The following is an 88,803-nucleotide window of genomic DNA, read 5'->3' as shown; positions in this document are numbered from 1 at the left end:
CGCTGAAAACGACACTGGGTTCCCGCTAAAAGCATGCGGGAATGACGAGGCTGCGGCATGCGGGAATGACGAGGTATGCGGTGTTTCAGGTTTAAAAAACGTCCATCAGGCTTTTGCGACAGCCTCTTCAGGGCGGGGAGGATGTCAAATTCGTAGCGAGCATTTTTTCGACGAAAAAAAACGCCATGCTGTGTGAGGCAGCATGGCGTGATCTCAGCACAGCGCGTTTCAGGCCGCTGCCGATGAGGCTTTCATACAGTGTGGGCAGGATTTGCCGGCGATATACCAAGGCGACAATTGTTCGCGTGGAGTGACCACGGCACGACAGGCGTAACATTGCTTGGTATCGGTCGCTTCAAGTTGCGGATTGAGGGCAGTGCGGTAATCGAACACGAAACAGTCGCCATGATAATGGGCCCCGCCGACTTCTTCAAAATACTTGAGAATCCCACCTTCGAGCTGATACACGCTGTCGTAACCGATGTTTTGCATGTGAATGGCGGCCTTTTCGCAACGTATGCCACCGGTGCAGAAAGTGACCACGGTTTTATCGTTGAGCGCTTCACGGTTAGCCTCGATCACGGCGGGGAATTCAGTGAATTTGCTGATGCGGTAATCGATGGTATTGTCGAAACTGCCGACATCGACTTCGAAATCATTGCGCGTATCGACCATCACCACGGCACGACCCTGATCATCATGACCTTGATCAAGCCAGCGTTTGAGGGTAGGCGCAGTAACAAATGGCGCGCGTCCTTCTTCCGGCTTAATCAGCGGCATGCGCATGGTGATGATTTCGGCCTTGATTTTTACCAGCAACTTGGTAAACGGCTGGCGCTCGGAAAAACTTTCCTTGGCCACGATATCGGCGAAACGCACATCGCTGCGCAACCAATCCATGTAGGCATCGATTTCATGGCGCAAACCGGCCAAGAACATATTGATGCCTTCGGGCGTGAGCAAGATCGTACCCTTGAGATTGAGCTCGCTGCACTTAGCCAGAAAGGCTGGGCGTCGCTCGGCCGTATCGTCGAAGCTGATGAATTTGTAAGCAGAAATATTAACGTAAGGAGTAGCGCGAGAGAGAGTTGCTGCCGGCATAATAAAGAATTCAGTAAGTCATTGATTTACCTGCATTATAGTAGAAAATCGGCTGATAATGCCGGGTTTCTGCTCAGGCAGCGCCGTCGCGTGCGGCTGGCAGCAGCATGTCAATATGGGCGATGTCATCTTCCAGATACGTGGCCGAGACGGTTTCAAAGCCGAAGCTGGCGTAAAATTTTTCCAAATAGGCTTGCGCACCGATGCGTATCGCCGTGCCCGGATGCGCTGCATGGAGCGCGGCGATACCGCGGCCGAGCAAGTCCTTACCGATTCCGCTGCCGCGCCATGCCGCGCTGCTCAGCACCCGACCCAGCGAGACTTCGGCAAAACTGCGCCCGGCCGGCACCAGACGCAGATAGGCCGCGACCTGCTCGCCATCCCAGGCAATCAGATGGCGGCAATGCGGATCTTTACCGTCGATATCTTGATAAGGACAATTCTGTTCGAGGATGAACACGGCGCAGCGCGCCGCATAAATGTGATGCCACTGCAAGGCGGTGAGGGCATCGAAGTCGGCCAATTGCCAGCGTAATTGTGTGAGATCAGACATAGCAGGTTTACATTTGTTTAAAGAGGTGGGCGTAGATCCGGCTGACCGGCAGTTTTTCTGTACTTTCACGCAGCAGCAGGGTGATTTTTCCCGCTTCATCTTTGTGCGCACTGTGGATGTGCAAGCTGTTGACCACGGTGCTGCGATGGATTTGCCAAAAAATCCCGCCATCCAATTGTGGCAGTAATTCGCGCAGACTGCTGCGTATCAAGGACGAGTGTTCACGCGTGACGACATTGATATATTTATCGGTGGCTTCGAAATACAGCACATCGGCCACCCGTATCATGCGTATCGTGTTACCGACGGCGGCACGAATTACTTGCAGTCGTTCTGGCGCCGGCATGCTGGGCGCAGCGGGCACCAGATCGCGCAATTGCGCTAGCACGCGCGCGAGTTCGCCGTCGTGTTGTGGCTGCACTGCTGCGCGCGCTTGCAAACGCAGCTTGAGACGTTCGACCGTTTGCTGCAGTCGTGTCGCATTGACCGGTTTGAGTACATAGTCGACTGCTGCCTGGTCAAAGGCTGGCACGGCAAATTCATCATAGGCCGTGACAAATACCAGCAGCGGAAAAGCGCTGTCCAGAGGCCATTCTTCGAGCAAGTCGCGCACCACCTCGAGGCCACTGCGGCCCGGCATTTTGATATCGAGGAATAGCATATCCGGGCGCAGTAACAAGGCTTGTTCTACCGCGGCGTTACCATTATCGACGATGCTGCACAACTGACATTGTGGCCATAATTGCGCTAACAAGAGTTGCAGCATTTGTGACAGGATAGGCTCATCTTCAGCCAGCAGGGCGCGTGGTGGATTCATGGGGCGGTCAGGGCAAAAGGAAGACGCAGTTCGGCGCAGACGCCGGTCGGCAGCGCGGGCGTGAGCGTGAGGGTGGCAGCCGCGCCGTACAAGACCTGCAGCCGTCGGCGGATATTGTCATTGCCGACGTGCTGCCGCGACTCATCGACGACGGCGCTCAAACCCAGTCCGCCATCTTGCACGCGCAAACACAAACACGCGTCGTCGCTGCTGGCGCTGACATGCACATGGCCGCCGCTGATGCTCGGTTCGAGGCCATGTTTGATCGCATTTTCCACCAGTGGTTGCAGCAACATCGGTGCAATGCGATGCCCGCGCAGTGCCGCTGGCAAATCGAGCGTGAAACTGAGGCGCTGACCCATGCGGATAGCCAGCAGCTCAAGGTAGGCGGTGATGAGGCCAAATTCCTGTTCCAAGCTGCTCTGCTCGGCGCGCGAAGCAGACAGAGTCATGCGCAGGTAAATGATCAGTTGTTCCAGCATATGCTGGGCGCGCGCCGGATCGAGCATGATCAAGCCCTGCAGATTGGCCAAGGTATTGAACAGCATATGCGGCTCTATCTGCGCCTGTAGCATTTGCAATTGCGCTTGGATCGCTTGCTTTTCGATCGCCGCTGCATGTGCCGCCAGCTCCGCCATTTTGCTCTTGTTCCAAAACGACCACGAGGCCAGCAGGCTGGCCAGTGAAGTCACGGCGATGAAACTGCTGGCCACATTCCATTGTAAGGCCAAGACATGCGGCAGCGGGTACGAGAACAGCGTAGCCGCTATCAGTGTGCCGAGCACGAACGAGACCGGCGCGATCAAACAGCAGAGCGCATAGAAAGTCAGGCTATTCGGCGTGCGGCCGCGCCAAATCAGCTTTTTCAAACCGGTGATGAGGGTATAAGCGCACAAGCCTATGCAATTCGAAAATATCCAATTTTCGAAAAAACTGCCACCGGCATGCATGACATACGTGACCAGCACGCCACAGATTAAATTGATCAGCAACAGGCGTGGCAGATCGCTGATCACATACTGCAGCGTCGGGCTGAAGCTTTGTCGATAAGTCGCGACCAAGGAGGCCAACAGTGAGGGCTGCACGGGGGGAGGTGATGTCATTTGAGCTGACCGCTAAGGGCCGAGGATAAACAGATGGCGTCCATCCTGCCACACTGCGCTGCACTTGTCCGCAGCGCTGCGACGAAAGCAGGTGTCGATGGTGCCGAAGCAGAAATTCTTGGCGTGAGTAACATTCAGATAATCTGCCGATCGCGCAGCGCCTGCAACTGCGCAGCATCATAACCGAGCAGCTTGGCCAGCACCGCGTCGGTATCTTGGCCGAGCAGCGGCGGCGCAGCCTTGTACTGCACCGGTGTGCGCGAGAGTTTCATCGGACTGGCAAGCAGCGGCACCGTGCCGGCACTGGCATGCGGCAGGCTCAGTTGCATTTCTCTGGCTTGCACTTGCGGATCGGCGAACACTTCATCGAGCCGGTTGATCGGGCCGCACGGTACTCCGGCCGCTTCCAATAAGCTCAGCCATTCCTGTTTGCTTTTTTGTTTCATCATAGCCGCCAGCAGCGGCACCAAGACCTCGCGTTGGCGCACCCGCTCCGGGTTGCTGAGAAAGCGCGCATCCTCGGCCAACTCCGGGCAGCCACCGGCACGCACGAACTGCCGAAATTGGCCGTCATTACCGGCGGCAACGATGATGTGACTATCGGAACTGGCGAAGCTTTGATACGGCACGATATTCGGATGGGCATTCCCCCAACGGACTGGCGCGGTGTCGCTGCACAGATAATTGCTACCCATATTAGCCAACATCGCCACTTGCACATCGAGCAGCGCCATATCGATGTATTGACCTTCGCCGCTGCGGTCGCGATGGCTGAGCGCGGCCAGCACGGCGATGGTGGCGTACATGCCGGTCATCAGATCGGTGATGGCGATGCCGGCTTTCTGCGGGCCGCCGCCGGGCAGGGCATCGCGTTCGCCGGTCAGCGACATGAAGCCGCCCATGCCTTGCACGATAAAATCATATCCGGCGCGATGGGCATACGGACCGGTTTGGCCGAAGCCTGTGATCGAACAATAAATCAGATCCGGCTTGATCAGTTTGAGTGCAGCATAATCGAGGCCATATTTGGCGAGCTGACCGACCTTATAATTTTCCAGCACGACGTCGCACTGCGCGACCAAGTCGCGGATGATTTGCTGTCCCTCGGGTGTGGCCAGATCGACCGTGATCGCTTGCTTGCCGCGATTGGCCGCCAGATAATACGCCGCTTCGCTGCTGTCCTGGCCGTTTGCATCTTGCAGATACGGCGGGCCCCAACTGCGGGTATCGTCGCCGACACCGGGGCGTTCTACCTTGATCACCTCGGCCCCGAGATCAGCCAAATTCTGGCTGCACCAAGGCCCCGCCAGCACGCGCGTGAGGTCGAGCACGCGTAAATGTCCGAGCGCGCTGGCCATTGCGGCCGGTGCTGACGCGTTTTCTTGCGGGTCTGTGGCCATCTTGGATTATCCTATCGGTTCTATGTTTATTTATCAGGACGGCAATATGTGGCCCTATCCCAAAGTTCTTGCCCATCGCGGCGGCGGCCGACTGGCACCGGAAAACACCATCGCGGCCTTGGCCTGCGGTTTGTCGCATGGTTTTGCTGCAGTCGAATTTGATGTCATGTTATCAAAGGACAGCGTACCTGTGCTCATGCATGACCCGGATTTCGGCAGAACTATCGCCGGAATAGGTAATGTTGCAACAACCGCAGTAGCTGATTTACAGGAAATGGATGCCGGTGCCTGGTTTTCCGCCGAATTCGCCGGTGAGCGCGTGCCGACCTATGCCGAGGCCATGGCATATTGCCGTCGCCACGGTATTTGGATGAATGTCGAAATCAAACCGGTGCCGGGCTACGAAACGCTTACCGGCGGCATCGTCGCCGCCATGAGCGCGGCCTGTTTTGCCGATGTCGCCAGCGAACGGGTAGAGCAATTGCCCTTATTATCCTCGTTTTCCATCGCTGCCTTACACGCGGCTCGGCTGGCCGCACCGGCGCTGCCGCGCGCCTGGTTATGCGACCGTATCGAAGCGGACTGGCAACGCCAGTTGGCCGAGCTCGGTGCTGTTGCACTGCATACCAACGAAGCCTTTCTGACGCCGGAACTGGCGCGCGCGGTCAAACACAGCGGTGCTGCTTTATTTTGTTACACCGTCAACAGCCCGACGCGCGCACGCGAACTGCTGAGCTGGGGCGTCGATGGATTTTGTACCGACCGCATCGACCTCATTGCGGCCGATTTTAAGTAAGGGCGCGTGATAGTCGGCGTTTTTTTGCAAAATATCGTCGATGTTGTAAAAAAGATTAAATTTACTTCCACCGTTTGCAGCACTGCGCTTTGCGTCTGGCCGGAAGAATTTATACCGTATAATCGAAATTCAACCTATTTCAGCTCCAACTTATTACCCTATGAACTCGTCCGAAATCCGCGATAAATTCCTCAGTTTTTTTGAATCCAAGGGCCATACGCGCGTGCGTTCGTCCAGCCTGATACCGGGCAATGACCCGACCCTGTTGTTTACCAATTCGGGCATGGTGCAATTCAAAGATGTCTTCCTCGGTCAAGATCAGCGCGCCTATAACCGCGCTACCACGGCACAGCGCTGCGTGCGCGCCGGCGGTAAGCATAATGATTTGGAAAACGTCGGTTATACGGCACGTCATCATACTTTCTTTGAAATGCTCGGCAATTTCTCGTTTGGTGCTTACTTCAAAACCGAGGCCATCCACTCGGCCTGGGAATTGCTGACCACCGTCTATGGTTTGCCAAAAGATAAATTAACCGTTACCGTGTATCAAGAAGATGACGAAGCCTATGCCATTTGGAAAGATGAAATCGGCGTACCGGCCGAGCGCATCATCCGCATCGGTGACAATAAGGGCGCGCGCTACGCGTCTGATAATTTCTGGCAAATGGCGGAAACCGGCCCCTGTGGTCCGTGTACCGAAATTTTCTATGATCATGGCGCCGATATTTGGGGCGGCCCACCGGGCTCGGCCGAAGAAGATGGCGACCGCTTCATCGAAATTTGGAATTTGGTGTTCATGCAGTTTAATAAAGATGAGCACGGCGTGCTGCATCCTTTACCGAAACCCTGCGTCGATACCGGCATGGGTCTGGAACGTTTGTCGGCAGTACTGCAGCATGTACACTCGAATTATGAAATCGACACCTTCCAAAATCTGATCAAGGCAGCCGCGCGCGAAACCGGCTGTACCGATTTGGAAAACAATTCCCTGCGCGTGATCGCCGATCATATTCGCTGCGCCAGCTTCCTGATTGTCGATGGCATTATTCCCGGCAACGAAGGGCGCGGCTATGTTTTGCGTCGGATTACCCGCCGCGCGCTGCGCCATGGTCACAAACTCGGCCAGAGCCAGCCATTCTTTTACAAACTCGTGGCCGATCTGGTCAAGGAAATGGGTGGCGCTTATCCGGAACTGGCCGCGGCCGGCGAACGCGTCGCGCAAGTGCTCAAGCAAGAAGAAGAACGTTTCGGTGAAACCCTCGAACACGGCATGAAAATCCTCGAAGCGGCGCTGGCCAAAGACAGTAGCCACCTCGATGGCGATACCGCCTTCACGCTCTACGACACCTATGGTTTTCCGCTCGATCTGACCGCCGATATCTGTCGCGAACGCCATGTTACCCTCGATGAAGCCGGCTTCACCGCGGCCATGGACCGACAAAAACAAACCGCGCGCGCCGCCGGTAAATTTAAAATGGCAGCAGCGATTGACTACAGCGGTGAAAAAACCCGCTTCGTCGGTTACGAACACTTGCAACAAGAAGCCAAAGTCGTCGCCCTCTACGTCGATGGCAGCGCCGTTCAAGCGATCACGGTCGGTCAATTGGCCATTGTGGTACTCGATACCACACCGTTTTACGCCGAATCGGGCGGGCAGTGCGGCGATTGCGGCACGCTGGTGGTGGCCGACGGCAGTCTGTTTGCCGTCAGTGATACGCTCAAAGTACAGGCCGATGTGTTCGGCCATCACGGTGTGCTGCAAAACGGCAGCCTGCAACTGGGGCAAAGCATCAACGCCAGCGTTGCCTTGGATGTGCGCGCTCAGATCATGCGCAATCACTCCGCCACCCACTTGATGCACAAAGCCTTGCGCGAAGTCTTGGGCAGCCATGTCGCACAAAAAGGTTCCTTGGTCGACGTCGAAAAAACTCGTTTCGATTTCAGCCACAATGCGCCGCTCTCGAGCGAAGAAATTCGCAGCGTCGAAACCCTGGTCAATCGCGAAATTCTCGCCAACAGCGCCACCCGTGCACAATCGATGGCCTATGATGACGCCGTCAAACACGGTGCCATGGCTTTGTTCGGTGAAAAATATGGCGATGAAGTGCGGGTGCTCGACATCGGCAGTTCGCGCGAATTGTGCGGCGGTACCCACGTCGTTCGTACTGGTGATATCGGCCTGTTCAAAATTGTCGCCGAAGGCGGTGTCGCAGCCGGTATCCGTCGGGTCGAAGCCGTTACCGGTGAAGTCGCCCTCACGCTGGTACAAAACCTCAGTACGCGCCTCAACCAAGCCGCCGCCGCCTTGAAAGCGCCGGCCGAAGAATTAATCCCGCGTATCACCCAGGTACAAGACCACGTCAAAGCCTTGGAAAAAGAATTGGCTGGTTTGAAGTCGAAACTGGCCAGTAATCAAGGTGACGAATTGCTCTCCCAAGCCCTAGATATTCAGGGCATACAGGTGTTGGCCGTCACGCTTGAGGGTGCCGACCTGACAGCGCTGCGTGAAACCATGGATAAGCTCAAAGACAAGCTGAAAACCGCAGCCATTGTGTTAGCGGCTGTCAATGAAGGAAAAGTGACTTTGATCGCCGGCGTCACGGCCGACAGTACCGCCAGAATCAAGGCGGGCGATCTGGTGAACTTCGTTGCGCAACAAGTAGGCGGCAAAGGCGGTGGCCGTCCTGATATGGCGCAGGCCGGCGGTACCGATGCGAGCGGCTTGGCCAAAGCGCTGGCAGCTGTGCCTGAGTGGATCAACGCGCGCTTATGATACATATCCGTCGTGCGGAACTCTCTGATGCGGCCCAGATTCAACGGGTCTATGCCAGCAGCGGTACCTATGCCGCTACCTTGCAATTGCCGCATCCTTCTGTCGATCTATGGCAGGAGCGTTTGCGCCAAGTCAGCCGTGATGACACCTTACTCGTCGCTATTTACGACGGCGTGATTGTCGCCACGGCCGGCCTGCACATCGAGACGACGCCACGACGTTCGCATGTCGCCACCCTGAGCCTGGGCGTGGCTGATTCGTTTACTGGACGCGGCGTCGGCACCGCTTTGCTGACCGAGTTACTGAGCCTGTCTGATAACTGGCTCAATTTGTTGCGCATAGAATTGATGGTCTTTTGTGATAGTGCGGCGGCCGTACATCTGTACAAGAAATTCGGTTTCGATATCGAAGGCACGCATCGTGGTGCCAGCTTACGCAATGGCTTGTTTGCCGATAGTTATTCGATGGCGCGACTGCACCCGCATCAACCAACGATGCCGGTGCGTCAATCATGACGGCCTTGCGCTATTGCCCAGTTTGTGCCGTCGCACTGGTGCCGCGTGGCGATGCGCATGACCCCAGCTTGACGCGACTGACATGTCCAGAGGCCCACTGGACTCATTGGGATAATCCTGTGCCCGTCGTGGCAGCGGTGCTGGAAGTGGCTGGTCACATTCTGTTGGCGCGCAATGCGGCTTGGACGGAAAATAAATTCGCCCTCATTGCCGGGTTCATGGAACGCGGTGAAACACCAGAGCAAGCGGTAATGCGCGAAGTGAAAGAGGAAACCAATCTCGATGCGCAAGCCGTCAAGCTGATCGGCGTGTATGAATTTGCTCAAAAGAATGAAGTCATTTTGGCCTATCATGTGGTGGCAAGCGGTGAAATCAGTTTGTCCGAGGAATTGCTTGAATACCGGCTGATTGCACCGGCTAAATTACGCCCTTGGAACACCGGCACCGGTTATGCGCTGGCTGACTGGATGCGCGGACAGGGCTTGGTGCCAAATTTTATTGATTGGCAGCAAAACATTTTGCCTTGATAGCAGCGATTTGCCACATTTTAGTGCGCTTTAATTGTGCAAAGAATAAGCTAATGTTGTAAGTGTGTTGCATTGCACCATGCGAATGAAAATTCCGGTAGAATTAGTGCATAGAGTAAACTTGGTCTGGCCTGATCGTATCGGGCGATTTATTTATCGTGCACTGTGCCCAGATGCACAAGGAAAGATAATGCAATTCAATAAAGAACTGGACGCGCGCGGACTCAACTGCCCACTGCCGATCTTGAAAACAAAAAAAGCCTTAGCTGATATGATTACCGGCGAAGTGCTGCATGTATTGGCAACCGACCCCGGTTCAGTGCGTGACTTCAAAGCGTTTTCCAAACAAACCGGCAACGAATTGTTGTCGCATCAGGAAAGCAGCAATGAATTCGAATACTATATCAAACGCAAGTGACGAGCTTGTGACACATCAAGCTCTGAGCGACCGGCCTTAGCCTTCGCTCGCTGGTGGCAATCCCAAGAGGCTCGATACCGTGTGTATCGGGCTTTTTTATTACAAAGAAAATGCAACTCCAGCTTTGCAATGAGGCGCAGCAGGGCCTAAGAGCCCTATTGTAAGCTTCGTTTATGACCGCTGTATAACGTCCCTAGCTTTGCTGTAAAAACACGACAGACACACAGTATTTTTCACCGTCAGACCTTAAATATTTCTCTCATTCAAGCCTTTTGCTTGATAATCCCCCTCTCATTTTCGTCAATAAAATCAAATTGACTGGCAGTAGCTCGGCAAAGACAAGCCGGGCAAGGTGATTTCAAATTCGGAGAAATACATGAAATGTAAACGCAAACAAGCAATTGCTTTGGTCATCAGCGCCACGCTGTGTATGGCCGCTTACGCCGCGGACAAGCCGCATAATGTCATCTTATTCGTGCCCGATGGCTTGCGCGCCCAAATGGTCAGCGCCGCAACAGCACCGAACATGGCGGCCTTGCGCGATGCCGGCGTCACTTTCAATAACAGCCATTCCTTATTTCCGACCTTTACCACCGCCAATGCCTCCGCCATGGCGACCGGCCATCATCTGGGTGACACCGGTGATTTCAGTAATACTATTTACACCGGCTACCCGGTTCCGGGGGCAGGCTTTTCCGTGACCCCATTCTTGGAAAGTGATCCGGTACTCGGTGATGTCGACGAACATTTTGCCGGCGACTACCTCAATGCCGACACACTGTTGAAAGCGGCCCGTAAGGCTGGCTTCAACACGGCAAGCGTTGGCAAATTAGGACCGGTGCTGATTTTTGATCACACCGAACGAACCGGGCAACAAAGTGTCATCGTCGACGACTCCACCGGCACGCCGAATGGCATTCCCTTGGCCCCTTGGATGCTTGAAGCGCTGCGCACTTCAGGCATCGCCAGCGTGGCACCGACGCGCGGCGAAAACGGTAAATCTGGCAATGCCACGACCGCCGGTACCTTGGCTGCCAATGTCACGCAACAACAGTGGTTTGCCGATTTATTCAATAAAGTAGTTTTGAGCAAATTCAAGCAAGACGATAAGCCATTCATTGCTGTATTTTGGTCCCGCGATCCCGATGGCAGTCAGCATAATCAAGGCGACAGTTTGAATCAATTGGTGCCGGGAATTAATGGTCCGACCTCGCTGGCCGCGATCAAAAATGCCGATGATAATTTACGCCAAATCCGTGAAACCTTGGTCGCCTTAGGGCTCGATCAAACTACTGATATTGTGGTGTCGGCCGATCACGGATTTTCTACCATTTCCAAGCAAAGCGCGACCAGTCCATCAGCCAAGCTGCACTACGCTGACGTGCCAGTCGGATTTATCCCACCAGGATTTTTAGCCAAAGACTTGGCGCATTTACTCGACCTGCCTTTGGCCGATCCCGATCAAAAAAATGCGCCGATTCTGCCAGATGCCCATCCTAAGTTTGCCAACGGCGTATTAGGTAAAGATCCTGCTAACCCGCTCGTCGTCGTGGCCGGCAATGGCGGCTCTGACCTGATTTATTTACCAGCGAAAGCGAGCAAAGCAGAGGCCCATGCCCTGGCTGGTAAAGTCATCGCTGCCTTGCTGACGCAAGATTATGTCAGTGGCTTATTTGTCGATAGCCGTTTGGGGAAATTTCCCGGCACCCTGACTCTGAGCGATATTAACTTGCAAGGGACTGCGGTCACACCGATGCCGGCCATCGTCGTCAACTTCAAATCTTTCTCCACCGGTTGCGCCCAGCCTTACACCTGTGCAGTTGAAATTTCCGATACCGGTTTGCAGCAAGGGCAGGGCATGCATGGCAGTTTCAGTCGTGCCGATACCTTTAATTTTACTGCCGCTTATGGCCCTGATTTCAAACAAAAATTTCTTGATACCGCACCAGTGAGTAATGCCGATATCGGTAAGACCATTGCGGCTATTTTGAAACTCAGCATACCTGATCAAGGTAAGTTGCTTGGTCGCGTGATGAGCGAAGCAATGACCGATGGCAAGATGCCGAAAGTAATCAAAGCATCGATTAAATCTGCCCCGACAAAAACCGGCTTGCGCACTATTCTTAACTATCAACAAGTCGGCACCACAAGGTATTTCGATGCTGCCGGTTTTCCTGGTCGTACTGTCGGTCTCGATGCTGATCCAGCGGTGCAATAAGCAAGGAAATTGCTCTGCGTTTCGGCAGGGAAAACCAGTCTCACCTTCGATTGCTTGATCACGGATGCGCTGAAAACGTCATTTTCCATACATTGGAAATGGCGTTTTTTTTATGCCTCAATTCGGCAAAAATTCCCGCATTTTTTTTAACTAAGCTTGTGAATTTTTTTTTGAAAAAGCACTTTGTAATGACATAAGCCAGTCATATTGCGCAGTTATCTTAGCGCCTCAGGGTAAATATTTTATTTAAAAAAAATCAGGAATAAAAATGCGTCGTTCCATTCGTTCGTTTCAGCTTACACCGTCCCATATTACTGTAGCTGTTGCTACCTTGTGTGCAGCACTATCCGCACCTGCAATCGGACAAAATCTCACCGTAGCAGCAGCACCAACTGCTGCTGCTGCATCCGATGCCAGTGTCAGCACGGTAGAAATTTCATCGGAAAAAACTCGTTCCAGTGTCACCATGAGCGGCAAAGAAATTCAGAAAGTGATACCCGGTGTAAATCCTTTGAAAGCCTTGGAAACCCTGCCTGGCGTGAGCTTCCAAACGGCCGACCCATGGGGAAATAATGAGCAAAATATTTCGCTGGTGGTACATGGCTTTAATGGTCAACAATTAGGTTACACCATGGATGGTGTGCCACTCGGTGATCAACAATACGGTAACTACAACGGCTTATCGCCACAGCGCGCCGTCACCAGCGAAAACGTACGCCGCGTAGTACTGTCAACCGGTGCGGCCGATCTCGGCACGGCCTCGACCAGTAACTTAGGCGGTGCGATAGAAACCTATTCCAGCGATCCGCAAAAGGAACGCAATATCAATGTCCAACAAACTGTCGGCAGTCACAATGCTTCACGCAGTTTCGTGCGTGTCGATACCGGTGAATTCGGCGAGGGTAACAGTGCCTATGTGTCAGTGCTGCATCACGAAGCCAAAGCCTGGGATTTCGATGGTCGCCAGAGCGATGATCAAGTCAATGCGAAGTTCATTCATCAAGGAAAATCCGGCAAGCTGACGGTGTATGCCGATTGGTCAGATAAGACTGAACCGAACGAAGACAGTATCCTGCATTCGCCGACCATCAGTTCGCCTTACACCCGACCGTTTCTGTACCCTGATTTTAATGCAGCCTTAAATTATCTGAGTACCGCCGGCGCGCCACCGGCTGCTGCCGGTTCCAATTTTCAGAATTACTACAGCGATGCGCAGCGTACTGATAAGCTCGCTTACCTCAAGTACGATGCCTATCTGAACGATAACATCACTTGGTCGAATCAATTCTATTACCACCATGATGATGGCGTCGGTGTGGTAGCTGGGCCGATCAATCAGGCTGGATTGCCGGCACTGTTCAGTGTCTATTTTCCGAATCAAAATCTGAAACAAGTGTTCGGTAATTCCGGTTATGCCACCCGCACCACGGAATACAATATCAACCGGAAAGGTCTCATTTCTACCCTGCACATCGACCTTGATGCGCACAGCATTGAAACCGGTATTTGGGCCGAACACAACCAATCCACCGCGTATCGTCGCTGGTATGCGCTCAATCTGGCTAATCCTTCCTCACCGTACACGCGCCCTGGTAATTTAGCCAGCCCGCTCATTACCCAATACGGCAGCAGTATCGATAATCAAGTACTACAATTTTATCTGCAAGATGAATGGAAAGTGCGTCCTGATTTAGCCCTGCAAGCCGGCTTCAAATCGAGTTTGCAATTTGCGAACGGGACTTTCCCGGTGCAAGAATTACCGGCTGCCATCGGCAGTGGTTCCACTGGCTTACCAGAGGGGCAGATCGACACCAAAAAATGGTTCCTGCCGCAAGTGGGTATGCGTTGGGATATCGATGCGCACGACCAGTTGTTTGCCAGCATTCAGCAAAATATGCGTCAGTTTGTTACCTATGGCGGCGGCGGTGCTTCGCCGTGGAGCTTAGCAACACAAGCGGCCTTCAACTTGTTCGCTGCCACGGCCAAACCGGAAACCTCGCTCACCTTCGAGTTGGGCTTACGTGACAAACGCCAGCTCAACTTAGGCCCGATCACGGCCTTTGAGGGGCAGATCGATCTGTATCATGTGGATTTCAGTAATCGTCTGTTGGCGGTTAGCTCCAACCCTATCATCACCTCTTTCGTCGGCGGCACCACCTTGTTGGCGAACGTTGGCACGGTCAAAACCAATGGCGTTGATCTGGCCGGCACCTTGCATTTTGGTCAGAATTTTTCCCTGTACGACGCCGTCTCTTATAATGATTCTAAGTACCAAGACAATTACACTTCCGGTTCCAGTCTGATTCTGACCGCTGACAAGAGCGTGCCAGGGGCACCGAAGTGGATGAATAAATTCGTCGCCTCGGCCAATATTGCTAACGTCGATGTCCAACTGACCGGCGATTTTGTCGGTCGTCGCTATGCCACGTACACCAACGATTTGTCGATCTCGAGTTATTTCTTGATGGGTTTGAACATTGCTGGCAAATTGCCATTGCCAAGCACTTTGATTAAAAATCCACGCTGGAATATCGCCGTGACGAATCTGGCAAACCGCCAAGGTAGCTTGGAACTGAACGGCAGCTACGCCGTCAGCGGCAGTTATGCCGTTTATCCGATTCCTCCACGTCAAGCTTTCTTGACCGTCAAGGCAGACTTCTGATGCGTATAGAATTGATCACGCAAGCAGGTTTTGCCCGCCGCACTCTGCTCAAAACGGCGGCGGCCGGCATGGTCTTGGGTAGCTTGCCGCGTTTCGCCATGGCGCAAGCCACGGTGCAACGCTTATCGCCACAAACCAAGCCCTTGCTGTTCGCTCACCGTGGTGCCAGTGCTTTGCGCCCTGAGCATACCTTGGCGTCTTACGCCAAAGCGATTGCCGATGGGGCCGACTATGTCGAACCGGATTTGGTGATGACAAAAGATGGCGTGCTCGTCGCGCGCCATGAAAACCATTTGTCGGATACCACGGATGTCAGTACTCGGCCGGAGTTTGCCAATCGCCGCCGCAAAAAAACCATAGACCGGGTTGAACATGATGGTTGGTTTGTCGACGACTTTACCTTGAGCGAATTGAAGACCTTGCGCGCCGTGGAACGCTTGTCGACGATACGTTTGGGTAACGTCGCTTACAACGGGCAATTTCAAATCCCCTCGTTTGAGGAAATCATCGACTTCGTTGCCGCAGAATCGGCCACGCGTGGGCGTGTCATCGGTATTGTGCCTGAATTGAAAAGCTCGACCTACTTTGCCAGCGTCGGCTTGCCGATGGAAGATACTTTCGTTGCCACCTTGATGGCGCACGAATATAGTCGGCGTGCACCGATCGAAATTCAATCGTTCGAAGTCGCCAACCTGAAATATCTGCGCAAGCAGCTCGGGCGGCCGGCTAACATACGATTGATGCAATTGGTAGTCAGCGAGGCTGTGCTGCCGAGTGATGTGGCTGCCGCCGGTGGTCACACCAGCTTCGCAGAAATGATCACGCCGGCCGGTATGCGTGAGGTGGCCAAGTATGCCGATGTTATCGCCCCGCCGACGCGTGCCATTATCCCGCTGGGCAAAGATGCACGTTTGTTGGCGCCGACCTCATTCGTCAGCGATGCGCATCAAGCCGGCTTGCTCGTACATATCTGGACTTTCCGTCCGGAAAATGTCTTTCTGGCAGCTGATTTCCGCCAGGGCAGTGACCTCAATGCCCGCAATGAGGCCGGCTCCATCGCCGAAATGAAGCGCTATATCGAAACCGGTATCGATGGTTTCTTCAGTGATGATTCGGCACTCGGACGGGCAGCCATCGACGCCTGAATGAGTTGAATTAAAAAATACTCCGCGATCTTACTGGTTGCGGAGTATTTTTTTGCGGCGAGCGGATATGTCGCGGTCTATCTTTTCAGGATCAGGCCGTAGATCAGCCTGATTAGGTGCTTTGCTCTAGCAGAATGCATTCCGGAAAAGGAACGATCGTGCTAAATTATGCCAAGTATTAAGGATTTCGATTTATAATCGGAAAGATTTACGTATACGTCAATTTGTCGCCACAGATCGCTCAAAAGAATTAAACTCGCTTTTCTGGCGTGTGGTCATTTTGCCGCTGCAAACCCTATTCGCATCATCTTTGTATTTCCTATCAGCTCATAAAGGAAGAAAATGAAAGTCCTGGTACCAGTCAAACGCGTCGTCGATTACAACGTGAAAGTCCGTGTGAAATCTGATGGCTCAGGCGTCGATATCGCCAATGTCAAAATGTCCATGAATCCTTTCGATGAAATCGCGGTTGAAGAAGCCACCCGACTCAGAGAATCGGGTGCCGTGACCGAAGTGATCGCGGTATCTTGCGGTGTTACGCAATGCCAGGAAACTTTGCGTACCGCTATGGCGATTGGTGCCGATCGTGCCATCTTGGTTGAGAGTGATGCTGAACTGCAACCATTGGCTGTGGCAAAATTGCTCAAGGCCTTGGCCGACAAAGAACAACCGCAATTGATTATCCTCGGTAAGCAAGCGATTGATGATGATTGCAACCAAACCGGCCAAATGTTGGCTGCTTTGCTGGGCTGGCCACAAGCGACTTTTGCCTCCAAAGTCGCGATCGTCGACGGCAAAGCCGTGGTGACGCGTGAAGTTGATGGTGGCTTGGAAACTTTGTCGTTGACTTTACCTGCCATCATCACCACGGATTTGCGCCTCAATGAGCCGCGCTATGTGACGCTGCCTAACATCATGAAAGCCAAGAAAAAAACGCTCGACAATGTCAAGCCGGCCGATCTGGGTGTCGATGTCAGCTCACGCGTGAAAACACTGAAAGTGACTGAACCGGCAAAACGCAGCGCCGGCATCATCGTGCCTGATGTCGCTAGCTTGGTTGCCAAATTGCGCAATGAAGCCAAGGTCATCGCCTGATATCGGTCCTTGCAGACCATTACTCTCAAGTTTTAAGGTGTACCCCGGTCGGGGCACAAGGAAAATATTATGACTACACTCGTCATCGCTGAACACGATAATGTCAGCCTCAAAGGCAGCACGCTCAACACCATTACTGCCGCTACCCAATGCGGCGGCGACGTCCATGTACTGGTAGCCGGTTTTCAAGCTGGCGGCGTGGCCACTGCTGTTGCCGGTATTGCCGGTGTGACTAAGGTGCTGCACGCCGATGCCGCCCATTTTGCCGATGGCTTGGCGGAAAACATCGCGGCCCAAGTTTTAGCCATTGCCGCTGCCTACAGCCATATTCTGGCACCGGCCACGGCCTACGGTAAAAATATTTTGCCGCGCGTGGCTGCCAAGCTCGATGTCTCGCAAATTTCTGAAATCACTAAAATCGATGCGCCCGATACCTTCGAGCGTCCTATTTATGCTGGTAATGCCATTGCCACCGTGCAATCGGCCGATGCCGTTAAGGTCATTACCGTGCGTACCACCGGTTTCGATGCCGCAGCAAGCGGTGGCAGCGCCGCAGTGGAAGTGCTTGGCGCCGTTGCCGATGCCGGCATCTCGGCCTTTATTTCGCGCGAAGTTGCTAAATCTGATCGTCCTGAGTTGACTGCAGCCAAAGTCATCGTTTCTGGTGGGCGTGGTATGGGTTCAGGTGATAACTTCAAACTGCTCGAACCGCTGGCCGATCGACTCGGTGCCGCCATGGGTGCCTCGCGCGCTGCCGTCGATGCCGGCTTTGTACCGAATGACTGGCAGGTTGGTCAAACCGGCAAGATTGTTGCTCCGCAACTTTACATCGCCGTCGGTATTTCCGGTGCAATCCAGCATTTGGCCGGTATGAAAGATTCGAAAACTATCGTGGCCATCAATAAAGATCCGGAAGCGCCGATTTTTGCCGTGGCCGATTACGGCATCGTCGGCGATTTGTTTGAGATCGTGCCAGCATTGATCGCTGAACTCGGCTGATCCTTGGTGCCGCTGCGGCGGCATCAACAGGGCAGACAGGTGCTTTGTCGCGTAACTGACAGTAAAATTTTTATTGTTATGACATATTGCCTGCCTGCCCTTTTTTTCATTTTTACGCCTATTTTATTCAGGAATATTCCATGACTTATCTTGCCCCTGTTAAAGACATGCTGTTTGTGATCAACGAGCTCGCTGATCTGGCTGTCGTCAATGCTTTGCCTGGTTGCGAAGATGCGACGGCAGAAACGGTACAAGCTGTGCTGCAAGAAAATGCCAAATTCGCCGCTGAAGTCGTGGCACCGCTCAATTGGACTGGCGATCAAGCGCCTAGTTATTGGCAGGATGGGAAGGTAGTCACCAGTAAGGGCTTCAAAGAGGCCTTCCAGCTGTTCGGTCAAGCCGGCTGGCAGGGTGTTCAGCATCCACAGGAATTCGGCGGTCAAGGCTTGCCTAAGCTGTTGGCTACACCATGCATAGAAATGCTCAATGCCGCCAGTATCTCGTTCGCCTTGTGTCCCTTGTTGACCGATGGCGCGATCGAAGCCTTGTTGACGGCTGGCAGTGATGAGCAGAAAGCCCTGTACTTGGAAAATCTGATTTCCGGCAAATGGACCGGCACCATGAACTTGACCGAGCCGCAAGCCGGTTCGGATCTGGCGATGGTGCGTTCGCGCGCCGTGCCGCAGGATGACGGCACTTTTAAAGTCTTTGGTACCAAAATTTACATCACCTACGGTGAGCACGATATGGCCGAAAATATCGTTCATCTGGTGCTGGCACGCACACCTGACGCACCGGAAGGAGTGAAAGGGATCTCGCTGTTCTTGGTGCCTAAGTTCCTCGTCAATGCCGATGGCAGCCTGGGTGCGCGCAACGATGCCCATTGCGTGTCGATCGAGCATAAGCTCGGCATCAAGGCCAGCCCGACTGCCGTGTTGCAATTCGGCGACCATGGTGGTGCCATCGGCAGCTTGATCGGCCAAGAAAATCGGGGCCTCGAATACATGTTCATCATGATGAATGCGGCCCGTTTTGGCGTCGGCATGCAGGGTATCGGGATTGCTGAGCGCGCGTATCAGAAAGCGGTTGGCTACGCCCGTGATCGCGTGCAATCGCGCGATCTGGCCGGTTCGGCTGCACCGGTGGCAATTATTCGTCACCCCGATGTGCGCCGCATGCTCATGAGTATGCGTGCCCAGACCGAAGGCGCGCGCGCACTGGCTTATGTGGCCGCGGCCACCAGCGATCTGGCGCATCACCATCCGGATGCGGCTGTACGTGCCAGCAATCAGGCTGTCTATGAATTCCTGGTGCCGGTAGTCAAGGGTTGGGCGACTGAAATGTCGCTCGATGTCACCTCGACTGGCGTGCAAGTGCATGGCGGCATGGGCTTCATCGAAGAAACTGGCGCGGCCCAGCATTATCGTGACGCCCGCATCCTGACGATTTACGAAGGGACGACGGCGATTCAAGCCAATGATTTGATCGGCCGTAAAACCGCGCGCGACGGCGGTGCCACGGCTAAAGCCCTGATTGCGCAGATCCGTGCCACCGCAGCACAGCTCACAGCCAGCGGCACGCCGGCGCTGGTGGCGATTGCTGTGCGCTTGGCGGCCGGTGCGACGGCGCTTGAGGCGGTGGTTGAATATGTGCTCGCCAATGTCAAGACCGATGTCAAAGGCGTGTTTGCCGGCAGTGTGGTGTATCTGAAGCTGGCTGGTATCGTGCTTGGCGGCTGGCAAATGGCGCGCGCCGCGCTGATCGCGCAGCAGAAATTGCAGGCAGGGGCGGGCGACGCGGCTTTCTATGAAGCGAAAATTGTTACGGCGCGTTTCTTTGCCGATCACATTTTATCGGCAGCGCCGGGTATGCAAAGCGCCATCGTCGATGGCAGCAGCGGTGTGCTGGGTCTCGCCGACGAGCAATTTTAAGTTGCGGCGGCGGTGCGCGCGCCGCCGTGTTTCAGCCGTAGGCGCCACCGGTATAGAGTAAGTCAAAGGCGCGGGCAATGGTGGCAATCAAGGCGGTGGCGCCGCAGGCCATGGCCAGCACCAGGATCAAGGCCAGTGGCCAAGATGAGTCGCTTTGCTGACCGGAGTCGCGGTTGTAGGTGTGATCCCATTTTTCATCCGGTATCAAGCCGAGTACCAGCGTCTCCAGCAGGGCAATGAGCAGCGATAAAATCAGTGGACTCCAGCTCAATAAGCCCGGTACGCCGAAGTAAAATGATGATAACAGTATCGACAAGGGCAGGCTGAGCAAATGCAGCCAGGCCCATTTGTCGGTTTTGCCATGTAAGTAAAAGCGATGCGCGCCGACACTGCCAGCCACGGCGGCCAAGAGGGTGGTGAGGGTTTTGTTTTTGTGTCGGACTGTCATTTTGCGTGGTATCCAAGTTGCGGTGCAGGCGCTGATTGTAGACCAAGTCGCAGAAGGGTGTAGAATGCACCACGGTAGCTTGCACATATCACCGATAGTCCTTGCTTGTTTTTGTTCAAGCGGGCTATAATCTACAGCTTTTTCCGCGTTTAGAACATTTTTTGGAAATATTATGGTCGTTATTCGTTTAGCTCGTGGTGGCGCAAAAAAGCGTCCTTTTTATAACATCGTTGCAACTGATTCCCGTAATCGTCGCGATGGTCGCTTTATCGAGCGTATCGGTTTTTACAATCCGGTTGCTACCGGCGGTGCAGAATCCGTACGTGTCGCAGCTGACCGTTTGGCTTACTGGCAAGGCGTAGGCGCACAATTGTCACCGGCAGTTGCTCGTCTGGTTGCTTTGTCGAGCAAAGCAGCAGCGTAATAGTTTGCTCGCGATGTCAGTTGGAACCCCTGTTCCTGATGATTTAGTTCTGGTTGGCTATATCTCGGGGGCATTTGGTATTCATGGGTGGGTAAAGATTCATCCTTACTCGCCGGATGCTGATGCCATGTTGTCCTCCAAAACTTGGTGGATAGATAAGCCGGACTGGCGCGACATCGATCGTATGGAAGCAAAACTCCATGGCGACGATGTGGTGGCCAGGCTGGTCGGTGTGGCAGACAGAAATGCAGCTGAAGCGCTCAAGGGCGCGGCAGTAAAAATTTCACGCAAACTTTTCCCAGCTTTATCCAAAGGTGAATTCTACTGGATGGATCTGGTCGGCTTGCAGGTAGTTAACCTGGAAGGCGAAAGCTTGGGTGTGGTCAGAGATTTGATGGATAACGGTGCGCATCCGATTTTACGGGTGGCGGCGGCCGAGATTGCTGATGCTGACTTACCTAAATATGAAAAATTGATACCCTTTGTCGATCATTTCGTCAAAGAAGTCGATCAAGTTGCAAAGAAAATACAGGTTGATTGGGGTGTTGATTATTAAAATAGCAAAATACTATGCCGTCGGAGTGCAGTTTCATGCAATTTGATGTCATTACGCTATTCCCCGAAATGTTCGCGGCGCTTACCCAATCTGGGGTGACGCGGCGCGCATTTGAGCAAGAAAAATGTCAGCTCAAGCTCTGGAACCCGCGCGATTTCACCACTGACCGTCATCGCACCGTCGATGACAGGCCGTATGGTGGCGGACCAGGAATGGTCATGATGGCCAAGCCTTTACAGGCAGCGATAGTGGCCGCGAAAGCGCGCCAAGCCGCTGTCGGCAAAGCGGTGCCGAAAGTGATTTATTTGTCGCCTCAGGGGCGACGCTTGAGTCATGGACACGTGATGGAGCTGGCCGATTTGTCTGGCATGGTCTTGTTATGTGGGCGCTATGAAGCTGTTGATCAGCGTTTGCTCGATTCCTGTGTCGATGAAGAAATCAGTCTTGGCGATTTTGTCTTGTCTGGTGGCGAATTACCGGCAATGGCCTTGATGGATGCGGTGATACGGCAGATTCCGGGCGTCTTGCACGACGATTTGTCGGCCGTGCAAGACAGTTTCGTGGATGTTTTGCTTGATTGTCCGCATTACACCAGACCGGAAGTCTTGGATGGGGTCGCGGTTCCTGCTGTGTTATTAGGCGGGAATCATGCTGAAATCGAAAAATGGCGGCGTCAGCGCGCACTCCTTGCGAGTGTGAACAAACGCCCGGATTTGATCGAGCTCGCCCGTGCAGCCGGTTTGCTCACCCGTGCAGATGAAAAATTTTTAAGCAGCTTATAAGCGGTGTTGAGACTGTTGATAAGTTTTGGTAATGTTTACATTTTCTTGCGGCCGTATCAGTCAAGAATGTAAGGCGCGTACCGCTTCGGTGCGCATGTTTAATCCCATCCTCTACCGGGCACAGTCAGACTTGTTCTGCAGCGTCGGCAAGATGGTTATCGGAGTGTCAAAATGGATCTGATCCAAAAATTAGAGCAAGAAGAAATTGCTCGCCTGGGTAAAAATATCCCAGTTTTCGCCCCTGGCGATACAGTCATAGTCAGCGTCAACGTTGTCGAAGGTACGCGCAAGCGCGCCCAGGCTTACGAAGGTGTTGTGATTTCCCGTCGTAACCGTGGTCTCAATTCGAACTTCATCGTTCGTAAGATTTCCTCAGGCGAAGGCGTAGAGCGTACATTCCAATTGTATTCTCCACTGATCGCTGGTATCGAAGTGAAACGTCGTGGTGACGTTCGTCGCGCCAAGTTGTACTACTTGCGTGAACGTTCGGGCAAATCTGCGCGTATCAAAGAAAAATTGCCAGCACGTAAAGTTGTGGCAGCAAAAGCAGTGTAATATCTGCTGGCGCGATATGAAAAAGGGATGCTTCGGCGTCCCTTTTTTTCATTTTGATCGAATTTTTTATCGGTGTCTCGTGAGTATATTGACTTTTAACCCAGAAATGCTGGCTATTGCATCGGTTGCCGGTGAAGCTGCGCTTGCGCCGCAGCGTTTGGCACCAGAGTGGCTGCAGCAGCGCTTCGCAGCGCCACCACTGTGGCTGCCTGAAGCAGTGGTCGAAGAGCGTGCGGCCGAGCGCGGCTTGCATCCGGCTTCGGTTCTGATTCCCTTGGTGTTGCGCACTGCGGGTCTGTCGGTTTTGCTCACTCAGCGTTCGGCCCATTTGAACCACCATGCCGGCCAAATCAGCTTTCCTGGTGGCCGTTTTGAAGAGCGTGACATCGATCCGGTTGAAACCGCGCTGCGCGAAACGGAAGAAGAAATCGGCTTGCATCGCCGTCATATCGAAGTCCTCGGTGCCTTGCCTTTACATCGCACCGGTACCGGCTATCAGGTCACCCCGGTGGTATCTTTGGTGCATCCGCCTTTCGATTTACAATCCGATCCGGCGGAGGTGGCGGCGGTATTTGAAGTGCCGCTGGCGTATTTGATGGATGGTCGCCACCATCAACGTCGCTTGTTTCACTTGCCCGATGGCGGTGGCGAGCGCTTGTTTTATGCCATGCCGTATCAGCAGCATTTTATTTGGGGTGCGACCGCCGCCATGTTGCGCAATTTGTTTCATTTTCTGCGCGCGTAAAACTGCATGCGCACAAAACCTGTGGCGCTGCACGGCTTAATCGGTGTTTCATTGATGCCAGTGAGGAACAAAGCTTCATAATCTGGGCAAATCGGTTTACACTTGCCGCATTAGCAAACTCTTAGACAACCGTCGTTTGCCGCGACTCCAGCCCAGCCATCATGACATTTATCTCCATCCTGTTTGCCCTCCTCATTGAGCAGCTCAAGCCTTTGCGCGCGGATAATCCGATTTACATGCAGATTCAAAATCTGGCCATGCGCATAGAAGGCTCGTTCAATGCCGGTAAGATTAAGCATGGACGTCTCGGTTGGTGGATCATGGTGGCCTTGCTGATGGTACCGACGGCATTGATACACTGGCTGTGCCTGCGTCTGAGCCCGTTTGCCGCCTTTGCCTGGAATGTCATCATCGTGTATTTGACGCTGGGCTTTCGCCGTTACAGCCATTATTTCACTTCGATACAACTGGCCCTTAGTTCCGGCGATGAAGACGCCGCGCGCCGTTACCTGGCCGAGTGGACCCACAGCGACACGAGCGAGCTCAGCGTGACAGAAATTTCGCGTCTGGCCATTGAGCGCGCACTCATCGCCACGCACCGTAATGTGTTCGGTGTGTTTTTTTGGTTTCTCATGCCGGTTGGTCCGGCCTGCGCGGTCATGTACCGTATCGCCGAATACCTGGCGCGTGCTTGGACGGAACCCGAGCACATGAAAAATGAAGAATTTGGCATATATGCAACAAAAGTATTTTATTGGATAGACTGGGTGCCAGCACGCTTGACGGCCGCCGCCTTTGCCGTGGTCGGCAATTTTGAAGATGCCGTGTACTCTTGGCGCAATTATGCCGAGCGCTGGCACGATGAGCTTGTCGGTATCATCTTATCTGCCGGTGGCGGTGCGCTGGGCGTGCGCCTTGGCGAGCCGGAAGAAAAAGCCTTGTTACTGCAAGCCGATGCCAGTGCTGTCGACATGGATAGCCTGGAACTGGAAAGCCAACCCGGTGCCGAAGCCTCACCACGCGCCCTGCAAAGCGCGGTTGGGCTGGTTTGGCGGGCCTTGTTGTTGTGGATGCTGTTGCTGCTGTTATTGTCGTTTGCGGTCTGGATCTGAGCGTTCGTGGCCTGAGGAAGCGCGGATTAAATCCGGGCTTCTTTAATGCGCCAGCTTGAGCATGAGGCCGGTAATCAGTGCGCTCTGGACTATACCTGCCGAAACGATCCAGCGAATATTGTCGGATTGAGTTTTAGCTATTTTTCTCAGTAGTACGTGCTCAAGTCTGGCAATGTCAGACTTCGTCTCTTGCCGAAATGCAGCGAACTCGGCTTGCATCTCTTGGCGAAATGCATCCATATCGGACCGCATTTTTTGCTGAAATGCAGCCATTTCAGCTTGAATCTCCCGGCGGAATACTTCCATTTCGGAATGTATTTTTTGCTGAAACGCAGCCATTTCGGCCCGCATTTCTTGACGAAACGCATCCATGTCAGCCCGCATTTCTTGACGAAACGCATCCATGTCAGCCCGTATCTGGTGACGAAAGATTGTCATATCTGATTTCATTTCTTGCTGGGAAGCTTCCATGTTGATGCCAATTTCGGTGCGCAGCGCAGTAATGCTGCAATCCATTTTGACCAGCTTTTCATTGATATCTTGTTTATCGGAAATATGTTCGCGTAGACCAGCTTGCTCAGCTTGCATGATTTCTGCCAACAGACTACTCTGTGCTTTTGCTTGCTGTGGAGGCACGCCGGCGGCTTCGAGTTGTTCAGTCATGCGCAGGGTATTGAAGGGGATGGCATTCATTATTGGACTCCTCATGCACGTTCATATCTTTTAATTATCCACTTGTCTGCTTTATGAGCAAGCGGCTTTTTCGCAATAACGTGCTGCCATCAGCGCCTGAGGCCGCGACATTGAGGGCTTTACTCACAGCGAAAATCCTCTATATTAGCTGGACTATGTGGATATATCTGATACGAAGATTTCGAACTCAGTCTTCTATAAGATATAATACCCATGTATTCTGAAATGACGTGTCACATGATGATATGGCGTTCTTTCCAATGTAGCATCACTACTAGCCGAGCACATGGCCGATTCCCAAAAAACGCACTTGCCACCAGTCCGTGAGTTTTTCATCCAAGGTATCACCAGCGATGGAAAGCCATTTCGCCCCAGCGATTGGGCGGAGCGTCTGTGCGGCGCCATGTCCTGTTTCAGTCCTGATGGCGGGCGTCACTCACACCTGCAATATTCCCCGTATGTGCGACCGATACTGTTGAATGGCATACGTTCGGTGGTAGTTAACGAGGCGATACGTGAAATTGAGCCATTGGCTTATCATTTTGTCCTCAGTTTTGCCAAAGATAATGATTTGCAAATCATCGATGCCTGTCTGCTGCCCGAGCCGCCGCCGGCCAAAGCATAGCAACACTCTGCCGGTATCAGGCAAATGCTTGCATGATCTGCTCCCTGAGCCAGAGATTGGCTGGGTCGAGCGTCACATTTTGGTGCCAGTACAAATACACATCCCAAGAGGGCATGCTCAACGGCAGCGGTAAAATCTGATTGCCGAATTGTTCATTCGCTATTCTGGCATAGGCTTCAGGCATCGTCAGCAGCAATTCAGTCTGGCTGACCACGCGACAAGCGGCAAAATAGTGTTGGCAGCGCAAGCGTATACGCCTTTGCAAGCCTAGCCGGCTCAATTCAAAATCTTCCAAGCCCATCCCTTTCCGGCGCGAACTGGCGAGAATGTGCTCGGCGTCCAAATATTGTTCGAGGCTGAGTGTGCCGCTGATCAGCGGATGGCCGGCGCGCGCCAAAACCACGGTCGTGTCACGTGAGATTTGCTGGCGTCGTATTTGATTTGGCAAGGGCAGCAGCATGTCGATGGCGACATCGAGCGTGCCGGCCGCCAATTCATTGACAAGTTCGCGCCGTTCCACCTGAATCGCTGCCAGATTGATACCGGGGGCGGTACGCGTGACTTGCGCCAACAATGGCGGCAGCACTGTTGCTTCCAGTACATCGCGCAATGCCAAATGAAATTGCTTGTTTTCCAATGCGGGGTTGAATTTTCCGCTATCGGTCAGGGTCATCTCCAAGCCGCGCAGCGCTTGCCGCACCGGTTCGATGATGCTGCGCGCCAGTGGCGTTGAGACCATGATTTGTCCTTGGCGCACAAACAAGGGGTCGTCGAACAGTGTGCGTAAGCGTTTGAGAGCGTGACTGATGGCCGGTTGCGTCAAATTCAATTGTATGCTCGCACGCGTGACCGTACCTTCGTTGTAAATCGCCTCAAAGACGATGAATAAATTCAAATCGACGCGTGATATATGCATGAGATTAATAATGTTTGATAATAACTATTCATTTGATCAATTATAGACGCGGCCGTAGACTGAGGACTCAGTAATTTCATTTGAGTGGAGCGGGAATGGCACAGATTTACCTCGTGCGTCATGGACAGGCTTCCTTTGGCAGCCAAAATTACGATCAATTGTCACCATTAGGCTTACAACAAGCGCAGCACCTCGGACGCTGGTGGGCTGCTCGGGCACTGGTGCCGGATCGCGTGATCTGCGGTGCCATGATGCGGCACCAACAAACTGCCGCGGCTTGCATGGCAGAACTTGGTGCTGGCGATCAAGGTCGCTGGCAAGCTGCCGATGCCGGTTTTAACGAATACAATCACCACGAGGTGCTGGCGCGACATATGCCAGCCTTCGACGATCCGGCTGCAGTCAAGCATTTTCTGCTCAATACCGTCAATGGCAAGCAGGAATTTCAAGCGATCTTTGCTGCCGCGATCACGCGTTGGATGTCCGGTTTGCATGCCGCCGACTACAGTGAAACGTGGCCAGCGTTCAGCCAGCGCTGTATCGCTGCCTTAACGCGTCAGTTGGCGCTTGCTGACGATGCCAAACATATCGCTATCTTTACTTCCGGCGGCACGATCTCTGCCTTGTGCCAGCATGTATTGGGTTTTCCCGACGCTAAATTTTCCGAACTCAACTGGTCGCTGGTCAATAGTGGCGTGACGCGTTTGCATGTACAACCGGGACGACTGGGTTTGGCCGGCTTGAATAATTTTTCTCATCTTGAAGTCTTGAATGATTCACGCAACATTACTTATGTATAGGACAGCATGATGAACGACAGTTTTGATTTGACTGGAAAAATCGCCCTCGTGACCGGTGCCAGTCGCGGTATCGGTGCGGCGGCGGCGCGTACTTTGGCCGCGCAGGGCGCCTATGTGATCGTCTCCAGCCGCAAGCAGGAAGCGTGTGCGGCGGTGGTGGCTGAAATCGTCGCCGCCGGCGGCCGCGCCGAGGCACGCGCTTGTCATATCGGCGAGTTGGCACAGATCGACGCCTTGTTTGCCGGCATCACGGCCACGCATGGTCGGCTCGATATCTTGGTCAATAATGCCGCGACCAATCCGCATTTCGGTCATATCACCGATACCGATGTCGGTGCGTTTCAAAAGACGGTCGACGTCAACATCCGCGGTTATTTTTTCATGTCCACGGCCGGCGTCAAGTTGATGGCCCTGCATGGTGGTGGCAGCATCATCAATGTCGCCTCAGTCAATGGCGTCGTGCCCGGCGCGATGCAAGGGATTTATTCAATTACCAAAGCGGCCGTGATTGCCATGACCAAATCGTTCGCGCTCGAATGCGCGGCGCTTGGCGTGCGCGTCAATGCGCTGTTGCCGGGTGCGACTGATACCAAGTTTGCTTCGGCTTTGTTTCATAATCCGGAGATTTTGGAGCGGGCCTTGCGGCGCATTCCTTTGCAGCGTATCGCCGAGCCGGAAGAAATGGCTGGCACCATTTTGTATCTGGCCTCGCCAGCCTCAAGTTATACCACCGGCGCTTGCATCAATGTCGACGGCGGCTATCTCGTCAGCTAAGTTTCACCATTCAAGGAGCATTTCATGGACTTTCAATACAGCGATAAAGTGCAGCAATTGCAACACAGTTTGAGCGCTTTCATGGCCGAACATATTTATCCTAACGAAGCCGTTTTCTATGCAGAAATCGCGGCCAATCGCCAAGCCGGTAACCCGTGGATACCGACCCGTATCGTCGAACAACTGAAGCGCCGCGCACGTGACGCCGGCTTGTGGAACTTGTTCTTGCCGCAATCCGATCATGGTGCCGGTTTGACGAATCTGGAATACGCGCCGCTGTGCGAAATCATGGGGCGCTCCTTGTGGTCGGCCGAAGTGTTCAATTGTTCGGCGCCGGATACCGGCAATATGGAAGTATTGGCTCGTTACGGCAGCGCGGCCCAGCAGCAGCAATGGTTGGCCCCCTTGTTGCGTGGCGAAATACGCTCGTGTTTTGCGATGACCGAACCGGCCGTTGCGTCTTCCGATGCCACCAACATCGAAGCCTCAATACGTCGCGATGGCGATGAGTATGTGGTCAACGGTCGCAAGTGGTGGTCGTCCGGTGCCAATGACCCGCGCTGCCAATTGTTTATTTTCATGGGTAAGAGCGATCCTGATAATGTCAATCGCCATGCTCAGCAATCGATGATTATCGTGCCGCGCGATACGCCTGGCGTGACGATACTGCGGGCCTTGCCGGTGTTCGGCTACGACGATGCGCCGCATGGTCATGGTGAAGTCTTGTTCGATAACGTAAGAGTACCGCTGAGTAATATATTGCTGGGGGAAGGGCGCGGCTTTGAAATTGCCCAAGGTCGTCTCGGTCCGGGCCGGATTCACCATTGCATGCGCTTGATCGGTTTGGCTGAACGCGCGCTCGAAGACATGTGCAAGCGCTCGCTGACCCGGGTCGCCTTCGGTAAGCGCGTGGCCGAACAAGGGGTAACGCTGGAGCGCATTGCCAATGCCCGCATTTTGATCGATCAGGCGCGCTTCCTGGTATTGAATGCGGCGCAAATGATGGATACGGTCGGCAACAAGGCGGCGGCCAAGGAGATCGCTATGATCAAAGTGGCAGCACCGAATATGGCTTGCCAAGTGATCGACTGGGCCATTCAGGTGCATGGTGGTGGCGGTGTGTCGGATGATTTCGGTCTCGCCTATGCCTACGCCCAAGCCCGTACCCTGCGTCTGGCCGATGGTCCTGATGAAGTGCATCGCAATCAGATCGGTAAGATGGAGTTAAAAAAATACGCGACGGCGAAGTAAACGGCGTCGATGTTCAGAACCGTCAGGACAGTAAGGACAGCGCCGGCACACAACAGGGGGACCTGCTTGTGTGTCGGCTTTTGTCGCATGTGATAGTCATTTGAAACAACGATCGATTGAGGAGACTGAAAATGAGCACTGCACCATGGACCACCTCTTACCCCGCCGGCGTACGCTGGGATGCCGACTTGCCAACTTCGAGCGTGCCGCAATTGCTGCACGATGCGGTGGCCAAATGGCCGCTGCAACCGGCCTTGGAATTCATGGGACAGCGACTCAGCTATCGCCAATTGCAGGATATGGTCGATCGCGCGACTTGCGGTCTGCAGCGACTCGGGCTTAAGCCGGGCATGCATGTCGGCTTATTTCTTCCGAATACACCACACTATGTGATTTGTTTTTTCGCTATCCTGCAAGCCGGCGCCATTGTCGTCAATTACTCGCCGCTCGATGCAGCACAAGTGCTCAAGCATAAAATCGAAGACAGTCATACCGATTTTCTGGTGACGCTCGATATGAGCATGCTCTATCCGCAGATGGCGCAGATGCTCGGCACCACGCGCTTGCAAAAGCTGATCGTCGGAAATCTGGCCGAAATGTCGCCGCAACCGGCGGCGCTGCATGCACACCTTAGCCAGGCCGGTCAGCTGTGCAGCATACCGAGCGATGCACAACATGTCTTGTTTGCTGACTTGATCGATAACGACGGTGCTTACCAAATGCTGGCCAGCGCGCAAACGGTCGAGCAAATCGCGGTATTGCAGTACACCGGCGGCACCACCGGTTTGCCGAAAGGGGCCATGCTGACGCATGCGAACTTAACCACGGCATGCAGCCAAATCATGGAAACCACCAATGTCACACCGCGTGTGCTGATGGAAGGGCGCGAACGCTTGCTGGCAGTGCTGCCCTTGTTCCATATTTATGCGCTGACTGTCGACATGTTGTTCGGCATACGCTTGGGTGCGGAAATTATTTTGCACAGCCGTTTCGATGTTGATGCCGTGGTCAAGGATTTGACCAACAAAAAAATTACTATCTTCCCCGGTGTACCGACCATGTATACGGCCATCATTCATTACCCTGATATCGGTCATTACGATTTGAGTGCGCTGAAATTTTGTAATTCCGGCGGCGCACCCTTGCCGGGCGAAGTATTGCAGCAATTTCAAATACTGACCGGTTGTCATTTATTGGAAGGCTGGGGCATGACTGAAACCTCACCCACCGGTACCTTCACCCCGCTCGGAGGCGTGCGCAAACCTGGTTCATGCGGCTTGCCGACACCGGGCATCGATTTCAAATTCGAGAGTTTGGACGCCCCGGGTCAGTATGTCGCCGCCGGCGAGCGCGGCGAAATTTGTGTGGCCGGGGCCAATGTCATGCGCGGATACTGGAACAAACCCGAAGCCAATCAAAGTGCCTTCACGGCCGATGGCTATTTCCGCACCGGCGACGTTGGCTACATGGATAGCGACGGCTATGTCTACATCGTCGATCGTACCAAGGACATGATTTTATCGGGTGGTTACAACGTTTATCCGCGCAATATCGAAGAAGCGATTTACCAGCATCCGGCGGTGGCGGAAGTCAGCGTCATCGGTATTCCCGACGCTTATCGCGGCCAAGCGGCGAAGGCTTTCATTAAACTCAAGACCGGTCAGAGTGACTTGAGTTTCGAGCAATTGAAAGCATTTTTGCAGGATAAACTGGGCAAGCATGAAATGCCACAGGCGATAGAAATTCGCGCCGAATTGCCGAAGACACCGGTTGGCAAATTGTCGAAGAAAGAGTTGTACGACGAAGAGGCGAAAAAGCGCAGCGCCGCCTGAAGTCGTTCCCGTATGGCTTACAATAGCGCCTGAAGGCGGCGCTGTAGTCCGTCATTGCCGGGCATAGGCGTCAATATGAAAATTCTGCTGGTCGAAGACGATCCCATGATCGGTGAAAATATTCAGATTGCGCTCGAGAGCGAAGCTAATCTGGTTGACTGGATCAATAACGGCGACGATGCCGAACAAGCGCTGCAACTGCATGACTACGATGTGCTGTTGCTGGACTTGAGTCTGCCGCAACGCGATGGCATGGAAATTCTGCGCGCGTTGCGCAAGCGTGGCGACAGCTTGCCGGTCTTGCTGATGACGGCGCGTGACACGGTGCCACAACGGGTGGCCGGTCTCAATGCCGGTGCCGACGATTATCTGATCAAACCCTTCGACCTCGATGAACTGATCGCCCGCATGCATGCGTTGGTACGGCGTGCTTGCGGCCGTATCGATGATGTGTATCGCCATGGCGAGGTCAGCATTAAGGCACGCACGCGCCAAGTCAGTCGGCATGCCGAGACGGTGATTTTATCGGCGCGCGAATGGGCGATTGTCGATGCGCTCATTGCCAGGCCCGGTGCGATTCTCTCGCGCGGCCAACTGGAAGAATACCTGTTTGGCGGTGCCACCGATATCGAAAGCAATGCCATCGAAGTGTATATCCATGGCTTGCGCAAAAAATTGGGCCAGAAATTCATCGTCAATGTGCGCGGAGTCGGTTACATGGTGGAAAAAAATCCATGAAATCCTTACGTGTGCAAATGATCGTGTTGTTTGGTTTGGCCATGGCGCTGACTGCAGCCTTGCAGTTTGCCAGTTCGTTTCAGGTGATCGTGCGCGAAGCCAACAAATTGTTTGATTTTCATATGCAGCAAATGGCGCTGGCTTTACAAGACGGTGATTTCCAGCAGCTCAACTGGCGCACGGTACCCGGCATCGAAAGTAATAATTTTGATTTTGTCGTACAAGTGTGGAGTGCCGACGGCGCACAGGTGTACCAATCGCGCCAGTACCGGGTGTTGCCGCAGCAAGCGGTACTCGGTTATTCCAATACCGTGCTCGATAACGGCGAGTGGCGTATCTACGCCGCCCAAGCGCAAGGCCGCGTGATCCAAGTGGCGCAAAAAACCAGTGCGCGCCGCCAGCGTGCCATCAGCATGGCCATGAGTTCGGTTATGCCGATTGTGCCGGTGGCGCTGTTGTTGTTTGCTGTTGCTTGGTGGGCGATCAGTATCGCGCTCGCGCCGCTGACACGGATAGGCAAGGAGCTGGCGCAACGCAGTACCGATTCGGTGGCTACCGTGTCGGATGCCGGAGTGCCGCAAGAAGTCTCGCTGTTAGTGACGGAATTGAATTCACTGCTGTTACGCATGGGCCGCGCCTTGCAGTCGCAGCAGCGTTTCGTCGCCGATGCCGCGCATGAATTACGCTCACCGATTACGGCCGTGCGTTTGCAAGTGCAAAACCTCGGACGTGCACGCGATGAAGTCAGCCATGAGCAAGCGGTGCGCCGGCTATTGGGTGGGGTCGATCGCGCCGGCCATTTGGTCGAGCAGTTGCTGGCGCTGGCGCGTCAGGATCCATCGTCGACGCCATTACCCCTGCATTGTTCACTCAGTGCTTGCGCCGAACAAGCGCTCAATGATGTACTCGTGTTGGCCGGCAGTCGGCAGATCGATGTGCATAGTCAGCTTGAGCCTGATTTGTTCATCGCCGGCGAGAGCGAAAGTCTGCGCGTCATGATCCGCAATTTACTCGACAATGCGATTCGCTATATTCCCGCACACGGCCAAGTCACGCTGGCATTGACGCGTACACCGGCAGGTATCTTGCTCGTGGTCGAAGACAGTGGTGCCGGTATTGCGGCGGCCGAGCGCAGCCGGATTTTCGATCGCTTTTATCGCGTGCCCGGCACCAGCGTCAGCGGCAGCGGTTTGGGCTTGGCCATCGTCAAAGCCATCGCTGAGCGGCATCATGCCAACATTACGCTGGGCGAGGCAAGCTTGGGTGGCTTGGCCGTGCGGCTGTTTTTTTCGCCGCAATCTTGAGTAAGCCGCTTTGTTTACGGCTATTTTCTGCATTCATGCTGTTTTCTTAAGTTACACCTAAGTATAGTAGTGCACTATGGCAAGGTTTTAGATTCAGCGCTCGCGTGTGTTTGCCGGCGCCTTTGTATTTCCTCGCTATTTCACGCTATATCCATCTCACAGGACCATCATGTACGCCACCATTCCATTCCGCCGTCTCGCCACTCTTGCCGCCGCCACTGTTCTGGCAGCTTGTAGCTCACCGGTCAAGCTGGCCGAGAAGCCGGTCGTCGCGACGCCGGTTCAAGCAGCGCCGGCCGATACCCGTGCCGTTGCGGCCGTGGTGGCACCGAGCGTCGATCCGCTCAATGACCCTAGCAGTGTGCTGGCCAAGCGCAGCATCTATTTTGATTTTGATAAGTATGCAGTCAAGTCTGAATTTACCCCGGTCATCAGCGCCCACGCACAATATTTGAGTAAAGCCAGCGGCAAGAAAATTCTGATCCAAGGAAACACCGATGAACGCGGTGGCAGTGAGTACAATCTGGCGCTGGGCCAGAAACGTGCTGAAGCCGTGCGCAAAGCAATGGCTTTGTCGGGCACACCGGAAGCGCAGATGGAAGCGGTTTCCTTGGGTAAGGAAAAACCTAAAGCCAGTGGCAACGATGAAGCGGCTTGGAGCGAAAATCGTCGCGCTGATATCGTCTACTCACAGAAGTAAACCGCAGCAGCGGTTTGATTCCGGGCCGCTGAGCGGCCCGGAATACTTTTAACCGCGCCGATTACATCGCTGTGAACAATTGCCGCACGGATTTAATCCTTGCGGCGCTTGACAAGCACGCTGCAAAGCGAGAATACTGAGCGACTTTTCGCTCTCACTGTACCGGGTCGTCGCCTTATGCTTAAACGTTTCATTCTGTTATTCGCTCTTTCCCCTATTTTTCCGGCATGTGCCGTGCAAGTTAATTCGCAAAATGCCATCATCGTCGAAGATGGCAGTGGCAAGATTTTATTTGAAAAAAATGCCGGCACGGTCGTGCCCATCGCCTCGTTGACCAAATTGATGACGGCGATGGTCGTGCTTGATGGTCGTCCGGACATGGGAGAAAAAATTTGCATAGAAACGGCCGACCTCGATGTGCTCAAACACAGCGCTTCCCATGTGCCGGTCGGTACCACGCTGGCGCGCCGTGAAGTTTTGCAATTGGCCTTGATGTCGTCGGATAATCGTGCCGCCGCGGCCTTGGCGCGCACTTATCCGGGCGGGAACGCGGCCTTTGAAAAAGCCGTGAATGTAAAAATAAAGGCGCTGGGCATGAGCAGCACAGTGATGAAAGAACCAACCGGCTTGTCGCCCGAGAATACTTCAACGGCCAACGATTTGGTCAAGATGGCCGTCGCAGCGTCGCATTATCCTGCTATCACCGACATAACGACCGATAGTTCCGACACGATCGCCATCAAAGGGCGCATGCGTTTGTTTCACAACACTAACCGCTTAGTTGGTAGCAAGGGCTGGGATATTTTATTGTCCAAGACCGGGTTCACCAATGAGGCCGGGAGTTGTTTGATCATGCGCATCCAGCTGGCTGACAAGAAAGCCACGCTGGTGCTGTTGCATGCCACGGCGAGTTCTTCGCGTTTTGCCGATGCCAAAAATATCCGCCATTTGCTGGCGCAAGGCGGTAGCGTCGCTGCGCGCGCGCAAAAACGCGGGCGCGCCACCTGATCGGCTTCGATTCACTCTGCGCTTGCGCTGAAAAAAAACGGGCGTTGACTTCACAGTCAGCGCCCGTTTTCATTGCCAGCGATGGTTTACGATTGCTATGGTGCCGTGCACAGACAGTGGGTGATGGCCATATAACCCTTGCCATCTTTATTCAAATCCGCCAACCACAGGAAGTCGGCCCCGATCTGGGCCGCCGCAGCTGGTGGGATGCCGCTCGGTATCAGTGTCAGTTTGAATTGCTGTTCCAGCACGCCGGCGGCGCGCGCGCCGATCAAATCGAACAGACGATCAAATTTCGACAAATCTTGTTCGATATAGCTGACCCGGTAATTGTCGCCGATTTTGGCACGCAGAGCGGCCGATTTCAGAGCGTCGCCATAGCTGCCTACGGTGTCGACCAGTCCGCGTTCGCGTGCTTGGGCACCGGTCCATACGCGACCTTGGGCTACCGCATCAATTTTTGCTGGCGTTGTTTTACGTGCCAGCGCGGCTTTGCCGGTAAAGTCGGCATAGATGTGGTTGATGCTGCCCTGTATCAGTTGGGCGAAGCGCGGGTTGAGCGGTCGCAGCGGATTAAATGGATCGGCCAACCAGGTCGTGGTGGTGCCGGCCGTGTGGATGCCGAGCTTGTCGATGGCTTTGTCAGCTGTCGGCAAGATGGCGAACACGCCGATCGAGCCGGTGATGCTGGCTTCATCCGCGATGACTTCATCGGACGCCATGGAAATCCAGTAACCGCCGGAAGCGGCCAGATTCCCCATCGAGACCACCACCGGTTTGCCGGCGGCGCGCGTCAATTCAAGTTCGCGCCGTATCAATTCGGAACCGAAGGCACTGCCGCCGGGTGAGTCGATGCGCAGCACCAATGCTTTGATATTGGCATCTTCGCGTGCTTTACGGATCAGGTTGGCCGTCGAGAGACCACCGATGGCACCTGGCGGAGCCATGCCGTCGCTGATTTCGCCGGAGGCGACGATGACGCCGATGGCCGGGCCGATCAATTTCGGTTTTTGTCGCGCCAGATAGTCATCAAAGGTGATTTGGCGGAAGGTGTGGTTTTCTTCATCTTTGCCGGCGTGCTTGAGCATCATGGCACGCAGTTCATCGCGGGTTTTGAGGGCATCGATTAATTTGAGATTGAGTGCCATTTTACCGGCATCGTCGCCGGCGGCAGTCAATAATTCCGGGGCTTCGTCGATGTAATGCATGATGCTGCCGGCTGGCAGTTTGCGCGCCTGTTCGACATTGCTGGTGTAAGTTTTCCACATCGCATTGTAGAGAAAACTTTCCGCTTCACTGGCAGCGGGCGACGGGGCGTTGGCGATGTAGGGTTCGGCGAAGCTTTTGTAGGTGCCGACTTTGAGCAGGTTGACCGTGATGCCGACTTTATCGAGTGCATCGTGGTAGTAATTGCGGTATTTACCAAAGCCGCTCAAAAACACGGCACCCATAGGGTGTAAGTAAATTTCATTGGCATGGGCCGCTAAAAAATACTGACGTTGATCGTAGCTCGAGCCCCAAGCGACCACGGTTTTGCCACTCTTTTTGAAGCGCTCAAGCGCCGCGCCGGTTTCGCGCAGAATCGGCAAACCCGCATTACCCATATCGTCGAGCAGCAGAACCACGCCGCTGATTTTATTATCGCTGGCGGCGCTTTCCAATACGGTCAAGATGTCACGCAACTGTATGGTTTTTTTGGCTGTGCCTTGTGCTTCAGCCAATAAGACATCGCGCGTGCTGCCGGAATGCTGCTCTACCAAGGCACCCTTGAGGTCGAGAATGAGGATGGTCTTTTCTTCGAGTTTTTTGCTGCCACCGCCGAGTAAGGCGATGGCGATGGCGATCAATAACGCTAATACCAACAGATTGAGCAGGATGCGGCGACTGACGTCGAGCGCACGCCAGAGCCAAGAGAGGCCCTTGGCTATCCAACGAAATGGAGGAAAATTCATGAAAACGTATCCTTTATGTCTAGAAATTCATTCAGGCCAGATGGCCGCCAGCAATTGCGCCAAATGTGCGCCGGCGCGCGCCAGCGCGTCTTGTTTGAGGATGAGCATGGACTTCTCATATTCTAACGGTAAAGCGATGGACCAGTTGTTGCCGTTTAGCGAAGTACTGCGCGGACTGAATTGGGTACCGCCAAATACCGTGCGCGCATCGTGTAGGGCCTCATCGGCCCACAGACGCGGTAATTGTGCCGCGCTTGCCGTATGCAGCGGTATTTTTTTTGCTGCCGTGATCAGTGCTCGGTTCATCTGGCCACGTTTTAACTGCGGCGGCAAATCATCCCACAAGGCATGCAAATTGCCGCAGGGGCATTGTAGTGCATTGCCGCCGACGGTATTGTTGTTGGCATCGTGGATGTTGTCATCGGGGGCGATGATCGCACCGCTTTGGTCGAGGAAAACCGAGCCGACATGCAAAGGCTGGTGCAAATCGCCGACATAGTGACTGAGCAGTATCAGTGCCTCGCTGGGGTCTTTGAAGGCAAACGGTGGCGCTGCCGGCTGTCCTTGCAAGACCAGGATGGCGGCTTCGATGGCGTGGACGATGTCATGGTCGCTGGCACCGACGTAGTGGTTTTCATAATGTTCATGTTCGATGCTGATATCGGCATAGTGGTATTGCTTATGGCAGCTTTCTTCCCCACTTGCTGGTTGGCAATTTGTATCGTTGCGACGCACATAGTCTGCCATCGCGGCAATATCAGCCGGATTTTCAAACGCCGCGCACTCGGGGTAGCGACCGGCGCTGGTATAGCGGTAGTCTTGGGCCGGGGCGATGCCTTTGACACAATCAGCCCAGACGGCGACCTGTTCGAGCTTGCGTTCAGCCAGCAAATTGCTGACGTGGCGGCCAGCCGGCGTATCGAGTAACAAGGCGTCGGCGATCGCTGCCACGCTTTGATGGCCGTCCGCCCCCCAAGCATGGCTGAGTTGTGGCAATGCGCTGCAGGCGAAGAATAGTACGTAAAGGATAATTTTTTGCATAAGTCTTGATCAAGGAGGGAAAAATTCGCACTCCGGCCAGGGGTGGTGATGGCGCGAGCACGCGAGTGAAAAACTTGAAGGAAAGAATATCTTGTAAATATTACCAGCATATGTGCGTGGTGCGGAAAATTGCCGCAGCAACAGACGGCCGCAGCAAGTGGAGAGTCGACTTGTGTGCCAATACCGGCTAAACTTGCGGGATTTTCCCCCTATTTTTGCGGCATCTGTAATGAACACCATGAACCCCACGTCAGGCCTGAGCCCGGCAGCAGCATCTGAGTCAGATTCTGAGTCAGTCAATGCATCAGTCAACGATTCCGCCAGCGCTGCCGGCAATGCGCAGCATAGTGAGCTGATTCGCCGCGAAGTGGCGCGTCGTCGCACTTTCGGCATTATTTCCCATCCCGATGCCGGTAAAACCACGCTGACGGAAAAACTGTTGATGTTTTCCGGTGCGATTCAATTGGCCGGCACGGTCAAGGCGCGTAAGAGCGGCCGCCATGCCACCTCGGATTGGATGGAAATTGAAAAGCAGCGTGGTATTTCGGTCGCTTCGTCGGTGATGCAGTTCGAATACCGCGGTCACGTCGTCAATTTGCTCGATACTCCGGGGCATCAGGATTTTTCTGAAGATACGTATCGGGTGCTGACTGCCGTCGATTCGGCACTGATGGTGATCGATGCTGCCAAGGGCGTGGAAGAGCAGACCTTGAAGTTGCTCAATGTCTGCCGCATGCGCAATACGCCCATCATTACCTTCGTCAACAAGATGGATCGCGAAACCCGCGATCCGCTGGAATTGCTCGACGAATTGGAATCGGTACTGAAGATAAAATGTGCGCCGGTTACTTGGCCCATCGGTATGGGTAAAACTTTCCGTGGCGTGTATCACATCCTGAAAGATCAAATTTTACTGTTTACTCCGGGCAGTGAACGGGCTGACCAAGAATTTGAAGTCATCGAAGGCATCAATAATCCGCGTTTGGCTGCCATGTTCCCGCTCGAAATCGAACAACTGAAAATGGAAGTCGAGTTGGTACACGGTGCCTCGCATCCGTTTTCACTCGAAGATTTCCTCGCCGGCGTGCAGACGCCGGTGTTTTTCGGCTCGGCTATCAATAACTTCGGCGTGCGCGAAATTCTCAACGCCTTGCTCGACTGGGCACCGCCACCATGCGGCCGTGATGCCACGATACGCACGGTGGAAGCCGGCGAAGCCCCGTTCTCCGGTTTTGTTTTCAAGATTCAAGCCAATATGGATCCGGCCCATCGCGATCGTATCGCGTTTCTGCGCGTCTGTTCCGGTCGCTTCGAGCGCGGCATGAAACTCAAGCATTTGCGTCTCAATCGCGAGATCAAAGTCTCCTCGGTGGTGACCTTCATGGCCTCATCGCGCGAGCAAGTGGAAGAAGCGTATGCCGGCGACATCATCGGTTTGCCTAATCATGGCAATATGCAGATCGGCGACAGTTTTTCTGAAGGCGAATTACTACAATTCACCGGCATTCCGTATTTCGCCCCCGATTTTTTCCGCACGGCACGGATTCTCAACCCACTCAAAATCAAGCAACTGCAAAAGGGTTTGCAACAATTAGGTGAAGAAGGTGCAGTACAGGTATTCAAACCCGTGGTGAGCAGTGATTTGGTGCTCGGTGCCGTCGGGGTGTTGCAGTTTGAAGTCGTCGCCAGTCGCCTTAAAAATGAATATGGCGTCGATGCCGTATTCGAGGGCACCAGTATCAGCAGCGCCCGCTGGATTACCTGCGACGATAAAAAAATGTTGGCCGATTTTGAACGCTCCGGTGCCGGCGTCAATATCGCCTACGATGCGGCCGGGAATATGGCCTATTTAGCGACCTCGGGCGTGAATTTAAAATTGACACAAGAACGCTGGCCTGGCATCGCTTTCCATGCCACCCGCGAGCATGCGGCCAAATTGAGTTGAGTGTGACGCTGGCGACGGCAGCAAAGAAATTTGACCGGTTCGGCGAGAGATTGCGCGAGCCGGTTTTTTTAACTTCAGATTTTTCCTACTTACAAATTCTGTGTCTTGTTCTAGACTGCAAAGCTAAGCACGCTTGCCGTGGGTAATCGAGGAAAATCATGAAGTCTTATCGTCAACTGTTCCATCTTGCCGCGCTGGTGTTGATCATGCTGCTGCCGACCGCGCACGCGCAGGTGCCGGCGGCGCATGCCGTGGCCGGTATCACAATTGTCATTCCGCTCAGTGCCAAGGGAAGTTCACGCGCCGAGTCTGTCGCCGCGATGCGCGACATTGCGGCATTCGTAGCCCGGCAACCGGGCCTGATCGATGCCGTGCTGATGGAAAATAATAATCCTGCCAATACGCCCAGCCATGTCCATGTAACGCGCTGGTTCAAGCTCGGTGATTGGGAAGCCTTGTTCAGCAATCCTGAATTCAAAGAATTGGCTCGGCGCCATCAGGCGCGCGTCAGCGTTGCCGACGGGACTGCGATTTTCACGCCGCTGAAATAGATGCGCAGCGTGCTGCCGCAGGCAGCATATGCAAATAAGAAATACTTCTTTGTCGCTCAGTGTGGCACGGACTATGATGGATGCTCTGCTACCCCCTGTCGGTGGCACCCGCATTCTCGGAGAAAAAACCATGCCTGTTTCATTTATTCGCTCGGCCGTATCGGCTTCCCTGTTGGCGCTCGGCTTAGTGTTGGCGAGCAGCCACGCCAGTGCCGCCGATTTACTCGATACCGTGCATGCGCGCGGCAGTTTGAAGATCGCGGTAGAGGGTACCTATCCACCGTTTAATTTTACCGATCAAAAGACGCATGCTTTATCGGGTTTTGATGTCGATGTGGCACGCTTGTTGGCCGCTAAGCTCGGTGTCAAAGCCGAATTCGTCACCATAGAATGGAGCGGTATTTTGGCCGGCTTGTCGGCTGGGAAGTTCGATGTCATCGTCAATCAAGTCGGCATCACGCCTAAGCGCGCCGAGAGTTTTGACTTTTCTACTCCGTATACCTTGTCGGCGGCACAACTGGTGGTACGCAAAGATGAACAGCGCAGCTTTACCAGCTTGGTCGATTTGAAGGGCAAGAAGCTCGGCGTGGCACAGGGCAGTAACTATGAAGAACGTGCCAAGGCCAGTGCCGGTATCGACGTCAAGAGTTATCCGGGTGCACCCGAATATCTGCAGGATCTGGCTGCTGGACGTATTGATGCCGCACTCAATGACAGTTTGATGGTGGCATATTTATTGAAAAATTCGCCACTGCCAATTAAAGCCGGTGCCGCCATCGGTGAAGTGACCAGCAATGGTATTCCTTTTGTGAAAGGTAATCCGAAATTCGCGGCGGCGCTCAACCAGGCATTGGCGGCCATCAGCAAAGATGGTAGCCTCGCACAGGCATCGATCAAATGGTTCGGACGCGATGTCAGTAAGGCACCTGCGGCACAATGAAGCAGCGCCTGACGGCGCGTGGTATAACAGTTTCCCCGCAGTGCGGGGATTTTTTTTGGGATGAAAATGAACGATTGCTTCGAATTATTGCAAGCGGCCGCGCCGCAGATGTTGGCCGGCTTGGGCAATACGCTGTTGTTTGCACTCAGCTCTATGTGCGGCGGTTTGCTGCTCGGTTTATTGCTGGCGCTGGCGCGCTTGTCCGCGTGGCGCTTGGTGCGACTGCCGGCCGCGCTGTATGTCAGCCTGATGCGTGGCACGCCATTGTTGGTGCAGATATTTTTGATTTATTACGGCTTGCCGGCGATCGGTTTGGAATTGTCGGCGACCGTGGCCGGGATTTTGGCACTGAGCTTGAATGCCGCTGCCTATTTATCGGAAAGCTTACGCGGTGCGATTGCCGCCGTCAGCAGCGGTCAATGGGAAGCTGGGCTGAGTCTCGGTCTGAATTGGCGTCAAACTCTGATGGCGGTGATTTTTCCGCAAGCCTTACGGATTGCCGTGCCATCACTGAGCAATACCTTGATCAGCTTGATCAAGGATACCTCGCTGGTCTCGGTCATTACCGTCACTGAGCTGATGTTAGCTACCAAGGTGGCGATTGCCAGCAGCTTTCGGCCGTTGCCCTTGTATGTCGCGGCAGCAGCGGTATATTGGTTACTGAGCTGGTGCTTTGAAATGCTGCAGCGCGCACTCGAGCGTCGTTTGCAGAACGCGCATCGGTGAAGCCAGCGCTTGATTCAGACTCCTTGCTTGAGTTGCTGTTTTAAATTCGGTGCCAGTGACAAGATCACCAGTGCCAGCGCCAGCGGTAACGCCGATATGAAGCCGAGATGTTTGAAACCGAGTGCGCCCATCACGCCGCCGACAAAAAAGGCCGTGACCAGCATTCCATGCAGGCGCAATTTCGTCATATTGGCACCGACTTCTTCATCCCGTGGTACTTGACTGCCCTGACGATTCCAATAAATCAACTTACCCAGTTCGATGCCGATGTCGGTCACCAGACCCGTGACATGGGTGGTGCGGATTTCCGCATTGGAAATTTTGGTGATGAGGGCGTTTTGCAAACCCATCAGATAGCATAAAAAAACCGTGGTCAGTGACACCGTCACCACCGCGTGTTGCTGCAATTTGCTGCCGATCAGACCAAAAATAAGCAGCAATACCGCTTCGAGCAATAACACCGGTGTATAGATGTAACGTAAGTGATTGCGCTTGGCATAGTTGACGATGATGGCGGTGCCGGCGGCCCCCCAAGCAAAAGCAATGAGCATGAACAGGGCGGCGAATGCCGGTACCAAGCGTCCTAGTACCAAATCATCGGCCGCCGACGAGAGCATGCCGGTCATGTGTGAGGTGTATTGGCCGACGGCGAGATAACCACCGGCATTCAAGGCCCCGGCCACGCCAGCCAGGGTGACGCCGAGATGGCGATTCGACCGGGCGGTTCGTTGCGGTGAGGTGAGCTTGGCGAGGTAATTGATGGGCATGCAAAGAGCCTTGATAGCGGACGGTATATAAGTAACAGTATAAGCTTCTGTGCCACCGCGCGTATTCCTGTCAGATCGAGAAACTGTGCTTGTTTGGGTTAGCTCAAACATAGAAGCTGTCAGCAGTGCTCATTAATACCATTTAAATACCTGTTGACAGTCACGGTGGAATAATTTTACAGTCTGGCCGAGTAGCGTAACCCTGACCGGGCAAGTGTTTTTTGTGCCTCAAACCTAGATCAATGATGACTTCCTCGACTGAAAATTTGCCCGTGAACTTGGCCCTGAGTGCCACCCCAGACCCCGGCGCGCTGCGTTATCTGCTTGGGGTTGATGGTGGTGGCAGCGGTACCCGTGTGGTGTTGGCTGATTTACAGGGGCGTGAACTGGCGCGCGCCGCCGCCGGCCCATCCGGCCTTGCGCTTGGACGGGCGGCGGCATGGAGGGCGATTGAGGCAGCCATTGCGGCCGCCTTTCAAGCGGCCGGCTTGGTGCAGCCACACGCGGCGGCATTGGCGCTTGCTTGTGGTTTGGCCGGGGTGAACAATGTGCAGTGGGCGGCTGAGCTGATGGCGCAAAATCCTGGTTACGGCCTCGTAGTGGCCGAAACCGATGCCTACACGAGCTTGCTGGGCGCGCACGCCGGGCAGGCCGGGGTGGTGGTGGCGCTTGGTACCGGCAGCGTTGCTCAAGTACTACACGCCGATGGCAGCCGGCGTGAGGTCGGTGGTTGGGGTTTTCCGGTCGGTGATGAGGCCAGCGGGGCGTGGCTGGGTATGCGGGCGATGAATTTTTTGCAGCGCGTGCTCGATGGTCGTGCCGCTGCCAATACCTTTTCTTTGGCGCTGTTGGCACAGTGTGGCGGCGACAAAGATGGCGTGTTCGCTTGGCTGGCACAAGCCAAGCAAACCCGTTTTGCTAGCCTCGCACCGCTCGTCATCGAGCATGCAGCCACACAGGATGTGGCGCGCGACATGCTGTTGGAGGCCGGCCGCGATGTCGAGTTGATGGTGGCGGCACTCGATCCCACACAGTCGCTGCCGGTCGCTGTATGCGGCGGACTGGCTGCGGCGATCAGCCCTTTTTTACCACCGGCACTACAACAACGGCTACAGCCAGCCAAGGGCGACTCTGCCAGCGGTGCCTTGATTTTGATTCGAGATCATATCGATCAGTCAAACCGGAAAGACTGACATGCAAGCATTCCAGCCTTGTCTATGCCGAATCCGAAACCGGTGAGCGATAGTCTGTAGGCTTATCTGGCGACGCATAATGTGGCACCGGCACGCGGCTTACCTATTTAAGCAATGGCACGGCGAGCGAGTTATCCTCTTCTTACTATCGCAGTGATTATTTTGATTTTGTAGCGGAGCTGTTTCTATGAGTGTGCATCAACAATTACATGGGCAAATTCTGACGCCCGATGGCTGGTTGAACGGGACGATAAAGTTTATCGATACCATCACGGCACTGAGTGCTGATAGCGCTGATAGCGCTGATAGCAGTGGGGCGGAATCGGCGGGGCCATATATTTTGCCTGGTTTTATCGATTTGCATGTGCATGGTGCCGGTGGTAAAGATACCATGGAAGCTGGTGATGCGGTCAGCCTGATCGCGCGCCAACACGCGCGTCATGGCACCACCAGTATGTTGGCGACCACGATGACCGCGCCGCTGGCCGATATCGAAGCGGCCTTACAGGCGATCCGGCCGCTGTTGCTAGAGCGTCCAGCGGGTACCGCGCGCGTGCTCGGTGTGCATCTCGAAGGCCCGTATATCAATCCGGGCAAGCTCGGTGCGCAACCCGATTTTGCCGGCGTCGGCTCGCTCGAACAAGTGCTGCGGTTTGATGCCATCGCTGCCATCAAACTGGTCACGGTGGCGCCGGAAATTCCCGGTCACCTGGAGTTGGTGCGGCAGTTGTGTGCCATCGGCATGGTGGTGCAGATCGGTCATACCCTCGGCACCTACGAGGATGGCGTGGCGGCCTTGGCCAGTGGTGCACGCGGCTTTACCCATCTTTACAATGCCATGTCGCGCCTCGATCAGCGCGCGCCTGGCATGGTCGGGGCCGCGCTCGCGCATGCGCAGTATTCGGAAATCATTCCGGATTTACTACACGTCCACCCCGGCGCCATTCGTGCCGCCCTGCGGGCGATTCCGCAGTTATACTGCGTGACCGATTCGACCGCGGCCACCGGCATGCCAGATGGTCCGTATATGCTGGGCCGTCAGATCGTGCATAAGTGTCTGGGCGGAGTGCGATTGGCCGACGGTACCTTGGCCGGCAGTACCCTGACCATGGATCAGGCTTTGCGGAATTTGGTCGCCATTGGGCTCGACCTGGCCGATGCCTCGCGCCGCGTCTCGACCAATGCCGCCGATTATCTGGGCTTAAGCCAGCGTGGCCGGCTGCGTGTCGGTGCGTTTGCCGACATGGTGGTGCTCGATTCTCAGCTTAAGCTCATTGCCGTTTATGTAGAGGGAGAAAAAATTGAGCTCGCAAATACTTAAAAAGCACGTTCCTCCCAGCATGTGGCAAAACAATGGGCTCCAGATCAGCCGTGCCACTTGAGCCAGCTGAGCGAGAGAAATTGAATCAGCCCTGGTACCGAAATCGATCAGCTTGTTAATTTATTCGGCGCGCTCAAAGCGCGCTAAGGAGGGAGTTTTACATGACGCAACAAGCAGGGAAGCACGCGCAGATGAGCTTGCAGCAGGCACGCCAACTGGCGGGTCAACTGGTGATGATACGCATGCCCTTGACCAGTCTCGATGCGGCGGCGGCCGAATTTTTACGCACGCATCATATTCGCGCACTATGCTTGTTTCGTAACAATATGATCGATGCGCCACAACTGACGCGCCTGACTGCCGATTTACGCGCCGTGATGGGGCCACAGACCCTGCTCGCCATCGACCAGGAAGGCGGCGCCGTGGTACGCACTACCTGGGGCCCACAGCCACCATCGGCGATGTCTTTGGGCGCGGCCGATGATGTGACACTGTGCCGTGAGGTCGGTGCGGCGGTGGCGCGGCATCTCAGGTCACTCGGTTTCAATTGGAATTTCGCGCCGGTTCTCGATGTGAATAATAATGTCGATAACCCGGTGATTTCCGAGCGCTCGTTCGGTGCCTATCCCCAGCGTGCCGCCGAGCTGGCCTTGGCCTGGATGGATGGCAGTTTGGCCGAAGGCGTGGCCTGTTGCGTCAAGCATTTCCCCGGTCATGGCGATACCCATATCGACTCGCACCGCGACTTACCAACGGTGGATAAAAGCCTGGCGCAATTAGAGGCGCTGGAACTGGCACCATTTCGTCAAGCCGTGCGTCGTCAGGCACCGGCCATGATGAGCGCGCACATCATTTATCCGGCACTCGACGCCGACTATCCGGCGACCATGTCGCCGGCGATTCTGCATCGATTACTGCGCGATCAATGGCAGTATGAAGGCGTGCTCATTACCGATGGCATGGATATGCATGCGATTGCCGGTCGCTATGGCGTCGGCCATGCCGCTGTCTGTGCCTTGCTGGCTGGGGCCGATATGGTGATGGCCTTAGGGAATACCGCAACTCAACTCGAAACCTTGACGGCACTGACCGAAGTGATTTTGTCGGGGCAGATTTCGCTCGCTGAGATCGAGCGCAAGCTCGCGCGCATTCGCGCTCTCACTGTGGCTTATCCCTGTGTGGCGACGCCGTATCAGACTGAATTGGCCGATCATCTCTTGATGTCGCAGGCGTGGCGGCGCGGCTTGACTGCCATCGCGGCACCGCAGGCACCGGCGCGCAATAGCAAGGTGCGTTTGCTCATCAGTGCCGATGTCGTCAGCGACGGCGTCTCGGAAGCCGGTATTTCGGCCGCTCAGGTTAGCGCCATGCTGGCCAGTTTATATGATGTTGATACCGTCACTTTCGAACGGGCCGATGAGTTTGACTGGCACAGCTTACCGGCTGATGGGCGGACTGTGATTCTGGCTTCGACGGTGCGGATTCGTTATTCCGAGCGCGTGCGCCAAAGCTGGAAGCCGGCGCTGCATTTGGTATTGTGGAATCCATTTCAGGTGCTCGACATCGATGCGCCAGCCTTACTGAGCTATGGTTTTGCGCTGCCAGCCTTGGATGCGATGCGTGCTTGGTTGGCGGGTGAAATCACGGCTGCCGGGCGGCTGCCGGTCGCCACCTGAGCCGAACAGAGCGTCGCTTGCGATTACCACAGCTCTGCGCGCTGATGCCGGATCAGTTCACGCCAGCAGCGCAGTGCAGAGTGAATTGATTTCCTCTTCGGAGTCATTGAGAATTTCCTGCAAAGTGCTGTCCTCGACTTCGAAATCAATCAAGGTAGTTTCTTGCTTGATCTGTAGGCTCTCCATTTGATGCAGTGGCGACACCACCGGTGCGATGTCATTGGCCAAGATCAGCGTGTCGGCCAGCGATATGGGCGGTATCGCCGCAATACCTTGCCACAGCGATTCAACTGCCGCCACCACCGGATCGGGGATGGCCAAGAGTTTGATCACGCCACGGGCAATCACCCGTTCACCGTAAGCGAGCCAAATATCAGGCGAACCATCGAGTAAGCCGGGAAATTCTTCGGCGCGCGAAATCAGATAAAAACCGCCGATTTCATGGATGATGCCGGCAAACATAGCCGTGTCGGGGTCGACCTTGGTGATGTGGCGCGCGATCACTTGCGCCAATGCGGCGACATGGGCTGAATGCTCCCATAACTGACGCGCTTTGGCTTGCAAGCCAGGGTCGCGTACTTGTTGATTCAGCTGTCGCACGATCAGCGCCGCGACCAAGGTGCGCAGACTGCGAAAGCCAAGCCGACTCACTGCCATCTTGACATTCGTGATGCTGTTGCCCGAACGATTGTACGTAGCCGAATTCGCCAAGGCCACGGTACGCGCGGCCAGCAGCGGATCATTCATGATCATGCGGGTAGCTTGATCGAGATGACAATCGGGGTCGTCGAGTGCGCGCTTGAGTTTGAGCGTCGCGTCCAGATGGGTAGGAAATATCAGCTCGCCGCTGTTGAGTTCTTCGGCAAGAGTTTTCAAGATGGCTAAGCGGTCCATGGCAGTTCTCCGGTAAACGTGCTGCGGCAGCATGCTTGTTAAAGAATGTTAAATGGCCGCCTGATGTCAGACAGGATAGGTAAAAAAATTCTATAAAGCAACTTTTAATTAATTATGATGATTTGGCGCTTGTTTCGATTGCTGGCGCTGATGCAGATAGTGCGGGCGCTGGCTGTGCTCGGTGCTGGCTTGACGACTGCTGGCCAAGATGGCGATGAGCAGGCGAAATACAATCAGCGTCAGAACGACGGCCAGCGCGAACGGGATCAAGCTGATGAGCAGCACGATCGCCATGGCATAGACCAAAAACCGTGGCAGTGGCGTGGCGGCACCGGCACGTGCGAGCTTGTACAGTAATTGACGGCACTCTTGCCCAGTCTGGCGCAGCAGCGAATAAAGATATTGAGTGAATGGTTTGGCTGTCATGGCCTTGTTTCCTTTAATCAGCAATGAAATAGAAATATACAAACAATATTATTACTGCGGGTGTTGAAGAACGCTACGGTAATCGGACACGCCGATTGCCGTCAGCGGCCAGGCCCCTGCGTCAGATGGGACAGATTCCTAGGACCGCCCCGGTCGCACCACCAAGGCGACGCCAGCCAAGGCAACGGCCATACCCGCGGCGGCGGTCGCGGTGAATTGTTCGCCGAACATCAGCCAAGCCATGGCGGCCGTCACCGCCGGTACCAGATACATATAACTGGTGACTTTGGTTGCTTCGCCGTGGCGTATCAAAATGAACAGCACCGAAATGCCGACGCCGGAAAGAATGAAAATCGACCACGCCATGGCGGCAAAAAATTGTGGTGTCCACAGGATGACTTGTTTTTCCAGCAGTAAGGCAAACGGCAAGGTGACCAGCAAGGAGGCAGCGAATTGCAGCACTTGACCGGTACGCACATCGAAGCTCGGGCAGGTTTTTTTCTGGTACAAGGTTCCGCAAGTCATGGCCAATAAGGCCATCACCGCCAGCGCTACGCTGTGCAGTGATAAATGCACCACCGACATTTTATTGGCCACCACCAAGCCGACTCCGATGATGCCCAAACCCAAGCCCAGCCATTGTTTTCCGCGGATTCGCTCACCGATCATCGGGCCCATGACAGCCGTCAGGATGGGCTGGATATTGGCAATCAGTGCGGCTAAGCCGGCCGGCATACCGAGTTTCACAGCCGACCAAATCCCACCCAGATAGACTGCTTGCATCAATACCCCGGCCACGGCAATCGGTAACCAGGCGCGGCGTTCTGGCCATGGGGCCCGCATGCAGATGGCGAGTACGAGCATGAAGATAATCACGCCGGCATAGCGCAGGCATAAAAACGTCAGCGGTTCTGCATACGGCAAACCATATTTCGCGACCACATAGCCTGAGGCCCAGATAAAGATGAAAATGGCGGGTAAATAGCGATGTAAAGGAAAGGCGCGCATGCGACGTAGTCTCTGCAATGAATGAAAAAGGATAATTTTTTTTATTACATAATCGCATGTCGGCAAGCGACGACAGGTGAAAAAAAACCTGCGATGCATAGCATGACGCAGGTTTTTTTCATCTCAGCGGGGCGTGCCACAATGGCACGCAGCAATTACGCCAGATTGGCTGCTGCAAAATCCCAGTTCGCCAAGGCCCAGAATGCTTCCAAGTATTTTGGACGAGCATTACGGTAGTCGATGTAATACGCATGTTCCCACAAATCGCAGGTGATCAGCGGCTTGTCGGTGGTAGTCAGTGGTGTCGCTGCATTCGATGTGTTGACGATGTCGAGGCTGCCGTCGGCTTTTTTGACCAACCAAGTCCAGGAAGAACCGAAATTACCGATGCATGATTTGGTAAAGGCTTCTTTGAAGGCGTCGAAGGAACCCCATTTGGCATTGATGGCATCGGCCAGCGCGCCGCTTGGCGTACCGCCACCGGCTGGTTTCAAACCGTTCCAGTAAAAGCTGTGATTCCAGATTTGCGCCGCATTATTGAAAATACCGGCCGAAGATTTCTTGACGATGTCTTCCAAGCTCAGGTTTTCGAATTCTGTACCTTTGATCAGGTTATTGAGATTGGTCACATAGGTCTGGTGATGCTTGCCGTAGTGGTATTCCAATGTTTCCTGAGAAATGTGTGGAGCGAGAGCGTCCAATGCATAGGGCAATGCCGGCAGGGTATGTTCCATGGTAGGTCCTTTAATTTACGTCAGTGATCGGTCGTCAGGGTCCGTTTATTGTTAAGGAAGCGCGGATTTAATCCAAGCGGTTTGCCCGCCGCCACTGAGGCGCACTTGCGTCGTCTTTTGCCGTCAATAGCTCGCTATGAACGGCAAAAGACCCCTTGCATTGCATCCTCATTGGCAGCGGTCAATTCCACTGCGATTAAATCTGCACTTCCTTAAACGCAACAGACTCTATTGTAAGCTTTTGTGAGAAAGCTTGCAGATTCCTTAGTCTAAACTTGCTTGCACGCTGCTGATGCCCAGATCGGCGCTGCCATCGGCCAAACGGACGCGCAGCGCTTGCTGGGGCTGCAGTTCGCCAGTGCTGCGCAGGACATGTCCGTGGCGATCGCTGAGGATGGCATAGCCTCGTTCCAGCGTGCGCTGCGGATTGAGCATTTCCAGTTGCGCGCTCAAGGCGGCCAACTGCGCAGCTTGCTGCTGTTGGCAGTGGCGCATGCCTTGCTGCAGTCGTTGTTGCCATTGTTGTAAAAAATGCCGCGCCGTGTGGCTATCGGGTTGGGCCGCGTATAAACGCTGGCGCAATTGCTGCAGTTCGCTGCGAGCGTGCTGCAGCGGTACGCGCGCCGCATATTGCAAGCGCAGCGCCGCCTGCCGCAATTGCGCACGGCGGGCGGCAATCGCCGTGGCTGGGCTATGCAGTCGGCGGCTCAGGTGGTCGAGGCTCTGGCTGCGTTCGCCTTGCAGGCGCTGCATCGCACGTTGCAGCAATTGCTGACTAGCTTGTAATTCCTTGAGCCAGTCGGCGCGCGGACGTAGCGCCAGTTCGGCTGCAGCCGTCGGCGTGGCGGCCCGCAGGTCGGCGGCATAATCGGCGATGGTGGTATCGGTTTCGTGGCCGATGCCAGTGATCACCGGAATGGCGCAATGCGCGATGGTACGCGCCACCACTTCTTCATTGAAGGCCCATAAGTCTTCGATACTGCCGCCGCCGCGGCAGACCAGCAGCAGTTCACATTGACCGTGCGCTTCGGCACTGGCGATCGCGCTGGCGATCGCGGCGGCGGCACCTTGGCCTTGTACCGCGGTGGGGTAGAGCCAAATCTGCAGATGCGCGGCGCGGCGTCGCAGGGTCGTGAGCACATCGCGCAAGGCGGCAGCTTGTAAGCTGGTGACGATGCCCAGTGTGCGTGGAAATGCAGGCAAGGGACGCTTGCGCGCGGCATCGAACAGGCCTTCGGCAGCGAGCGCGGCTTTCAAACGCAGAAAGGCTTCATACAAGTTGCCGACGCCGGCGCGTCGTATCGCTTCGACGCTGAGCTGGTAATCACCGCGCGCGGCGTACAAAGTGACCAGCACGCGTAGTTCGACGCGATCGCCTTCGCGTGGCAAGAAGTCGGCATATTGGGCGCGGCCGCGAAACATGACGGCACGCACTTGGGCGTTGTCATCTTTGAGCGTGAAATACCAGTGTCCTGAACTGGCGCGGGTGAAATTCGATATTTCACCGGCTACCCAGGTTAAGGGTATGTGACGTTCCAGCAATTTCGCGACGACCTGATTGAGAGCCGACACGCTCAGCACGGCTGGGCTGGTGTCAGTTGTTGGTATCCAAGGGCTGGTTTGCATAGGTGAGGCGTTTCAGTGAGAAGCTGTAGCGAGCTGTGGTGCAGCAATCGCTTATGGTAGCAAATATTGCTGCACTCATGCAGCTGATGGTGTGCAAGTGTGTGCATCTAAGCATGTACAAATAAGGTATGCAAATAAGGTATGCAAATAAGTTGTGCAGTTGGAAAACACCGTTACAAATCAATGACTTTAGTTAGATCTCGGCAACTTATGCACAAAGATATCCACAGAAAAAGTGCATAAGCGCTAGCTAGTTAATCAAATCTAGTAAAGAGTTAGTGTTGATTAATTTTTAATCAGTATGATTATATTGAATTAAATCATATACTTAAGGCGATAAAATTTCTTTGTACACAAACTTATCCACATAAATTGTGCAGAACCTTGGCATTATCCACAGACAAAGTTTGTAAAAATGAAATTTTTTGCATGGAACAGCAAAAATGGCGTAGTGCTTAAAAAAAAGGCGGCAAGAATTTAATGATATAAATCAGTAGCTTAGCGATATTCGACGGAGTTTTTCACATGGTTGTCCACATATTTTGTGCAAAAAGTCATGCTTATCCCCAAGCGCCATGCAAGGGACTTTCTCTATGTGCTGGAAATTCCTTCCCAGAGGCAATAAACGGCGATTTGCTGTATTTTTAAGCGCCGGATTTTTATTTATATAAATCAATTGCTTAGCGAGAAATCGGGGGTTTTTGCACAGTCTTGTCCACATCATCTGTGTAAAACATAGAGACTTATCCACAGTCGTGCTGGAGTGCAAAAAAATCAGGCAACAAAAATGAAAAAGAACGCGTTTGCTTATTTTAGTTGCATCGTGATAAAGCAAAGCAGAATCAATCACTTAGGCTCGATTCGAGGTGCTTGTGCACAAGCTTGTCCACAAATTGTGTGCAAAAGCGACGGCAAAAAAATTCTTTAAAGAAAGTTTTTTCTGCACATTATTCTGCTTAAAACTTGAGCGTTCGAATAAAAATGTTATATTTCAATTACTTAGCTCACTTTCTCTGGCTTATCCACAAGCTTGCACACAGATAATGTGCAAAACCAGCGTGTTGTGATTTTAAATTATGGCGGATGCGCAATAATTTCTGCCTCCACCTCTTGCCCGACGCGAAACAACGCGCTACATTGCGGGGTTGGAATCCAGAACTTTCAAGGAGTGCGTTTTGTTCGCTATCATTCAAGCCGCCGGTTGGCCCATTTATCTATTATTGACTGCCTCGGTGGTTGCCGTGACCTTGATCATCGAGCGTAGCCTGTCGCTGCGGAAAGCGAAAATCTTACCGCCGACCTTACTCGATGAAGTCATACGCGTGTATCAAAGTGGTAAAATCAAAGCCGAAGTCATCGATCAATTGGCGGCCAATTCACCGCTCGGCACCGTGCTGGCAGCCGGCTTGCGCAACGTCCATGCACCGCGCGAGATCATGAAAGAATCGATAGAAGAAGCCGGTGCCGCGGTGGCCCATAGGCTCGAAGCTTTTCTCACTACCTTGGGAACCATTGCCTCGCTCGCGCCGCTGATGGGTTTGTTCGGTACCGTGGTCGGGATGATAGAAATTTTCGGTTCGCAAACTGCTGCCGGTGCCAATCCGGCGCAGTTGGCACACGGTATTTCGGTGGCGCTCTATAATACCGGCTTCGGCTTGCTGATCGCGATGCCTGCTTTAGTTGCCTATCGTCATTTTCGCGCCTTGGTGGATAGTCTGGTGGTAGATATGGAGCAACAAGCAGTCAAATTTGTTGATGTTGTTCACAGCGCCAGAAAGTAAGCACCATGAACTTTCGTAAAGGAAAAGCGCGCGAAGAACCGGAGATCAATTTGATTCCGTTCATCGACGTCTTATTGGTGATTTTGATTTTTCTCATGGTGACGACGACCTACAGCCGTTTCACTGAATTACAAATCACTTTGCCGACGGCGGACGCCGACAAGGCGCAGGAAGCCAAGCCGAACCAGATTGAAATTGGCATCGATGCACAGGGCCGGTATAAAATCAATCAACAAGCGGTCTCGTTTCTCGATACGGCCACGTTGGCCGATGATCTTAAGCATGCGGCCGCTGCCTTGGAGGGGGGGGCTGCTGAGCCGGTGATCATCATCAATGCCGATCGAGCCGCCACGCACCAATCTGTTGTCGATGTACTGGAAGCTGCGCGGATTGCCGGATTAGCCAAAGTGACCTTCGCTGCACAGGCCAGTAATAAAACGAAATAGTCAAGCTGTGGCAGGTGGCTAAAGTAATATCAGTGGGGGAGCTTCGCTCCCTCGTGTTTTTTTGGAAATGGAATTTGAATGCAGGCAAGTATTGAGGCGTGGTTGTTGGCTGCTTGGCAGCGCCGCGGCGTGTTTGCCTGGCTGATGCGGCCACTGGCGCTGGTGTTTGAATTCATCGTCAAGTTTCGTTTCGCCTTGTTTTTGCTTGGTTATAAACGCCAATATCGTCTTGCTGTGCCGGTGATCGTAGTCGGTAATATTTACCTTGGCGGTACCGGCAAGACGCCGTTGGTCATGTATTTGCTACAACAATTACAGGCGGCCGGTTTTCGGCCTGGGGTGATTTCGCGCGGTTACGGCGCGGCAGCTGAGCGCGTCATCGTGCTTGATGATGATGCTTTAGCCGAGCAAGTCGGTGATGAACCCTTGCTCATTGCTGCGCGCAGCGGCGTGCCGGTGGCGGTCGGGCGCGATCGTGTGCAAGTCGCACAAAGTTTGCTGGCGGCGCATCCAGAGATCAATATCTTGGTCGCCGATGATGGCTTGCAGCATTATTATCTGGCGCGCGATGTAGAAATCATGTTGTTCGACCAACGTGGTGCCGGCAATGGTTGGATGTTGCCTTCCGGGCCATTACGTGAGCCGCTGACGCGGCGGCGCGATTTCACTGTGCTCAACAGCGCTGCCGATGCGACCAGCGCTCCGGGCGTGCCTGCTGAAGCGTGGCGCATGCAGTTACAAGCCCAAGCGCTGTATCAGTTATCCAGCCCCATGCAGCGCCTGCCATTAGATTGTTTGAAGGCAGAACGGCTGTGGGCGGCGGCGGGAATAGGCAATCCGGAGCGCTTTTTTTCTATGTTGCAACAACATGGTTTGCTGTTTTCGCGCCTGCCGCTGAGTGATCATCATGTGTTCGATGCCGGCAGTTTTGCCGGGCTCGATGCCGATTGCATACTGATAACGGAAAAGGATGCAGTAAAATGTAGGGAAATTCCGGCACTGAAAAATGACGCGCGGATCTGGGTGCTGCCTGTGGAAGCACAGCTCGATGCAGGATTTGCCACTGATTTACTACAATTGATTTCGGAGAAAAAGCATGGACGCTCGCTTGCTTGATATTTTGGTTTGCCCTTTGTGTAAAGGGCCTTTGCAATACAATAAAGTCGCGCAGGAATTGATCTGCCATGGCGACAAACTGGCTTTTCCGGTGCGCGATGACATCCCCATCATGTGGGCGGACCAAGCGCGCACCTTGAGTGCGGCTGAAATCGCTGAGCGTTGAGGTCAGCGTCATGAGTTTCATCGTCATTATTCCTGCTCGGCTGGCGTCGAGTCGTTTGCCCGATAAGCCTTTGGCCGATATCGGCGGCAAGCCCATGGTGGTGCGTACGGCCGAACGGGCACTGGCTTCCGGTGCGTCGGCGATCATGGTCGCGACCGACCATCCTTCCATCGTCGCCGTGTGCCAGGCGCATCAGATTCCAGTTACCTTGACGCGTGACGATCACCCTTCAGGCACTGACCGCATCGCCGAAGTGGCGGCGCGTATGAATTTGCCAGACGATGCCGTCATCGTTAATGTGCAAGGCGATGAGCCCTTGATCGACCCGGCCCTCATTGCCGCCACGGCCGCCTTGGTCAGCGCGACGGTGCCGATGGCGACGGCGGCCCATCCCTTGCTCGATGCTGCCGAAGCATTTAATCCGAATGTGGTGAAGGTCGTGCTCGATGTGCAAGGGCGCGCATTATATTTTTCCAGAGCGACAATTCCTTGGCACCGCGATGGTTTTGCTCGCACTCATGCCAGCTTGCCGGAAAATTATGCGCCGCTGCGGCATATCGGGCTGTATGCATATCGCAACGATTTTTTGCGAAAATATCCACAACTGGCGATTTCTCCGTTGGAACAAATTGAAGCTTTGGAGCAATTGCGTGTGTTGTGGCACGGTTATGCGATTGCGGTGCACATTGCGGCTGCCAGCCCTGTACCTGGCGTTGATACCTTTGAAGATTTGCAAAAGGTCAGGCAAGTTTTTTTGGAAAACGCGCAAAACGCAAGTCCAAAGGCAGTGCTTCCATGCTAAAACATCAAGAATGCGCGAAATTGTGGTAAGTTTCGTGAAAAGAAACTGTGTTACAACGATAAATAGAACAATCACTCAGCCTGCATCTTGATGGTGCGGGTATAAAAATTCAAACTCGTCTTAGGAAATAAAATGCGTCTTATTTTGTTGGGAGCACCGGGAGCCGGCAAGGGCACTCAAGCCAATTACATCAAAGAAAAATTCAATATTCCTCAAATTTCCACTGGCGACATGTTGCGCGCCGCGGTCAAAGCCGGCAGTGCGCTCGGTCTGGCAGCCAAAGAGGTGATGGATGCCGGTGGTTTGGTGTCGGATGACATCATCATCGGCTTGGTCAAAGATCGTTTGCAGCAAGCCGATTGCGCTAATGGTTATTTGTTTGATGGTTTTCCGCGCACCACGCCGCAAGCCGATGCGATGAAGGATGCCGGCGTACAGATCGATTACGTACTCGAAATCGATGTGCCCGATGCGGCGATCATCGATCGTATGAGCGGTCGGCGCGTGCATCCGGGTTCCGGCCGCACTTACCATGTGAAGTTCAATCCGCCGAAAACGGCCGGTATCGATGACTTGAGCGGCGAAGAGTTGATACAACGTGATGATGACAAGGAAGAAACCGTCATGAAGCGTTTGTCGGTCTACCATGAACAGACAGAAGTGCTGGTAGGCTACTACGGTGACTGGGCCAAGTCGGGCCAACCCGGCGCTCCCAAATATCGCAAGATAGCCGGGGTGGGGCCGGTAGAAACGATTCGTGACAGCGCGTTTGCCGCGCTGGCTGAGTAAGTTAAAAAAAATGCGAACCGTTGGTTCGCATTTTTTTTGGGGGAAAGCGCGGGTTCGCTCTGCGCTCTTTGAGTGCCCGATCGCATGGTCGCAGGCAGTATGGCGAATGACTCGTTCGGGTTGTCGGAAAACCGACGCGCTGATTGGCGCGCCGGCATAACAACTGGGAGAGTCAACATGACAACAAGTCTGTGGTTCGTCGTCGCAGCCGGTTTCGTCGCCGTACTGTATGGTTTGCTGGTACGCCGCTGGGTATTGCGACAGGATGCCGGTAATGCGCGCATGCAAGAAATTGCAACGGCGATACAAGAGGGGGCCGCTGCCTATATGGCGCGGCAATACAGGACCATCGCCGTAGTCGGTTTGGTATTGTGTTTGATCATTGCCTTCATGCCAGGTCTGGGCGCGATGAGCGCCGCCGGGTTTTTAATCGGCGCGCTGTTGTCCGGTGCCTGCGGGTTCATTGGCATGAATGTTTCGGTACGCGCCAATGTGCGCACGGCGCAGGCGGCCACCCGTGGTATTGAAGCAGCGCTGCAGGTCGCGTTTCGCGGCGGTGCCATCACCGGCATGCTGGTGGTGGGCTTAGGTTTGCTCGGCGTAACGCTGTTTTACTGCCTGCTCTTGGCCACGGCACCGCATGCACTCGGTGCCACCCTGAGTATGCACGATGTGCTCAAACCGCTCATCGGTCTGGCCTTCGGCGCATCGCTGATTTCGATTTTCGCGCGCTTGGGCGGGGGTATTTTTACCAAAGGGGCCGATGTCGGAGCCGACCTGGTCGGTAAAGTCGAAGCCGGTATCCCTGAAGACGATCCGCGTAATCCGGCGGTGATCGCCGACAACGTCGGCGACAATGTCGGTGATTGCGCCGGCATGGCGGCCGATTTGTTTGAAACCTATGTGGTGACGCTGATCGCGACAATGTTGCTCGGCTCCTTGCTTATCAGTAATGCTGTAACGCAAGCCTTGCTCTATCCTTTGTTGCTGGGCGCGGTATCGATTCTGGCTTCCATCGTCGGTTGTTCTGCCGTTAAGATCCAAGCCGGCCGCAAGATCATGGCGGCCCTGTACACCGGCTTGTGGTGGACTGCCGTGCTGTCGCTGCTCGGTTTTGCGCTCGTCACCTGGCTGGTATGGCCGGAAGCGGCGATGCGTTGGAAAATGCTGGGATCGGCGACAGTTGGCATCGCCCTTACCGGTGTGTTGGTGTATGTGACTGAATATTACACCGGCACCGATTTCAAACCGGTGCGCCATATTGCCGAGGCCTCGACCACCGGCCATGGCACTAATATCATCGCCGGGCTCGGTGTGGCCATGAAGTCGACCGCTTGGCCGGTGTTGGCGGTGTGTCTGGCCATACTGGCGGCCTACCAACTGGCCGGCTTGTATGGCATTGCGATTGCTGCGACGGCTATGTTGTCTTTGGCCGGCATCATTGTCGCGCTCGACGCTTATGGCCCTATTACCGATAATGCCGGCGGTATCGCGGAAATGGCTGACATGCCGGCCGCGGTGCGCGCCATCACCGATCCGCTCGATGCTGTCGGCAACACCACCAAAGCAGTCACCAAGGGATATGCGATCGGTTCGGCCGGCTTGGCCGCCCTCGTGCTCTTCGCCGACTATACCCATGCGCTTGATGTCGCCGGCAAGTCCAGCAGTTTTGAACTCTCTGATCCGTATGTCATTGTCGGGCTGTTCATCGGTGGCTTGATTCCCTATTTGTTCGGTGCCATGGCGATGGAGGCGGTCGGCCGCGCGGCTGGGGCGGTGGTGGTGGAAGTACGGCGGCAGTTCAAGGAAATCAAGGGCATTATGGATGGCAGTGGCAAGCCAGACTACGACCGAGCCGTCGATATGTTGACCCGGTCGGCGATCCGGGAAATGATTGTGCCATCCTTGTTGCCGGTAGTCGTGCCGGTCATCGTCGGCCTCTTGCTCGGACCAGCCGCACTCGGCGGCTTATTGATGGGAACCATCATTACCGGCTTATTTGTCGCCATTTCGATGACGACCGGTGGCGGCGCTTGGGATAATGCTAAAAAATACATTGAAGAGGGCAATTTCGGTGGTAAAGGTTCCGAGGCCCACAAAGCTGCCGTAACCGGTGATACGGTCGGCGATCCCTACAAGGATACCGCTGGCCCAGCCATCAACCCTTTGATCAAAATTATTAACATCGTTGCTTTATTGCTGGTGCCAATCTTACCGAGCCCGCAAGATCACGCGCCGAACTTGGTAAGCATGCCTATCATGCATGGCAGTCCCATCGTTCGACCGGTGGCGGAACCGCCTGATGTCGTCGTGGTACCGAAGGCTCGTTAGCATCAGTCGATTTTTTGCTGTCCATACCCATATGCACACTGATTTAATCCGCGCATTGCTAGCCGAATTGGATACAATAAGCAGTACATGACGTTAACGTTAACGTCATGTAACTTTTTAATCATATAAAACCAAGGAAAGCGACATCATGCAAATCGACACTGGCGTATTTATTATCACTGGCGGTGCCTCCGGTCTTGGCGCGGCAAGCGCGAGAATGATTGCCGCCAATGGCGGTAAAGTGGTGTTGGCCGACGTACAGGTTGCCGCTGGTGAACAACTGGCGGCCGAACTTGGTGGCTTGTTCGTGCGCTGTGACGTCACTTCTGAAGCTGATGGCTTGGCCGTTGTGGCGGCCGCAGCGAGTCTCGGTAGCCTGCGTGGTTTGATCAATTGTGCTGGCGTGGCCCCGGCCATCAAGACGGTCGGCAAAGATGGTCCGCATCCGCTTGATGTGTTCGCGCGCGTGGTCAATATCAATCTGATCGGTACCTTCAATATGTGCCGCTTGGCTGCCGATGCCATGGCTAAAACCGCCGCTACCGAACAAGGTGAACGTGGTGTAATCATTAATACTGCCTCGGTGGCAGCTTACGACGGTCAGATCGGCCAAGCCGCGTATGCCTCTTCGAAAGCAGCCGTAGTTGGCTTGACCTTGCCGATGGCGCGTGATTTGTCACGCAGCGGCATCCGCGTAATGACGATTGCCCCTGGTATTTTCGAAACCCCGATGTTGCTCGGTATGCCGCAGGAAGTACAAGATGCACTCGGAAAAATGGTGCCGTTCCCACCGCGTCTCGGTAAGCCGGATGAGTATGCGCAACTGGCCAAAGCCATTATTGAAAACGTGATGCTCAATGGCGAAACGATTCGTCTCGACGGTGCGATTCGTATGCAACCCAAGTAAAGCAAGTTGGCTGTTGTTTTTTTTAAATGAGAGACCTGTCGCTATACGCAATGAAATAACAATTTGCTACACTGATCCGATCGGCCCTTTTTTATTGAAAAAAAAATGAATAAGAACGCAGAGACGGGTTTGATTTTGTCTGGAGGCGGTGCGCGTGCCGCTTACCAGGTCGGCGTATTGGCAGAAATTGCTGACATCCTGCAGGCTGCAGGCCATGCTCCTGAGCAAAATCCCTTCGGTGTCATATGCGGCACCTCAGCCGGGGCGATCAATGCCACGGCTTTAGCTTGTCGCGCTGATCATTACGCCGATTCGATCGCACAATTGCTACGCGTGTGGGAAAATTTTGATGCTGGGCAAGTGTATCGCGCGGATTCTCTCGGCGTCATGCGCAGCGGTGCACGTTGGCTATCCCTGTGGTCATTCGGTTGGCTGTTGAATAAATGGCGCAAGTCGCCGCCGAATTCTTTGCTCGATAATTCACCCTTGCAGGATTTGCTTACTCGTATGCTTGACTTGAGGCAGCTCGATGCTGCTTTCCAGAATGGCAGTTTGCATGCGCTGGCGGTAACGGCTTCTTCCTACACGGCCGGTCAGCATTTGACTTTTTACCAAACCTTGGCCGACATCGAACCTTGGGTGCGTAGTCAGCGCTTGTCGCAGCGTGATTTTATTGCTGTTTCTCATCTCATGGCCTCGTCGGCGATTCCATTTATTTTCCCGGCGGTGGCATTGAATTGGGGTGGGCAGCTCGATTACTGTGGTGATGGATCAATGCGTCAGTTGGCGCCGATTTCACCGGCCATTCATCTCGGTGCCAAGCGCGTCTTGATCATCGGTGCCGGTCGATTGGCCGAACGGGCGGAGGTCCGTACCGAGTTGGCGCGTTACCCGAGTCTGGCGCAAATTGCGGGTCATGCCCTATCGAGTATTTTTCTCGACAGTTTGGCGGTGGATATAGAACGGTTGACACGAATTAATAAGACGGTGGCCTTGCTGCCACCGGAAGTCTTGGCACAAACCAGCTTGCACACCATCGATTTACTGGTGATTGCCCCATCAGAACGCCTCGATGATATCGCCAGCCGGCATGTTTCCAGCCTGCCTTTGCCGGTGCGGACTATGCTCGGCGGTATAGGGGCGACCGAGGCGCGTGGTTCGGCGCTTGCCTCGTATTTATTGTTTGAAGCCAGTTATACGCGCGAACTGATTGCCTTAGGACGACGCGATGCGCGTGAACGGGCCGCCGATGTACTGACATTTTTTGCCGGGCAGATGCGCTGAAAAGTATTGATTCCTGCGCAGCAAAGCCGTAATCTAGGAGCCTGAGCGGCAGAACGAGTCGAAGCGAAAAATCTGTCCTCGCTCAGATGATTTTGCAGCCGACTCCGTTCTGCCGCTCAGGCTCCTAGGGGCTTGTTCTGCTACTTACATGGAAGCTTGATGATGAGATTACCTGCTGGCTTGCTGCGACGCTGGCTTTTGCAATTGCTCTGTGCCGTGGGTTTTTTCGCCTTGGTCGGTGCCGCCTTTGCTGCCACCGATACGGTCAGCATAGCGAGCTTGCCGCCAGAAGCGCGCACTACACTCTTGCTCATCAAGCAGGGCGGCCCGTTCCCATTTTCCAAAGATGGTGCGGTATTTGGCAATTATGAAGCGCGTTTGCCTAAGCAGAAGCGCGGTTATTATCGTGAATACACGGTCGTGACGCCACGTGCCCGCAATCGTGGTGCGCGGCGCATTATTGCTGCTCAGCCAGCCGGAGAATATTATTATACCGATGACCATTACGACAGCTTTCGTCGTATTCAAGAACCATGATTGATTCTTCCAGCGAGACCAACATGTCTGATCTCACCAAAGTGGCACCCAATGTTGTGCAGTCGATACGGGCTTTTCGTGTTGCCGACCTGCAGGCCGAAGCGGCAGCAGCAGGGCAGCATTTTTTGTATGCGCATTGCCTTGATGCGGAAAGTAAGCCACAGGTTTTGTCTGAAATTGCCAGTTCTTTCGGTTTTCCCAAGCATTTCTCAAAAAACTTCGATGCCTTGTTTGATTGTTTGACCGACATGATTTTCCAAGCCGGCCCGCAGCCTGGCTTTGTGATTGTTCTGGATCAATTGCCCAATACGCAAAAATTTGATACCGAGGCGCGCGAAACTTTACTCGATGTATTTCGCGATGCGGCAGAGTTTTGGGCGGATAGAAAGGTTGCATTCCGAGTCTTTTATTCTTTCGAATAGCGCGCGTTCGGCTGTTTACCTGTAGACTATCGGCTCTTGTCGCCATTTTTACTTGGGGCTTCATGCCTGTCAGCGGTACAATGCCGCCATGAAAAAGATTGTCATCCTCATTTCTGGCCGTGGTAGCAACATGCAAGCTGTCGTCGAAGCGTGCATGGCGCAAAAGTGGCCAGCTCAGATTGCTGCAGTAATCAGCAACAGTGCCGATGCGAGTGGGCTGTCCTATGCAGCAAACCAAGGTATTCCGGCACTTGCTGTGGTCAGCAAAGAATTTTCCAGCCGTGCTGCGTTTGATGCAGCGCTACAACAGAAAATCGACGAATTTTCACCTGACTTGGTGGTATTAGCCGGATTCATGCGCATCTTGACGCCGGCTTTTGTCACGCATTATGCCGGACGTATGCTCAATATTCATCCGTCATTGTTACCGAGTTTTACTGGCCTTGCCACTCATCATCAGGCTTTGCAGGCCGGTGTGAAAATTCATGGCGCGACAGTGCATTTTGTGACAGCGGAATTGGACCATGGTCCGATTGTTGCGCAGGCGGCGGTGTCAGTGTTGGAGCAAGACAGCGAAGCAACGCTGGCACTCAGGGTGCTGGCAATGGAACACATCATTTATCCGCAGGCGATACGCCAGTTCGTGGAAGGCAAGATTGAAATCGTTGACAATCTTGTCAGAATCAACCAAGCGAGTGGTCTGTCATCGACTACAACAGAACAATAAAATATTAAGGAAGCAGCATGCGTTTAGCCCCGGCCCTCACTGGTCATACTGAAGAAGTTTTGCGTGAAATTTTGCGTTTTACCGGCCCTGCCGACGGCACCTTGTCGCGCTACTTCCGTGAGCATCCGCGCCTCGGTTCGCGCGAGCGTGGGGTGATTGCCGAAGCGATTTACGGCTTGTTACGCAATAAATCGGTGTTCAGCAGTTTTGCTGAATCGGGTTCCGGTCCGGCCATGCGCCGTCTGACCTTGCTCGGTTTGGCCGATGCGATGGGCATCGATTCACTCGGCGGCTTGACCGAAGAAGAAGCGGCTTGGTTGGACCGTGTGATGCAAATTGATCGTTCGCATTTTAATGTGACGATGAAAGCCAATCTTCCTTTGTGGCTGTGGGAAAAATTAAGCGCACGTTTGGGCGAAGCCCCGGCCTTGGCCTTGGCCGAAGCGCTCAATACTCCGGCCCCGCTCGATTTGCGGGTCAATACGATCAAGGGCAATCGTGACGAAGTCGCCGCCTCACTGGCCGAAGCGCCGATTTTGACCGAGCCGACACCGTATTCGACCACAGGCTTGCGCATACAAAAGAAACCATCGATTCAGAATTTGCCTTTGTTTAAAGATGGCACGATCGAAGTGCAGGATGAAGGCAGTCAATTGCTCGCGCAATTGGTCGGTGCGCGCCGTGGTGAAATGGTGGCCGATTTTTGCGCCGGTGCCGGTGGTAAAACCTTGGCGCTCGGTGCATTCATGCGCAATACCGGCCGCTTGTATGCTTTCGATATTTCCGAGAAACGTCTGGCCCGTTTGAAGCCGCGTTTGGCACGCAGCGGCTTGTCGAATGTGCATCCGGTAGTAATTGCACATGAGAAAGATGCCAAAATCAAACGCCTTGCCGGCAAGCTCGACCGTGTTTTAGTCGATGCCCCATGCAGTGGTCTGGGCACCCTGCGCCGCAATCCCGATGTGAAATGGCGTCAGACTCCGGAAGGCGTGGCTGAACTCAATGTCAAGCAAGCTTCCATCCTCGCGAGCGCGGCACGCATGGTGAAACCGGGTGGTCGTTTAGTGTATGCGACTTGCAGTATTTTGGATGAAGAAAACGAAGACATCGTGCAAGCGTTCTTGCTCGCGCATCCGGAGTTCAGCTTAGTGCCGGCGTCGCAAGTCTTGGAAGAACAAAAAATTGTGCTGGAAATGGGTGATTATTTGAAGCTCTACCCCCATATACACCATACCGATGGCTTTTTCGCCGCTATTCTTGAACGTAATAAATAAATTGTCACTGCGTGCGGCGTCTTCCTGCGGCGCTGCCGCTGACTGGGAACGCCATGACGACTGAAACACTGACTACGCTGATCACTGATTTGGGCACCGATTTTCGCGAGCCACAATTTTTGTGGCAAGTCGCGACGGTGTTGCTATGTGTCGGTTTGACGTGGTTATGTGCGCGGGCAGTGCGGTATTTCTTGGTCAAGGGGCAGCCGTCTTCGGCGGTCGTGCAGCTTGGAGTAGCGAGTTTTTCGCGCGTCCTCGAGCCGGCGCTGTGCATGCTGTTTTTGTTGGCCGGACGGGCGATTCTGTCGCAATGGCAGCATACCCATTTGTTCGCTGTGTTGTTCCCGATACTCGGTTCGCTGGTGCTGATACGATTTGGTTTTTATGTCTTCCGTAAAACCTTCGTACGCTCCGGGCAAGTCGGCAGTTTTTTACAATTGGTTGAAAAACTGTTTGCCGGCTTGGTTTGGTTGGTGGTGTTGTTGCATTTCAGCGGAGTATGGCCGGAACTGCTGACGGCACTCGATGAGATTGTTTTACCGCTTGGTAAAAATAAAATCTCGCTACTCAATATTTTAGAAGGTTGCATTTCCGTGGCGCTGACCATGGTGGTGGCATTGTGGGCCAGCGCGGCGTTGGAAGCACGTTTAATGCTTTTGCCGAATGCGCATTCCTCGCTCAAAGTGGTGCTGTCGCGTTTAGGTCGGGCTTTCCTGATCGTGCTGGCGATCTTGGTCAGTTTAACCATCGTCGGCATTGATTTGACGGTGTTGTCCGTATTCGGCGGCGCGCTTGGGGTGGGGCTTGGTTTTGGCTTGCAAAAAATTGCCAGCAGCTATGTGTCCGGTTTCATCATCTTGTTCGACCGCAGTATGGCGATCGGCGATATGATTACCGTCGATAAATTCAGCGGCACTGTGACGCAAATCAATACCCGATATACTGTGGTGCAAAGTTTGGATGGCGCTGAATCAGTGATTCCGAATGAAATGCTGGTCTCGACGCCAGTACAAAACTTTTCCTTGAGCAGTCGCCGTGTGGCGGTGTCGGCCGATGTCACGGTTGCCTATGATACCGAGGTCGAAGCCTTGCTGCCTTTACTGGTACAGGTAGCATCTGGCGTCGAGCGGGTTCTCGCGGATCCGGCCCCATCATCGTATTTGATGAAGTTTGGTGCCGATGGCTTTGAGTTGCGGGTGAGTTTTTGGATCGCTGATCCGGAAAACGGGCGCTCGAACGTCTTGTCCGGCGTCAACCGCGCGATTTGGAAGTTAGTTGTTGAGCAGAAAGTTTGCCTGCCTTATCCGCAGCGCGTGGTGACCTTGATTAATGAGGCCAAGCCTGCTGTGGATACAACAGTCAATCAGCTTTAAATTTGCTGCAAGTGCAGTGAAAACGCGTACAATGCGGGCGCACTGATCATCATTTTCGACGGTTTGCTCGTATTGAGTGGGTCGTTAACTACGGAGTACATGTCATTTTGAGCACATTCACTGATACTGTCATCGATTTCCTGAGTAATGGCATCACGCGTGCCAGCGCTTGGCAAGTCTTTATTTTCACCATGGTCGTGACCCATATCACGATTGCCAGTGTGACGATCTTTCTACATCGTTGCCAAGCCCATCGTGCGCTGGAATTGCATGCCATTCCCAGCCATTTTTTCCGTTTCTGGCTGTGGTTGACCACCGGTCAGGTGACCAAAGAATGGGCGGCGATTCATCGTAAGCACCATGCCAAATGTGAAACCGAAGAAGATCCGCATAGCCCGCAAACGCGTGGAATTAAAAAAGTTTTGTTCGAAGGGGCGGAATTGTACCGTGCCGAATCGAAAAACCTTGAAACCATGCAAAAGTATGGTCATGGCACACCGGATGACTGGATGGAGCGGAATTTGTATACACGCTTCAGTTGGCAGGGTGTTGCGCTCATGCTCATCATTGACTTGGCTTTGTTCGGCGTAGTTGGTATGACGGTGTGGGCAGTGCAAATGATGTGGATTCCGGTTACGGCTGCCGGCATCATCAATGGTATCGGCCACTACTGGGGTTACCGTAATTATGATTGTGTCGACGCCTCGACCAATATTTTCCCTATCGGCATTTTGATCGGTGGCGAAGAGTTGCATAATAATCACCATACTTTCGGAACCTCGGCCAAATTGTCATCGAAATGGTATGAGTTCGATATCGGCTGGATGTATATCCGCTGCATGGAAATAATCGGTTGGGCGAAAGTGAAGAAAGTCGCGCCGGAACCGAAGTTTGCAGAATTAAAATCAGCGATCGATCTCGAGACCTTGCAAGCCGTGATTACGCATCGTTATGATGTGATGGCAAAATATACCAAGTCTTTGCGTCGTACGTGGCGTGATGAGGTCGCTGCCTTGCGTGAAAAGGCGCAATTTGAGGCGGCTCACCTGAAGCTGACCAAAAAATTACTGCAACGTGAACCAAGTAAATTGGCAGCGCCACAGCAGCAGCAATTGTTAGAGGTCTTGTCGCATAGTGTGGCCTTGAAAACGATGCATGACATGCGGGTAGAGTTAGGTTTGATTTGGGAGCGCTCGACAGTCAGTCGTGAACAATTGGTGCAACAATTGCAGGACTGGTGTACGCGTGCCGAAGCCTCTGGGATACAAACCCTGCATGATTTCTCACGGCGTTTGCGTACTTACGCTTAATTGCTTGAAAAAACGAAACGCAGCCTCAGCTGCGTTTTTTTTTGCCCGGCAGAGGTGGTAAGGGGCGAAAAAAAACCTCGCCATGGCGAGGTTTTTTTACTATTACAACAGCACCGCAATCACTTGATTTTGGTTTCTTTGTAAATAACATGCTTACGTGCCTTAGGATCAAACTTCATGATCTCCATTTTTTCAGGCATCGTGCGCTTGTTTTTCGACGTTGTGTAGAAGTGACCAGTACCCGCAGTCGATTCCAGCTTGATTTTGTCGCGACCAGATTTAGCCATGATAATTTCCTAACAGTAGATTAGCTTAGACTTTTTCGCCGCGAGCACGCATGTCAGTCAAAACGGCATCGATGCCGATTTTATCAATGACGCGCAAACCAGCATTAGACAAACGCAGAGAAACCCAACGGTTTTCTGTTTCTACGAAAAAGCGACGATTTTGCAGATTCGGCAAAAAGCGACGTTTAGTTTTGTTATTAGCGTGGGAAACGTTGTTGCCAACCATCGGCCCTTTCCCAGTCACTTGGCAGACACGTGCCATGATGAGCTCCTTAATAGTTTCCGAAATTGGAAAAAATGAGAGTATAAACAAAATCTCATGAAATATCAATGACTTGCGAAAAACAAGTGTGTCTTACTAAAAATTAAAATTTAACAATTTGGTTTACTCTACAATAAACCATGCTCGGCGAATGAGAATACCTCGGGATTGGCGATGATGAAGTGGTCGAGCACACGAACATCGACCAAGGCCAAGGCTTGTTTGAGGGTTTTGGTCAGGTGGATGTCGGCGCGACTCGGTTCACTGTTACCTGAGGGGTGATTGTGGGCCAAGATGATGGCGGCGGCATTGCACTGCAGGGCTGCTTTGGCGACCTCGCGTGGGTAGACGCTGGCATGATTGAGGGTGCCGCGGAATAATTCCTCGGCACTGATCAGTTGATTTTTTACATCGAGAAACAATACCGCAAATGATTCGTAGGTTTTGTGGCCTATCAATAATTGCAGATAGTGTCGGACTTCCTGCGGTGAGGATAGGGTGGCGTTCTGTTGTAATTCTTCGCCGATGGCACGCTTGGCCAGTTCCAGCACCGCCTGCAATTGGGCATATTTGGCCATGCCTAAACCGTGGATGGCAGAAAAATCACCGAGGGTGGCAGCGAAGAGCTTCGATAAAGAACCGAATTCGAACAGTAAATCACGCCCGAGATCGACCGCGCTCTTGCCCGTGACGCCGGTACGCAGAAATACCGCCAGTAATTCAGCATCGGATAGCGCCGCAGCGCCACATTGGATTAAGCGTTCGCGCGGACGCTGGGTTTCCGGCCAGTGAATGATAGACATGGATAGGCTCTCCTTGTGCTCGTAGAAAATAATCGACCGCTAGCAAAGTCTGCAGCGATATGCACTTGCAGCCAAAGCGAGGCGACCTGACATACAATAGCGGCTTACTTGTTCACGGCTGACATCATGACTACTACCGCACCGCTTCTCGTTACTGACAACGCTTACTTGACGCTCCATTACCGTCTGGCCACACTTGATGGCGACGATATTTTAAGTACTTTCGGCGATAGCCCTGCCACTTTGCAAATGGGCATAGGACAACTTGCGCCGCAACTCGAGACCGCTTTACTCGGTTTGGCAGAGGGCTCGCACCATACCCAACAGTTATCGCCTGAGCAAGCTTTTGGCGCACGTAATCCAGAATTGATACAGCGCGTGTCGATTGAAACATTACGGGAAAATTCGGCATTTGGCGAGCATTACGTGGTTGGCGACCTGGTCGATTTCGCCGCCCCCTCGGGTGGACGGTTTGCCGGCATTTTGCGCGCGCAAGATGAGGCCGGTTGTCTGTTCGATTTCAATCACCCCTTGGCCGGACAGAGCCTGGTATTCGAAACCAAGATCATAGGAATTATGTAAGTCATGGACAAAGAAATTTTATTAGCGCAGCCGCGCGGCTTTTGTGCAGGTGTCGATCGTGCGATCGAAATTGTCGAGCGTGCTTTGCAGCAATTTGGTGCGCCTATCTATGTCAGGCACGAAATTGTGCACAATGCCTATGTGGTCAGCGATTTGAAGGCGAAAGGCGCGATCTTCATCGAAAATCTCGCTGATGTACCTTTCGGTAATACATTGATCTTTTCGGCACATGGCGTTTCGCAAGCCGTGCGCACCGAGGCCGCTGCGCGCGGCGTGACGGTGTTTGACGCCACTTGCCCGCTGGTGACGAAGGTCCATATGGAAGTGGTCAAAATGCGCCGTGAAGGGCGTGAGATCATCATGATAGGCCATCATGGCCACCCCGAGGTGGAAGGCACGATGGGGCAGAGCGAGGGCGGTATGTATCTGGTCGAAACCGTTGCCGATGTCTTCGCGCTGGAGGTGAATAATCCTGGCCAGCTCGCCTATGTATCGCAAACCACCTTGTCGGTCGACGATACGGCGGCCATCATTGAAGCGTTGAAGCAAAAATTTCCCCTCATCGCCGAGCCGAAAAAAGGCGATATCTGCTATGCCACCACGAATCGTCAGGAAGCCGTGAAATTCATGGCCCCGCAAGTCGAGTTGGTGATCGTGGTCGGTAGTCCGAACAGCTCGAATTCCAATCGCTTGCGTGAAGTCGCGGAAAAAATCGGTGCGGCAGCGTATATGGTTGATCATGCTGGGGAGATCGACAGTGCGTGGCTGCAAGATGTGCAGCGTATCGGCGTGACGGCCGGTGCTTCGGCCCCGGAAATTTTGGTGCAGGAAGTGATTGCGCGCCTGCGTGAGCTGGGCGTACGCAGTGTGCGCAACTTGGAAGGCGTGGAGGAACATGTCACCTTCCCCATGCCTAAGGGCTTGAATGAAGCGAAATAATGCCGCCTGAGCTGGCTTGAATTTGATTTAAATCAGTTTTTAAGCTGCTTTTCGATAGTTTATTTTGTGAATTCGTGATTATGATTGCCGCACTTTCAAATTTTGCGTTTAACCAAATTTGTAAAGCGTGTATGCTGGACGCGCAGTCTTGTGGAAAGTACGTAGGCGTCGGTGGTATTTTCACCACGCACGGTACGGGATGCCTAGGTATAATCGCGCCCACTTCAAGGCATACTGAAGAAACCTAAATATTAAAAAAAACTTTTACCAAAAGTTGAAGAGGAGAATGAACTATGTGTATTTCACGTAATATTGATACTCTCGATATGATGCCGTGCCTGTTCGGATAGCGCGAGCTACAACTTGAGCGGCACCCTGCAACAAGGGTGCCGTTTTCGTTATCAGGAATGATTTTTGCTGATGGAAATGCCTAAGCTGTTCACACAGCTCTATCGTTACTTTAGTTTAACCACGCCTGGATTGAAATTTCGATTCGTTCATAGAGAGAGATGCAAATATGGATACCTTTATCCAACAAATTATTAATGGCTTGGTTTTGGGCAGCATGTATGCCCTAGTCGCGCTCGGTTACACCATGGTCTATGGTGTGCTCAATCTGATTAACTTCGCCCATGGCGACGTCTTGATGGTGGGTGCCATGGCTGGGCTCAGCATCATCAAGCTGTTGCAAGTTGTGGCACCCGGTTTGCCTGGTATGGCCATGTTGATCATCGCCATTCTTGGCGCTATTCCGGTCTGTATCGCGGTCAACCTGATCATTGAACGGGTCGCGTACCGCCGTCTGCGCAATGCCCCGCGTTTGGCACCTTTGATTACCGCCATTGGCGTGTCGATTCTGGTGCAAACCTTCGCCATGATGATCTGGGGCCGCAGTCCGGTATCGTTTCCTACCGTCATGCCGAGCGTGCCGGTACAGATCGGTGGCGCCGTGATTTCCCAAGTGCAGATCATCTTGTTGGCCTTGGCCACCTTGGCCATGGTCGGGCTGGTATTGTTGGTTGAAAAAACCAAGATGGGCCGTGCCATGCGTGCGACTGCGGAAAACCCGCGGGTCGCCGGACTCATGGGGGTCGATTCTAACCGCGTGATTGTGGCCACCTTCGCCATCGGCGCAGCACTGGCAGCGATTGCCGGCGTGATGTGGGCAGCTAATTATTCCTCGGCCCAATTCGCCATGGGCTTCGTGCCCGGTTTGAAAGCTTTCTCGGCGGCGGTACTCGGTGGTATCGGTAATATTTACGGCGCGATGGTCGGCGGCATTCTGCTCGGTCTGATCGAGAGTCTCGGGGCCGGTTATATCGGTGATTTGACCGGCGGTATTTTAGGCAGTCAATATCAAGATATTTTTGCTTTCGTGGTTTTGATTATCGTACTGACATTGCGTCCATCCGGCATCATGGGTGAGCGTGTTGCTGATCGTGCTTAAGGAGAAGATCAATGTCGACTATATTTGATGTCAAAGCGAACCCGAAAAAAGCATATACAAGTTTTGTCATGCTGGGTATCGTGTTAGTGTTGTTTCCGTTCATTGCTGCGAATTTCGGCAATTCCTGGGTCCGTATCATCGACTTTGCCTTGCTATATATCATGCTCGCGCTCGGTCTCAATATCGTGGTCGGCTTTGCCGGTCTGCTCGATCTTGGTTACATCGCCTTTTATGCCGTCGGCGCGTATCTGGCGGCGATTCTTGGTTCACAGCAATTTGCGGTGATCTTGGAATCTTTCATCGATAATTACCCTGCGCTTGGTCATTTCCTCGTCGCTGTGTGCGGTCCGGAAATTACCAAAAACGGTTTGCATTTGTCGGTGTGGGTGATCGTGCCTTTGTCGGCAGCCTTAGCCGGTTTGTTCGGCGCTTTGCTCGGCGCGCCAACTTTGAAGTTGCGCGGCGATTATCTGGCCATCGTCACGCTCGGCTTTGGTGAAATCATCCGTATTTTCATGAATAACATGAATTCTCCGGTTAATTTTACCAATGGCCCGCAAGGTATCAACATGATTGATCCTATCCGCGTGTTCGGGGTCTCGCTCGGCGGTGAAGCCGGTACTAACGCGACGGTCGATTTCGGCTGGTTTACCATGCCGTCGGTGAATGCGTATTACTTCTTGTTCTTAGCCTTGTGTATTTTCATCGTCTTCGTGTCGGTGCGTTTGCAGCACTCGCGTTTGGGCCGTGCTTGGGTGGCGATACGGGAAGATGAAATCGCCGCTAAAGCGATGGGTCTCAATACCCGCAATATCAAATTGCTGGCCTTTTCCATGGGTGCTTCTTTCGGTGGCGTCTCTGGTGCCATGTTCGCTTCGTTTCAGGGCTTCGTTTCACCTGAATCGTTCTCGCTGATGGAATCGATCGTGATTCTGGCGATGGTGGTCTTGGGCGGTATCGGTCATATTCCTGGCGTGATCCTTGGTGCGATTCTGCTGGCAGCATTGCCGGAAGTGTTGCGTCACATCGTAGAACCGGTGCAGATGATGTTGTTTGGAAAAATTTGGATTGAAGCCGAAGTACTGCGTCAATTGTTGTACGGTCTGACGATGGTGGTCGTGATGTTGAATCGTCCGGCAGGTTTGTGGCCCGCGCCCAAGCATGAAGACCGGATGGCCAAACTCAACGATGCGGCAGCTTAAGGAAAATTGAGATGACTGAACAAACAATATTGAAAATCGAAGGCGCTAACAAGCGTTTCGGTGGTCTGCAAGCACTTTCGAATGTCGGGATTAATATCAAGGCCGGCCAGATTTACGGCTTGATCGGTCCGAATGGTGCCGGTAAAACCACTTTCTTCAACGTAATCACTGGTCTGTATCAACCCGATACCGGCACCTTTGAACTCGATGGCAAGCCATATTCGCCATCGGCACCGCATGAGGTGGCGAAAGCCGGGATTGCCCGTACGTTTCAGAATATCCGCCTGTTCGGCGAAATGACGGCGTTGGAAAATGTCATGGTCGGACGCCATATTCGCACCCATCAAGGTGTGTTCGGTGCGATTTTCCGTCATGCTGCGGCGCGTAAGGAAGAAGCTGAGATCCGTGCCCGTTCCCAGGAATTGCTCGACTTTGTTGGCATCGGCCAGTTTGCCGACCGGACATCGAAGTTTTTGTCCTACGGTGATCAGCGTCGACTCGAAATCGCGCGCGCTTTGGCGACCGACCCGAAATTACTGGCGCTCGATGAGCCGGCGGCCGGCATGAATGCCACCGAAAAACTGGCCTTGCGCGAATTACTGGTGAAAATCAAGGCCCAAGGTAAAACCGTGCTGCTCATTGAGCACGATGTGAAACTGATGATGGGTTTGTGTGACCGCATTACTGTGCTTGAGTACGGTAAGCCGATTGCCGAAGGCATACCATCGGATATACAAAAAAATCCGGCCGTGATTGAAGCATATTTGGGAGGGGCCCACTGATGGCTGAGAATGTATTGAAGGTAAGCAACCTTAAGGTTGCATACGGCGGCATCAAAGCGGTCAAAGGGATCGAGCTTGAAGTCAATAAAGGTGAGTTGATCACGCTGATCGGTGCCAATGGTGCCGGTAAAACGACCACCCTCAAGGCGATTACCGGCACTTTGCCTAGTTGCAAAGTTGAGGGTGAAATCAGCTATCTGGGGCAGTCGATCCGCGGCAAAAATTCGTTTGAACTCGTGTCCGACCGTCTGGCCATGGTGCCGGAAGGTCGCGGCGTGTTTACGCGCATGACGATTCAGGAAAATCTGATGATGGGCGCGTACACGCGTAACGATAAAGCCGGTATTAACGACGATATCGACAAGTGGTTTGCCGTGTTTCCGCGTCTGAAAGAGCGTGCTGCGCAATTGGCCGGTACTTTGTCGGGTGGTGAGCAGCAAATGTTGGCTATGGCGCGTGCGCTCATGAGTCATCCTAACTTGCTGTTGCTCGATGAACCATCGATGGGCTTGTCGCCTATCATGGTGGAAAAAATCTTCGAGGTCGTGCGCAATGTTTCTGCGCAGGGCGTGACGATTTTGCTGGTCGAGCAAAATGCCAAATTGGCTTTGCAAGCGGCGCATCGCGCTTATGTGATGGATTCCGGTCTGATCACCATGAGTGGTTTGGCCAAGGATATGCTCGACGATCCTAAGGTGCAGGCCGCGTATTTGGGCGAAGCGTAATTGCTCACGGCACGTTAAAAACCCCGCAGTACGCGAGTACTGCGGGGTTTTTTTCAGTGCAATTTCGGCTTTATTTTTTTGTCGCGCGCGGCGCGGCTTTCTCAGTGACTTGAGAAATTTGTGCCACCGTATTGTTGAGATTGGCTTCGATCGCCGCGACCGCTTGCTTGGTCGATAGATTCAATTGCTCGTAACCGGCGTTGGCTTGGTCGATCGCAGTCTTGAAAAACGATACGAATTGCTCGGAACCGGCTGGTGCGCTTTTTGATACATCATCAAATAAGGAGCGAATCTTGCGATGATGTTCAGTCAGTTGGGTTTCAGCAGCAAGTTTAAATTCTGTCTGGGTGTCAGTCGCAATGGCGGCTAGCTGACGACCGTAGCTCAACAGCTTTTCCGCACCGGGTTGGCTTTGGGCGGTGCTGAGCGAAAAAAATTCTTGCGGATCTTTAGCGGCCAGCAATTGCTTCGTGCTGGCGGCCGATTCTTCGAAGGAATGTTTGACGAGATTGACATTCAATTCGACAATTTTTTCCACACCTTCAAAGATTTTCCCGCTGAGGCTGGAAAATAGGGCGATTTGGGCATCTATATTGGCTTTGCTTGCTGCGGAAAATTGTTCTGGAACGGAAAACATGGTGATCTCCTGAGAAAACGCGATTAAGACAAACAAGAAGTGCCACGATGACGCTGATCGTTGAGATCAGCCTCAAAACGGCGTATGGTGCGCTGCAATAGTTTTCATTCTAATATTAAACTGCCCAAAGTCAAGATGCTTTTGCGCAATGCAGCAGAACGCTGCCGAGCAAGCATGCGTTATTCTGTGTAGCAAGGTGCCAATTTTTGATTATGGCAAGCGAATATGACCACGAGATGAATTCTTGCGCTCAGTTCATGCCACCAAGAGGCCGAGTTCACGTGCCAGCATGGCGGCTTGACGCGAGGAAATCGTCGCACCTTTGAAATATTTGGCTGCGGTCAGCTTGAGGCCGCCTAAGTCGGCTTCGCGTAAGTCGGCCCCTTCGAAGCGGGCATCGGTCAGCACGGCATCGCGCAGGCTGCCGCCTTCAAATACGGCATCACGAAAATCACAGGCGCACAAATCGGCTTCGGAAAAGTCGAGTCCGACCAATTTTGCCTTACGGAACGACATGCGCCGCATCGAGGTGCCGATCAGCAAGGTGTTGCTGAATTCCAGACCGAGTTGCGCCACGTCTTCAAATACGGCCCCAGTCAGCTTACAGTCTTGAAACTTGGCCGCGCCGAGCTTGCTACGGCACCATCTGCTGTTATTCAGATCGCAGGAGTGAAATTGCGCTTCGAGCAGGTCAGCTGCACCGAAGTCGGCGCGACCGACGCGGCAACTTTGCCAGACGCTGCGGGCCAGGCGCGCACCATGCAGTGACACATCGGCCAATTGGCAGCGGATAAATTGGCAGTCTTGCAAATCGAGTCGGGCTAAATCACTGCCTTGGAAATCACAGTTCTCGAAACGCAGCGCGCCGCCGTGTGCGCACAAGTCTTCGAGCTGTGCCCGGGTGAGGGTGAGATCGCTCAGTGTGTTGTTATGTGTATTCATCAGCAATATCTGGAAAAATTATAAATTGGCAATATGTGCGCGCTGGCAGCCTTGCCGACAGCGGCTGCATCATAGCGCAGATCAGCGCTGGCAAGAAGCCAACGAGGCGGGGATAGGCAGTCTGCCTCGACCGCCGCTGGGCACTGCAGTACAATTGGTAGCCACCCAAGTTCCTTCGAATTTTTTTGCCAATTTTTTGTGAGTATTATGCGCCAAGCTAAGCGTCAGGATTTTCCTCATTTTCTTGAGCTGCCGACTCGTTGGATCGATAACGATCAATATGGCCATGTCAATAATGTCCAGTACTACAGTTATTTTGATACGACGGTTAACAGCTTGCTGATACAGCACAGTGTGCTCGACATCCATACCGATCAGATAGTCGGTTTCGTGGTCGACAGCGGCTGCGCGTATTTCAGTTCGATTTCCTTTCCCGATCTCTTGCATATCGGTTTGCGCGTAGCGCGCATAGGAAACAGCAGTGTGCGTTATGAATTAGCCATATTCCCTAACGATGCCCTCGTTCCTGCCGCTGCCGGGCATTTCGTGCATGTGTATGTTGATCGGACCAGTAACAAAGCGGTGGCGCTTCCGGCTGCAGTTCGTACCCTGTTAGAAACGCTTGAGCGGCCGCATTCTGTACCGTAGAGAGGGATTGCTCCTGTACAATTTAGTCTTGGTGCAGCCTCGCTGTGCAAATTGTTTTTTTTGAAAGCGTTTGCTTATGATTGTCTCTCCGGTTCAGCAATGTGTTGATGAAGTGATTTTGGCGCGTCGCTCTCTGCGCGCATTTTTACCCACGCCGGTGGCGAATGAGGATATTCGGCGCTTGCTTGAGGTGGCTGCGCGTGCCCCGTCGGGCAGCAATACCCAGCCATGGAAAGTGTACGTGCTGCAGGGGGAGCGCCTGAGCAGCTTGTCGGCGGCGATCTTGGCGGCGCATCAGCAGGCCGAAGTGGCCGCCTCCCACACTGAGCAATACCATTACTACCCACAAAGCTGGAAGACACCGTATTTGGAACGCCGCCGTAAGGTAGGCTGGGATTTATACGCCTTGCTCGGGCTAGGGCGCGAGAATAAGCAAGGCATGCATGCCCAGCATGGCCGTAATTATGCATTTTTTGATGCCCCGGTCGGCTTGATTTTTACCATAGACCGTGTCATGGAGCAGGGCTCGTGGTTGGACTACGGCATGTTTTTACAAAACATTATGCTTGCCGCCAAGGCTAGAGGACTCGATACTTGTCCGCAAGCAGCATTTACCCAATATCACCGCATCATCGCCGAACAATTGGTCTTGCCTGAGCATGAAATGCTGGTGTGCGGCATGTCGCTTGGCTATGCCGATGTCACAAAAATTGAAAACAGTTTGCAGACGGAACGGGCCAGCGTCGATGATTTTGTCCGCTTCATTGAGTGAGACAATGCTTGAATAAATGCAGCTAAGTGGTTAATTTTCTTGCGATTTTTCCGATTTTTGCTACACTTCATGTTAATTTGTTTTCCCCCTATTTCAGGAGTTGTCGATAGTGAGATTTGCCCGTCACCTTTTTGTTCTCTCACTGATCGCCTGTATGCCTGCGATGTTACTTCCTGTGCAAGCTGCCGAGTCGCGTAAGAAGCCGCTCGTGCACAAGAAGGGGGTAAAAACCGTTGCTGCAAAGCCGTTACGGCATGCCGTAGTGAGCAAAAGCAAACACAAGCACAAAGTACTGTTGCGCCGTGCGGCACCGCTCGCGGCTGCGGCGCTGGCGGTACCAACCGTGGGCGACAGCGCTGGCCTCAATCATACTCATGATGCGCTGGCCTTACAGTCGAATGTCGCGTATGTGGTCGATCAAGCCAGTTCCAAGGTATTGTTTGAAAAAAATCCTGATGTCTCGCTGCCGATCGCCTCGATCACCAAACTCATGACCAGTTTGGTAGTGATGGAAGCCAAGCAAGATATGGTGGAAGAAATCGAAGTCACCGAGGACGATATCGATCGTGAAAAAGGGACTGGTTCACGTTTGAAAATTGGTGCCAAACTGTCGCGCGCGGATATGCTGCACATCGCCTTGATGAGTTCGGAAAACCGTGCCGCCTCGGCGCTGGGACGAAGTTATCCGGGCGGGCGCCCAGCCTTTGTCGCGGCCATGAATGCCAAGGCCAAACAACTCGGCATGACCGAAGCGCATTATGTCGATTCCAATGGACTCTCGAGTCAGAATCGCGCCAGTGCCAAAGACTTGGTCAAGCTGGTCAATGCCGCTTACCAGTTTCCACTCATTCGCGAGTATTCCACCGATTCTAAATACATCGTCAATCCGGGCGGACGCTCGCTCGAGTATGGTTCGTCGAACAAGCTGGTGATGAATCCGGAATGGGAAATCGGTTTACAAAAAACCGGCTTCATCAACGAAGCCGGGCGTTGTTTGGTGATGCAAGCGATGATAGAAGGCCGTGCAATCGTCATGGTGTTTCTCGATTCCAAGGGCAAGTATTCACGCTTGGCCGATGCCGGCCGCATCAAGAAGTGGCTGGAAACTGCCAAACCGAAATTCTGAAACTACGCAGTGTACGAGCAGTTTCCAGTAACGGCACCCGAGGGTGCCGTTACAACGTCAACAGACCCTGATGGAGAATATCGCCCTGCGTAAGCAATAGCCTTCAGGTTAAGAGGCTGTCGCAAAAGCCTGATGGAAGCTTTTTTACACCTGAAACACCGCATACCGCGTCATTCCCGCATGCTTTTGGCGGGAACCTAGTGTCGTTTTCAGCGCTGAAAACAATATAATATCTGGCATTTTCAGTTAACCACGAACGCCGCTGGGTTCCTGCCAAAAGCGCGCAGGAATGACGTGGCCACCAGTTAGGGTAATGATACCGACTCAATACCCTTTTGCGACAGCCTCTTTTGGCAGGTGAGCGACGAAGGAGCGACGCGATGGGAGGGGCTGCCTACCCCTTCCAGAGTCTTTTCCATCGTCGCTTGCGACGATCCATTAAGTTGTTGAATAGCATTTCTCAAAACGTCTTTCAACATCGCGCTTCCCTAAGCGTCTGCCCGCTTGTTTTCCCCAAATAGCGTGAACCACAACTGCTGACTGGCGGTCACTGCGGCAGTCACTTTTTCCGGCGCGACGCGGGCGCGGTCTTGGCCTTGCAGGCGGCTGCTGTGTTGCAGCCGGCGTAATAGCCGGTAGGCTGTTGCGCAGTCTTGCGCCGCTTGCAGCGGTATCAAGCCGAGCTCGCCGCAACGTTGCAAGAGGGCGATGTTGCCGACATTGGCGCTTAACTGTGGATAGTCGTGGGCATGTTTGAGCAGCAGATATTGCACCATGAATTCGATATCGATCATGCCGCCGGCAGCGTGTTTGAGATCGAAATAGTGGTCTTGCGCGGGGTTGGCGTCGCGCATTTTTTGGCGCATTTTGATCACTTCCTGCGCCAATTGCTGTGGCTCACGCACGCGACACAGCAGTTGATGGCGCATCTGTTCGAAGGCTAGTCCGATGGTGGCGTCGCCGGCACACCAGCGCGCGCGCGTCAACGCCTGATGTTCCCATAGCCAGGCCGATTGTTCTTGATAGCGCGCGAATGAGGCTAAGGACGATACCAGTAAGCCGCTGGCACCATCGGGGCGCAGCGCGATGTCGATGTCAAACAGGATGCCGGCTGGGGTATGGCAAGTCATCCAAGTGATGAAACGTTGCGCCAACTTGGCATAATTGGCCGGTGCCTCGGCATCCTCGTCTTGGTAGAGGAAAATCACATCGAGATCGGAGGCGTAACTGAGTTCTTTACCGCCCAGTTTGCCATAGGCGATGACGGCGAAGCGTGGCACCGGCAGATGGCGGCTGGCGATGGTTTCCCAAGCTGCTTGCAGGGTGGCAGCGACGATGATGTCGGCCAGTTGTGACAAGTCGTCGGCCAGATGTTCGACGCTGATCTGGCCTTCCAAATCTTGTGCCAGCAAACGGAATTGCTGGGCATGATGCAGTTCGCGCAGAGTTTCCATTTGCCGCTCGGTGTCGCCGGCCTGCTGCTGCAATTGGCTCTGTAATTCGATCTCAAAGGCATGCCAGTCTGGTCGTTGATGCAAGGCTGATTGGTCGAGCAACTCATCGAGCAAAATCGGATGGCGGATCAAAAAGCCGGCGGCCCAGTCGCTCGCGCCCATCATGCGTACCACGCGCGCGAGCGCGTGCGGGTATTCGGTCAGCAAGGCCAGATAGGCGGAACGGCGGGCGATCGCTTCCATGAAGTCGAGCAGGCGGTGCCAGCAGGATAATTGATTGTCTTGTTGCAGACCGACCAGGTGGATGGCTTGGTTGAGTAAGGCCAGCAGTTTGTTGCGGCTGGCTTCGGACAGCGCTTGCATTCTTGCCGATTGCCAAGTCGCGATCAGCCGCCGTGCCGCGCCGAGCGAGTCGATAAAGCCGGCCGCTGCCAATTGGGTGCTCAGAATCTCTTGTTGCTCGGGTGTTGACAGATTGGCGGCCAGTACGATTTGTTCGCTTTCTGCTTCGTTGCTGGCCTTAGCGCCGAAAATCGCGTCGAATTGTTCGGCGACCAAGGCGCGATGCGGCTGTAATTGTGCCAACAATTGCGCGACATCGGCACAGCCCATCATGACGGCAATTTGTTGTTGATCGCCAGGTGCGACTGGGAAGGTATGGGTTTGCGCATCGTTGAGGTATTGCAAGCGGTGTTCGAGATTGCGCAGAAAGGTGTAGGATTGTAATAGTTGCTGCACCATGTCGCTGTCGAGGGTGCCTTTGTCAGCCAAGGTGTGCAAGGTGGCGCAGGTGGCGCGGTCGCGCAGGCTGAGATCGCGGCCGCCGCGTATGAGTTGAAATACTTGGGCCAGAAATTCGACTTCACGAATGCCGCCACGGCCGAGTTTGACATTATTGCTGCGTTCCGGATGACGGGTTTCTTGACGCACCACTTCGGCGCGGATTTGTCCGTGCATGGCACGCAAGGAATCGATGGCACCGTAGTCGAGGTAGCGGCGATACACAAACGGGACGATGATTTTTTCCAGCGCGGCGATGTCGTCGGCTGACCCGGTCAAGGCACGCGCTTTGACCCAAGCGTAACGTTCCCATTCGCGTCCCTGTATCAAAAAATATTCCTCGACCATGCCGAAGCTCGCTACCAGCGGACCGGAGCCACCATTGGGACGCAGCGCCATATCGACCCGAAAGCTGAAACCGTCGGCCGTCACTTCGGAAATCGCGGCGATCAGTTTTTTACCGAGGCGGTTGAAGTACTCATGGTTCGATAAGCCGCGCTGTCCCTCGCCAGCAGCGGTATCGCCGTCTTCGGCATAGCAAAAAATCAGATCGATATCGGAGGAGACATTCAATTCGCGGCCACCGAGCTTGCCCATGCCCAGCACGATCAGTTGCTGTTCTTTGCCGCTGTCGGCACCGACAGGCTTACCGTGTAAGCTTTGCATTTCACTGCTGAGGGCAGCGAGATGCTGGCTGACTACAAAATCAGCGAAGTCGCTGATTGTTATCATTACCTCACGTAAATCCGCCGCGCCTTCGAGATCACGCCGTATCAGACAGCACACCAGCAGATTGCGCAAACGGCGCATAGCCTGGTTGAGTGTGGCGCCCTGGGATATATCTTTTTGTAAAATCTGAGCAAAAATAGTCGGGCTCAAGGATAATCTGGAGTATTCGGCTAAACTTGCCGCCCGATCTGGTGCGGCTTGTAGCCAGCGCTGCAGAAAATTCGACGCCATCAGGATACTGGGCGTGGTCAACGCAGCGGACGAGGCGGGCAGGGTAGGCATCATAGTCGGTACGAAGTGAGTGGCAAAAGACGGTCATGGACTGGCCGTGCTTCCATTCTAAGCGATTGCGCCGCCTTAGTGATGTCGTAACCTTAATGTGTAAATTGAATACAGGATTGTAACTTGACGACAGCGGATTTTTTGGTGAACTTGCTCACCTATACTGCCTACGGCAGTCAACACCCGCAATGATGACAGAACTTCCCGCTGCGCCGCTGCGCGCTGGCTTCGGCCGTCGTTTGCTGGTCCGGTTGCGGTGTGTGTCGCGCGTGTGCGCACACAGTGTGCGCTGCTTGTTACGCAGCTTGCTGATACTGTATTTTCTTTTTTGCATAGTGTTACTCGGCTTACGCTATCTGTTGCTGCCTCATGTGGCTGATTACAAAACCGAAGTGGAACAATTGATCAGCCATGCCATAGGACGCGAGGTACAGATGGGAGCATTGCGTGCTTCGTGGCAAGGTCTCAATCCGCAACTGGTGTTGCAAGAGCTCGTATTGCATGATCTGCAGGGTAAGCCGGCGCTGGCACTGCCGGAGGTACGCACGACCTTGTCGTGGTGGTCACTGGCAGCGCTGGATTTGCGTTTTGAGCGCATCGAGCTGTTGCGGCCGAGTTTGGCGATGCAACGTAGCGCCGATGGCAAGTTGACGGTTGGCGGCTTTTCCATCGATTTGCATGGTAATAGTGATGGCCAGGGCTTGGATTGGTTGCTTGCTCAGAGGCAAATCGTGATACGTGACGGTGACTTGAGTTGGAATGACCAACAATTACAAGCGCCCCCCGTGCATTTTACGGCGCTCAATTTGATCTGGCAGAATCGCTGGCGGCATCATCAGTTTTCACTGCGCGCCACGCCACCGGCAGCACTGGCGGCACCGCTTGATCTACGTGGTGATTTTGTCCACCGTGCCTTTGCCAAAAAAGTCAGCGATATCTCGTCGTGGAGCGGCGAAGTGTACGCCGACATGGCCTATGTTGATCTGGCGGCTATGAAGGCCTATTTCGATTATCCGGCGCAAATCGAGAGTGGCAGTGGGGCACTGCGCGCCTGGCTGCGTCTCGATGCCGGCCGCGTGGCTGATTTGACCGCCGACCTCAAACTGGCCGACGTGCGCGGCCGGCTCGATGCCAGCCTGCCTTTACTCGATATGGCCGTGATCAGTGGACGGGTAGTGGCCAGCGAAACCGCCGGCTTGGCCAAGCAGCTCTTGCCGGCCGTGTTCGGCCCGGCCGGACATGCGTTTGCCATTCAACATTTGACCATGCGATCACGGGATGGTGAAGTCTTGCCACCTACCAGCGTGGCGGAAAAATTTACCCCCGGTAGCCACGGCAAGCCCGACCGAGTCGAACTCGCAGCGGCCTTCCTCGATTTACAAACGCTGGCCAATTTTGCCCGACATCTGCCCTTGCCGGCTGATCAGCGACAAGTTCTCAGCGATTTCGCGCCGCGTGGTCAATTGCGTAATTTCAGTGCCAGTTGGCTAGGCAGTTATCCGCATATTGCCGCTTATACCCTCAAGGGTGGTTTCGAACATTTATCGCTGCGCGCGCAGGCGGCACAAGCCAGTCGCGCGAAAACGGCAAGCGAACCGGCCCAAGTCGCTTTGCTGGCGATTCCAGGTTTTGAAAATCTGTCCGGTCATCTTGATGCCAGCGATAAGGGCGGCCAGTTTGTCCTCGACGCGCGCGATATCTCATTCAATACGGCTGGTTACTTCATCGATCCGACGATACCGCTGCAGAGTTTGACGATGCAGGCCGAGTGGAAATTTATTGGTGCTGATCAATTATTATTTCAGGTGGCAAAACTCGATCTGCAGCAAGATGGCATGCATGCCAGTCTGAGCGGCAGCCACCGCTTCATGCTGGGACCGCGCGGCCAGAGCGAGCCCGGCATGGTCGATGTGCATGCACAGGTCAATGGATTTGATCTCAAGCAGCTTGATCGCTTCATTCCCACTGCCGCCGAACCTGACTTACGGCATTGGCTGACCAAAGCGATTCTCGATGGCCGTGCCGACGAGGTGAAGTTGCGCTTGCGCGGCGACTTGGCGTATTTTCCGTTCTCGGCCAACGACGCGCGCGCGCGTAGCAAGGGGGAGTTCTTAGTTAAAGGCAATATTCATGGCGGCCGCCTCGATTTTACTGCTGGCGCACTGGCGGATGGAGCGAAAGCGCCGTTGTGGCCGGTGATTGAGGCGATACAAGGGAATTTTGCATTTGACCGCGCCCGCATGGAAATCGATGGCAACAGCGCCAGTACGCTGAGCGCGGATTTGCACAAGGTGAGTGCGGTGATTCCGGATTTACTGAGTACCAATGCGGTATTGGCGATTGATGGTCAAGTCAGCAGCAGTTTGCAAAATATGCTTAATTATGTCGGTGCCAGCCCGGTTGATGCTTGGCTCAGTCACTTTTTAAGCGAAACCAAGAGCGCTGGCGCGGCCGCTTTGCACTTGAAATTGCAATTGCCACTGCGCCATTTGATTGATGCCAAAGTGCAGGGACAACTGCAGTTGTTCAATAACGATGTGCAATTACAGCCGGGTTTGCCGCAAGTCACGGCTGCCAATGGTAAGATAGAATTCAACGAACGTGGGGTCAATCTCGGTGCGCTTAAGGGCTATGCGCTCGGTGGCGCGCTGCAAGTCAGTGGTGGTTCTCAAAAAGATGAGAGTATCCGCGTGCGGCTTGACGGCAGCGCCAGCGCCGAAGGTTTGCTGCAATTTCTGCCGGCTTCGGTGCGTGCACCTTTGGCTGATAAAATCAGCGGTGCGACACGGTATGTGACTACTGTTAATGTCAAAAAACAAACGTCGGAAATTGTGATTGATTCCGCCTTGCAAGGGCTGACATTGAATTTTCCTTCTCCCTTGCGCAAATCTGCCAGCAGCATCGTGCCCTTGCATATAGAACTGTTGTCTCCAGTTAACGGTAATCTACTGCAGGATGATTGGTCGATTCATTTGGGTAACCTCTTGCATGCAAGATATCAACGTCAGCGCGACAGCGAGAAGACGGCCAATTGGAAAATTCTCGGCGGCAGTATTGGTGTCGGCGTGGCCGCACCGGAGTTTCGTACTGGCATAGTGGCGAATATTCAAACTCCGCTGCTCAATGTTGATGAATGGCGCACGCTCTTGAGCACTGCTGTGGCGAACGGCAGTGACAGTCGCGGCAGTGTCGATATCGCGCCGTATCTCGATGTCAGCTCACTGACATTAAAGACGGCGCAATTGCATTTATTCGGCAAGCAACTTGATCAGGCGACGGTCGGCTTATCGCATCAAAAAAATGTGTGGCAGGCGAATGTTGATTCAAATCAAGTATCGGGCCAGCTGAGTTGGAGCGATGGGAATAGCTCTCAGCGTGCCGGTACGGTCACGGCGCGTCTGAGTCGACTCAATATTCCCGCTTCCGCCGCGTCTGATGTCAGTGATTTGATGCTGGGTAGTAGTGCTGCAACGCAGCTGCCTGCCTTGGATATCATTGTCGATGATTTTGAATTGTTTGATAAGAAATTAGGCAAGCTTGAGCTCTTGGCCAGTAACCAAACCGTTGCCGGAGTGAGCGAATGGCAATTGGCGAAAGTGATCTTGAAAAATCCTGATGCGGAACTCAAGGCCAGTGGTAAGTGGAGCAAACGCGCCGGGGCTGGCAGCACCGAGCTCGATTACGTGCTCGAGGTGGCCAATAGTGGGCAACTGCTCAATCGTCTGGGCTTTGCCAATGTGATCAAAGGCGGCCGTGGCCGCTTGCAAGGCGATGTCAGTTGGAGCGGTTTGCCTTACGCGATCGATATTGCCAGCATGCGTGGTCAGGTGCAGTTGGACTTAGCCAGCGGCCAGTTTTTGAAAGTCGATCCCGGTGCGGCGAAATTATTAGGCGTATTGAGCATGCAATCTTTGCCGCGTCGCTTGAGCCTCGATTTCCGTGATGTGTTTTCCGAAGGCTTCGGCTTTGATGCCCTCACCGGAACCGCCCGCATCGAGCAAGGCGTGGCCGTGACCGATAACTTCAAGATGCGCGGTGTGAACGCGACGGTCGTCATCAGTGGTAGTGCCGATATGGCGCGCGAAACCCAGCAATTGCATGTGGTAGTGATTCCGGTCATTAATGCCGGTGCCGCTTCGGTGGTGTATGGTTTGGCGGTGAATCCGGTGATCGGCCTGGGAACATTTTTAGCGCAATTGTTTTTGCGCGAACCCTTGGCACGGGCTTTCACGTTTGAATATATGATCAGCGGACCGTGGAATGATGCCATTGTCAAAAAAATCGACCATCAGGATCTGAAATCGCTGATGGCCCCGACGCCGACGCCGGATTTGTTGAAAGGAAAGACAGAATGATGAAATTAGCTGCGATTCAAATGGTTTCCAGCCCCGATCCGGCACAGAATCTGGCCACGGCCGAGCGCTTGATCCGTCAAGCTGCTGCTGAGGGCGCGCGCTTGGTCTTGTTGCCCGAGTATTGGGCCCTGTTAGGGTTGCATGAAACCGATAAATGTGCGATTGCCGAGGTCGATGGCCATGGCCCCTTACAAGGTTTTATGGCCGCGCTGGCAGGCGAGCTCAAATTATGGCTGGTCGGCGGCAGTATTGCGCTGCAGTCTGGTACCGTTGACAAGGTACTCAACAGCACACTGGTCTACGCACCGGACGGCCAGCGCTGCGCGCGTTATGACAAGATGCATTTGTTCGGCTTTCAGAATGACAGCGAATCTTACCAAGAGGCCCGCACTATCGTTGCCGGCAATGAGGTAGCCAGCTTTGAGACCGAAGCGGGCCGAGTCGGTTTGTCGATCTGTTATGATCTACGTTTCCCCGAATTGTATCGGGCCTTGGGCGACTGCCGTTTACTGCTCGTGCCGGCCGCGTTTACCCATACCACCGGGGCGGCCCATTGGGAGATATTGTTGCGTGCGCGCGCAATCGAAAACCAATGCTATGTGCTTGCTTGTGGCCAAGGTGGACTGCATCTGAATGGTCGTCGTACTTGGGGGCACAGCATGCTGATTGATCCTTGGGGCAAGGTGCTGGCTTGTCTCGACGAAGGAGAAGGGGTAGTCGGCGGCGTGTTGGATGAGGCCGTGTTGGCCCAAGTCAGGGCCAGTCTGCCGGCTTGGCAACATCGTCGTTTGTGAGATCGACGGTGCGTGCCGACAGCTTTGTATACAATGTCCTAATTGCAGATGCCCCATACGTTGGGCGCATTATAAATTTTTTTTCAGTTTTTCGTATCGGTGAATATCCATGACGACAGTTCAATCCGCTGTGAACCACCTCGCCATTGCGCGCGAGATTTTATTGACACCCTTTGGTTTGGATGAAACAGCTCTGTCCAAAGTGCTCGGTTCGATGTTTACGCATAAGGTCGATTATGCCGACCTGTATTTCCAATTCACCCGCAGCGAGAGCTGGAGCTTGGAAGAGGGCATCGTCAAGACCGGCAGCTTTTCCATCGACCAAGGGGTGGGCGTGCGCGCCATTTCCGGTGATAAAACGGCCTTCTCTTATTCTGATGAAATTTCCGAGCGCGCCTTGTCCGAAGCCGCCCGCGCTACCCGCACCATCGGTCGCAGCGGCAATGGCAAAATCAAGGTCGCCAGCAGTCTGCAAGATGTGCACGGACGCGATCTGTATCTGCGCGAAGATCCCTTGCTTTCATTAGATGCCACTGAAAAAGTCAATTTACTGGAAAAATTGGAAAAAATCGCTCGCGCCAAAGATCCGCGCATCGTTCAAGTCATGGCTGGTCTGGCCGGCGAATACGATGTGATTTTGGTGGCACGCAGCGATGGCGTCATTGCTGCGGATGTGCGGCCTTTAGTGCGGATTTCGCTGACCGTCATCGCCGAACAGAATGGTCGCCGTGAAATGGGCTCGAGTGGCGGCGGTGGCCGCTATGATTACAGTTACTTTTCCGATGTCTTGCTGGAAAAATTTGCTGATGAAGCCGTCAAATCGGCCTTGGTCAATCTCGATGCCCGCCCGGCACCGGCTGGTGTAATGACGGTCGTGCTCGGCCCCGGTTGGCCTGGCGTGTTGTTGCATGAAGCCATAGGTCATGGTTTGGAAGGCGATTTCAATCGCAAAGGATCGAGCACTTTTTCCGGTCGCATCGGCGAGCGTGTCGCCGCCAAGGGCGTCACCGTAGTCGATGATGGTACCTTGCAAGACCGCCGCGGTTCGCTCAATGTCGATGATGAAGGTAATCCTACCCAGTACAATACCTTGATCGAAGATGGCATACTCAAAGGCTATATGCAGGATACGATGAATGCCCGTCTGATGAAGACCGCCGTGACCGGCAATGCCCGGCGCGAATCATTCGCCCACCTGCCGATGCCGCGCATGACCAATACTTATATGTTGGCCGGCGATAAAGACCCGGAAGAAATTTTGGCGTCGGTCAAACACGGCTTGTATGCGGTCAACTTTGGCGGCGGTCAGGTCGATATCACCAACGGCAAGTTCGTATTTTCTGCCAGCGAAGCCTACATGATAGAAAACGGCAAGATCAGTTATCCGGTCAAAGGCGCTACCCTCATTGGCAATGGCCCCGAGGTATTGAACCACGTTTCCATGATAGGCAATGACATGCGCCTTGATTCAGGTGTCGGCGTGTGTGGCAAAGAAGGCCAGAGCCTGCCGGTCGGGGTCGGTCAGCCTAGTCTGCGGATTGAAGGTTTGACGGTCGGCGGTACGGCCTGATGCTTGGCGCGCTGGATGGGAGGAATCGACTATGTTTGTGATCGCCGTCGTCTCGGCCAAGGGTGGGGTGGGCAAAACCACGGTGTGCGCTAATCTGGCGGCGGCCTTGCATGCGCGCGCGCAGCCGGTGCTGGCGATCGATCTCGACCCGCAAAATGCCTTGCAATGGCACTTGGGCGGGCTCGACCAAAATGATTGCAAAGGTATCAGCGCCTTGACCGGTAACCGCACACGCTTGGCCGGCGTTAGCCATGTCAGCCCGTTTGCTGGCAGCTTCGTGCCTTACGGTAATGGTGGTGAGGCG

The 88,803-nt window shown here is 53.8% G+C and carries 83 protein-coding genes and 1 pseudogene (1 of these 84 running past the window's edge); 62 read left to right on the top strand and 22 right to left on the bottom strand.

Annotation, left to right across the window (positions count from 1 at the left end; genetic code table 11):
- The coding region (locus QN359_RS00945; RefSeq protein WP_323493549.1) for a hypothetical protein at positions 1 to 196 on the top strand (196 nt) is incomplete at its 5' end.
- 32 nt (positions 197 to 228) lie between these two features.
- On the opposite strand, the gene QN359_RS00940 is transcribed toward QN359_RS00945, so the two are convergent.
- The 5 genes from QN359_RS00940 to QN359_RS00920 form a co-directional block, all read right to left on the bottom strand.
- Positions 229 to 1,101, bottom strand: a complete 873-nt coding sequence (locus tag QN359_RS00940; RefSeq protein ID WP_322249389.1) for a sulfurtransferase — start codon at positions 1,099 to 1,101, stop codon at positions 229 to 231.
- Between the two features lie 73 nt (positions 1,102 to 1,174).
- Complete coding sequence (locus QN359_RS00935) at positions 1,175 to 1,654, bottom strand: GNAT family N-acetyltransferase (RefSeq protein WP_322249388.1); 480 nt, start codon at positions 1,652 to 1,654, stop codon at positions 1,175 to 1,177.
- A 7-nt stretch (positions 1,655 to 1,661) separates the two neighbouring features.
- A complete protein-coding gene (locus QN359_RS00930) occupies positions 1,662 to 2,471 on the bottom strand; it encodes a LytTR family DNA-binding domain-containing protein (RefSeq protein WP_322249387.1) in 810 nt (269 codons plus the stop codon).
- Positions 2,468 to 3,574, bottom strand: a complete 1,107-nt coding sequence (locus tag QN359_RS00925) for a sensor histidine kinase (protein WP_322249386.1) — start codon at positions 3,572 to 3,574, stop codon at positions 2,468 to 2,470. The genes QN359_RS00930 and QN359_RS00925 overlap by 4 nt, the downstream gene beginning before the upstream one ends.
- Positions 3,575 to 3,708: 134 nt before the next feature.
- Entirely contained in the window at positions 3,709 to 4,932 is a 1,224-nt protein-coding gene (locus QN359_RS00920) for a CaiB/BaiF CoA-transferase family protein (protein ID WP_322251017.1), read from the bottom strand.
- An 88-nt stretch (positions 4,933 to 5,020) separates the two neighbouring features.
- On the opposite strand from QN359_RS00920, the gene ugpQ reads away from it, so the two are divergent.
- The 11 genes from ugpQ to QN359_RS00865 all read left to right on the top strand — a co-directional run bounded on the left by ugpQ (position 5,021) and on the right by QN359_RS00865 (position 20,053).
- Complete coding sequence (ugpQ, locus tag QN359_RS00915) at positions 5,021 to 5,770, top strand: glycerophosphodiester phosphodiesterase (RefSeq protein WP_322249385.1); 750 nt, start codon at positions 5,021 to 5,023, stop codon at positions 5,768 to 5,770.
- A 160-nt stretch (positions 5,771 to 5,930) separates the two neighbouring features.
- The gene (gene alaS, locus QN359_RS00910) at positions 5,931 to 8,543 is read left to right on the top strand and encodes an alanine--tRNA ligase (protein WP_322249383.1); all 2,613 of its coding nucleotides are present in this window, start codon (positions 5,931 to 5,933) and stop codon (positions 8,541 to 8,543) included.
- The gene (locus tag QN359_RS00905; RefSeq protein WP_322249382.1) at positions 8,540 to 9,058 is read left to right on the top strand and encodes a GNAT family N-acetyltransferase; all 519 of its coding nucleotides are present in this window, start codon (positions 8,540 to 8,542) and stop codon (positions 9,056 to 9,058) included. Before alaS ends, QN359_RS00905 begins: the two co-directional genes overlap by 4 nt.
- On the top strand, positions 9,055 to 9,585 hold the full coding sequence (locus QN359_RS00900; protein WP_322249381.1) for an NUDIX domain-containing protein: 531 nt from the start codon (positions 9,055 to 9,057) through the stop codon (positions 9,583 to 9,585). Before QN359_RS00905 ends, QN359_RS00900 begins: the two co-directional genes overlap by 4 nt.
- A 190-nt stretch (positions 9,586 to 9,775) precedes the next feature.
- Positions 9,776 to 10,003 (top strand): sulfurtransferase TusA family protein, encoded by a 228-nt coding sequence (locus QN359_RS00895; protein ID WP_322249380.1) that lies wholly within the window; start codon positions 9,776 to 9,778, stop codon positions 10,001 to 10,003.
- A gap of 376 nt (positions 10,004 to 10,379) precedes the next feature.
- On the top strand, positions 10,380 to 12,221 hold the full coding sequence (locus QN359_RS00890) for an alkaline phosphatase family protein (RefSeq protein ID WP_322249379.1): 1,842 nt from the start codon (positions 10,380 to 10,382) through the stop codon (positions 12,219 to 12,221).
- Between the two features lie 268 nt (positions 12,222 to 12,489).
- Positions 12,490 to 14,883, top strand: coding sequence for a TonB-dependent receptor (locus QN359_RS00885; protein ID WP_322249378.1), 2,394 nt, complete (start codon positions 12,490 to 12,492; stop codon positions 14,881 to 14,883).
- Positions 14,883 to 16,028 (top strand): glycerophosphodiester phosphodiesterase, encoded by a 1,146-nt coding sequence (locus tag QN359_RS00880; protein ID WP_322249377.1) that lies wholly within the window; start codon positions 14,883 to 14,885, stop codon positions 16,026 to 16,028. The genes QN359_RS00885 and QN359_RS00880 overlap by 1 nt, the downstream gene beginning before the upstream one ends.
- A 342-nt stretch (positions 16,029 to 16,370) precedes the next feature.
- The gene (locus tag QN359_RS00875; RefSeq protein ID WP_322249376.1) at positions 16,371 to 17,123 is read left to right on the top strand and encodes an electron transfer flavoprotein subunit beta/FixA family protein; all 753 of its coding nucleotides are present in this window, start codon (positions 16,371 to 16,373) and stop codon (positions 17,121 to 17,123) included.
- A 69-nt stretch (positions 17,124 to 17,192) separates the two neighbouring features.
- The gene (locus QN359_RS00870; protein ID WP_322249375.1) at positions 17,193 to 18,122 is read left to right on the top strand and encodes an electron transfer flavoprotein subunit alpha/FixB family protein; all 930 of its coding nucleotides are present in this window, start codon (positions 17,193 to 17,195) and stop codon (positions 18,120 to 18,122) included.
- A gap of 140 nt (positions 18,123 to 18,262) precedes the next feature.
- Positions 18,263 to 20,053 carry an acyl-CoA dehydrogenase gene (locus QN359_RS00865; RefSeq protein WP_322249374.1) on the top strand — a complete coding sequence of 597 codons (1,791 nt, stop codon included), beginning with the start codon at positions 18,263 to 18,265 and terminating at the stop codon, positions 20,051 to 20,053.
- Between the two features lie 31 nt (positions 20,054 to 20,084).
- On the opposite strand, the gene QN359_RS00860 is transcribed toward QN359_RS00865, so the two are convergent.
- Entirely contained in the window at positions 20,085 to 20,501 is a 417-nt protein-coding gene (locus QN359_RS00860; RefSeq protein ID WP_322249373.1) for an NINE protein, read from the bottom strand.
- 172 nt (positions 20,502 to 20,673) lie between these two features.
- Between QN359_RS00860 and rpsP the strand changes: the two genes are divergently transcribed.
- From rpsP to QN359_RS00830, 6 genes are all read left to right on the top strand, one after another.
- Positions 20,674 to 20,925: a 30S ribosomal protein S16 gene (rpsP, locus tag QN359_RS00855; RefSeq protein WP_322249372.1), complete on the top strand. Its 252-nt coding sequence runs from the start codon at positions 20,674 to 20,676 to the stop codon at positions 20,923 to 20,925.
- 13 nt (positions 20,926 to 20,938) lie between these two features.
- Positions 20,939 to 21,481 (top strand): ribosome maturation factor RimM, encoded by a 543-nt coding sequence (gene rimM / locus QN359_RS00850; RefSeq protein WP_322249371.1) that lies wholly within the window; start codon positions 20,939 to 20,941, stop codon positions 21,479 to 21,481.
- A 35-nt stretch (positions 21,482 to 21,516) separates the two neighbouring features.
- Entirely contained in the window at positions 21,517 to 22,263 is a 747-nt protein-coding gene (gene trmD, locus QN359_RS00845; RefSeq protein WP_322249370.1) for a tRNA (guanosine(37)-N1)-methyltransferase TrmD, read from the top strand.
- Positions 22,264 to 22,434: 171 nt separating this feature from the next.
- Positions 22,435 to 22,818 carry a 50S ribosomal protein L19 gene (rplS, locus tag QN359_RS00840; RefSeq protein ID WP_322249369.1) on the top strand — a complete coding sequence of 128 codons (384 nt, stop codon included), beginning with the start codon at positions 22,435 to 22,437 and terminating at the stop codon, positions 22,816 to 22,818.
- A gap of 79 nt (positions 22,819 to 22,897) precedes the next feature.
- Positions 22,898 to 23,563: a CoA pyrophosphatase gene (locus tag QN359_RS00835; protein WP_322249368.1), complete on the top strand. Its 666-nt coding sequence runs from the start codon at positions 22,898 to 22,900 to the stop codon at positions 23,561 to 23,563.
- 161 nt (positions 23,564 to 23,724) lie between these two features.
- Positions 23,725 to 24,675 carry a CobD/CbiB family protein gene (locus tag QN359_RS00830; RefSeq protein WP_322249367.1) on the top strand — a complete coding sequence of 317 codons (951 nt, stop codon included), beginning with the start codon at positions 23,725 to 23,727 and terminating at the stop codon, positions 24,673 to 24,675.
- A gap of 42 nt (positions 24,676 to 24,717) precedes the next feature.
- Here QN359_RS00830 and QN359_RS00825 read toward each other — a convergent pair whose 3' ends face one another.
- Complete coding sequence (locus QN359_RS00825; RefSeq protein ID WP_322249366.1) at positions 24,718 to 25,368, bottom strand: coiled-coil domain-containing protein; 651 nt, start codon at positions 25,366 to 25,368, stop codon at positions 24,718 to 24,720.
- Between the two features lie 286 nt (positions 25,369 to 25,654).
- Here QN359_RS00825 and QN359_RS00820 point away from each other — a divergent pair, with 286 nt between their 5' ends.
- Entirely contained in the window at positions 25,655 to 25,993 is a 339-nt protein-coding gene (locus QN359_RS00820) for a DUF3579 domain-containing protein (RefSeq protein ID WP_322249365.1), read from the top strand.
- A 16-nt stretch (positions 25,994 to 26,009) separates the two neighbouring features.
- Here the strand turns inward: QN359_RS00820 and QN359_RS00815 are convergent, their stop codons facing one another.
- Complete coding sequence (locus QN359_RS00815) at positions 26,010 to 26,909, bottom strand: LysR family transcriptional regulator (RefSeq protein WP_322249364.1); 900 nt, start codon at positions 26,907 to 26,909, stop codon at positions 26,010 to 26,012.
- A 95-nt stretch (positions 26,910 to 27,004) separates the two neighbouring features.
- Here QN359_RS00815 and QN359_RS00810 point away from each other — a divergent pair, with 95 nt between their 5' ends.
- From QN359_RS00810 to QN359_RS00775, 8 genes are all read left to right on the top strand, one after another.
- Positions 27,005 to 27,709: a histidine phosphatase family protein gene (locus tag QN359_RS00810; protein ID WP_322249363.1), complete on the top strand. Its 705-nt coding sequence runs from the start codon at positions 27,005 to 27,007 to the stop codon at positions 27,707 to 27,709.
- A 6-nt stretch (positions 27,710 to 27,715) separates the two neighbouring features.
- A complete protein-coding gene (locus QN359_RS00805) occupies positions 27,716 to 28,483 on the top strand; it encodes an SDR family oxidoreductase (RefSeq protein ID WP_322249362.1) in 768 nt (255 codons plus the stop codon).
- A gap of 24 nt (positions 28,484 to 28,507) precedes the next feature.
- Entirely contained in the window at positions 28,508 to 29,734 is a 1,227-nt protein-coding gene (locus QN359_RS00800) for an acyl-CoA dehydrogenase family protein (RefSeq protein ID WP_322249361.1), read from the top strand.
- Positions 29,735 to 29,865: 131 nt separating this feature from the next.
- Positions 29,866 to 31,566 (top strand): long-chain fatty acid--CoA ligase, encoded by a 1,701-nt coding sequence (locus tag QN359_RS00795; protein WP_322249360.1) that lies wholly within the window; start codon positions 29,866 to 29,868, stop codon positions 31,564 to 31,566.
- 75 nt (positions 31,567 to 31,641) lie between these two features.
- Entirely contained in the window at positions 31,642 to 32,304 is a 663-nt protein-coding gene (locus QN359_RS00790) for a response regulator (RefSeq protein WP_322249359.1), read from the top strand.
- Entirely contained in the window at positions 32,301 to 33,608 is a 1,308-nt protein-coding gene (locus QN359_RS00785) for an ATP-binding protein (protein ID WP_322249358.1), read from the top strand. The genes QN359_RS00790 and QN359_RS00785 overlap by 4 nt, the downstream gene beginning before the upstream one ends.
- Before the next feature lie 169 nt (positions 33,609 to 33,777).
- Positions 33,778 to 34,308 (top strand): peptidoglycan-associated lipoprotein Pal, encoded by a 531-nt coding sequence (gene pal / locus QN359_RS00780; RefSeq protein ID WP_322249357.1) that lies wholly within the window; start codon positions 33,778 to 33,780, stop codon positions 34,306 to 34,308.
- Between the two features lie 234 nt (positions 34,309 to 34,542).
- Positions 34,543 to 35,316, top strand: a complete 774-nt coding sequence (locus QN359_RS00775) for a serine hydrolase (protein WP_369124401.1) — start codon at positions 34,543 to 34,545, stop codon at positions 35,314 to 35,316.
- 95 nt (positions 35,317 to 35,411) lie between these two features.
- Here the strand turns inward: QN359_RS00775 and sppA are convergent, their stop codons facing one another.
- Positions 35,412 to 37,268 carry a signal peptide peptidase SppA gene (sppA, locus tag QN359_RS00770; RefSeq protein ID WP_322249355.1) on the bottom strand — a complete coding sequence of 619 codons (1,857 nt, stop codon included), beginning with the start codon at positions 37,266 to 37,268 and terminating at the stop codon, positions 35,412 to 35,414.
- 27 nt (positions 37,269 to 37,295) lie between these two features.
- Positions 37,296 to 38,309 carry a S1/P1 nuclease gene (locus QN359_RS00765; RefSeq protein WP_322249354.1) on the bottom strand — a complete coding sequence of 338 codons (1,014 nt, stop codon included), beginning with the start codon at positions 38,307 to 38,309 and terminating at the stop codon, positions 37,296 to 37,298.
- A gap of 238 nt (positions 38,310 to 38,547) precedes the next feature.
- Here QN359_RS00765 and QN359_RS00760 point away from each other — a divergent pair, with 238 nt between their 5' ends.
- From QN359_RS00760 to QN359_RS00745, 4 genes are all read left to right on the top strand, one after another.
- Positions 38,548 to 40,254, top strand: a complete 1,707-nt coding sequence (locus QN359_RS00760) for a peptide chain release factor 3 (RefSeq protein WP_322249353.1) — start codon at positions 38,548 to 38,550, stop codon at positions 40,252 to 40,254.
- Between the two features lie 158 nt (positions 40,255 to 40,412).
- Entirely contained in the window at positions 40,413 to 40,805 is a 393-nt protein-coding gene (locus QN359_RS00755; RefSeq protein ID WP_322249352.1) for a hypothetical protein, read from the top strand.
- A 130-nt stretch (positions 40,806 to 40,935) separates the two neighbouring features.
- Positions 40,936 to 41,745 (top strand): transporter substrate-binding domain-containing protein, encoded by an 810-nt coding sequence (locus QN359_RS00750; protein ID WP_322251016.1) that lies wholly within the window; start codon positions 40,936 to 40,938, stop codon positions 41,743 to 41,745.
- A gap of 66 nt (positions 41,746 to 41,811) precedes the next feature.
- On the top strand, positions 41,812 to 42,471 hold the full coding sequence (locus QN359_RS00745; protein ID WP_322249351.1) for an amino acid ABC transporter permease: 660 nt from the start codon (positions 41,812 to 41,814) through the stop codon (positions 42,469 to 42,471).
- A gap of 14 nt (positions 42,472 to 42,485) precedes the next feature.
- On the opposite strand, the gene QN359_RS00740 is transcribed toward QN359_RS00745, so the two are convergent.
- Positions 42,486 to 43,238 carry a YoaK family protein gene (locus tag QN359_RS00740; protein ID WP_322249350.1) on the bottom strand — a complete coding sequence of 251 codons (753 nt, stop codon included), beginning with the start codon at positions 43,236 to 43,238 and terminating at the stop codon, positions 42,486 to 42,488.
- Between the two features lie 245 nt (positions 43,239 to 43,483).
- Between QN359_RS00740 and QN359_RS00735 the strand changes: the two genes are divergently transcribed.
- The 3 genes from QN359_RS00735 to QN359_RS00725 all read left to right on the top strand — a co-directional run bounded on the left by QN359_RS00735 (position 43,484) and on the right by QN359_RS00725 (position 47,428).
- The gene (locus QN359_RS00735; protein WP_322249349.1) at positions 43,484 to 44,431 is read left to right on the top strand and encodes a BadF/BadG/BcrA/BcrD ATPase family protein; all 948 of its coding nucleotides are present in this window, start codon (positions 43,484 to 43,486) and stop codon (positions 44,429 to 44,431) included.
- Positions 44,432 to 44,618: 187 nt separating this feature from the next.
- On the top strand, positions 44,619 to 45,752 hold the full coding sequence (gene nagA / locus QN359_RS00730; RefSeq protein WP_322249348.1) for an N-acetylglucosamine-6-phosphate deacetylase: 1,134 nt from the start codon (positions 44,619 to 44,621) through the stop codon (positions 45,750 to 45,752).
- 161 nt (positions 45,753 to 45,913) lie between these two features.
- Entirely contained in the window at positions 45,914 to 47,428 is a 1,515-nt protein-coding gene (locus tag QN359_RS00725) for a glycoside hydrolase family 3 protein (RefSeq protein ID WP_322249347.1), read from the top strand.
- A 57-nt stretch (positions 47,429 to 47,485) separates the two neighbouring features.
- On the opposite strand, the gene QN359_RS00720 is transcribed toward QN359_RS00725, so the two are convergent.
- The 5 genes from QN359_RS00720 to xseA all read right to left on the bottom strand — a co-directional run bounded on the left by QN359_RS00720 (position 47,486) and on the right by xseA (position 52,116).
- Positions 47,486 to 48,322, bottom strand: a complete 837-nt coding sequence (locus tag QN359_RS00720) for an HDOD domain-containing protein (protein ID WP_322249346.1) — start codon at positions 48,320 to 48,322, stop codon at positions 47,486 to 47,488.
- Positions 48,323 to 48,430: 108 nt separating this feature from the next.
- Positions 48,431 to 48,748: a hypothetical protein gene (locus QN359_RS00715; RefSeq protein WP_322249345.1), complete on the bottom strand. Its 318-nt coding sequence runs from the start codon at positions 48,746 to 48,748 to the stop codon at positions 48,431 to 48,433.
- Positions 48,749 to 48,886: 138 nt separating this feature from the next.
- Positions 48,887 to 49,756 carry a DMT family transporter gene (locus tag QN359_RS00710; RefSeq protein WP_322249344.1) on the bottom strand — a complete coding sequence of 290 codons (870 nt, stop codon included), beginning with the start codon at positions 49,754 to 49,756 and terminating at the stop codon, positions 48,887 to 48,889.
- A 155-nt stretch (positions 49,757 to 49,911) separates the two neighbouring features.
- Complete coding sequence (gene sodB, locus QN359_RS00705) at positions 49,912 to 50,490, bottom strand: superoxide dismutase [Fe] (protein WP_322249343.1); 579 nt, start codon at positions 50,488 to 50,490, stop codon at positions 49,912 to 49,914.
- A gap of 264 nt (positions 50,491 to 50,754) precedes the next feature.
- On the bottom strand, positions 50,755 to 52,116 hold the full coding sequence (gene xseA / locus QN359_RS00700) for an exodeoxyribonuclease VII large subunit (RefSeq protein WP_322249342.1): 1,362 nt from the start codon (positions 52,114 to 52,116) through the stop codon (positions 50,755 to 50,757).
- 1,175 nt (positions 52,117 to 53,291) lie between these two features.
- On the opposite strand from xseA, the gene QN359_RS00695 reads away from it, so the two are divergent.
- The 15 genes and pseudogenes from QN359_RS00695 (at position 53,292) to QN359_RS00625 (ending at position 67,381) form a co-directional block, all read left to right on the top strand.
- Positions 53,292 to 53,897 (top strand): MotA/TolQ/ExbB proton channel family protein, encoded by a 606-nt coding sequence (locus tag QN359_RS00695; RefSeq protein ID WP_322249341.1) that lies wholly within the window; start codon positions 53,292 to 53,294, stop codon positions 53,895 to 53,897.
- 5 nt (positions 53,898 to 53,902) lie between these two features.
- Positions 53,903 to 54,343 carry a biopolymer transporter ExbD gene (locus QN359_RS00690; RefSeq protein WP_322249340.1) on the top strand — a complete coding sequence of 147 codons (441 nt, stop codon included), beginning with the start codon at positions 53,903 to 53,905 and terminating at the stop codon, positions 54,341 to 54,343.
- 78 nt (positions 54,344 to 54,421) lie between these two features.
- Entirely contained in the window at positions 54,422 to 55,459 is a 1,038-nt protein-coding gene (gene lpxK / locus QN359_RS00685) for a tetraacyldisaccharide 4'-kinase (protein ID WP_322249339.1), read from the top strand.
- Complete coding sequence (locus tag QN359_RS00680; RefSeq protein ID WP_322249338.1) at positions 55,440 to 55,625, top strand: Trm112 family protein; 186 nt, start codon at positions 55,440 to 55,442, stop codon at positions 55,623 to 55,625. The genes lpxK and QN359_RS00680 overlap by 20 nt, the downstream gene beginning before the upstream one ends.
- Before the next feature lie 10 nt (positions 55,626 to 55,635).
- The gene (kdsB, locus tag QN359_RS00675; protein WP_322249337.1) at positions 55,636 to 56,427 is read left to right on the top strand and encodes a 3-deoxy-manno-octulosonate cytidylyltransferase; all 792 of its coding nucleotides are present in this window, start codon (positions 55,636 to 55,638) and stop codon (positions 56,425 to 56,427) included.
- Positions 56,428 to 56,559: 132 nt separating this feature from the next.
- Positions 56,560 to 57,216, top strand: coding sequence for an adenylate kinase (adk, locus tag QN359_RS00670; protein WP_322249336.1), 657 nt, complete (start codon positions 56,560 to 56,562; stop codon positions 57,214 to 57,216).
- Positions 57,217 to 57,393: 177 nt separating this feature from the next.
- The gene (locus QN359_RS00665) at positions 57,394 to 59,547 is read left to right on the top strand and encodes a sodium-translocating pyrophosphatase (RefSeq protein WP_322249335.1); all 2,154 of its coding nucleotides are present in this window, start codon (positions 57,394 to 57,396) and stop codon (positions 59,545 to 59,547) included.
- Between the two features lie 148 nt (positions 59,548 to 59,695).
- Positions 59,696 to 60,454: an SDR family NAD(P)-dependent oxidoreductase gene (locus tag QN359_RS00660; RefSeq protein WP_322249334.1), complete on the top strand. Its 759-nt coding sequence runs from the start codon at positions 59,696 to 59,698 to the stop codon at positions 60,452 to 60,454.
- Positions 60,455 to 60,559: 105 nt separating this feature from the next.
- Positions 60,560 to 61,738: a patatin-like phospholipase family protein gene (locus tag QN359_RS00655; protein WP_322249333.1), complete on the top strand. Its 1,179-nt coding sequence runs from the start codon at positions 60,560 to 60,562 to the stop codon at positions 61,736 to 61,738.
- 159 nt (positions 61,739 to 61,897) lie between these two features.
- Positions 61,898 to 62,275, top strand: coding sequence for a ribonuclease domain-containing protein (locus tag QN359_RS00650; protein ID WP_416200206.1), 378 nt, complete (start codon positions 61,898 to 61,900; stop codon positions 62,273 to 62,275).
- 5 nt (positions 62,276 to 62,280) lie between these two features.
- Positions 62,281 to 62,697 (top strand): annotated as a pseudogene (locus QN359_RS00645) (barstar family protein); the annotation flags it as partial.
- Between the two features lie 88 nt (positions 62,698 to 62,785).
- Positions 62,786 to 63,424 carry a phosphoribosylglycinamide formyltransferase gene (gene purN / locus QN359_RS00640; protein WP_322249331.1) on the top strand — a complete coding sequence of 213 codons (639 nt, stop codon included), beginning with the start codon at positions 62,786 to 62,788 and terminating at the stop codon, positions 63,422 to 63,424.
- Positions 63,425 to 63,441: 17 nt separating this feature from the next.
- On the top strand, positions 63,442 to 64,698 hold the full coding sequence (locus QN359_RS00635; protein WP_322249330.1) for an RsmB/NOP family class I SAM-dependent RNA methyltransferase: 1,257 nt from the start codon (positions 63,442 to 63,444) through the stop codon (positions 64,696 to 64,698).
- Between the two features lie 53 nt (positions 64,699 to 64,751).
- Positions 64,752 to 66,071 (top strand): mechanosensitive ion channel family protein, encoded by a 1,320-nt coding sequence (locus tag QN359_RS00630; protein ID WP_322249329.1) that lies wholly within the window; start codon positions 64,752 to 64,754, stop codon positions 66,069 to 66,071.
- Between the two features lie 107 nt (positions 66,072 to 66,178).
- The gene (locus QN359_RS00625; protein ID WP_322249328.1) at positions 66,179 to 67,381 is read left to right on the top strand and encodes an acyl-CoA desaturase; all 1,203 of its coding nucleotides are present in this window, start codon (positions 66,179 to 66,181) and stop codon (positions 67,379 to 67,381) included.
- A 119-nt stretch (positions 67,382 to 67,500) separates the two neighbouring features.
- On the opposite strand, the gene rpmG is transcribed toward QN359_RS00625, so the two are convergent.
- The 3 genes from rpmG to radC form a co-directional block, all read right to left on the bottom strand.
- Positions 67,501 to 67,668, bottom strand: a complete 168-nt coding sequence (rpmG, locus tag QN359_RS00620) for a 50S ribosomal protein L33 (protein WP_110257750.1) — start codon at positions 67,666 to 67,668, stop codon at positions 67,501 to 67,503.
- A 25-nt stretch (positions 67,669 to 67,693) separates the two neighbouring features.
- Entirely contained in the window at positions 67,694 to 67,930 is a 237-nt protein-coding gene (gene rpmB / locus QN359_RS00615; RefSeq protein WP_322251015.1) for a 50S ribosomal protein L28, read from the bottom strand.
- 128 nt (positions 67,931 to 68,058) lie between these two features.
- Entirely contained in the window at positions 68,059 to 68,733 is a 675-nt protein-coding gene (radC, locus tag QN359_RS00610; RefSeq protein ID WP_322249327.1) for a RadC family protein, read from the bottom strand.
- A 126-nt stretch (positions 68,734 to 68,859) separates the two neighbouring features.
- Between radC and QN359_RS00605 the strand changes: the two genes are divergently transcribed.
- From QN359_RS00605 to QN359_RS00580, 6 genes are all read left to right on the top strand, one after another.
- The gene (locus QN359_RS00605; protein WP_322249326.1) at positions 68,860 to 69,315 is read left to right on the top strand and encodes an FKBP-type peptidyl-prolyl cis-trans isomerase; all 456 of its coding nucleotides are present in this window, start codon (positions 68,860 to 68,862) and stop codon (positions 69,313 to 69,315) included.
- A gap of 3 nt (positions 69,316 to 69,318) precedes the next feature.
- Positions 69,319 to 70,254 carry a 4-hydroxy-3-methylbut-2-enyl diphosphate reductase gene (gene ispH, locus QN359_RS00600; protein ID WP_322249325.1) on the top strand — a complete coding sequence of 312 codons (936 nt, stop codon included), beginning with the start codon at positions 69,319 to 69,321 and terminating at the stop codon, positions 70,252 to 70,254.
- A 517-nt stretch (positions 70,255 to 70,771) separates the two neighbouring features.
- Complete coding sequence (locus QN359_RS00595; RefSeq protein WP_322249324.1) at positions 70,772 to 71,701, top strand: branched-chain amino acid ABC transporter permease; 930 nt, start codon at positions 70,772 to 70,774, stop codon at positions 71,699 to 71,701.
- A gap of 11 nt (positions 71,702 to 71,712) precedes the next feature.
- Positions 71,713 to 72,903 (top strand): ABC transporter permease subunit, encoded by a 1,191-nt coding sequence (locus tag QN359_RS00590; protein WP_322249323.1) that lies wholly within the window; start codon positions 71,713 to 71,715, stop codon positions 72,901 to 72,903.
- An 11-nt stretch (positions 72,904 to 72,914) separates the two neighbouring features.
- Positions 72,915 to 73,685 (top strand): ABC transporter ATP-binding protein, encoded by a 771-nt coding sequence (locus QN359_RS00585; protein ID WP_322249322.1) that lies wholly within the window; start codon positions 72,915 to 72,917, stop codon positions 73,683 to 73,685.
- Positions 73,685 to 74,410 carry an ABC transporter ATP-binding protein gene (locus tag QN359_RS00580; RefSeq protein WP_322249321.1) on the top strand — a complete coding sequence of 242 codons (726 nt, stop codon included), beginning with the start codon at positions 73,685 to 73,687 and terminating at the stop codon, positions 74,408 to 74,410. The genes QN359_RS00585 and QN359_RS00580 overlap by 1 nt, the downstream gene beginning before the upstream one ends.
- A gap of 70 nt (positions 74,411 to 74,480) precedes the next feature.
- Here the strand turns inward: QN359_RS00580 and QN359_RS00575 are convergent, their stop codons facing one another.
- The gene (locus QN359_RS00575) at positions 74,481 to 75,047 is read right to left on the bottom strand and encodes a phasin family protein (protein ID WP_322249320.1); all 567 of its coding nucleotides are present in this window, start codon (positions 75,045 to 75,047) and stop codon (positions 74,481 to 74,483) included.
- Positions 75,048 to 75,302: 255 nt separating this feature from the next.
- Positions 75,303 to 75,989 (bottom strand): pentapeptide repeat-containing protein, encoded by a 687-nt coding sequence (locus QN359_RS00570; protein WP_322249319.1) that lies wholly within the window; start codon positions 75,987 to 75,989, stop codon positions 75,303 to 75,305.
- Between the two features lie 207 nt (positions 75,990 to 76,196).
- On the opposite strand from QN359_RS00570, the gene QN359_RS00565 reads away from it, so the two are divergent.
- The 3 genes from QN359_RS00565 (at position 76,197) to pbpG (ending at position 78,535) form a co-directional block, all read left to right on the top strand.
- On the top strand, positions 76,197 to 76,637 hold the full coding sequence (locus QN359_RS00565; protein WP_322249318.1) for a thioesterase family protein: 441 nt from the start codon (positions 76,197 to 76,199) through the stop codon (positions 76,635 to 76,637).
- A gap of 76 nt (positions 76,638 to 76,713) precedes the next feature.
- Entirely contained in the window at positions 76,714 to 77,409 is a 696-nt protein-coding gene (locus QN359_RS00560) for a nitroreductase (protein ID WP_322249317.1), read from the top strand.
- A 154-nt stretch (positions 77,410 to 77,563) separates the two neighbouring features.
- The gene (gene pbpG / locus QN359_RS00555) at positions 77,564 to 78,535 is read left to right on the top strand and encodes a D-alanyl-D-alanine endopeptidase (RefSeq protein ID WP_322249316.1); all 972 of its coding nucleotides are present in this window, start codon (positions 77,564 to 77,566) and stop codon (positions 78,533 to 78,535) included.
- A 488-nt stretch (positions 78,536 to 79,023) separates the two neighbouring features.
- Here pbpG and glnE read toward each other — a convergent pair whose 3' ends face one another.
- Positions 79,024 to 81,783 (bottom strand): bifunctional [glutamate--ammonia ligase]-adenylyl-L-tyrosine phosphorylase/[glutamate--ammonia-ligase] adenylyltransferase, encoded by a 2,760-nt coding sequence (gene glnE, locus QN359_RS00550; RefSeq protein WP_323493165.1) that lies wholly within the window; start codon positions 81,781 to 81,783, stop codon positions 79,024 to 79,026.
- A gap of 185 nt (positions 81,784 to 81,968) precedes the next feature.
- Here glnE and QN359_RS00545 point away from each other — a divergent pair, with 185 nt between their 5' ends.
- The 4 genes from QN359_RS00545 to bcsQ all read left to right on the top strand — a co-directional run.
- Positions 81,969 to 86,135 (top strand): YhdP family protein, encoded by a 4,167-nt coding sequence (locus QN359_RS00545; RefSeq protein ID WP_323493166.1) that lies wholly within the window; start codon positions 81,969 to 81,971, stop codon positions 86,133 to 86,135.
- A complete protein-coding gene (locus QN359_RS00540; RefSeq protein ID WP_322249312.1) occupies positions 86,132 to 86,929 on the top strand; it encodes a carbon-nitrogen hydrolase family protein in 798 nt (265 codons plus the stop codon). Before QN359_RS00545 ends, QN359_RS00540 begins: the two co-directional genes overlap by 4 nt.
- 109 nt (positions 86,930 to 87,038) lie before the next feature.
- Complete coding sequence (gene tldD, locus QN359_RS00535; protein ID WP_322249311.1) at positions 87,039 to 88,499, top strand: metalloprotease TldD; 1,461 nt, start codon at positions 87,039 to 87,041, stop codon at positions 88,497 to 88,499.
- A 31-nt stretch (positions 88,500 to 88,530) separates the two neighbouring features.
- Positions 88,531 to 88,803, top strand: partial view of a cellulose biosynthesis protein BcsQ gene (bcsQ, locus tag QN359_RS00530; RefSeq protein WP_322249310.1) — the 5' end (the start) only. 495 nt of this gene lie beyond the right edge of the window; 273 of the gene's 768 nt are visible here — the first part of the coding sequence; it begins with the start codon at positions 88,531 to 88,533; its stop codon lies beyond the right edge, outside the window.

Origin of the sequence: Undibacterium sp. 5I2 (assembly GCF_035019605.1) — a bacterium.
Classification (GTDB): domain Bacteria; phylum Pseudomonadota; class Gammaproteobacteria; order Burkholderiales; family Burkholderiaceae_D; genus Undibacterium.
Note: the sequence above shows the minus strand (reverse complement) of the source record. Positions and strands in the feature narration are given on the sequence as shown.

Excerpts from the sequence above, each read along its gene's own strand:
- QN359_RS00940 (WP_322249389.1), bottom strand. The coding sequence starts at position 1,101 with ATGCCGGCAGCAACTCTCTCTCGCGCTACTCCTTACGTTAATATTTCT.
- QN359_RS00935 (WP_322249388.1), bottom strand. The coding sequence starts at position 1,654 with ATGTCTGATCTCACACAATTACGCTGGCAATTGGCCGACTTCGATGCC.
- QN359_RS00930 (WP_322249387.1), bottom strand. The coding sequence starts at position 2,471 with ATGAATCCACCACGCGCCCTGCTGGCTGAAGATGAGCCTATCCTGTCA.
- QN359_RS00925 (WP_322249386.1), bottom strand. The coding sequence starts at position 3,574 with ATGACATCACCTCCCCCCGTGCAGCCCTCACTGTTGGCCTCCTTGGTC.
- QN359_RS00920 (WP_322251017.1), bottom strand. The coding sequence starts at position 4,932 with ATGGCCAGCGCGCTCGGACATTTACGCGTGCTCGACCTCACGCGCGTG.
- ugpQ (WP_322249385.1), top strand. The coding sequence starts at position 5,021 with ATGTGGCCCTATCCCAAAGTTCTTGCCCATCGCGGCGGCGGCCGACTG.
- alaS (WP_322249383.1), top strand. The coding sequence starts at position 5,931 with ATGAACTCGTCCGAAATCCGCGATAAATTCCTCAGTTTTTTTGAATCC.
- QN359_RS00905 (WP_322249382.1), top strand. The coding sequence starts at position 8,540 with ATGATACATATCCGTCGTGCGGAACTCTCTGATGCGGCCCAGATTCAA.
- QN359_RS00900 (WP_322249381.1), top strand. The coding sequence starts at position 9,055 with ATGACGGCCTTGCGCTATTGCCCAGTTTGTGCCGTCGCACTGGTGCCG.
- QN359_RS00895 (WP_322249380.1), top strand. The coding sequence starts at position 9,776 with ATGCAATTCAATAAAGAACTGGACGCGCGCGGACTCAACTGCCCACTG.
- QN359_RS00890 (WP_322249379.1), top strand. The coding sequence starts at position 10,380 with ATGAAATGTAAACGCAAACAAGCAATTGCTTTGGTCATCAGCGCCACG.
- QN359_RS00885 (WP_322249378.1), top strand. The coding sequence starts at position 12,490 with ATGCGTCGTTCCATTCGTTCGTTTCAGCTTACACCGTCCCATATTACT.
- QN359_RS00880 (WP_322249377.1), top strand. The coding sequence starts at position 14,883 with ATGCGTATAGAATTGATCACGCAAGCAGGTTTTGCCCGCCGCACTCTG.
- QN359_RS00875 (WP_322249376.1), top strand. The coding sequence starts at position 16,371 with ATGAAAGTCCTGGTACCAGTCAAACGCGTCGTCGATTACAACGTGAAA.
- QN359_RS00870 (WP_322249375.1), top strand. The coding sequence starts at position 17,193 with ATGACTACACTCGTCATCGCTGAACACGATAATGTCAGCCTCAAAGGC.
- QN359_RS00865 (WP_322249374.1), top strand. The coding sequence starts at position 18,263 with ATGACTTATCTTGCCCCTGTTAAAGACATGCTGTTTGTGATCAACGAG.
- QN359_RS00860 (WP_322249373.1), bottom strand. The coding sequence starts at position 20,501 with ATGACAGTCCGACACAAAAACAAAACCCTCACCACCCTCTTGGCCGCC.
- rpsP (WP_322249372.1), top strand. The coding sequence starts at position 20,674 with ATGGTCGTTATTCGTTTAGCTCGTGGTGGCGCAAAAAAGCGTCCTTTT.
- rimM (WP_322249371.1), top strand. The coding sequence starts at position 20,939 with ATGTCAGTTGGAACCCCTGTTCCTGATGATTTAGTTCTGGTTGGCTAT.
- trmD (WP_322249370.1), top strand. The coding sequence starts at position 21,517 with ATGCAATTTGATGTCATTACGCTATTCCCCGAAATGTTCGCGGCGCTT.
- rplS (WP_322249369.1), top strand. The coding sequence starts at position 22,435 with ATGGATCTGATCCAAAAATTAGAGCAAGAAGAAATTGCTCGCCTGGGT.
- QN359_RS00830 (WP_322249367.1), top strand. The coding sequence starts at position 23,725 with ATGACATTTATCTCCATCCTGTTTGCCCTCCTCATTGAGCAGCTCAAG.
- QN359_RS00825 (WP_322249366.1), bottom strand. The coding sequence starts at position 25,368 with ATGAATGCCATCCCCTTCAATACCCTGCGCATGACTGAACAACTCGAA.
- QN359_RS00820 (WP_322249365.1), top strand. The coding sequence starts at position 25,655 with ATGGCCGATTCCCAAAAAACGCACTTGCCACCAGTCCGTGAGTTTTTC.
- QN359_RS00815 (WP_322249364.1), bottom strand. The coding sequence starts at position 26,909 with ATGCATATATCACGCGTCGATTTGAATTTATTCATCGTCTTTGAGGCG.
- QN359_RS00810 (WP_322249363.1), top strand. The coding sequence starts at position 27,005 with ATGGCACAGATTTACCTCGTGCGTCATGGACAGGCTTCCTTTGGCAGC.
- QN359_RS00805 (WP_322249362.1), top strand. The coding sequence starts at position 27,716 with ATGATGAACGACAGTTTTGATTTGACTGGAAAAATCGCCCTCGTGACC.
- QN359_RS00800 (WP_322249361.1), top strand. The coding sequence starts at position 28,508 with ATGGACTTTCAATACAGCGATAAAGTGCAGCAATTGCAACACAGTTTG.
- QN359_RS00795 (WP_322249360.1), top strand. The coding sequence starts at position 29,866 with ATGAGCACTGCACCATGGACCACCTCTTACCCCGCCGGCGTACGCTGG.
- QN359_RS00790 (WP_322249359.1), top strand. The coding sequence starts at position 31,642 with ATGAAAATTCTGCTGGTCGAAGACGATCCCATGATCGGTGAAAATATT.
- QN359_RS00785 (WP_322249358.1), top strand. The coding sequence starts at position 32,301 with ATGAAATCCTTACGTGTGCAAATGATCGTGTTGTTTGGTTTGGCCATG.
- pal (WP_322249357.1), top strand. The coding sequence starts at position 33,778 with ATGTACGCCACCATTCCATTCCGCCGTCTCGCCACTCTTGCCGCCGCC.
- sppA (WP_322249355.1), bottom strand. The coding sequence starts at position 37,268 with ATGAATTTTCCTCCATTTCGTTGGATAGCCAAGGGCCTCTCTTGGCTC.
- QN359_RS00765 (WP_322249354.1), bottom strand. The coding sequence starts at position 38,309 with ATGCAAAAAATTATCCTTTACGTACTATTCTTCGCCTGCAGCGCATTG.
- QN359_RS00760 (WP_322249353.1), top strand. The coding sequence starts at position 38,548 with ATGAACCCCACGTCAGGCCTGAGCCCGGCAGCAGCATCTGAGTCAGAT.
- QN359_RS00755 (WP_322249352.1), top strand. The coding sequence starts at position 40,413 with ATGAAGTCTTATCGTCAACTGTTCCATCTTGCCGCGCTGGTGTTGATC.
- QN359_RS00750 (WP_322251016.1), top strand. The coding sequence starts at position 40,936 with ATGCCTGTTTCATTTATTCGCTCGGCCGTATCGGCTTCCCTGTTGGCG.
- QN359_RS00745 (WP_322249351.1), top strand. The coding sequence starts at position 41,812 with ATGAACGATTGCTTCGAATTATTGCAAGCGGCCGCGCCGCAGATGTTG.
- QN359_RS00740 (WP_322249350.1), bottom strand. The coding sequence starts at position 43,238 with ATGCCCATCAATTACCTCGCCAAGCTCACCTCACCGCAACGAACCGCC.
- QN359_RS00735 (WP_322249349.1), top strand. The coding sequence starts at position 43,484 with ATGACTTCCTCGACTGAAAATTTGCCCGTGAACTTGGCCCTGAGTGCC.
- nagA (WP_322249348.1), top strand. The coding sequence starts at position 44,619 with ATGAGTGTGCATCAACAATTACATGGGCAAATTCTGACGCCCGATGGC.
- QN359_RS00725 (WP_322249347.1), top strand. The coding sequence starts at position 45,914 with ATGACGCAACAAGCAGGGAAGCACGCGCAGATGAGCTTGCAGCAGGCA.
- QN359_RS00720 (WP_322249346.1), bottom strand. The coding sequence starts at position 48,322 with ATGGACCGCTTAGCCATCTTGAAAACTCTTGCCGAAGAACTCAACAGC.
- QN359_RS00715 (WP_322249345.1), bottom strand. The coding sequence starts at position 48,748 with ATGACAGCCAAACCATTCACTCAATATCTTTATTCGCTGCTGCGCCAG.
- QN359_RS00710 (WP_322249344.1), bottom strand. The coding sequence starts at position 49,756 with ATGCGCGCCTTTCCTTTACATCGCTATTTACCCGCCATTTTCATCTTT.
- sodB (WP_322249343.1), bottom strand. The coding sequence starts at position 50,490 with ATGGAACATACCCTGCCGGCATTGCCCTATGCATTGGACGCTCTCGCT.
- xseA (WP_322249342.1), bottom strand. The coding sequence starts at position 52,116 with ATGCAAACCAGCCCTTGGATACCAACAACTGACACCAGCCCAGCCGTG.
- QN359_RS00690 (WP_322249340.1), top strand. The coding sequence starts at position 53,903 with ATGAACTTTCGTAAAGGAAAAGCGCGCGAAGAACCGGAGATCAATTTG.
- lpxK (WP_322249339.1), top strand. The coding sequence starts at position 54,422 with ATGCAGGCAAGTATTGAGGCGTGGTTGTTGGCTGCTTGGCAGCGCCGC.
- QN359_RS00680 (WP_322249338.1), top strand. The coding sequence starts at position 55,440 with ATGGACGCTCGCTTGCTTGATATTTTGGTTTGCCCTTTGTGTAAAGGG.
- kdsB (WP_322249337.1), top strand. The coding sequence starts at position 55,636 with ATGAGTTTCATCGTCATTATTCCTGCTCGGCTGGCGTCGAGTCGTTTG.
- adk (WP_322249336.1), top strand. The coding sequence starts at position 56,560 with ATGCGTCTTATTTTGTTGGGAGCACCGGGAGCCGGCAAGGGCACTCAA.
- QN359_RS00665 (WP_322249335.1), top strand. The coding sequence starts at position 57,394 with ATGACAACAAGTCTGTGGTTCGTCGTCGCAGCCGGTTTCGTCGCCGTA.
- QN359_RS00660 (WP_322249334.1), top strand. The coding sequence starts at position 59,696 with ATGCAAATCGACACTGGCGTATTTATTATCACTGGCGGTGCCTCCGGT.
- QN359_RS00655 (WP_322249333.1), top strand. The coding sequence starts at position 60,560 with ATGAATAAGAACGCAGAGACGGGTTTGATTTTGTCTGGAGGCGGTGCG.
- QN359_RS00650 (WP_416200206.1), top strand. The coding sequence starts at position 61,898 with ATGATGAGATTACCTGCTGGCTTGCTGCGACGCTGGCTTTTGCAATTG.
- purN (WP_322249331.1), top strand. The coding sequence starts at position 62,786 with ATGAAAAAGATTGTCATCCTCATTTCTGGCCGTGGTAGCAACATGCAA.
- QN359_RS00635 (WP_322249330.1), top strand. The coding sequence starts at position 63,442 with ATGCGTTTAGCCCCGGCCCTCACTGGTCATACTGAAGAAGTTTTGCGT.
- QN359_RS00630 (WP_322249329.1), top strand. The coding sequence starts at position 64,752 with ATGACGACTGAAACACTGACTACGCTGATCACTGATTTGGGCACCGAT.
- rpmG (WP_110257750.1), bottom strand. The coding sequence starts at position 67,668 with ATGGCTAAATCTGGTCGCGACAAAATCAAGCTGGAATCGACTGCGGGT.
- rpmB (WP_322251015.1), bottom strand. The coding sequence starts at position 67,930 with ATGGCACGTGTCTGCCAAGTGACTGGGAAAGGGCCGATGGTTGGCAAC.
- radC (WP_322249327.1), bottom strand. The coding sequence starts at position 68,733 with ATGTCTATCATTCACTGGCCGGAAACCCAGCGTCCGCGCGAACGCTTA.
- QN359_RS00605 (WP_322249326.1), top strand. The coding sequence starts at position 68,860 with ATGACTACTACCGCACCGCTTCTCGTTACTGACAACGCTTACTTGACG.
- ispH (WP_322249325.1), top strand. The coding sequence starts at position 69,319 with ATGGACAAAGAAATTTTATTAGCGCAGCCGCGCGGCTTTTGTGCAGGT.
- QN359_RS00595 (WP_322249324.1), top strand. The coding sequence starts at position 70,772 with ATGGATACCTTTATCCAACAAATTATTAATGGCTTGGTTTTGGGCAGC.
- QN359_RS00590 (WP_322249323.1), top strand. The coding sequence starts at position 71,713 with ATGTCGACTATATTTGATGTCAAAGCGAACCCGAAAAAAGCATATACA.
- QN359_RS00585 (WP_322249322.1), top strand. The coding sequence starts at position 72,915 with ATGACTGAACAAACAATATTGAAAATCGAAGGCGCTAACAAGCGTTTC.
- QN359_RS00580 (WP_322249321.1), top strand. The coding sequence starts at position 73,685 with ATGGCTGAGAATGTATTGAAGGTAAGCAACCTTAAGGTTGCATACGGC.
- QN359_RS00575 (WP_322249320.1), bottom strand. The coding sequence starts at position 75,047 with ATGTTTTCCGTTCCAGAACAATTTTCCGCAGCAAGCAAAGCCAATATA.
- QN359_RS00570 (WP_322249319.1), bottom strand. The coding sequence starts at position 75,989 with ATGAATACACATAACAACACACTGAGCGATCTCACCCTCACCCGGGCA.
- QN359_RS00565 (WP_322249318.1), top strand. The coding sequence starts at position 76,197 with ATGCGCCAAGCTAAGCGTCAGGATTTTCCTCATTTTCTTGAGCTGCCG.
- QN359_RS00560 (WP_322249317.1), top strand. The coding sequence starts at position 76,714 with ATGATTGTCTCTCCGGTTCAGCAATGTGTTGATGAAGTGATTTTGGCG.
- pbpG (WP_322249316.1), top strand. The coding sequence starts at position 77,564 with ATGCCTGCGATGTTACTTCCTGTGCAAGCTGCCGAGTCGCGTAAGAAG.
- glnE (WP_323493165.1), bottom strand. The coding sequence starts at position 81,783 with ATGATGCCTACCCTGCCCGCCTCGTCCGCTGCGTTGACCACGCCCAGT.
- QN359_RS00545 (WP_323493166.1), top strand. The coding sequence starts at position 81,969 with ATGATGACAGAACTTCCCGCTGCGCCGCTGCGCGCTGGCTTCGGCCGT.
- QN359_RS00540 (WP_322249312.1), top strand. The coding sequence starts at position 86,132 with ATGATGAAATTAGCTGCGATTCAAATGGTTTCCAGCCCCGATCCGGCA.
- tldD (WP_322249311.1), top strand. The coding sequence starts at position 87,039 with ATGACGACAGTTCAATCCGCTGTGAACCACCTCGCCATTGCGCGCGAG.